This is a genomic window from Burkholderia sp. BCC0097 (assembly GCF_902832985.1).
GTDB classification, from domain to species: Bacteria; Pseudomonadota; Gammaproteobacteria; order Burkholderiales; family Burkholderiaceae; genus Burkholderia; species Burkholderia orbicola.
This window is the reverse complement of record NZ_CADFDM010000005.1, coordinates 393,306-505,480: the sequence shown is the minus strand read 5'-3', so window position 1 is coordinate 505,480 and position 112,175 is coordinate 393,306. Positions and strand designations below refer to the sequence as shown.

Below are 112,175 nucleotides of genomic sequence, written 5' to 3'. Positions count from 1 at the left end.
CCCGATATCCGAGAAACAATTCCTCGAATACGAGCCGCGCGTTGAGCGGATGGTTCTCGACCGTCCGCTGCCGCGTCACGGCTTTCATGAAGCGCGCGAATGCGTTCGCGTCGACCGCTTCCGCGCAGCGCGCCAGGGCCGCCGCGTGCGTCGGGAAGTAGCGCGGCGCGCCGGCCATCCGCTGCGTGAGCAGATCGTACAGCCAGCGCTGCAGCCAGCCGAGCACCAGCGGCACCGGCAGCTTCTGCAGCGTCTCGCCGCAGGCGAACGGATCGCACGCCGCACCGGCGGCAAGTTGCCCGAGCGTGTAGTCGCGCAGCGGGCGGTTCTCGTCGCTCGCGAGCGCCAGCGCGGCGAGCGGCGCGCCGCCGGCTTCGGCAAGCAGCGCGCTGGCGTGGTCGACACCCTGCGCCGCGAGCCATGCGGCGGCGGCCTCCGGCGCCGGCACGGTCATCGGCCACTGGCGGCAGCGGCTGATGATCGTCGGCAACAGGCGGTCGATGCGCGCCGACACGAGCAGGAACACGACGCCCGGCGGCGGCTCCTCCAGCGTTTTCAGCAGCGCATTCGACGCGGCGACATTGAGCGCCTCGGCCGGATACAGCACGACGACGCGCGCGCCGCCGCGGTGCGAACCGACTCCGCAGAAGTCGAGCAGCGCGCGCACCTGCTCGATCTTGATTTCCTTGCTCGGCGCCCGCGTCTTCTTGCCGCCTTCGTCCGCGTCGGCCGGCTTCGCGTCGTCCGCCGCGCCCGGCGCCTCGCCCGCCAGCGCCTCGGGCAGCACGATCCGGTAATCGGGATGGTTGCCCTGCGAGAACCAGTTGCAGGCCGCGCAGGCGCCGCACGGCTCGCCGTTCGGCTGCGGCGATTCGCACAGGAAACCCTGCGCGAGATGCTGCGCGAACTGCAGCTTGCCGATCCCGGCCTGACCGTGCAGCAGCAGCGCATGCGGCCATTGCGCGCGCAGTTGCTGCAGGCGGTTCCAGTCGTCGGTTTGCCACGGATAGATCATGTGGTGCGTTCCTTGCGGGTTACAGCGCGGCGAGCACGCGTTCGAGCTGCTGGCGGATCTCGGGAATCGATCGCGTCGCGTCGACGATCGCGAAGCGGTGCGGCGCCTCTTCCGCGCGCCGCAGGTATTCGGCACGCGTACGCGAGAAGAACGCGTCGGACTCGCTTTCGAACTTGTCGGGCATGCGCGCGGCGCCGCGACGCTCGCTCGCGATTTGCGGCGCGACGTCGAACAGCACCGTGAGGTCGGGCTGGAACCCGCCCTGCACCCAGCGCTCGAGCGTCTCGAGCTTGTCGCGCGGCAGCCCGCGGCCGCCGCCCTGGTACGCGAACGTCGCGTCGGTGAAGCGGTCGGACACGACCCAGTCGCCGCGCGCGAGCGCCGGCTCGATCACGAGCGCGAGGTGCTCGCGCCGCGCGGCGAACATCAGCAGCGCCTCCGTCTCGAGATCCATCGGCTGGTTCAGCAGGATTTCGCGCAGTTTCTCGCCGAGCTGCGTGCCGCCCGGCTCGCGGGTGACGACCACTTGCCGGCCGGCCGCCGCCAGCCGGCCCTGGAGACGTTCGCAGAACCATTGCAGGTGGGTGGTCTTCCCCGCCCCGTCGATGCCTTCGAACGTGATGAATTTACCGCTCGCCATTATTGACCTCGTATGTATTTATCCACGGCCTTGTTGTGGTCGCCGAGCGTATCCGAGAACACGCTCGTGCCGTCGCCCTTCGCGACGAAATAGAGCGCGCTCGTCGGGGCCGGATTGATCGCCGCCTGTAGCGCGGCGACACCCGGCAACGCGATCGGCGTGGGCGGCAGCCCGCGTCGGGTGTAGGTATTGTAAGGAGTGTCGGCCTGCAGGTCGCGCTTGCGCAGCCGGCCGTCGTACGCGTCGCCGAGCCCGTAGATCACCGACGGATCGGTCTGCAGCGGCATGCCGATGCGCAGCCGGTTCGCGAACACGGCCGCGACGAACGCGCGGTCGGCCGCGTGGCCGGTTTCCTTCTCGACGATCGACGCGATCGTCAGCATTTCGTAAGGTGTCTTGTACGGCAGCCCCGGCGTGCGCGCGGCCCAGGCCTCGTCGATGCGCGTCTGCATCAGGCGGTATGCACGCCGGTAGATGTTCAGGTCGCTCGTGCCCTTGTCGAACAGGTAGGTATCGGGGAAGAACAGCCCCTCGCCGCTGCCGCGCTGCACGGCGCCGTCCGACGCGCCGATCGCGCGCAGCAGCTCGGCATCGCTCATGCCGGCCGTCGCGTGCGCCAGATCGGGGTTCGCGTCGAGCTCCGCGCGCATCCGCTTGAAGGTCCAGCCCTCGATGACCGTCGCGACGTACTCGTTCACGTCGCCGCGCGCGATCTTCTGCAGCACGTCGTACGGCGTGATGCCGGTCTTGAATTCGTAGTTGCCCGATTTGAGCCGGCTCGACAGCCCGAGCACGCGCGTCATCGCGACGAACGCGAACGGTTCGACCGGCACCCCGCCGCGCTTGAGCTGCAGCGCGACGCTCTTCACGCTGCTGCGCGGCTTGATCGTGACGTCGAGCGATGCCGAGCCCAGCAACAGCGGCCGGGTTGCCCAGTAATACCCGCCGCCCGCGCCGGCAGCGGCCACGACGACGGCCAGCGCCACGATCGTCGCGGCGCATTTCTTCAGTAGGGACATGGAAACGTGACTCAGGTAAGACCCATATAATACTTGCTCGCCTCCGTCAAAGTCAGGGTTGACTGTTCCCTCATTCCATGAGCACACCGTTCGCTTCACCGGCTGCCCAGGCCGCATCTGCCTCGCTCCCCGTTTTCCCCCGCCCGTCCGCCGCCGATTTCGATGCGCCGGCCGCCTGCATGCCGCTGCCGCAGTTCGGCGTGATCGACGTGGCCGGAGACGATGCCGCGACGTTCCTGCACAGCCAGCTCACCAACGACATCGAGCATCTCGATGCCGGCAGTGCCCGGCTGTCCGGGTACTGCTCGCCCAAAGGCCGCCTGCTCGCGTCGTTCCTTACGTGGCGCGCCGGCCACGATGTGCGCCTGCTCGTGTCGAAGGACGTGCAGCCGGCCGTGCAGAAGCGGCTGTCGATGTTCGTGCTGCGCGCGAAGGCGAAGCTGACGGACGCGAGCGATACGCTCGCGGTGGCCGGCTTCGCGGGCGACGTGCGCGACGCGCTGTCGGGCATCTTCGATGCGCTGCCCGACGGCGTGCACGTGAAGGTCGACGGCGCGGCCGGCGCGCTGATCCGCGTGCCCGATGCGGCCGGCCGCAAGCGCTATCTGTGGATCGGCCCGCGCGCCGAAGTCGACGCGCGCCTCGCCGCGCTTGCCGGCACGCTGCCCGTCGTGTCGCCCGCGGTGTGGGACTGGCTGGACGTTCGCGCGGGCGAGCCGCGCATCACGCAGCCGGCCGTCGAACAGTTCGTGCCGCAGATGGTCAACTTCGACGTGATCGGTGCCGTTAACTTCAGGAAAGGGTGCTACCCGGGCCAGGAAGTGGTGGCGCGCAGCCAGTACCGCGGCACGATCAAGCGCCGCACCGCGCTTGCGCACGTCGCCGGCGAGACCGATACCGTGCATGCCGGCGTCGAGCTGTTCCACAGCGACGACCCGGGCCAGCCGTGCGGGATGATCGTGAACGCGGCGGCCGCGCCCGCAGGCGGCGTCGACGCGCTCGTCGAGATCAAGCTCGCCGCGCTCGACAGCGGCACGGTGCACCTCGGTTCGGCCGACGGCCCGGCGCTCGCGTTCGACGCGCTGCCGTACGCGTGGCCGACCGAAGCGTGATGCACTGACAACCCGTTCGGGCGCCGACTCGCGAGTCGCAGCCGGCGCCCGACGTTTCCTGCGAGAGATTCGCCCGATGTGTCTGATTGCCTTCGACTGGCAGCCCGATGCCGCCGCCGGTCCCGTCTTTACCCTCGCCGCCAATCGCGACGAGTTCTTTCGCCGGACCAGCGCGCCGCTCTCGTGGTGGGAGGACGTGCCGGGCGTACTTGCCGGCCGCGATCTCGAAGCGGGGGGCACGTGGCTCGGCGTCTCGCGCGACGGCCGCTTCGCCGCGCTGACCAACTACCGCGCGCCGTTCGACATCCGCGCGGGCGCGCCGACCCGCGGCAAGCTGGTCTCCGACTTTCTCGGCGGCATGCCTGTCGCGCCGCTCGACTATCTCGCGCAGCTTGCCGAGCATGCGGCCGTGTACAACGGCTTCAACCTGCTCGTTGGCGACTGGCGCCGCCGCGAACTCGCGTGGTTCTGCAACCGCGCGCCCGAGGGCGAAAGCCGTGTCGCCGCGCCCGTGGCGATCGCGCCGGGCGTGCATGCGCTGTCGAATGCACGGCTCGATACGCCCTGGCCGAAAGTCGTGCGCAAGCGCGCGGAGCTCGGCACGCTGCTCACCGACAATCCGACCCCGTCGCTCGACGAACTGATCGCGCTGCTGCGCGACCCGCACGTCGCGGACGACGATGCACTGCCGCACACAGGCATTCCGATCGAGCGCGAGCGCGCGTTGTCGGCCGCGTTCATCGAGACGCCCGAATACGGCACGCGCGGCACCACCGCGCTGCGTGTCACGATGAAGGAAGGCGTGCGGCTGACGGTCGAGGTCAAGGAGCGCAGCGACGACGATGGCTCGCACCGCACCGTCCGTCCGGGCGCGTTCGAGCGCGCGTTCACGTTCGATATCGACGCGGCACGGCCGCGCTGAACGCACGCGTTGCGCGCTACGGCGCGCGCGTCATCTCGACGTGCGGCACGCCGGCTTCGACGAACGGTTCGCCGACCGCCGCGAAGCCGTGCCGTAGATAGAACGACACCGCCGAATCCTGCGCGTACAGCCGCACGACGGCTTCACCGCGGCGGCGCGCGGCGTCCAGCAGCGCATTCAGCACGGCCGACCCGACGCCCTGCCCGCGCATGTCGGCCAACACCGCGACGCGGCCGATCGTGCCGGACGGCAGCAGCCGCCCCGTCGCGACCGCGCGGCGCAGCCCGGTCGCCGCGTCGGTCCGGTAAGCGACCGCATGCAACGACAGCGGATCGTCGTCGTCGAGCTCCCATTCCGGCGGAATCTGCTGCTCGCGCACGAACACCGCGTCGCGTATCCGTGCAGCGTCGCCGCCCAGTACCGTCCAGTCGCCCGTTTCCACCCCGCCCGCGCCATTCGTCATCGCCATCCTCCCGCCGCGTGCGCGCCTTCGGGCGCTCGCCGTCAAACCTCGTCGAATGCAGCCTTCAGCGCCGCGACCGCATCGGCATGCGCGGCCCGCACTTCCGGCACGTAGCCGCCCATCTTGAAGAATTCGTGGATCATCCCCGGATAGCAGACCAGCGTGACCGCGTTGCCGGCCGCGCGCAACTTGTCCGCGTACGCGGCGCCCTCGTCGCTCAGCGGATCGTATTCGGCCGTCGCGATCCACGCCGGCGCGACACCCGCGAACGACGGCGCATCGCGCGTGCCGTCGAGCGGCGCGAAACGCCAGTCATCGCGATCCGCGCGATCGCGCACGTATTGCGTGAAAAACCACTGGATCGTGTCCTGCGTCAACAGGTAGCCGTTGGCGAGCCGCGCGTGCGATGCGGTGTCCTGGTGGACCGTCACGCCCGGATAGATCAGCAGTTGCAGCGCAAGACGAATGCCCGCGTCGCGCGCGAGCACCGCGCAGACCGTCGCGAGCGTGCCGCCCGCACTGTCGCCGCCGACCGCCAGCCGTGCGGCGTCGATACCGAACGTGGCGGCTTCGCGATGCAGCCACTGCAATGCGTCGTCCGCGTCGTTCACCGCGGTCGGAAACCTGTGTTCGGGCGCGAGCCGGTAGCCGACCGACAGCACCGCGCATTGCGCATCGCGCGCGAACATCCGGCACAGCGCATCGTGCGTGTCGACGCTGCCGACCGTGAAGCCGCCGCCGTGGTAGTAGACGAGCGCGGGCAGCGGCTCCGCCAGGCTCGGCGCGACCGGCAAGTACAGCCGCGCACCGATCGTGCGGCCGTCGCGCGTCGGCACGACGCATTCCTCCACCGAATGCATCGGCGCCGGCGCGACGTCGAGGATCGGCGCGCTCTTCTCGTACGCGGCGCGGGCCTGCTGCGGCGTCTGATGGTGATACGACGGACGTTTCGCGCGCTCGATCATGTCGAGCACCTGGGCGATCTTCGGATTCAGCGGCATCGGTGTGGACGGCGCCGGCGTGGCGCCGTGAACGGACAAAGCGGACAAGCGTGACATGATGCCACGTGGGGGCCAGACCGGCGCAGCGCACGGCGTGCCGGCATCCGGACTGCAAAACGAAACGGCCCTGCCTCATCGACGAGACAGGGCCGTGCATGGCGGGCGTGTTTACGCGTCGCTCGGGCCGGGCTGCGCGTCCGGCGCCGTGCGCGAGCGTTGCCGCTTGATGTCGCGGCCGACCGCGAGCCGCCGCATGTACTTGAACGTACCGAGCGCCTTCGCAACGAAATTGCCGTCGCTGTCGCGCACTTCGCCTTCGCAGTAGGCCATCGTCGTCGAGCGGTGCATCACGCGCCCGTAGGCGCGCAGTTCGCCGCGGCCCGGCTGCATGAAGTTCACCTTCATCTCGACCGTGACGACGCCGACGCCGTCGTCGGTCAGGCTGCGCGCCGCCATCGCGAGCGCGATATCGGCGAGCGTCATCGTCACGCCGCCGTGCGCGATGCTCCACGTGTTCATGTGACGCTCCTCGAGCGGCAGCACGATTTCGCTCGCGCCATCCTTCGCGGACACGAGCTGCACGCCGAGCAGATCGACGAACGGGCTTTCGATCGACGGGCCTTCCGTCGGGGTTGCCGCGTCGCTCATCGTGCGACGTCGACGATGTAGTCGACGCATTCGCGCGATTCAGCCACCGCGACGACGAATTTCTTCACTTCCTGGTGAACCGGATGCACCTGGTACGCGTCGAGCGCGGCCTTGTCGGTGAAATCGGAGACGAGCACGATGTCGGCGGTCGCGTCGAGGCCAGGGGTCGCCAAGCCGACGTCGATCTGCAAGGTGCCCGGCACGAGATCGCGGCAACCTTCGAGCTTTTCCTTCAGCTTCAGCGCGTTCTGCGCACGCGTCGTGCCTTCGGCCGATTCCTTCAACTTCCACATGACGATATGTCTGATCACTTCGGTTGCTCCTGTTCGTGTTGGTTCGGTCATTTGCCCAAAACCCTTACCAGTTGGGCACTTTACGCCCGCTCACCGTTCGCTTGCGTTCGCCGGAAATCGTGTCCGGCCGAGAAAAAAGGGGGTATAAAAGGGGGTATCATTTCGATCATCCAGAGACGATACCCCCTTTTTCACCGTGCCACTTACCGACATCAAGATCCGACAAGCGAAGGCAGGCAACAAGCCTACCAAACTTACTGACGGCAATGGACTGTATCTGTTGGTGAAGCCGTCCGGCTCCAAGCTTTGGCGATACAGGTACCGAATTGCGGGGAAGGAGAATCTCTTCGCGATCGGCGAATATCCAACGATTAGCCTTCAAGACGCACGCGCGGCGCGTGACGACGCCCGCGAACTCGTCAAGAAGGGACTGCACCCGTCGCATGCGCGACAGGAAGTGCTGTCGGCGCGTATCGACGAAGGCAAAGCAACTTTTCGCGCCGTCAGCGACGAGTGGCTTGAGAAGAAGAGGAAGACGTGGACCGAGCGGCACTTTGGCGAGATTCTGCGCATGCTCGAAACCGATGCGTACTCGTTCATCGGGAACCGCCCCATGCGCTCTGTTACCGCCCATGACGTGCTTGCTTTGATGCGTCGGGTCGAAGAGCGCGGCTCGCCTTCCGTGGCGATCAAACTCCGCCAGTACGTGTCCAACGTGTTCCAGTATGCGGTGATCACACTGCGAGCCGATACAGATCCCGCATCGGTGCTGCGTGGCTCGGTCCTGAAACCCCCGACAGAGAATGCTCGGGCGTTGAGCCGTGAAGAACTGAAGAGACTCTTTCGCCAGCTTCCAACCTACAAGAGCAGACGAACCGAGATTGCGATTCGATTGCTGATGATGTTGTTTCCGAGAACGATCGAGCTTTGCCGTGCGCGATGGGAAGAAATCGACCTGGGAACCGCAGAGTGGAAGGTACCCCCGGAAAAGATCAAGTCACGACGTCTGCACATCGTTCCCCTTCCCTCGCAAGCGGTGAAATTGCTGCGCGAGTTGCAGGAGATGTACGGAAATCGCGGGTATATCTTGCCGATTCTGCATAGCAATCGAAAGCGCCCACACATGAGTCGCGCAACGATCAACCGGGCGATCGATTACATGGTTCCGGATAACCCTGAACCCATAACTGGCCATGACTTTCGGGCAACTGCGTCGACCAACCTCCATGAAATGGGATGGAAGGACGAAGTCGTTGAAATGCAGTTGTCGCATAAGGACAAGGACAGGACTCGCTCGACGTACAACCATGCAAAGTACTTACCGCAGCGTCGGGAGATGATGCAAGCGTGGGCGAATTGGCTCGACGACGTCGAAGAAGAGGCACTGCAAGATGGGGGTACCGAGAGCATCCCCACCAGTAACCGATGATGCAGCAGTACCTACGCCTTCTTTGGTAAGGCCCGCGCGCAGAGCTACGTCAGACGTATACTCATGTTTCTGGGGATGCGCCCTTACCGATCCCAAGCTGAAACGCAATAATGTAGTCATACAATCACGGAGCGCGTATGGCAATTGAAATCGACGCGGAGACCGAGCTTAAGCTGCTTGAAAACTCGATGCGCGATGTAATTCAGATTGTTCTCGAGAACAAATTCGGCCCTCAGTGGCTTAGCAACTTGAAAGTGAGCACGGAGAGAGTTGAGCGGTGGAAGGAGCGGCAGGAGACCGAGAAAAAAAGGCTCTCTGGAAAGGCACTTGACGGTAGATTACTTTACTATTCCGATTTCTACGACATCAACACAATTATAAAAAAACACTGGAACGATGGATTTATCGATGTATTTGGCGATCTTAAAACGACAGAGATTTTTCTAGGGCAAATGGAGAAGCTACGCGACCCAAATGCACACAGACGCGAACTTACGAATCAACAGAAATGCTTAATTGCAGGCATTTCCGGCGAATTGCGAATCCAGATTATGCAGTACCGTGGAAAAGGGCAAAACGTGGATAATTATTTTGCTGTTATCGAAGCGATCAAGGACAGTCTGGGAAATAGCTATCCCTGCCCTCACGGCGGCAACATGGTGGTTGCAGAGCAGATACTGCGTGTCGGCGACACTATCGAGTTCTGCGTCACTTCAACCGATCCCCACGGAGGGGAACTTGAGTACTCAATTGCACGCACTGGCAAGCCAGAAGATTGGCAGAAGGAAAATCACAAGACGATCACGCTGACTGAAGAGCACATCGGGAAAATGTGTGATTTCAGCATAAGGATTCGCACTGACAAACCTTATACGGCACTCAATGGTTTCGACGACATTGTATCCTTTCGATACACCGTCTTGCCGGCTGAGAAGTAACTCACAATTAGCTGAGCATCGTCGCGGCGCGCAGCGTCGAGCCCGACCGACCGTCATTGAAGTGACGGGTGTGATGCCGCAGCAACCACTCCGCTGGCAAGCGGACTAGGTCAAAAGCTACGTCGCTCGTTGCGCCATCTCTCTCTACGAGCGCCTGCCACCCGAACCGAAGTTACCAGACCATCTCGCTATTTCTTCGCATCAGTTCTTGAATTTCGAACAAGAAACGCGTCATCACCGAACATTTCGACATCAGCCTGCATAGCAACAAACGAGTCGCTTTTGACAAAATTATGAGCATTCGCCTTTATTCCATCCTGTATCTTCTGATATTGTCGGTCAGATACTGAAGCCAATGCCTCATCGATCTTTTTCGCTCGGGAATTTAGATAACTGCCAAAGCCGGCAGGCATTACATACCGACGCGGTTCGACCGCTCCCTCACTCGCATGAATTTTTCCGCCCTGCCAGTTCACTGCATTGGACTGCGAGACAAAACCGAGAATGATGAAGCGACCTAGCTTCGAGTAGACAAATGTTGAAGAGCGGCTTTCGCAAAAATCCATATCAATCGCACGCATCAGGTAGCGATTTATGTTGGGTGCAAATCCGCCGCGCGCTGCGGCGATCTGATCGAGTGGATAGATATACTGGCGGAATTGCATAGGATGCTGGCGCGCCCCAAGAATGTATTCGCGCCAAACTGCTTCAGCTGCGAGTACGTTTGGATCTTGAGCGAGAGGCGAATCTCCATAGGCAGTTTTATCCATGAAATACAAAAGTGCGCGCCAAGAAACTGACGTACAAAAATGCAATAGCCAAGGGCCGTAGGCATATCGCCTTGACGAGTCTGCCAAATATGGATGAAACAGCTTGTTCGCAAAGGCTCGTTCCGAGCGGCCAAGCAGTCCTTCGCACGTTTGACACAACCAGTATTCCTTTTCTCCGTCTTGCGTTCGCTGATTTGGTTCTCGCGAGCTTCTGATCGGACTGCCTCCGCTGGACTCTCTAAGCCATCGAAATACAAAACTTGGCAATATGTGGCTAAGCTGCAACTGAACTTCAGCTTCGCATAAGCGACATTTTCCATACGGCATGATCTCGACGCGCTCTCGTCTTGTTGGTGTTCGGGGGTTATCTTTGTGTCAATGCTGAGAACAGTATCACCACTCAGCCACCATACGAAAGCACTCAGATCAGATGATCGCGAATGTACCGCCCACCCGCCAGAGTGTTTCCAAAGCTACTTTGACTCGGCCCGCATATCTTCTGCCGGGTATAGCTGAAGCATCGCGCGCGCCGCTTCGACGTTAGGCGTGGTCAACCACTCTTCCCAATCGTCCGGCCTAAGGATCACGACCGATCGCTTCTCGTCGTCCGGCTTGTGCATGCGCGACATCAGCGGGTGACCGTCCGCGTTGACCGTAATCATCGACATCGCGTGGCGCTTGGTGCCGTCCTCGTGCGTCAACGTGCGCCAGATGCCCGCGACGCACATCGTCGGCCGGTCAACAACGCTGATCTTCTGCCATACGCATGGCCCAAGTATCCATTCCCCCTTGTCGTCTTGCCGGGCATCCGGATATGACGGTTCGACGATGTAGTCCGCCGGAATCAGGCAACGCACCCCTTTGCGCCAAGCCGGGCCATACAACTTCGATTCGCCGAGATTGTCGTCGCGCGCATTCATCGTGCGCAGAAACTTTCGGACGGGACGCCCCGCCTTCTTGTCTTCTTCTCGCTTTGCTTTCTGGAGATCATGCGGCCAGAAACCGAATCCAGCGATCAGCGGCTTGAACTGCCCGTCAACATAGCCGACGATCGGCGCGTCGTAGTCTTGGTAGATCTCGGGCTCCCACGGCGTCCAGCGGTACAGGTCATGAAAATTGTCGATCTTCAGCTCGCTCAGGCCCGGATCTTCGCCCGCGGGTAGTAGTTGGTGCACACTGTTCACGTCCTCTACTTGTCCGAGATGCCAGTGTCCGGCTAGTCATAGCCCAGCGCTGGAGGCGATTGAATTTGGTCCAGCGGTATAACGGGACCGCTCAGCCACTCGTCCAGCGCGGTACAGATGATGTCGTAATAGACCTCATCGAACCCGGAGCCTTCGGGCTGGCCCGGCGCGTCGGGGAACAATTCTCGACCGAGCGTCACCTGATGCTCGCAGAAGCCATATTTCCCCACGACGATATTCCCGCCTAGATCGTTGTAGCACCGCGCTTCGTACCCTATGACCGGTGACTTCCATGAGGCTTAGGATATGGTATTTGGCATCTGCAATACACATGTCGACGAATGCCGATTGCACGGCTGTCATGGGTCGCAACATATCACCCTCCGGCCGGTGACCTCCCTCTTCAGATCTTACTGCGCTCCTCCTCGATCCCTATTTTTGAGACTTGACGGCACCATCTTGGCACAAGATAAACTGTATATCCATACAGTGTTATACCCGCATCATGATATTGCCCCCATTTAGCCCGCCGCGCTTCGACGAGTTGTCGAAATGGTGGAACACGTGCACCTACGCCGAGGTTCATCGCCTGATTCTGGAGGTGCTGCACCTGCGGATTACGCTGAGGGAAATGGATTCGCTCACGGACGATGCCAAGCGCATGATCGCGTACCCAGAACAAGCGGACACGTTGAAATACGCGGCTCCGCTGCGGCGCTTGTCGATCAAGATCGACAAAGAGATTACGCGGGCCGGCCGAATAGGCAACGCACGCGCGCCAGTCGCGCCGTTCTCTGACGAGTGGCGTGCGCGCGAAGAGATGAGGTGCCGACTGTACGACACGCCAGGCGAGCCAGATCCGAGTTCCGACAAGGCAACAAAGCTGCCAGAGTTTCAGCGGCTGACATGGGCCGAGCTACGCGACGCGTGGAGCGCGACCCCGTTCAAGAAAAACAAGCTGCCGACTCTCGAACAGCGTTTCGTGCTGGAAGTTGTGCACGTCCGCCGAACACTGCGGCTCATGGAGAAAATGGTCTGTGCGGCCGAGCTGGAGCTGAAGAAGAACGGCTACCCCGATTCGTTCGCGCTCGACCAGCTCCGGCGCATGATCGACGGCGCTCGCTTCGATTGACAATAGTTGACTGAGGGCGATTTAGCCAATCATCAGATGTTCTCCCGGAAATGGTAAATTCATACGAAAACCACACCTACGAGAGAACATATGGCCCGAGCCATGATTTGCGTCGGCGACACGACGACGCATGACGGCCGCGTGCTGGAGGGCAGCGCGACCGCGACCATCGAGGGAAAGCCCATTGCGGGCGTCGGACACAAGGTACTTTGCCCGCAGTGCAAGGGAATCTTTCCGATCCTTCCGACCGGACGGCAATACTCGCACACGTTCGACGGACGAGAAACCGCCGTCGAGGGTATGAAAACCGCGTGCGGCGCGACGCTGATCGCATCGCAGTCGTCAGCAACGTTCGACGACGTCGGATCGGGCACAGCGACGACTGGCGGCGCAAGTGCCGCCATCGCAACGACTGCCGCTGCGCTCGCTCCCTCGCCGACGCTCTGTCTCGAATGCCTGAAAGCTGCGGCCGAAAATGCCGCGACGATGATCGCGCGCGGGTAGTCCATGACCGAAAATTCGATCGAGGCTTTCTTCTTCAAGCGTCAACAGCAGTTGACCATGCAGGTGCATCTGTACGCCCTTGTCGACGGCCTTCTATACGCTGATGCGGCCGGCGGTTCATCGCCCCAACGATCGCAGTCGGCCATCGCCGTATTCGATGGCACGCAGGACGCGTCACTTGCAGACGCTGGGCCGTGGCTTTTTGCGTACCAGGCGACGGCTGGCAACATCCGACGAACTCTCTCCACAATGGCCTGCAGTTCCACCGGCGTGTCTTGGCTGATCAGCGCATATCCAATCGAATCACTGGCTGACGAGCTGCGCAGCCGCCTCGACGTACGCTTGCCGGATGGAAGCACCGCCCTGCTCCGCTTCTACGATGCCCGCATCATGGCCGACATGGTGTCGCTGATGGAATTCACGCAGCGCATGCAGTTCTTCGTGCCGACATTCAACTGGCTCGTCGAAGTAAATGGAAAACTCGCTGGAGTACACCCGCATGCTTGAGCTGACAAGCGAACAGGTCGCCGGCCTTGCCGAGATCGACGCACGCGGATATGTCGAACACACTCGGCAGGATCTCGTCAAAGCGGACCCGAAGCTGGCCGAAGACGGCACGCTATCGACGCGGCTATGGAACGCATACGTCGCCGCTCGACGGCTCGGCATCCAGTCCGACGGGAATGTCGCCGCGTTTCTTCGTATTGAGGCATACGCTCCGAAGTTTTACGAGAGACCTGCGACGCGCGCGTGGCTGACTCGGCCCGGACGCTCGGCCGATGAACGCTTTCACGATTACCTACGCGTTATGAAATGGCGCATCGAACATCAAGACGACAAGGGAGGGGCTGAGCATGGCGGGATTGGTGGTGTCGGGGATCGAAGCGGCGATAGTGGAGCTTGGACCAGTCTTAGCTCGCGCTGGAGCCGCCTTATTGGGCGGGGCCGCAGTGGCCGGGACGGCTAGTCTTTCGGGAGATACATCGAAAGCCACCAGTAAGGCCGAGCCTGCCGTCCGTGCCATACCGCGTACTGGAGAGAGCTGTAAGAAGTGCCCACCTGAGGCGGGGAGCATGCAGCGCCGCAACTGGAGCATGAGTGACAACTCCCGAGAGTATCAAGGGCGGATTACTGGATTCCCCTATAGCGTTGAAGAGCGGTGGAGCATGGAGTGGGTCTGGCAGCGTGACTTCGACGGCTTTCGACCGGAAAGCTGTTTGTTGATAGAAGCGAAGGCAAAATACGATCAGTTCTTGAACAAGCTCGATGTACCGTACACCAAGGCCTTTGATGACATGGAGGAGCAGGCTGCCGGTCAGGCAGCGGTTGTAGATGATCATCCTCCTGCGAGGTTGAAATGGTATTTTCAGACGGAGCGGACTTGGAACTACATGAGAGCGCCGCTTGTCCGTCTTCACATCCAATCAGAATGGGTGCCGTGACAAACATGGAAATAGTTACGCAATTTCGTAGCCCTGCCGACTTCGCCCAGCTTGGCGATTTTGCGGCTCATCTTGTCCGCCTATGGCCGGTGGTTGAGGCCATGTCGCGCGAGGACGAACGTTTAGGGCAGTGGTGGCTGAAGGCTGATACCGAGGAAGAAGCCCGTCTCTATCCCATGTTTGAAGCGCCCGGCATACCTTCGACAGCCGTTTTGGCCGTCTTGGCGCAACGGTACGAAAAAAAGATGGACCTTCCTAAAGTATTTGGCTTCTGGAATGGTCAGATGGACGCGGCCGACAGCGCGAGGCTGAAATTAGCCATCGATGCGAAAAGGCGGCCCAGCGAGATAGAAATCGGACTGCCGGCACAGAGCGCGGCCTCAGCGGACGAGTGCAGCTATGAGGGCGTGGCTAAGATAGTGTCCGCGATCGTCTCGGTTTATGACCCGATGTATGTCTCTGTTGCACCACGAGAGTATTTTCCCCGACAGGTGTTTGATGACAAGCCGGGCGTTGGCTGGATGCTGTATCTCCCGAAGGTCCTCACGACTCAGCAAGTCCCGGAAGCACGCGAATTGATTCCAGTTCCTGAAGCCGGCCGGAAGCAGACCGGGACGATCATTGTGAGCGTCCCAGATGCCGTTTTTTCAGTGGACAATTCCGAACACGTCGACGTTGCCAACCGTATCGAGATTCGGCTCGTCGACCAGGATCTTTTGCCCGCATTCGCTGATCTGTAAGCACGATGCCGGCGCGAGAGTCCGTGCCGGCATCGCCAATTAGATGTATAAGGCTGGACTAGACCAAACAGGCAGCGTCAGATCGTCTGACTCAGTTCGGCCAGTTTCTGACATTCGACATCACTGGGTAGGTGGCCGACAATCGCAATCGGACTCCTTCAATTCGCCTGTCCCTGATGGGATGAATGCCAGCAACGAGAGAGGGTGAATGCCGATGAAAGACACGGTCGCACTTATCGTAGATCCCGATTTCGGCGCTCGTATTCAAGAATTGGTCGCAAGAGTCCGACACACTTGGGTCGTTGCTACTCCCGCGAACGTTGCCGTTGCCGAGCAAATCTGGAGAGCGTCGCCGAACTCGCCGGGGCTCAACATGGAAGGCGGCGTTACCACGTTCATTCAATACGGGGTGGATCGGGAAAGCTGGTGCGACGCAATTCTGGATTCTGTCGACGATCACCACAATTCTCACTCTGGCGACCCTGATTATTCGATCCTGGAGGTCTATGGGATACCGCTTACCAACCGACTGCAGTCTGTGCTGGTCGAACTCGGATTCTCGGCATTTACGTCGATGGACTATGGTTTTTGTGCGCGCAAGCCCCAACCTGCTTGAGAGAGACGGACATGCCAACACGCAGCCCCTCGCCCGCCGCGACCGCGATATCGAGATCCGCGCGTCGCGCCGCGAGTACCACACCTGGATCAGGCCCGCGCCCGATGTAGACATCGGCGACGATCGCGTAAGTGACCGAGCGCGCTGGCACGACGAGCAACGTATCGTTGAGGGGACGGCGATCTTCTGGAGTAAGTGCACGACGTACCGTGTCGAGCAGCGCAGCACTTGCGATTCCGTCGTTGGAATACGACTTCACGACCACGCGCACGATGCCCGGCTCCGGACGATCGACACGTACGTCGGCGACATCCGCTGACGCGTCCATCGCGAGTGATCGATACGAACCGGACGGCCCGGCCGTCGACGCGCGCTCGATCCCCATCTGCGTACGCAGACGCAAGCGCTCGTCGCGCTCGTACGTGACCGGAATCGGCGGGTGCGCGTCCGGATCGCCGGGGTCGACAATCTCTTTCTTCAGGTTCCAGAGCGCCGCGAGGTGTTCTAGATCCGCCCCCGTTGCATAGGCCCGCAACACTGCACGTCCGGCATCGTTAACTCGTGCCCGAAACTGGATTTCGTCGTACGCGGCCAGCTCCAGCACCTTGACGACCGGATCGGATTCGAGCGCTGCGGTCCAATCCGGATAGATGCTTTTGAAGTGCTCCAGCTTGCGCTGATACACCTCCTCGGAGTCGAGCTTTTCGACGAGATCCGGCGGATCAAGCGCCGATAGATCGATCACTGTCATATCGTCACCTCGAATACAACGTCGTCGCCGCTGTAGCGACCGGCGATCCGAAAAGTTACTTTGCCGTCCACAACAGACAGTGCCTTCACGCTATCCAGCGCGATACGCGGCTCCCACCGTCCGATTGCACGCGCGGCTTCGGCCTGTGCCGCCGAGATCCATCCACGCGTGACGGGCAGGTCAACCATCGCAGGGAGATCCGAGCCGTAATCGGGCCGCTGGCGACGGGTTCCCTTGCGCGTGCTCAGAATGTCCGCGATGCTTTGCATCAGATGATCGAGTCCGCCGATCAGTCGGCCCGTGCGGCGACACATCCCGACCAGCGCGACCATCGCTGCACCTTCGTCGGGACGCGCTTGAAGCACTCGCGCGATTCGAGATACACGATGTGCTCGGGCTCAGTCACTTTCGTTTTGCCAGCAAGCACGGCAACATGCGAGCCGTTCGGGAACACGATCACGCGGCTACGGAACTCGGTATCGGTGAATGTGATGGGTGCTACCGCCCCGCCTTGCTCCTTATCTTTCGACATGCAACTTCCGCGGAATAAAAAAAACCGCGTTTTGCGGGGTTTAAGTATGGAATGCACTCAATCAAGTTTTTGTTCGGCTCCGTAACAACCGAACGTCGTCTGTATGTGCTTTGACACAGAAATATCCGCCCGCACGCCATATCAGCAACCGTTTCTGAGCATCCGAGGTGGACATAGAGGCACCATCTGCTTTGCCGAAAGCAATCGGATCACGGCAGAGCAGCAGGACATTTGCGAAATTGAATCGAACATAACTATCAACGAAATAGCTCTGCTCCTTGCTATATACGGACGGACCCGCCGTGTAGACCTTGAATCCGGCTCCCTGGAGTCCCGTCACAAGGTCTGGCTTCAGCACCTGATAAACATACTTCGACTCGTCAATCGCGCCGATCGATCGCAGAACGGTAGAGGTGACAGGTCCGAGTGTCAGCGCCACCATCCACACCCAATAAAAGACAAGCGCACCTATAAAAATCGTAGTCTTAAAAATATCAAATGGTTTTTTATCCGATAGCTTCTCAAGCAAATAAACCATACCTGGAAGCACTCCTATTACGCTGTAAAACACGCATCCAGCGAACACACCGAAAGCCGTCCACCCCGACAAGCCCTCACCGTCAAATATTCTCAGACAAACAACCAAGGACGGCAGAACTGATACAGCAGCAATCGTGGGTGCAAACGTAACCTTAATAAATTGAACCAGTTTACTTATCCATCCACTCTTACCGGGATCAGAAAACACCTTCCAGCTCCACCATACGATGGACAATTCAAATATCGCCATCCCGGCCATACCCAAAGAAAAGCACCAGCCAGCGGACAGATCCCAAACGAGCGACAGCACTCCGAACACAAGCAACCAAGCAAGCGGCGACCCGATAAACAAAAGTGCGAGTGGTTTCCTTACGCTACCGTTCTTTGCGGCCTTCGCGATCTTATTCTGCTCTTCGTATGCGCCGACCGCACTCACCGAAATAATCGACGGGATACCAAACTGAATCGCCAACAAGAGTGTCAGCAAACAGGACGCAACGATCATCACCACCAGCCCCGGCACCGAGACCACCGCCTCCGGAAACAACTGCGGCCAACCGATTTTCTTCAAATACGCCCATATCAACATGGCCGGCATCACCAGTCCGATCGGAGCCAGCTTCCACAGTACATCCAACGTGTCTTTCAGGACGCCGAGCGCCGACACGTAGTTTTTATAGATCTGCCTGAAATCCTCCCAGTCAGTACCGCCCTGATCATTTGCCGCATCTGCTTTATCGTTAATATCTTTCGGGTTTCCGCCATCAGCACTCATCAAGTCGACTCCTTCACAAAGTAGCTTTGTTGTGCAGAAATCGATTCTAGAAGCTTCCTGTGCGATATCATCCTCGCAAAAATCGCAGGGTTAAATCCGTCAAATCGGCAAACTGACCCTCTCACCGTCGCCCTGCTCCCCGTGGCTGTGCTTGCTAACCGACTTACCAGCCGCGACAACATCGTCGGTGAACTCTGCACCGCCCACGACCTTCATCGCGACACCGCCGCCGTCGCCAGGCTTGCCTTGCATGCCGCCGTTGAACATCAGTAGTTGTTCGGTCGTCGTGTTGCCGGTGAACGTCGAGTCCGGAACATCTGCCAGCAGCTTTGCGCTGCGCAGCGTCGCACCATCCGCCTTTAGCTCAAACTCGGTCCTTCCGATGCGGAACACGATCCGACCACCGGCCGGCACCGACAGCACGTATTCATGGCTCGCATGGTTGTACTGCTCGAATGCGCCATCCGGGAAGTCGGTCGCGGTCTCGTCAGGACTCGACCGCCCGGACCCGCCGTGCTGCTCCGTGTAGTAGCCGGGCGCGACGAACGCACCGGCGAGATCGCCGGACGGTGCCCACAGGGCGACCTCTTCGTCGACGGACGGCGGACGCCAATGCCGTACCTTGCCGGCGGCACCGGCCTGCCATTTGAGCCAGTCGCTCACCCAATCGCCGACGCGGACTTTCACGCGCGGCGGGTCGTACATGATTGCCTCCACGACCGCGGATTGCGTCAGGCACGCCATACGGCGATCCATTTCGCCAAGCTCGAAGTCGCTCACACGTCACCCCGCTCCCTGTTCCGCCGGATTCCAATAGCTGCCTTCATGCCCCGGCCCCGTCTCCGGATCGACACCCCACAACACCGCGCGCCCCTTCATCGGCGGCTCGTACGCATCGCCCAGGTCGAATTCGTGCGCCCACTCGACGAGCCAAACGAAATACGTGCCCAGCTCGGGCCGGAACGGATCTTCACCGGCCGACCCGACCTGTTTGCCCGGCGCCATGGACAATCCCCACGTCGCCCCGTGCACCGTTTGCAGCACGCGCGCGGATACCCTTCGCTCGCCCAACAGCAAGCGCACAAAAAAGCCGATCGCCGAGATCTACGTGCCCCAACCGAAGGCAGATCAGTTGATTTGCGCGGCTATGTACAACTTCAGGGACAGCTTCGCATCGATGCCCCTGAAGTTCGGCGCAGGAACCGCGACCTACCCGACGCGAATGCAAGCGGTACAGGAAGGTGCTCGATGGTTTAAAAAAGCTCTCGGCTACGAGAACATCAAGCGCCAGAAAGACCTTCCGTTCGTCCTGCAATGGCTCGATGACATTCTGCAGTTTCCCGATCTCGACTGGACGCCGGATATGGCGCAGGAGGCAGCGAAATGACCTCGCGCCCGGCCCTTTCCACCCCACGTCCGTGCCGCGAAAGCGGGAACACGCGGAGAAGCGCCCGGCTATCGCACTGGCGAGTGTCAACGGTACTTCGACGCAGGCTGACGCCCGTAAAAGCGATCCAGAAGGACGAAGCGCCGCCCGCGCGGCGCAAATCTATCCAGACAAACGAAGCCTTTGCGGATACCCGCCCAGGCAGGCTCGCGCGACTCGACGCCCTTCGCATCGAGATCCGCGCGTTGATCACCGACATCTCGCACGCGGCCGACGTCGAGCTACTGGACCTGATGGTCGACGAGATCGGGGCGTTCGCTCGCCACAAAGCCGCGCAGGACGCGCGCACCTGGGCCACGACCGCCGCAATCACGCTTGAAACCGGGCTCATGCAACTCGCCCGTGCAACTCGTTGCCCAATGCCCGCATCATGTGCGAGCCGTGCTCCAAGCAACAGCGTGATGACTTGCGTGGTCGAATCTATCTTATCGTCCTTCCGTTCGCGTAACGCGGTGTCCCCGCCATCTCAATGGCGGGCGACCTAGCGGGCGCTGCGCCACTGTTGCAGATAACTCAGTCTTATGCGTGTCAGCTATGGTCGATAGATTGCGGAACAGTAGCCAGTCTTATTCACCACGGGCCGATATCTCAAATTGACCGGCCGCTTCCCGGAGGCAAACATCCCTGCACGTCCGAACGATAGAGCGGCCGAGCGCTGTCAGGGCAGGTAGCTGTCACTAGCCATCAACAACCGGTCGGATGGCAACGATTTCCATCAAAGGGCTCAACGACCACGTCACGCAGTGGCAAGTCCTTGCAGTGCGCAAAAAAGGGGGTATCAAACTCCGGTATTACGATGAAACCTATAAAGATCATTACTTTACTATCTCGAATATCACTGCAACTTCCACATGACGATATGTCTGATCACTTCGGTTGCTCCTGTTCGTGTTGGTTCGGCGATTGGCCTGAACCCTTGCCAGTCGGGCACCTTGCGCCCGCCTGCCGTTCGCTCTCGTTCGCTCGGAATCGCACCCGGTCGAAAAAAGCGGGCATCGTTTGAAATCTTCCGGGACGATACCCGCTTTTTCAGTCAGGTTCGGTCACCGCTGCGATGCGTCTGACGGAACGCACGATGCAGCGCCCCCCTCACTCCGCCGGCTGCAACGCGGCAACCTTGTTCCGCCCGGTCGCCTTCGCGTAGTACAGCGCCTCATCAGCCGCCTTGATCACGGCATCCGGCTGCCCCTCCTGATCGGGCGTCCAGCTCGCCAGGCCAATGCTCGCGGTAACACGCCCGTATTCGCTGCCGGCGTGCTCGAGGGCCAACTCGTCGATGGCCGCACGAATCCGCTCGGCGATCTGCGCCGCGCCGGTTTGCGACGTGTCGGGGAGCAACACGACGAACTCCTCCCCGCCATAACGAGCCGCCGTATCGGCCGGCCGGCGAATGTTCTCGCCGATGCACCGCGCGACCGCCGCCAACGCATCGTCCCCGGCCTGATGACCGTACGTGTCGTTGTAAGCCTTGAACCGGTCCACATCCACGAACAGCAGCGAGAAAACGGAACGCGCACGCCGGGCGCGGCGCCACTCGTTGTCCAGCACCTCGCCAAAGCTGCGGCGATTGCTCAGGCCGGTAAGACCGTCCGTCCGGGCGAGCAGCACGAGTTCCGACTCGGCCCGCATACGGCGCCGCAACTGCGAACCGAACAGCAGGGACAGCGCGATGAACGCCACCCCGAACGTCGCGACCAATCCGCCGATCGTGATCGCACGTTGCCGCCATGCGGCGTAAATGTCCTGCTCGGCCTCCGCGACCATGATGATCAGCGGCAGTTTCGGCAAATGCTTGAAGTAGTACAGGCGGCGCACGCCGTCGATCGACGAGGTTTCAGAGAAGGAGCCCTCACGCGCGGTCTGGAACCGCCGGAACGTTGCGGCCTTGCTGAGGTCGCGGCCGATAGTATGCGCATCGTAAGGCTGACGCATCACCATCTTGCCGTCTTCGCCGATCAGCGAAATCGAGCCATGTTTGCCAAGCGAAAGCCCGGCGAAGAGCTGGTGGAAATATTCGAGATTGACCGCGATAACGGCAATGCCGCCAAACGATCCATCGGGGTTCGAAATCCGCCGCGTGAGCGCGATACTGAGCTTTCCCCCACGCAAACGGGATACGAATGGGTCACTGATATAGAGTCCGACGTTCGGATTGTCGCGGTGGATCGTGAAGTATCGGCGATCGGCGAAATTGCCCTTGCGCGGCTCGTCATAGCCCGAATCCAGGACGATATTGCCGCCTGCATCCATCACGAGCATCGAACCGAGAAATTCCGCGGTCATCGCGTGATCGAACAGCACCGCCCGGCGCAGACCGGGCGAAGCGTCCATCACATCGCGGCGCTGCAACCCGTGGATGACCGCCTGCAAAGACAGGTCGTACAACTCGATATTGCGTTCGATGTCGCGCTCGGCGACAAGCCCGAGGTTGCGTGACGTTTCCCTTGCACGCTCCATCGCGTCGTTGCGGCTCTGCAGGAGTTGCAGTACGCATAGCGCCATGAGCGCGCATGCGATCATGGAAGCAATCGCCACGATGACGTAAGGGGCAGTCTTACGGGGGTGCATGGGTCTCCTCACTGGGAATGAGCGCCCCTCCCGCCGAGCGCAGATTGCTCATACTAAATCAGTTGGGCCGGTATTCGCGCCCACCGCGAATGGAACGGCTCAGCCGTGCGCGATTATAAATACCGAGTGCGAGAAATTGCCCGCTCGTAGCGGGCTTACGGCGACGGATCGGCCACGAACGAGCCGCTCGAGCTTCGCGTTCTCTTCCTCAAGCCGCTTCCGCCGGCGCGGCCCCGCAGGCAACGGCCCGCCGTACTTCATCCGCCAGCGGCCCGTTCGAGATCAGGCGACCATGCCTCGTGGTGCGGGCATGCGCAGGAACGCGGCTTGCTGGGCTTCGCCCGCGCCGTGTCTTGCATGCCGGCCTGTCACGACACAGACCGACACAACGCGGTGACTCGTTTCCTGTCCGGTATCAATTCCCGGCCCGATAGAGCATTGCCGATCGTCTTGTCACGGCTATCCGGAGCGCGTTAATTCCGATTCGTTAAATCGCAAGTTTTACCGGAGAGACGGGTAATAATTGCGCCCAATTTTTCAATTCAATATTTGAAAACCAAAACATTATTGACTTCAACTTTCCCATAAATTTAGAATCGCCTACGACGGCTTACGTATCGTTTTCCGCGCCGCTCCGGATTCGCTACTCACCTGCGCGAAGATCCTTTGCATCGGCCTTCCCGTAGGGCATCGACGCTCGCCCCTCGTTTTCAGTTTTCTGCATTTATCAGCCATTCGGTTATTGCCAACCCATTTTCATTTCGAAGAAACGCAACACCTCGATTAATTCCAGCCATTCACCAGAATAGCCGCGACACGAGACCAGACGGACCCAAGATCCGCCACTGAAAACACCCAGATAAAAAATCGCCAGTCATCAGGAGGGACATCAACATGCATCGCCTTGCGAAGTCGCTGTGTCTCGGGCTCGTCTGCGCCGGCCTGCTGTCGGCCTGCAACGACGACGACGTCAAGTCCACCACCCCGCCATCGAACACCGCCGCGTTGTCGTTCCGCATGGATACGGGCGGCCAGATCAACGCGTTCTACCGGCAGGACAAGGTCGCCGCGCACCTGCTGGTACGCTCGTCGACGAAGCCGCGCCTGCTGGTGGTCTTCCCCGCCGGCAACAGCGGCACCGGGCTGTGGTTCGACGACACCGCACAGCCGGTGAACTGGAGCCTCGACACGCTGCCGTCGGCACTGTCGGCGCCGGACACGCACGGCCGCCCGCTGTACGGCATCGGCGCCGACGTGTCGGTCGACACCGCGTCGCTGACGGTCCGCCAGGCTGTGCTCAGCAACGTGCGCTTCCTGCGCGACTTCAACGGCGGCGCGACGATCCCGCAGCAGATCCTCACCGCGCCGACGGTCCAGGGCAGCACCGCGCAATGGCAACGCGACCGCATCGACGGCGCGCCCGGCTATGCGCTGCGCATCACGCTTCGCGACGGCGGCAGCATCGCGACGGCAGCCGGCGGCAAGCTGGTGCTGACCGCACCGGCGGGCTCGCATACGCTGAAGCTGCACGTCGATGCGCTGTCGGGCGAGACGCCGCTGTCGCCGATCACGCACGCCGACTTGTTCGCGCCGTCCGTGAACCCCGACCCGGTCAGTCAGAACGTGCTCGAATTCCTGAGCTTCAACGACAAGCTGCTGGCCGGCTCGTGGCAGTACGACACGTACTTCGGCCGCGACACGCTGATCTCGGTCCGCATGCTGATGCCCGTGCTCGAACCCGCGGCGATCGAGGCCGGCCTGTCGTCGGTGCTCAGCCGCCTGTCGGCCGACGGCAAGGTCGCGCACGAGGAAGGCATCGGCGAATTCGCGCTGGTCGACAACCAGAAGAACGGGCGGCCGAACGATGCGACACCGACCTACGACTACAAGATGATCGACAGCGACTACCTGCTCGCACCGATCGCGGCCGCGTGGCTGATCGACGATGCGCGCGGCCAGGCGCGTGCGGCCGCGTATCTGGCGCAGCGCGGCAGCGACGGGCAGACCAACGGCAGCCGCCTCGTCGTCAATCTGCTGCACGTCGCGACGACCGCGCAGCCGTTCGCGCAGCAGCCGTCGGTCGCGAACCTGATCCACCTGCGGCCCGGCGAAATCGTCGGCAACTGGCGCGACAGCACCGACGGTCTCGGCGGCGGCGTGTACCCGTACGACGTGAACGCGGTGCTCGTGCCGGCCGCGCTGCGCGCGGCGAACGCGTTCCTCGCCCGCGGCCTGCTCGATCCGTACCTCGATGCCCAGCAACGCGCGACGCTCGCCAACACGGCGAACCAGGCGGCCACGTGGGAAACGCAGGCGCCGCCGCTGTTCCAGGTCAGCGTGCCGGCCGCGCAGGCGGCCACCGACGTGTCGGCCTATGCGCCGTCCGCTGGCGTGCCGGCCGGCGCCGCGCCCAACGCACCGCTGGGCTTCTACGCGCTGTCGCTCGACCAGCAGGGCAACCCGATTCCGGTAATGAATTCGGACGGCGGCTTCGCGCTGCTGTTCGGCACCCCGCCGGACGATCAGCTCCAGCGGATCGTCAGCGACGTCACGCGGCCGTTCCCGACCGGGCTCGTGACGGATGTCGGGATGCTGATCGCGAACCCCGCGTATGCGAGCTCGTCGCTGTGGCCGAAGTTCACGAGCTCCGCGTATCACGGCACGGTGATCTGGTCGTGGCAGCAGGCGATGTGGGTGGCCGGGCTCGATCGCCAGCTGGCGCGCCAGGACCTGTCGGCCGCGACGCGCACGCTGCTCACGCAGGCGCGGCAGACGATCTGGCAGGTGATCTCGAACGGACGCGACATGCGCACGTCGGAAATGTGGACGTGGTCCTACGTGAACGGCAAGTACCAGACCGACGCATTCGGCACGCGCAGCGCCGATGCGACCGAAGCCAACGCGGCGCAGCTCTGGAGTACGACGTATCTCGCGATCCGCGATCCGCAGCAGCGCGCGGGCAAGTACTGGTGGCAGGCGTCGCAGTCGATGCAGGACGAACAGTCGAAGCAGGCGACGGCGGTGGCGTCGCGCTAGCGCGTCGCCGCGCGTGAGCAGGCCGATACCGACACCGACACCGGCCCGCAAAAACCCCGGCGGTACTCCCGCCGCCGGGCTTTCGGTGCAAATCCGGTTAGCGCGACACCACGCGGTTGCGCCCTTCCCGCTTCGCCTGATACAGCCGCTCGTCGACCACCCGCAGCAGCGCATCGACCGTGCTGCCGTCGACGCCGTATTGCGCGACGCCGACGCTGACCGTCACCTGCACGCGCTTGAAGTCGAGCCCAAACGGCGAACTCGAGATCGACGAACGCACGCGCTCGGCGGTCATCCGCGCGCCTTCGAGCGGCATCTCCGGCAAGAGCGCCATGAACTCCTCGCCGCCGACCCGCGCGAGCGCGCCCGCCGGCCGGATTGCCTCGAGGCACTGGCGCACGACGCCGCGCAGCACCTCGTCGCCGATCTGGTGCCCGTATGCATCGTTGATGTTCTTGAAATTGTCGAGATCGAGCGCGAGCAGGCAGAACGGCGTGCCGTCGCGCTCGGCCCGCACGATCTCGCGCTCGACCTGCGCGATGAACTGCCGGCGGTTCGACGCGCCCGTCATCGGGTCGGTCGCGGCCATGTATTCGAGCTTCTGGTTCGTGCGCCGCAGTTCCTGCAGCGCGCTCTCGGTACGCGCCATCGATTCCGACAGCCGGCTCATCAGGTCTTCCTGGCTGTAGATCGCCGAGAACGAGCGTGTCGTCTGCAGCGCCTGCACGACGCCGTAGCTCAGCAGGAAGAACCCACCCGCGAAGATCGCATGGGCGAGCCACCACATGTGATTCCACGGCTTGCCGAGGATGAACGCGAGCGACGACAGCGCGAACGCCATGATCGACACGCCGTAGATCACCATCAGCGGCGAGCGGATTCGCCTCGCGAGCAGCAGGCACACGTTCAGCAGCGAGAACACCAGCGCGCCGCCCTCCATCGACAGCCGCGTGCCCAGCGCGCCCGCGACCGGCGAATAGGCGATGTACGCAACCGCCACGTTGACGATCAGGAAGAACACGATCCACGGCAGCCACGTCCGCACGCTCGTGCGCTTGTCGAGCCGGTCGGGCGGACGCGAATACGACAGCAGGCCCGTGAGCAGCAGCGCCGACATCACGAACCGCGACGCGGGTCCGTACAGCAGGAACAGCCAGATATTGTGGTGCGCCATCCCGGTGAACGCCCCGTGCAGCGCATAGATCATCGCGAAGCCGAGAAACCCGAGCGTCAGCCAGCGCAGCAGCGGCTCGCCGGACGACCGGTAGCACACCCACGTCACGTAGGTGACGAACGCACCTTCGAGCGTCGCCGCCGCGATCGCGATTTCATGGAAAGCGTGGTTCTCGAACACGACGCCCCGGTCGCTGAAGAACCACAGATAGGCAATCAGATAGGCGGGCAGCAACGCGAATCCGACCAGCAGGCATTTCGCGTAGAGCCTCGCGGCCGCGCTGACGACACGCGGCGGTTCCCCGGCTGCATAGGTCGTACTCATTCGGTCCCCGGTCGGTCTGCTGCGTTGGTTCGAATCGTCTCGGCACGAATCACGCGACGCGCGATCTGGCCCATCGTGCCGAAAGGCAAATGTCAGAGCAAGTATAGGTGGGGCAATTCGTTTGACAAGTCCGGGGAAACGGCATTGCCGGGTGCATGCCTTTTGCTTCCCGGTCGTTGCGAATGGCGCGTGCGCCGCGCCGATTCGCTGCAGCGGCGGGCGGTAACGCCGAGGCGCAACCGCCGCCGGTCAAAGATCAGAGGATTTCGAACAGGCCGGCCGCGCCCTGCCCGCCGCCGATGCACATCGTGACGACCGCGTACTTCACGCCGCGCCGCTTGCCCTCGATCAGCGCATGGCCCGTCAGGCGCGCGCCCGACACGCCATACGGATGGCCGACCGCGATCGCGCCGCCGTTGACGTTCAGGCGGTCCTCAGGGATCCCGAGCGTGTCGCGGCAGTACAGCACCTGCACCGCGAACGCCTCGTTCAACTCCCACAGGCCGATGTCGTCGACTGTCAGCCCGGCCTGCTTCAGCAGCTTGGGTACCGCGAACACCGGGCCGATGCCCATTTCGTCCGGTTCGCAGCCGGCCACCGCGAAGCCGCGGAACGCGCCCAGCGGCTGCAGCCCTTCGCGCTGCGCGGCCTCGGCGCTCATCACGACGCATGCCGACGCGCCGTCCGAGAACTGGCTCGCATTGCCTGCGGTGATCACGCCGCCCGGCACGGCCGAGCGGATCTTCGACACGCCTTCGAGCGTCGTGTCGGGCCGGATGCCTTCGTCGGCCGAGACCGTCACTTCCTGCGTGAACAGGCGACCCGTCGCCTTGTCGGCGATGCCCGCGAGCACGGTGATCGGCACGATCTCGTCGCGGAAAAGCCCGGCTTCCTGCGCAGCCGCGGCGCGCAGTTGCGACTGCACGCCGTACGCGTCCTGCCGCTCCTTCGAGATGCCGTAGCGCTTCGCGACGTTCTCGGCGGTCTGCAGCATGTTCCAGTAGATCTCCGGCTTGTGCTCGACGAGCCAGCCCTCCTGGACCATGTGCCGGTTCATCTCGTTCTGCACGCACGAGATCGATTCGACGCCGCCGGCCACGTAGACCTCGCCTTCGCCCGCAATGATCCGCTGCGCGGCCAGCGCGATGGTCTGCAGCCCCGACGAACAGAACCGGTTCACCGTCATCCCCGGCACGCTCACCGGCAACCCGGCGCGCAACGCGATCTGCCGCGCGATGTTCGCGCCCGTCGCGCCTTCGGGGTTCGCGCAGCCCATGATCACGTCCTCGACGCGGGCCGGGTCGAGCTTCGCGCGTTCGAGCGCGGCCGCGACCACGTGGCCGCCGAGCGTCGCGCCGTGCGTCATGTTGAAGGCACCGCGCCAGGATTTCGCGAGCGGCGTGCGTGCGGTCGATACGATTACGGCTTCGGTCATGCGAGTCTCCTTCGGTCCTGCTGATTCGGATGGGAAATGCGCTACGCCGCCGGGCGCGCGCCCGCGGACGTCGCATGCACGACGCCCGCTGCCTGCATCTGCTGCCATGCGTGCGCGAGCGACCCGTTCAGGTCGATCGCCCGGCACGCATCGTTGATCACCGCGGCTTCGAAACCGGCCGCGCGCGCGTCAAGTGCCGACCACGCGACGCAATAGTCGGTCGCGAGCCCGCAGCACCACACGCGCTTCGCACCGAGTTCGCGCAGATAGCCCGCGAGCCCCGTGCGTGTCGTGCGGTCGGCTTCGACGAACGCGGAATAGCTGTCGACCTGCGCGTCGCCGCCCTTGCGGATCACGAGGCGCGCGTGCGGGATGTCGAGGTCGCGATGCAGCGCCGCGCCGTCGGTGTCCTGCACGCAGTGCACGGGCCACAGCACCTGCTCGCCGTACGGCAGCGCGAGCGTCGAGAACGGCTCGCGGCCCGGATGGTTCGCCGCGAACGACACGTGCTCGCGCGGGTGCCAGTCCTGCGTGAGCACGACCTGGTCGAAGCGTTGCGCGAGCGCGTTGATCACCGGCACGACCGCATCGCCGTCGGGCACCGCGAGCGCGCCGCCCGGCATGAAGTCGTATTGCACGTCGATCACGAGCAGGACGTCGTCGGTGCGTTTCATTGCGTGTCTCCAGACAGGATCGGTCGCGCCGCGAGGCGGCGGCGTCAGCCGTTGAACCCGCGGCCGGCCTTGGCCAGTTCCGCGATCGACGGCGCGAGCTGCCACGCGTCGCCGTTCGGTGCAGCCGCATAGCGGCGAATCGCGCGCTCGACGTTGTAGAGGCCGACCGTATCCGCGTACAGCATCGGGCCGCCGCGCCACAGCGGGAAGCCATAGCCGGTCAGGTAGACCATGTCGATGTCGGACGCCTTCGACGCGATCTTCTCCTCGAGGATCTTCGCGCCTTCGTTGACGAGCGCGAACACCAGCCGCTCGACGATCTCGTCGTCGCCGATCTTGCGCCGCTCGACGCCGCGCTCCTTCGAATACGCGACGACCATCTCGTCGACGAGCGACGACGGCTTCGCCTTGCGCTCGCCCGGCACGTAGTCGTACCAGCCGGCGCCCGTCTTCTGGCCGAAGCGGCCCTGTTCGCACAGGCGGTCGGCGATCTTCGAATACTGCAGATCGGGCTGCTCGACGTAGCGCCGCTTGCGGATCGCCCAGCCGATGTCGTTGCCGGCTAGGTCGCTCATCCGGAACGGTCCCATCGCGAAGCCGAACTTCTCGATCGCGCGATCGACCTGCGCGGGCAGCGCGCCTTCCTCGAGCATGAACAGCGCCTGGCGGATGTACTGCTCGATCATCCGGTTGCCGATGAAGCCGTCGCACACGCCCGACACCACCGCCGTCTTGCGGATTTTCTTCGCCACCGCCATCACGGTCGCGAGCACGTCCTTCGCGGTCTGCGCGCCGCGCACGACCTCGAGCAGCTTCATCACGTTCGCGGGGCTGAAGAAGTGCATGCCGACCACGTCCTGCGGACGCTTCGTGAACGCGGCGATCTTGTCGACGTCGAGCGTGGACGTGTTCGACGCGAGGATCGCGCCCGGCTTCGCGACTTCGTCGAGCTTCTTGAACACCTGCTCCTTCACGCCGAGTTCCTCGAACACGGCCTCGACGATCAGGTCGGCGTCCTTCAGGTCGTCGTAGGACAGCGTCGGCGTGATCAGCGCCAGGAGCGCATCGAGCTTCTCCTGCGTGAGCTTGCCCTTCTTCACCTGCGCGTCGTAGTTCTTGCGGATCGTCGCGAGGCCGCGCTCGAGCGCGTCCTGCTTCGTCTCGAGCAGCGTGACGGGCAGCCCCGCGTTGATGAAGTTCATCGCGATCCCGCCGCCCATCGTGCCCGCGCCGATCACGCCGACCCGGCGGATCTCGCGCAGCGGCGTGTCGGCCGGCACGTCGGGAATCTTGCTCGCCGCCCGCTCGCCGAAGAACGCATGGCGCAGCGCGCGGCTTTCCGGCGTCATCATCAGCGCGACGAAACCTTCGCGCTCGGCGACGCTGCCCTTGTCGAAGCCGTTCAGCACGCCGGCCTCGATCGCGTCGATGCACTTGTGCGGGGCGGGGAAATTCGGCGCGGCGGCCCGCGCGGAATTGCGCGCGAACTGAATGAAGCCCGCCGCGTTCTCGTGGACGATCTTGCGATCGCGCACGCGCGGATGCGGCCCCTTCTGCGCGCCGACCTTGCGCGCGAACGCGACGGCCGCATCGAGCAGGTCGCCGTCGGCCATTTCGTCGAACAGCCCGCTCTTCGCGAGCTGCTCCGACGGCACCGGTGCGCCCGACACGATCATGTTCAGCGCGGTTTCGAGCCCGACCGCGCGCGGCAGGCGCTGCGTGCCGCCCGCGCCCGGCAGCAGCCCGAGCTTCACTTCGGGCAGCGCGACCTGCGCGCCGGGCGCGGCGACCCGGTAATGCGCGCCGAGCGCAAGCTCGAGGCCGCCGCCCATCACGACGCTGTGCAGCGCCGCGACGACCGGCTTCGCGCTCGCCTCCACCGCGCGGATCACGGTGTGCAGCGTCGGCTCCTGCAAGGCCTTCGGCGTATTGAATTCGGTGATGTCGGCCCCGCCCGAGAACGCGCGGCCCGCGCCGGTCAGCACGATGGCCGTGACCGACGGGTCCCGCGAGGCGCGATCGAGCGCGTCCATGACGCCCTGGCGGGTCGACAGGCCGAGCCCGTTGACGGGCGGATTGTTGAGCGTGATGACGGCCACGCCGTCGCGAGTCGAGTAATCCACTGCCATCTGCCTGCCTCCATGCATCGCGCGCCGGATTGGCTGCGCTTCATTGTGCGCGGTCGAACGGCCGCATGTCCGGATGAACGGAGGCAGCATACAACGAAAAAGCACGGTCGTTCAATTTGAATTTTACTCCCGATCCGGGGACGGATCGGGCGACCGATGCGCGGGGTGGCGGCGACCCGGGCCTGGGCCTTACGGCGCGCACACCGCCGTGGGCAACACGTAATCGCGGAACGTCTCGCGCAGCTTCAGCTTCTGCAGCTTGCCGGTCGCGGTGTGCGGCAGCGATTCGACGAACACGACGTCGTCGGGAATCCACCATTTCGCGACCTTGCCCTCGTAGAACGCGAGCAGCGCGTCGCGGCTCAGGTTCGCGCCTTCGCGCGGCACCACGACGAGCAGCGGCCGCTCGGTCCATTTCGGGTGCGCACACGCGATGCACGCGGCTTCGGCCACCCCGGGATGCGCGATCGCGACGTTCTCGATGTCGATCGAGCTGATCCACTCGCCGCCCGACTTGATCACGTCCTTGCTGCGGTCGGTGATCTGCAGGAAGCCGTCGGGGTCGATCGTCGCGACGTCGCCGGTCGGAAACCAGCCGTCCGACAGCGGCGACGCATCGCTCCCGAAGTAGTGATCGATCACCCACGGCCCGCGCACCTGCAACTCGCCGAACGCGACGCCGTCCCACGGCAGCTCGTGACCGTCCTCGCCGACGATGCGCATGTCGACGCCGCAGATCACGCGCCCCTGCTTCTCGAGCAGCCGGCGCTGCGCGTCGAGCGGCCGCTGCGACTGCGCCCAGTTGAGCTTCGCGAGCGTACCGAGCGGCGACAGTTCGGTCATCCCCCACGCATGGATCACGCGCACGCCGTATTCGTCCTCGAACGTGCGCAGCATCGCGGGCGGACATGCGGAGCCGCCGATCACCGTGCGGTTCAGCGTCGAGAAACGCACGCCGGCCTCGCGCATGTAGTTCAGCAGGCCGAGCCACACGGTCGGCACGCCCGCGGAGAACGTCACGCGCTCGGCCTCCATCAGCTCGTACAGCGATTTCCCGTCGAGATCCTTGCCGGGCAGCACGAGCTTGCCTCCCGTCAGCGGCACCGCGTACGGCAGCCCCCACGCGTTGACGTGGAACATCGGCACGACGGGCAGCACGGCGTCCATCGCGGACAGGTTCATCGCGTCGGGCAGCGCGGCGCCGTACGCGTGCAGCACGGTCGAGCGATGCGAATACAGCACGCCCTTCGGGTTGCCGGTCGTGCCCGACGTGTAGCAGAGCCCCGACGCCTGCTGCTCGTCGAGGCGCGGCCAGTCGTAGCGGCCGTCCTCGGCTTCGACGAGCGTTTCGTAGCAGAGGAACGGCGTCGCGCCGGACGGCACGTGCGCGGCATCCGTCATCGCGATCCAGCCCTTCACGTGCGGGCATTGCGGCGCGATCGCATCGACGAGCGGCGCGAAATTGATGTCGAAGAAGACGTAGCGGTCTTCCGCGTGATTGACGATGTACGCGATCTGTTCGGGGAACAGCCGCGGGTTGATCGTGTGGCATACGGCGCCCATCCCGCCGATCCCGTAGTACGCCTCCAGATGCCGGTAGCCGTTCCATGCCAGCGTGCCGACGCGCTCGCCGGTCTCGACGCCGAGCCGCGCGAGCGCCTGCGCCAGCTGCTTCGCGCGGCGTTCGCAATCGCGGTACGTGTAGCGATGCAGGTCGCCTTCCACGCGCTTCGACACGATCTCCGTGTCGCCGGCGTGCCGCGCGGCATGCGAAATCAGCGACGACACCAGCAGCGGCACATCCATCATCTGGCCCAGCAACGGCTTACCCATCGTCTTGTTCTCCCTGAGGATGCGAATCGGTGACCAGCCAGGGGACGGTTTCCGTACCGAAGCCGTCCCGGTGTGCGCCCGTCAGCGGCCCCGGACGGGCGTGGCGCACGGTGCGCGGGCCGCCATGCGGGCGGCGCGGCGCCGCCTTACAATATCGGCTTACCCAGAGGCGCTCAACATGTCGTTTTCCCGAAGCGCAGCCGATGCGGCTGACATCCTGCCCGACCTCGCCGCGACGCTCGGCGCGCCCGCCGAACGCGCGTTCGTCACGCTCGGCGACGCGTTTCATACGCGTCTGCCGGCCGCGCCGCTTGCCGCGCCGTACGTCGTCGGCTTCTCCGACGACGTCGCGCAACTGCTCGACCTGCCGCCCGCGGTCGCCGCGCAGCCCGGTTTCGCCGAGCTGTTCGCCGGCAACCCGACGCGCGACTGGCCCGCGCACGCGATGCCGTACGCGTCGGTCTACTCCGGCCATCAGTTCGGCGTGTGGGCCGGCCAGCTCGGCGACGGCCGCGCGCTGACGATCGGCGAATTGCCCGGCACCGACGGCCGGCGCTACGAACTGCAGCTCAAGGGCGGCGGCCGCACGCCGTATTCGCGCATGGGCGACGGCCGCGCGGTGCTGCGCTCGTCGATCCGCGAATTCCTGTGCTCGGAAGCGATGCATCACCTCGGCATCCCGACCACGCGCGCGCTGACGGTGATCGGCTCCGACCAGCCGGTGGTGCGCGAGGAGATCGAGACGGCGGCCGTCGTTACCCGCGTGTCGGAAAGCTTCGTGCGTTTCGGCCACTTCGAGCACTTCTTCTCGAACGATCGCCCCGACCTGCTGCGCCAGCTTGCCGATCACGTGATCGACCGCTTCTATCCGGCCTGCCGCGACGCGGACGATCCGTACCTCGCGCTGCTCGAAGCGGCGACGCTGCGCACGGCCGACCTCGTCGCGCAATGGCAGGCCGTCGGCTTCTGCCACGGCGTGATGAACACGGACAACATGTCGATCCTCGGCGTGACGATCGACTACGGCCCGTTCGGCTTCGTCGATGCGTTCGATGCGAACCACATCTGCAACCACTCGGACACCAGCGGCCGCTATGCGTACCGGATGCAGCCGCGCATCGCGCACTGGAACTGCTACTGCCTTGCGCAGGCGCTGCTGCCGCTGATCGGGCTGCAGCACGGCATCGCCGGCGACGATGCGCGCGCCGAGCGCGCGGTGGACGACGCGCAGGCCGTGCTCGCGAAGTTTCCGGAGCGCTTCGGCCCCGCGCTCGAACGCGCGATGCGCGCGAAGCTCGGCCTCGCGCTCGAACGCGACGGCGACGCCGAACTCGCGAACAAGCTGCTCGAGACGATGCATGCGAGTCACGCGGATTTCACGCTGACGTTCCGCCGGCTCGCGCAGATCTCGAAGCACGACGCGAGCCGCGACGCGCCCGTGCGCGACCTCTTCATCGACCGTGAGGCATTCGACGCCTGGGCGAACCTCTACCGCGCGCGGCTGTCCGAGGAAACGCGCGACGACGCGGCTCGCGCGGTTGCAATGAACCGCGCGAACCCCAAATACGTGCTTCGCAACCATCTGGCCGAAGTCGCGATCCGGCGCGCGAAGGAAAAGGATTTTTCGGAACTCGAGCGGCTCGCGCAGATCCTGCGCCGTCCGTTCGACGAACAACCCGAGCATGAAGCATACGCGGCGTTGCCGCCCGACTGGGCCGGCTCGCTCGAAGTGAGCTGCTCGTCCTGAGCCCGCAACCCGCGCATCTCGACCGACCGATCAGGAGAACCCCCATGTCCCACGATTCCGACGACAAGACCTTCCCGTACCAGAAGGACGACGCCGAACTGCGCCGCCGGCTCACGCCGATGCAGTACGAGGTCACGCAGCACGCGGCGACCGAGCGCGCGTTCACCGGCGAATACACCGACACCGAGGATGCCGGCATCTACAAGTGCGTGGTGTGCAGCACGCCGCTGTTCGAATCCGGCGCCAAGTTCCACTCGGGCTGCGGCTGGCCCAGCTACTTCAAGCCGCTCAACGGCGAGGTGATCGACGAGAAGGTCGACTACTCGCACGGGATGGTGCGCGTCGAAGTGCGCTGCAACAATTGCGGCGCGCATCTGGGCCACGTGTTCGAGGACGGCCCGCGCGACAAGACCGGTTTGCGGTACTGCATCAATTCGGCTGCGTTAAACTTCGAGTCCCGACCCGAAAACGAATGAGCGGCGCCGGGCGGATCGCCGAGGCAGCCAGCCCGGGGCGGCCCGCCCCCGATCCGCGACTGCGATGCCTGGCGGGTCCCTACAACGGTGACGGGCCGCGCCAGCGGCCCGTCACGCAGCTGCGAGCGCCATGAAATTCCTGTTCGATCTGTTTCCGATCATCCTGTTTTTTGTCGCCTTCAAGGTCTGGGGCATCTTTACCGCCACCGCCGTCGCGATCGTCGCGACGCTGGCCCAGGTCGCCTGGGTCGCCTTCCGGCACCGGAAGGTCGACACGATGCTGTGGGTCAGCCTCGGCGTGATCGTCGTGTTCGGTGGCGCCACCCTCGTCCTGCATGACGAGAAATTCATTCAATGGAAACCGACTGTGCTGTACTGGCTGTTTGCGATCGGGCTGCTCGCCGCACGCTATGCGTTCGGCAAGAACCTGATCGAGAAGATGATGGGCAAGCAGCTCACGCTGCCCGTGCCCGTGTGGGACAAGCTGAACGTCGCCTGGGCGCTGTTCTTCGCGGTGCTCGGCGTCGCGAACCTGTACGTGGTGCACAACTTCACCGAATCGCAATGGGTGAACTTCAAGCTGTTCGGAACGACGGGCGCGATGGTCGTGTTCATCATCCTGCAGAGCCTGTGGCTCACGAAATACCTGAAGGACGAATGACATGAGCGACGCCTTTCTCCGCGCCTCCGCCGACGAGCGCATCGCGCTGATCGAAGCGCGCCTCACCGCGTCGCTCGCGCCGCTGTCGCTCACCGTGCGCGACGACAGCGCGCAGCACGCGGGCCATGCGGGCGCTGCTTCCGGCGGCCATTTCACGGTCACGATCGTATCGTCCGCGTTCGCGGGCAAGCCGCGCGTCGCGCGGCACCGGCTGGTGTATGATGCGCTCGCTGATGCGATGCAGCGCGGCATTCACGCGCTCGCGATCGTGGCTTACACGCCCGAAGAATTCAACGAATCTTCAATCTAGTCTCATTAGGAATTCCCGATGATCCTGAAATCCCCCCGCCTGTGGGTCGCGGCGGCTGCGTTTGCAGCGGCACCGGCATTTGCCCAGAACATCGCCGTCGTCAACGGCACGCCGATTCCGAAGTCGCGCGCCGACGCGATGGTCGCGCAGCTCGTCCAGCAAGGCCAGACCGACGGCCCGCAACTGCAGCAGGCCGTGCGCCAGGAACTGGTGAACCGCGAAATCCTGATGCAGGAAGCGATTCGCGAAGGCATCCCGAACCGTCCGGACGTGAAGGCGCAAGTGGCCGTCGCGCAGCAGACGGTCGTGCTGCGCTCGATGATCGAGAGCTTCCTGAAGAAGAACCAGCCGACCGACGCCGAAGTGAAGGCGCGCTACGACGAACTCGTCAAGGGCGTGGGCGGCAACCGCGAGTATCACCTGCACCATATCCTCGTCGAGAGCGAGCAGCAGGCGAAGGACCTGATCGCGAAGATCAAGGGCGGCGCGAAGTTCGAGGATCTCGCGAAGCAATACTCGAAGGACCCGGGTTCGGGCAAGAACGGCGGCGATCTCGACTGGTCCGATCCGAAGGCGTACGTGCCGGAATTCGCGGCAGCCGCGCAGAAGCTGCAGAAAGGCCAGATGACCGACGCGCCGGTGAAGACGCAGTTCGGCTGGCACATCATCCGCGTCGACGACATCCGCGACATCGCGCCGCCGCCGTTCGACCAGGTGAAGGCACAGATCGCGCAGCAGCTCGTGCAGCAGAAGCTGCAGGCGTTCGAGGAAGGTCTGCGTCAGCAGGCGAAGATCCAGTAACGCCGGCGCGCGTCATACGCGCATCGAAAAGCCGCTCTTCGGAGCGGCTTTTTCTTTGGGCGAGCTCGAACATGCGTGTCGCGATGCGACGGTGCCTGGACGGCGCACAATAAAAAACCGCTCCGAAGAGCGGCTTTTCCCGTGCCAGCTGCTACCCGCCCGCGGCGTTCGCTACGCGGCGGGATAGAACACGTCGTGATAACGCACGTCGCCCGCCGGCAGCGGCGCGGAATCATCGAGCGACAGCGCGAGGAAGTACTCGGGCGGCACGCCCGGAAACACGATGCCACCGTGCGGTTCGAACCCGAAGCGAGCGTAATACGCGGGCTCGCCGAGCACCACGCAGCCACGCGCGCCGAGCCGGCGCAACGCGTCGAGCCCCGTGCGTACGAGCCCCGCGCCGATGCTTTGCCGCTGGCAATCGGGCCGCACCGCGAGCGGTGCAAGCCCGTACCACTGCCGGCTGCCGGCCGGCTCGCCGCCGATCGCGACCGGCGAGAACGCGACGTGCCCGACGATACGCCCGTCGCGCTCCGCGACGAGCGATACGCTCAGCGCCCCGTCCGTGCGCAGCGTGTCGACGATGCGCTGTTCGAACTCGCCGCCCTGGGGCTCGCCCGCGAACGCCGCCCGGATCACGCGGCCGATCGCGTCGGCCTCGCTCGCCCGTTCGTCACGCAGCGTGACGATCTCGACCGGCGCGTTCGGGTCGACCATCATCCCGATCAGCCGATCCAACGGCGCGCGTTGCGGAACACGCGCAGCCACGGGCTCGCTTCGCCCCAGCCTTCCGGGTGCCAGCTCATCGTGACCGTACGATGCACGCGCTCCATGTGCGGCATCAGCACCGAGAAGCGGCCGTCGGCCGTCGTGACCGACGTGATGCCGGCGGGCGACCCGTTCGGGTTGAACGGATAGCGCTCGGTCGCTTCGCCGCGATGATCGACGTATCGCATCGCGACCGCGACGCGGTCGATGTCGCCCTGCTGCGAGAAGTCCGCGTAGCCTTCGCCGTGGGCGACCGCGACCGGAATCCGCGAGCCTTCCATCCCCGCGAAGAAGATCGACGGCGACTTCTCCACTTCGACGAACGAGAAGCGCGCCTCGAACTGCTCGGACTTGTTGCGCGTGAACTTCGGCCACGCTTCCGCGCCCGGGATCATCGACGCGATGCTCGACAGCATCTGGCAGCCGTTGCAGATACCCAGTGCGAACGTATCGGGACGCGCGAAGAACGCCGAGAACATGTCGGCGAGGTTCGCGTTGAAACGGATCGTCTTCGCCCAGCCTTCGCCCGCGCCCAGCACGTCGCCGTACGAGAAGCCGCCGCACGCCACCGCCCCCGCGAAATCGGCCAGCGTCGCGCGGCCGGCAAGCAGGTCGCTCATGTGCACGTCGTGCGCGTCGAAGCCTGCGCGATCGAACGCGTACGCGGTTTCCAGATGCGAGTTCACGCCCTGCTCGCGCAGGATCGCGACGCGCGGCCGTGCGCCCGTCGCGATGAACGGCGCGGCGACGTCGTCGGCCGGGTCGAACGTGAGCACCGGCGAAATGCCGGGGTCGGCTGCGTCGAGCAGCGCGTCGTATTCGGCATCCGCGCAGGCCGGGTTGTCGCGCAGGCGCGCGATGCGCCAGCTCACTTCGCTCCATGCGCGATGGAGTTCGGTACGCGGCGCGTCGAAGATCTTCTTCGCGTCGCGGTACACCTCGATCACGTCGCGATCGTTGACCGAGCCGATCACGTGCGAACACGTCGACAGACCGAATTCGCGCAGCGCGCCCAGCACCGCATCGCGGTCGGATACGCGCACCTGCACGACGGCGCCGAGCTCTTCGGAGAACAGCGCGCGCAGCGTGCGGTCGTCGCGAAGGCCGCTCGTCTGCTTCGCCCAGTCCTTCGCGTCGCCATAATCGGATTCGTGGTTCGGGTCGAGCGTCAGCATGTCGACGTTCAGCGACACGCCCGCATGGCCCGCGAACGCCATTTCGCACACGGTTGCCCACAGGCCGCCGTCCGAGCGGTCGTGGTACGCGAGCAGCTTGTCCTGCGCATTGAGCGACTGGATCGCGTTGAAGAAGCGCTTCAGGTCCTCCGCGTCGTCGACGTCCGGCGCCGCATTACCCACCTGCTGCGTGACCTGCGCGAAGATGCTGCCGCCCATCCGGTTCTTGCCGCGGCCGAGATCGATCGCGATCAGCACGCTGTCGCCCGCGTCGACGACGCGGCGCAGTTGCGGCGTGAGATGGCGGCGCACGTCCTCGACCGGCGCGAACGCGGAGATGATCAGCGACACCGGCGACACCACTTCCTTTGCGACGCCCTGCTCGTCCCACTTCGTCTTCATCGACAGGGAGTCCTTGCCGACCGGGATGCCGATCCCGAGCGCCGGGCACAGCTCCATGCCGATCGCCTTGACCGTGTCGAACAACGCGGCGTCCTCGCCGGCCGTGCCGCATGCGGCCATCCAGTTCGCCGACAGCTTCAGCTTGTCGAGCGACGCGATCGGCGCGCTCGCGATGTTCGTGATCGCTTCGCCGACGGCCATGCGGCCCGACGCAGGCGCGTCGATCACGGCGAGCGGCGTGCGCTCGGCCATCGTCATCGCCTCGCCCTTGAAGCCCGCGTAGTCGAGCGCGGTGATCGCGCAGTCGGCCACCGGCACCTGCCACGGGCCGACCATCTGGTCGCGCACCGACGTACCGCCGACCGAACGGTCGCCGATCGTGATCAGGAACGACTTGCTGCCGACCGTCGGATGCTTCAGCACGTCGCGTGCAACTTCCGACAGTGCGATGCCCGTCACGTCGACCGGTGCGCGCTCGACCGCGACGCGCGTGACGTCGCGGTGCATGCGCGGCGGCTTGCCGAGCAGCACTTCCATCGGCATGTCGACCGGGTATTCGTCGGCGCCCGTCGCTTCGTCGTCGACGAGCTTCAGCTGGCGCTCGTCGGTCGCGACACCGACCACCGCGAACGGGCAACGCTCGCGCGCGCAGATCGCCTCGAAGCGCGGCAGGTCGGCCGGCGCGATCGCCAGCACGTAGCGCTCCTGCGCCTCGTTCGACCAGATTTCGCGCGGCGACAGGCCCGATTCCTCGAGCGCGACCTTGCGCAGTTCGAAGCGCGCGCCCTTGCCCGCGCCGTCGACGATTTCGGGGAATGCGTTCGACAGGCCGCCCGCGCCGACGTCGTGGATGCTCAGGATCGGGTTGTCCGCGCCGAGCTGCCAGCAGCCGTTGATCACTTCCTGCGCGCGACGCTCGATTTCGGGGTTGCCGCGCTGCACCGAGTCGAAGTCGAGTTCGGCCGTGTTCGCGCCGGTCGCCATCGAGCTCGCGGCGCCGCCGCCCATCCCGATCCGCATGCCGGGGCCACCGATCTGGATCAGCAGGGAGCCGGCCGGCACGTCGTGCTTGTGCGTGTGCTGATCCGCGATGTTGCCGAGGCCGCCCGCGATCATGATCGGCTTGTGATAGCCGTGCACCGTGCCGCCGACGTTCTGCTCGTACACGCGGAAGTAGCCGCCGAGGTTCGGGCGGCCGAATTCATTGTTGAACGCGGCGCCGCCGAGCGGGCCGTCGATCATGATCTGCAGCGGCGACGCGATGCGGTCCGGACGGCCGTACGGGCCGTGCTGTTCATTCGGGTTGCGCTCAGCCACCGGCTGCGCCGCGTCGCGCGCGTTTTCCCACGGCTGGCGGGCGTCGGGCAGGTCGAGGTTCGACACGGTGAAGCCGGTGAGGCCGGCCTTCGGACGCGCGCCGCGGCCCGTCGCGCCTTCGTCGCGGATCTCGCCGCCCGCGCCGGTCGCCGCCCCCGGGAACGGCGAGATCGCCGTCGGGTGGTTGTGCGTCTCGACCTTCATCAGCGTGTGCGTGAGCTCGGTGTGGCGGCCGTAGCGCTCGCCCGGCTCGCCGGCCGCGCCCGTCTTGCGCGGGAACCAGCGCTCGGCTTCGGCGCCGACCATGATCGACGAGTTGTCCGAATACGCGACGATCGTACCCTGCGGGCTCAGCTTCTCGGTGTTGCGGATCATCGCGAACAGCGACATGTCCTGCGCTTCGCCGTCGATCGTCCACTGCGCGTTGAAGATCTTGTGGCGGCAGTGTTCGCTGTTCGCCTGCGCGAACATCATCAGTTCGACGTCGGTCGGGTTGCGTTCGAGCTTGCGGAACGCGTCGACCAGGTAGTCGATCTCGTCGTCGGCGAGCGCGAGGCCCAGCTCGACGTTCGCGCGCTCCAGCGCGCCGCGGCCGACGCCGAGCACGTCGACGCTCGCGAGCGGCTTGGCCGGCAGTTCGTCGAACAGGTGCTTCGCGTCGTCGCGCGCCGCGACCACGCTTTCGGTCATCCGGTCATGCAGCGCGGCCGCGACGGCCGCGCGCGCGTCGTCCGACAGCGCCTTCTTGCCGCCGAGCAGGCCCGACTTCAGCGTGACCGTGAATTCGACGCCGCGCTCGATGCGGCGCACCTGCGTGAGGCCGCAGTGCTGCGCGATGTCGGTCGCCTTGCTCGCCCACGGCGAGACCGTGCCGAAGCGCGGCAGCACGACGAAGGTCTCGGTCGCGCCCTTCTCGCCCGCCGGCTGGAACGGCTCGCCGTAGTGCATCAGCGCATCGATGCGCGCGCTGTCGTCGGCCGACAGCGGTTCGGCCGCATTGACGAAGTGCAGGAACTGGCCGCGCACCGCGACGATGTTGGCGTCGATTTGCCTGAGCGTGTCGAGCAGACGGGTTTGACGGAAATCGGAGAGGGCCGAAGCGCCGGGAAAACACGAGAAGTGAGCCATGGGCTGGACTGACGTCGATGAGTCGCGCGAGGTGGCGACGTGGGGCGAAAGGAAGGCCGTAATTATACCCGGAAGTCGGCCGCCCAAGACCGGCCGATCGGTAGTCTGCGTGCACCGCACCGGTGCCCGGGCGCGGGGCGCGCATGGTCGGCCACCGGACCGGCCTGCGCGGGCCGCACGCCGGCCGCCGTCGCGCAACCGCACGACCCATGCTCGGCCGGCGCCGGTTCGCGCACTTTTGGCGCTATCATTCCAGGTTCACCGGGCCCGGGCCCTCAGCGAATTCTCACCGGGCGGCGTGCGCGCCGCCCGTCATCGAAGCAATCCATGGATGTCATCGTCATCGGCGGCGGAATCAGCGGCGTCGCCACCGCCTACCAGCTGCGCGCGGCCGGCCATCGCGTGTGCGTGGTCGAACGCCACGCGACCGTCGCGCAAGGCGCGACCTACGGCGACGGCGGCGCGCTGCTGCCGAGCCCGCTCGACGTCTGGTTCGGCCCGACGTTCATGCGCCAGCGCCAGCCGCGCGACAGCGGCATCGTCTACAAGCCGGGTTTCAACGGCGGCGTGCGCCGCTTCGTCAAGCAGCTCGGCGCGCTGCGCGAGCCCGACGCGTTCGCCGCGCAGTACGCGCGGCTGCGCCCGCTGATCGACGTGTCGCGCGACACGCTCGCCGATATCGAGGCGCGCCTCGAACTCGAATACGAGCAGAAACCCGGCATCCTGCACGTCGTGCGCGATCCGCGCGACTGGGACGCGCTGCAGCCCGCGCTCGACCTGCTGCGCACGCTCGACCAGCCGTACCGCACGCTCACCGCCGACGAATGCGCGGCGCTCGAACCGTCGGTGCCGGTGGAGCCCGGCTTTGCCGGCGGCGTGCTGCTCGAAACCGAGCGCACCGGCAACTGCCCGTTGTTCGCGAAACTGGTCAAGCAGACACTCGACGAGCACGGCGTGCAGTTCCGCTTCGGCGCGGACGTCGCCGCGATCCGCATCGACAACGGCCGCGCCGCGGTCGAGCTCGTGCCGCCGGGCAACGGGAGCACGGCGAAGGCGCGCGAGGTCGACGTGATGTCCGCCGACGCGATCGTGGTCGCCGCCGGCGCGGGCAGCCTCCCGCTGCTCGAACGGCTCGGCTGGCGCTTGCCGCTGCATCCGGTCCGCACCCATACGCTCACCGCCCCGGTCGCGTACGAAGAACACGCGCCGCACCTGAGCGTCGTCGATTCGATCAAGCGGATCTCGATCACGCGTACCCACCAGCGGTTGCGTATCGGCGGCGGCGCCGTGCTGCAGAGCCTCGCCGATACCGCGAAGCCGCTCGCCGAGCCGCTGTCCGAGGCCGCGCTCGCGCTGCTCGGCCAGGCCGTCCATGACTGGGTGCCGGGCGCCGCGAAAATTTCGGCCGCGCTGTCGTGGCAAGGCATGCAACTGCTGTCGCCGGACGGCCTGCCCGTCGTGGGTCCGACCCCGCATCCGCGCGTGTTCGTCAATTTCGGCCATGGCCCGGCCGGCTGGGGCCTCGCGTGCGGGTCTGCTAAAGTGGTGACCGACTATCTGGCCGGCGACGTCCAGCACTGGCCCGCCGACACGCTCGCCGCGCTGAACGCCGGCCGCTTCACGACCTGACCGCCGCGGGCCGACCCGTGGCGGCATCCTTGCCCGCCGCCACGATCCCGCGATGACCGCTACCCGAACGCTTCCCGATTCCGATTCCGCTCCGATCGCGCTGCTGCGCGTCGCCGACCTGCGCGCCGCCGAAGCCGACGCCACCGCCGCGCTGCCGCCGCACACGCTGATGGGCCGCGCCGGCGCGGCCGCCGCGCACTGGCTGTCCGAGCGCGTCGCTGGCGACGACCGCCCCGTCTGGTTCGCGGTCGGCCCCGGCAACAACGGCGGCGACGCGCTGGTGGCCGCCGCGCAGCTCCAGCAGCTCGGCGTCGCGACGCATGCGTGGATGCCGGTGCCGGTCAAGCCGGACGACGCGCAATGGGCGCTCGGTCTCGCGCGCTCGGCCGGTGTGCCGCTGTCGGCTACCGCGCCCGCGTCGCTGGATGGTTACGCGTGGGTCGTCGACGGGCTGTTCGGCATCGGTCTCGGCCGCGCGCTCGACGGCGCGTTCGCCGAGCAGGCCGCACGCATCGCCGCCCATGCGCGCGGCGGCGGCCGCGTGCTTGCGCTCGACGTGCCGAGCGGGCTAGACAGCGACACGGGCCGGATCATCGGCGCGGGCATCGCCGTCGCGGCCACCCATACGCTCACCTTCATCGGCGCGAAGCCCGGCCTCTACACGGGCGATGGCCGCGATCTCGTCGGCGAGATCCACGTCGCATCGCTCGACGTCACGCCGCCCGCCGCGCCGGCCATCGTGCTGAACGCGCCGGCGCGGTTCGCCGCGGCGCTGCCCGTGCGCGCCTTCGCGTCCCACAAGGGCACGTACGGCAGCCTCGCGGTGCTCGGCGGCGACACGGGCATGTGCGGCGCACCGATCCTCGCCGCCCGCGCCGCGCTGCTCGCGGGCGCCGGCAAGGTGCACATCGGCTTCCTTGGCGCGGGCGCGCCGCCGTACGATCCGCCCTTCCCGGAACTGATGCTGCACCCGGCCGACACCCTCGATCTCGGCACGATGACCGCGATCGCGGCCGGTTGCGGGCTCGGCACACGCGAAGCCGCGGCGACGCTGGTGCGCGACGTGCTCGCGCACGACACGGCGACGCTGCTCGATGCCGACGCGCTGAACCTCGTCGCGACGCACACGGACCTCGCGGCCGCCGTCGCCACGCGCGGCGCGCACGGCAATCCGTGCGTGCTGACGCCGCATCCGCTCGAAGCCGCGCGCCTGCTCGGCGGCGACACGGCCTCGGTGCAGCGCGATCGCGTCGCGGCCGCACAGGCGCTCGCCGCACGTTACGCGGCCATCGTCGTGCTGAAAGGCTCGGGTACGGTGATTGCAGCGCCCGACGACCGCGTGACGATCAACCCGACCGGCAACGCGGCGCTCGCCACCGGCGGCACCGGCGACGTACTCGGCGGCCTGATCGGCGCGCTGCTCGCGCAGCGGGTCGCGCCGTACGAAGCCGCGCTGGCCGGCGTCTACCTGCACGGTCTCGCGGCCGACACGCTGACCGCGAACGGCACCGGCCCGGCCGGGCTCACCGCGGGCGAGCTCGCGCCGATGGTGCGCACGCTGATCAATCGCCTTTTTTACCCGTCGCCGCGCGCCGACACGTAACGCCGCTATACTGACTGCCCCGCCGCACGGCGGGCCTTCTCGTCCGCCGGCTTTCCGATCCCGATGAGCCGGCGCGGCATTCCTCCCGATTCACGCTTCACTCGAACCGCCATGACGCTGAAATCGCTCCCCGCCTGGACTGCCCTTCAATCCCACTTCGAACAGATCCGCCACGCGCGGCTGCGCGACTGGTTCGCGCCGGAAAACGATCGCGCGCCGACCCGCGCCGAACGATTCACGATTCCGGGCGGCGGTCTCGCGGCCGATTTCTCGAAGAATCGCATCGACGACGAAACGCTGCGCCTGCTCGTGCAGCTCGCGCGCGACGCCGGCGTCGAAGCGCGCCGCGACGCGATGTTCGCGGGCGAGATCGTCAACCCGACCGAAGGCCGCGCGGCACTGCACACCGCGCTGCGCGCGACCGCCAGCGAAGCGCCGTTCCATGCGCAGGTGAGCGCCGAACGCGCGAAGATGGCGACGTTCGCGCGCGCCGTACGCAGCGGCACGTGGACGGGCTATACGGGCAAGCGCATCCGCCACGTGATCAACATCGGCATCGGCGGCTCCGATCTCGGCCCGAAGATGGTCGTGCATGCGCTGCACCACGTCGCGACGCCCGAGATCTCGACGCACTTCGTGTCGAACGTCGACGGCGCCGATCTCGCGCGCGTGCTCGAACAGGTCGATCCCGAGGAAACGCTCGCGATCATCGTGTCGAAGACCTTCACGACGCTCGAGACGATGACGAACGCACGCTCGCTGCGCGACTGGTTCGTCGCGCGCGGCTGCCCCGAGGATGCGCTCGCGAAACACTTCGTCGGCGTGTCGGCGAACCCGGCCGAAGTCGTGAAGTTCGGCATCGCCGCGGACAACGTGTTCGAAATGTGGGACTGGGTCGGCGGCCGGTATTCGCTGTGGTCGGCGGTAGGCCTGTCGATCATGATCGCGATCGGCCCCGAACAGTTCGACGAACTGCTGGCCGGCGCGAACGACATGGACCGCCACTTCCGCGAAGCGCCGCTCGAGCGCAATCTGCCGGTGCTGCTCGGCCTGATCGGCATCTGGTACCGGAATTTCTTCGGCTCGCAGAGCTATCTCGTCGCGCCGTATTCGGAAGCGCTGCACTACCTGCCGTCGTACCTGCAGCAGCTCGAAATGGAGAGCAACGGCAAATCCGCGCGCCTGGACGGCACCTTCGTCGACTACCCGACGTCGGCCGTCACGTGGGGCGAGCCGGGCACCAACGGCCAGCATGCGTTCTTCCAGATGCTGCATCAGGGGCCGACGATCGTGCCGATCGACTTCATCGCGGTGCTGACGCCCGAGCATCCGCTCGCGAGCCATCATCCGAAGCTGCTCGCGAACTGCTTCGCGCAGAGCGAAGCGCTGATGCTCGGCCGCACGCTCGAGGAAGCGCGCAAGATCGCCGGGCCCGGCAAGGAAGCGCTCGCGCCGCACCTGACGTTCCCCGGCAACCGCCCGACCACGACGCTGCTCGTCGATGCGCTGACGCCGCGCACGCTCGGCGCGCTGATCGCGCTTTACGAGCACAAGGTGCTCGTGCAGGCGACGGTGTGGGACATCAATCCGTTCGACCAGTGGGGCGTCGAGCTCGGCAAGATTCTCGGCAAGGTGGTCGAAGCCGACCTGTCGGCCGAATCGGTCGATCCGGCGAAGCACGACTCGTCGACCACGGCGCTGATCGAGCGCGCCCGCGCGGCACTCAAGCGTTGAAGCGCTGACGCGACGGCGTCATGCCCGTGCCGGCCGCGCGATCCACGCCGCGCGGCCGGCCACCCACTTCATGCGTTGCGCGAAGCCGCGTGCGGCGCGACGATGCGCCCGGCATCGATGGTGACCGTCGTTGCGCAGCGGCGCGCGAGTTCCGCGTCGTGCGTGACGAGCACGAGCGTCGCGCCGTGCGTGCGGTTCAGTTCGAACATCAGGTCGATGACCGCGTGGCCGGTGGCCGCGTCGAGGCTGCCGGTCGGCTCGTCGGCGAACAGGATCGCCGGGCGCGTGACGAACGCGCGTGCCAGTGCGACGCGCTGCTGTTCGCCGCCCGACAGCAGCTTCGGATAATGCGCGGTGCGTTCGCCGAGACCGACCTGCACGAGCAGCGCCCGCGCGCGGTCGGCCGCCTCGCGTGCGCTGATGCCGCCCTGCAGTTCGAGCGGCAGCATCACGTTCTCGAGCGCCGTCAGATGCGGCATCAGCTGGAACGACTGGAACACGAAGCCGACCGCGCCGTTGCGCAGCGCCGCGCGTTCGTCCTCGTCGAGCTGGTCGAGCGCGCGGCCGAGCAGGCGAACCGTGCCGCTCGTCGCGCGGTCCAACCCTGCAAGCAGGCCAAGCAGCGTGGATTTGCCCGACCCCGACGCGCCGACGATCGCGAGGCTGCTGCCCGGCTGCACGGCGAACGTGATGCCGTCGAGGATCGTCAGCTCGCCCGTTGCATCGGCAACCCGCTTGCACACGTCATGGACTTCGATGATCGGATCGGTAATCTTGAACATGGACACGACATTTCGCTGGAAAAGACGCGCGGCGGCCGCCGCGCTGCTGGGCACCCTGCTGGCCGTCACCGTGCCCGCACGTGCCGCGACGGCGCCGGCATCGGGCCCGCCCGTGATCGTCGTGCTCGGCGACAGCCTGTCGGCCGAATACGGCTTGCCGCGCGACACCGGCTGGGTAGCACTGCTGCGGCAACGGCTCACGACCGAGCGAATCGATTATAGCGTCGCGAACGCCAGCGTCAGCGGCGACACCACGAGCGGGGGCCGTGCGCGGTTACCCGCGGTGCTGCAGCGGCTCAAGCCATCGATCGTCGTCGTCGAACTCGGCTCGAACGACGCGCTGCGCGGCGTGCCGCTCACGACGACCGAGCAGAACCTGCGCGACATCATCGCGAGCGCCCAGCGCGCGCGGGCGAAGGTCGTGCTGGTCGGCATGTACGTGCCACCCAATTACGGCCCCGACTACACGCAGAAGTTCCACGCGGTCTATACGCGGCTGTCGAAGGACCTCGGCGTGCCGCTCGTGCCGTTCCTGCTGGCCGGCATCGAGAACAAGCCCGAGATGTTCCAGGCCGACCAGATGCATCCCGCGCAGCAGGCGCAGGGCGTCCTGCTCGACAATGTGTGGCCGGCACTGAAGCCGTTGCTCGGCAAACCGCGCGGCTGACCGCAGCCGAGCGTCGGAAAACAAAAAGCCCCGCTTCGAGCGGGGCTTTTTGATGGTTGCGGGCGAAACGAGGCTCAGTTGTCGCCGTCCTGCTGCTGGCTGGCCGTCGTGCTGCCGTACAGCTTTACCTTCGAACGATCGCGCAGCGCGGCGAGATACGCCTCGCCTTCGCTCTGCGCGTCGACCTGCGCCATCTGCTGCTGCGCGGCCGCCAGTTGCTGCGGATCGACCGCCGAACCCGGGATCACCGCGTTCACACGATAGATCGCATAACCGTCCGCGCCGAGGTCAACCCCGACGTAAGCCGGCAGCGTCTTCGCATCGACTTTGTAGACCGCGCTCAGCGCAGCCGGCGTCAGGCCCTGCGATTGCGTGCGCGACACCTTCTGAGCAGCCGCGAACCCGTCGGTCGACTTCGATTTCTGCAGTTCGGCCAGCTTCGCTGCCCCATCCTTCTTCGCGAGTTCCGCGGCCTGCTCGGCGATGACCTTCTGGCGCACGACATCCTTGATCGCGTCGAGCGCGGGCACCGCAGCCGGCTTGTGCTCGGTCACGCGCGCCGAGATCAGCGTGTTGTTGCCGACGTCGATCGCCTGCGTGTTGTTCTGGTTCTTCACCGCATCGTTCGCGAACACGGCGGCCAGGAACTTCGGATTGTTCAACGGGCTCGTCGGCGGCAGTTGCGGATTCGGCGTCGGCGTGACGGTGGCCGTCTGAATCGTCAGCTTGTACTTGTCCGCGGCCGGCTGCAGCGTCTTCGCCTTTTCGTAGACGGTCGACGTGAAGCCCTCCGCGTTGTCCGAGAACGCCTTCGATGCGTACTGCTGCTTCAGGTCGACCGCAATCTGGTCCTTCACTTCCGCGAACGGCTTGACGACCGCCGGCTTCACTTCGGTCGCCTTCAGGATGTGAAAACCGAGATCCGACTGCACGACACCGCTCACGTCGCCCTGCTTGAGCGAGAACGCAGCATCGTCGAATGCCTTGCCGCCCGCGGTCGAGCCGCGCGTGATGAAGCCGAGGTCGCCGCCCTTCGCCGCCGACGGCGCGTCCTGCGAGCTCTTCTGCGCGATCTGCGCGAACTGGTCCGGATGCGCCTTCACGTCGGCCAGCAGTTGCTCGGCCTTCGCCTTTGCTGCTGCCTTGTCGGCCGCACTGGCGCTGCCCGGCGCAGCGATGAAGATGTGGCTCACGCGCACCTGCGCTTCGGTACGGAAGTGCGTCGGGTTGTCGTCGTAAAACTTCTTGATGTCCGCTTCGGTCGGCTGCGCGCTCGCGGCCGCGGCGGCCGGCGAATAGACGAGGTACTGGATCGTCGCGGTTTCCGGCGTCGCGAAGCTCTGCTTGTGCGCGTCGTAGTACGCGGTGAGCTGCGCGTCGGTCGGCTGGACCTTCGCTGCGAAGTCGCTCGTCTTCAGCACGAGCGCCTGCACTTCACGCTGCTGCGCGGCGAGTTCGGACAGGCGTTGCGCGAGGCTCTTCGGCGTGAACGCGCTCGACACGATGCTGGCCGGAATCTGCTGCAGCGACAGGCTGTAGCGCACGCGCTCCTGATACTGCTCGGGCGTCATCCCCTGGAACGACAGCAGTTGCGCATAGCGTTCGACGTCGATCGTGCCGTCGGGCTTCTTCAGCGACGCGATCATCGGGTCGCTCATCAGCGCATCGCGCACCGCGTTGTCGGAGGCCGTCAGGTGCAGACGCTGCGTCTCGTCGGCCAGCACGCGTTGCTGGATCAGGCCGTCGAGCACCTGCTTGCGATGTTCGGGCGTGTCGAACATCTTGATGTCGAACTGCCCGCCGAGCGCCTGGCGCGCCTGGTCGATCTGCTGACGGAACGCGCCGTCGAATTCGACCCGCGTGATCTTGTGCCCGTTGACTGCCGCGACGTTCGCACTGTCGTCGAAGAAACCGCGGAAACCTTGGATCCCGACGAAACCCAGCCCCGGCAACACGATCAGGAGCAGGAGCGCCATCATCAGGCGCTGGTGATTACGGAAGAAATCGAGCATGCGTGACGGGAAAATTGGACAAAACGTCCGATATTACAACATACGGGGTGGGACGGGATAAAACGCAGGCGATGCTAGGCGCGAGCGCGGAGTGGAATCACGCGACGATACAAATGAAAAAGCCCGCACAAGGCGGACTTTTTCATTTTCTGGCGGAGCGGACGGGACTCGCCTACCTCCCGCAGGCCGCGGCTGCGCTTGCAAGCGCAGCCCTTCTCGTCCCGCCGGAAGCCGCGCAGGCGGCTTCCTCCGCTCCGCGGTTACGCGCCCGGCAGCGGGCGCAAACCGGAACGCACAAACAACAATGCCCGCACAAGGCGGGCATTGTTGTTTGTTTGGCGGAGCGGACGGGACTCGAACCCGCGACCCCCGGCGTGACAGGCCGGTATTCTAACCGACTGAACTACCGCTCCTTGGTCTGGCTGAATCGGGAAACTGGTGGGTGCTGAGGGGTTCGAACCCCCGACCTACGCCTTGTAAGGGCGCCGCTCTACCAGCTGAGCTAAGCACCCGTTTCCGATTCGTTCTGACTGCGATCTGCGTTTGCGCATCAACAATCAGCGAGCCCGGAAGTTTAATTCATCCCCGATCATTTTGCCAAGCCTGCGCGTGAATTTTTTTAACGTACGCGCTCGCACGATTGCATTGCACATAAAAAAACCCGCGGACACCGCCGCGGGTTTCGTGAACAACCGTCAGCAACGACGGTGCTCAGGGTCTCAGTGCTTGACGACTTCCGTCGAGCCGGCATCCTTCGCCGCCTCGCCAACGGGCGCCGCAGCCTTCGCTTCTTCTTCCGGCGGCAGCGGAGTCGGCGAACGCTCGAGCGCGAGCTCCAGCACCTTGTCGATCCAGCGGACCGGCACGATCTCGATCGCGTTCTTCACGTTGTCCGGAATGTCCGCGAGATCCTTCACGTTCTCTTCCGGAATCAGCACGAGCTTGATGCCGCCGCGATGCGCCGCCAGCAGCTTTTCCTTCAGCCCGCCGATCGGCAGCACTTCGCCACGCAACGTGATTTCGCCCGTCATCGCGACGTCGGCCCGCACGGGAATACCCGTCAGCACCGACACCAGCGCGGTCGTCATCGCACCGCCGGCGGACGGACCGTCCTTCGGCGTCGCGCCTTCCGGCACGTGGATGTGGATGTCCTGCTTCTCGAACGCTTCGTCCTTGATGCCGAGACGACGCGAACGCGAACGCACGACCGAACGTGCGGCCTCGACCGACTCCTTCATCACGTCGCCGAGCGAACCCGTACGGATCACGTTGCCCTTGCCCGGCATCACCGCGGCTTCGATCGTCAGCAGGTCGCCGCCGACTTCCGTCCACGCGAGGCCCGTCACCTGACCGACCTGGTTTTCCTTCGCCGCGAGGCCGAAGTCGTACTTGCGCACGCCGAGGAACGTGTCGAGGTTTTCGCCATCGACCTTGATCGCGCCCGATGCCTTCTTCAGCAGCAGCATCTTCACGACCTTGCGGCAAATCTTCGACACTTCCCGCTCGAGCGAACGCACACCGGCTTCGCGCGTGTAGTAGCGGATGATGTCGCGGATCGCCTGCTCGGTGACCTCGATCTCGCCGTCCTTCAGCCCGTTGTTCTTCTTCTGCTTCGGCAGCAGGTAACGCTGGGCAATGCTGACCTTCTCGTCTTCCGTGTAGCCCGACAGACGGATCACTTCCATCCGGTCGAGCAGCGGCGGCGGGATGTTCAGCGAGTTCGACGTCGCGACGAACATCACGTCCGACAGGTCGAAGTCGACTTCGATGTAGTGGTCGGCGAACGTGTGGTTCTGTTCCGGATCGAGCACTTCGAGCAGCGCCGACGACGGATCGCCGCGGAAATCCATGCCCATCTTGTCGACTTCGTCGAGCAGGAAGAGCGGATTGCGCACGCCGACCTTCGCGAGGCTTTGCAGGATCTTCCCCGGCATCGAACCGATGTACGTACGACGGTGGCCGCGAATCTCGGCTTCGTCACGAACGCCGCCAAGCGCCATGCGGACGAACTTGCGGTTCGTCGCACGGGCGATCGACTGGCCGAGCGAGGTCTTGCCGACGCCCGGAGGCCCGACGAGGCACAGGATCGGCGCCTTGACCTTGTCCACGCGCTGTTGCACCGCGAGATACTCGAGGATCCGTTCCTTGACCTTCTCGAGGCCGAAGTGATCCTCGTCGAGCACCTGCTCGGCGTTCGACAGGTCGTTGTTGACCTTGCTCTTCTTGCGCCACGGCAGGCCGATCAGCGTGTCGATGTAGTTGCGCACGACGGTCGCTTCCGCCGACATCGGCGACATCAGCTTCAGCTTCTTCAGCTCGGCGTCGGCCTTCTTCTTGGCTTCCTTCGGCATGCGCGCGGCGTTGATGCGCTTCTCGAGCTCCTCGAGATCCGCACCTTCCTCGCCTTCGCCCAGTTCCTTCTGGATCGCCTTGACCTGTTCGTTCAGGTAGTACTCGCGCTGGCTCTTTTCCATCTGGCGCTTCACGCGCCCGCGGATGCGCTTTTCGACCTGCAGGATGTCGATCTCGGCTTCGAGCTGCGCGAGCAGGTGCTCGAGGCGCTCGATGACCGGGAACATCTCGAGGATGTGCTGCTTCTGGTCGAGCTTCAGCGGCAGACGCTCGGCGATCATGTCGGCGAGGCGGCCTGCTTCATCGATGCCCGACAGCGACGTGAGAATCTCCGGCGGGATCTTCTTGTTCAGCTTCACGTACTGGTCGAACTGCGACACGATCGCGCGACGCAGCGCTTCCGTCTCAGCGCTGTCCGCATGATCGGGCTCGAGCGGCATCACGTCGCAGGAGAACTGCGTCTCCTGCTCTTCGATCGACAACGCCTTCGCGCGCTGCAGGCCCTCGACGAGCACCTTCACGGTGCCGTCCGGCAGCTTCAGCATCTGCAGGATGTTGGCGATACAACCGACCTCGTACATGTCCTTTTCGGTCGGTTCGTCCTTGGCCGCGGTTTTCTGGGCGACGAGCATGATGTGCTTGCCGCCTTCCATCGCTGCTTCGAGGGCCTTGATCGATTTCGGCCGGCCCACGAAGAGCGGAATGACCATGTGCGGGAAAACGACGACGTCCCGCAGCGGCAGCAGCGGGAGCGTGATGCGTTCCGGCGGGAGAAGTTGGGTGCCTGACATTTCATTTCCCCATGAGTGGAATCAATTGTTCGGTAATTGAGGCCGCCACAACGAATTGCAAGCCTTCAAGTGCGGGAAATATTCGGTAAGAAAGTAACCACCGCGTGTCGAGTCAGAGTTACCCACAAGATAAACGAAAAAAAGCCGCCCACGGACTCATGAACGGCCTTTTTCGCTGAACATCGTCGGCAAGCCGGTCAGTTCGAACCCGCCACCTTCGGCGTGTCCTCGTAGATCAGCAAGGGCTTGCCGTCCCCATCGATGACGTTCTCGTCGATGATGACCTTGCTGACCCCTTTCATCGTCGGCAGCTCGTACATCACGTCGAGCAATGCCTGTTCGATGATCGAACGCAAACCGCGCGCGCCGGTCTTGCGGCGAATCGCCTTGCGGGCGACTGCCTGCAACGCGCCCGGCCGGATCTCCAGCTCGACGCGCTCCATCGCGAACAGCTTGTGATACTGCTTGACGAGCGCATTCTTCGGCTCGACCAGGATCTTCATCAGCGCGGCTTCGTCGAGCTTGCCGAGCGTCGCGACCACCGGCAGACGGCCGATCAATTCGGGGATCAGACCGAATTTGATCAGGTCTTCCGGTTCCGTCTCGCGCAGCACCTCGCCCGCGTCGCGTTCCTGTTTGCTCTTGACCGTCGCGCCGAAGCCGATGCCGGTCTTCTCGGTACGATCGGTGATCACCTTTTCGAGACCGTCGAACGCGCCGCCGCAGATGAACAGGATGTTGGTCGTGTCGACCTGGATGAAATCCTGGTTCGGGTGCTTGCGGCCACCCTGCGGCGGCACCGACGCCATCGTGCCCTCGACGAGCTTCAGCAGCGCCTGCTGGACACCCTCGCCGGACACGTCGCGCGTGATCGACGGGTTGTCCGACTTGCGGCTGATCTTGTCGATTTCGTCGATATAGACGATCCCGCGCTGGGCCTTGTCGACCTCGTAGTTGCAGTTCTGCAACAGCTTCTGGATGATGTTCTCGACGTCCTCGCCGACGTAGCCGGCTTCGGTCAGCGTCGTCGCATCGGCGATCACGAACGGCACGTTGAGCAACCGCGCGAGCGTCTGCGCGAGCAGCGTCTTGCCGGAGCCCGTCGGGCCGATCAGCAGGATGTTGCTCTTCGACAGCTCGACGTCGTCCTTCTTGTCGAGATGCTTCAGGCGCTTGTAGTGGTTGTACACGGCCACCGCGAGGATTTTCTTCGCGCGCTCCTGGCCGATCACGTACTGATCGAGGATGTCGCGAATTTCCTGCGGGCTCGGCAGATCCGACCGGGACAGGCTGGCCTCGACGCCGGCGGCAGCCGCCTCGTCGCGAATGATTTCGTTGCAGAGGTCGATACATTCATCGCAGATGAACACCGACGGGCCCGCGATGAGTTTTTTCACCTCATGCTGGCTTTTCCCGCAAAACGAGCAATACAACAGCTTCTCGCTGTTCGAACCTTTTTTGTCCGCCATGAATGTAGAGCCTCCGGACAGGTAAATGACATGATACGCCGATTGCTCCGGACGCCGCGCCTAGGGCGCGACCGGAGCCGGCTGGATGCGCTTGCCGCAGATGCTCAGGGCACTCGGGACGTTGCGGGGCGCCGCGCGAATCGGGGCGGCACCCCGTTTAAACTCACGGGCGCTTCAACAACACCTGATCGATCAGCCCGTACGCCTTCGCGTCCTCGCTCGACATGAAGTTATCACGGTCGGTGTCGCGCGCGATGCGTTCGACGTCCTGGCCCGTGTGTTGCGCGAGCAGGTTGTTCAACCGTTCCTTCAGGTAGAGGATCTCGCGTGCCTGGATCTCGATGTCGGATGCCTGGCCGCGCGCGCCGCCGAGCGGCTGGTGAATCATCACGCGCGAATTCGGCAGCGCGAAGCGCTTGCCCTTCGCACCCGACGCGAGCAGGAACGCGCCCATGCTGGCCGCGAGGCCCATGCACAGGGTCGACACGTCCGGCTTGATGAACTGCATCGTGTCGTAGATCGCCATCCCGGCCGACACCGAGCCGCCCGGGCTGTTGATGTAGAGGCTGATGTCCTTGTCGGGATTCTCGCTCTCGAGGAACAGCAATTGCGCGACCACGAGGTTGGCGGTCTGGTCGTTCACTTCGCCAACCATGAACACCAGGCGCTCCTTCAGGAGACGCGAATAGATATCGTACGAACGCTCGCCGCGGCCGCTCGTTTCGACGACGATCGGCACCAGCCCCAGCGCTTGCGCCTCGAAACCCTGCGGCGCGTTCGAAGCAAGCATGTCCAGCAATTCAGCGCGAGTGATCATTCAATGAACCTTGTTCGAATGGAAAATTGAACGGAAGGAAGCCGCCCGCTCAATCGCCATATTAATGGCAACCGTGCGCTTGACGTAAAAACGGCGTGCGGGCCGTCGCTCCGACAGCCGGCACGCCGCTAGAGCGACACTTACGCTTGCGCCGATGCGCTCGCGAGTGCCTCGAAGCTCACTTCCTTGTCCGTCACCTTGGCCTTGCCCAGCACGAAATCGACGACGTTGCTTTCAACGACGAACGCTTCCATCTCGGCGAGGCGCTGCTGGTTGGAATAATACCAGCGGACCACTTCCTTCGGGTCTTCGTAGCTCTTCGCGAACTCGTCGACTTCCGCGCGGATCTGTTCCGGCTTCGCTTCGAGGCCGTTCGCCTTCACGAGTTCAGCCAGCACGAGGCCCAGCTTCACACGGCGCTCTGCCTGCTCGGCGAACATCTCGGCCGGGATCGGTGCGTCCTTCGCGTTCGGCACGCCGCGCTGCGCCAGATCCTGGCGAGCCATTTCGACGAGGCGTTGCTGGTCCTGCTCGATCAGCGCCTTCGGCACGTCGAGTTCGGAAATCTTCAGCAGCGCGTCCATCACCTGGTTCTTGACGATCGACTGCGTGCGACGCTTCGCTTCGCGCTCGAGGTTTTCCTTGATCTCGGCGCGCATCTTCGTGAGGTCGCCGTCTTCGATGCCGAGCGACTTCGCGAATTCCGCGTCGATTTCCGGCAGGTGCGGCCACTCGATCTTCTTCATCGTGACCGTGAACTGCGCCGTTTTGCCAGCGACGTCCTTGCCGTGGTAGTCATCCGGGAACTTGAGGTCGAACGTACGCTGTTCGCCGACCTTCAGGCCCAGCGCCGCCGTTTCGAATTCCGGCAGCATGCGGCCTTCGCCGAGCACGAACGGGAAATCTTCGGCCGTGCCGCCCTGGAACGCGACGTCGTCGATCTTGCCGACGAAGTCGACCGTCACGCGGTCGCCGTTCTTCGCCGCGGTGTCCTCGCCGCCGTCGCCGTGCTCGCCGGCTTCGCCGCGGGCGTGGTAGTGCACGCGCTGCTTGCGCAGGATGTCCAGCGTGCGGTCGATTTCGGCGTCGCCGATCGACGTGGTCGAGCGCTCGACTTCAGCCGTCGCCAGATCGCCGATCTTCACTTCCGGGTAGACCTCGAACGTCGCGTCGAACGCGTACGCGTCCTCGGCTTGCTCCTGCTTCGGCTCGAAGCTCGGCTGACCGGCGACGCGCAGGTTTTCCGCGCGGCTGACCGTGAAGAATTCCTGACCGATCTTGTCGCTCAGCACTTCGGCTTCGACCTGACCCGCGTATTGCTGGGCGACCATCTTCAGCGGCACCTTGCCCGGGCGGAAACCCGGCATGCGCACGGTCTTCGCGAGTTTCTGGATGCGGGCATCGATTTCCTTCTGCACGGTGTCTTTCGGCAAAGAAATCGTCACACGGCGTTCAAGCTTGCCGAGGTTCTCAACAACGTTAGCCATGGCTTCAATCGTCCTAAAATTATTCGAGCGAATCGGGTTTTCCTTGCCGTGCCTGCCTGCAGCGTGAGGTGCGCACACTCACACGCCGCGCCGGAGCGCCACGCCATCCCTGCACGCGCCGGATGGCTAGCGCAAGCGGCTCGGAGCACGGCTTTGGCCGGAAGAATCGACTATTCTAGCAAACAATTTTCCTCGTACCGCCAGATCGGCGCGACACGCATGCGTCCCCGCCCTGTCGACAGCCCGATACACGGCCATGTACGCGGATCGCGGCTATGCCGAACGGCGTATCCACCCCGGGCCCGCCATCCTGTAAGCTCCAAGAGCGTGTGAGCCATTCTCGTGGCTCGACCATCCATTCTTCACACCAATCACGCCTTCCGGAGACACCATGCCGCACCACCCGTCCGCGCCTGTCGTCGTCATCGCGCCCGATTCGTTCAAAGGCTCGCTTTCCGCCGAGCAGGTCGCGGACGCGATCGCCACCGGCATTCGCCGCGCCCGGCCCGACGCGGTCGTGCGCTGCTGCCCGATGGCGGACGGCGGCGAAGGCACGCTCGACGCGATGCTGGCGGGCGGCGGCACGCGGCGCACGTTGCGGGTGGCCGGCGCGTCGCTGGCGGCACGCGAAGCGGCGGTCGGCGTGATCGATGCGCGCACCGCGATCGTCGAGACGGCCGAGATCGTCGGGATTACCGACCCGGTCGGCATGAGCGTACCGGTCGACGCGCGCAGCACGCGCGGGATGGGCGAGGCGATCCGCGCGCTGCTCGACGACGGCGTGCGCCGCTTTTTCGTCGCGCTCGGCGGCAGCAGCACCAACGACGCCGGTGCCGGGCTGCTCGCGGGCCTCGGCCTGCAGTGCTTCGACGCCGACGGCCAGTCGGTCGAGCCGGTGCCGTCACGGCTCGCCGACATCGCGCGCATCGACGCGTCGGGGCTCGACCCGCGCCTGAAGGAAACGGAATTCGTCGGCATGTCCGACGTCGACAACCCGCTGACGGGCGCGCATGGCGCCACCGCCGTGTTCGGCCCGCAAAAGGGCGTGACGGCCGCACAGGTCGCGACCCTCGATGCGGCGCTCGCCCGCTTCGCCGACCTGCTCGAAGCCGCACTCGACCGCCGCGGCCGCGATCTGCCGGGCGCGGGCGCCGCGGGCGGTCTCGGTTTCGCGCTGCACATGCTGGGCGCGCAGTTCGAGGCCGGCGCCGAAGTGGTCGCGCGCCAGGTCGGGCTCGACGCCGCACTGGCCGGCGCCCACTGGCTGATCACCGGCGAAGGTCGCTCCGATGTGCAGACGCTGCACGGCAAGGCGCCGTTCATCGCGTGCCGGCACGCGCGGGCCGCCGGCGTGAACGCGTCGCTGCTGTCCGGCGCGATCGACCCGGCCGCGCTGCCGCGCCTGTCCGAGCATTTCTCGGGCTGCTTTTCGCCGGCTCCCGGGCCGATCACGCTCGACGTCGCGATCCGTGACGCGGCCAACCTGCTCGCGAACGAAGCAGAACAGTTGACACGCCTGAAGTACGGTGCACACTGACCGTTGACCCGAGCGCGCGATACAGGAACAATCGGGCCCGCCCTTTTTCTTCAGGATTAGACATGAAAGGCCGTCAAGCCGGGCTCGATCAGTTTCTGACCTATCGCCTCCATGCGCTCACGAAGCGCTCCGACCGCGGGATCGGCGAGGTGTACCGGCACAAGCTCGACATCTCGCTGCCCGAGGCGCGCGTGATCGCCGCCGTCGGCGCATTCGGCCCGTTCTCGATCATGGATCTCGCGCGCCACACCAATCTCGACAAGAGCCAGGCGAGCCGTGCGGCCGAGGCGCTGCTGCGCCAAGGGCTGCTCGAGCGCAGCGCGAGCGACGAAGACGGCCGGATCGTGCTGATCGCGCTCACCGCCGACGGCCGCGCGCTCCATCGCAAGATCATGCCGATCGTGCGCAAGTGGAACGACGGCCTGCTCGCGTGCCTGTCCGACAGCGAACGCCAGACGTTCGAGCGATTGCTCGACAAGGTCGTCGCGCACGCAACCGAACGCGACGACTGAGCCGCGTGGCGGGCCCGGCATCGACGGATGGCCGAGTGTCGCGGGCAGCATTGATCCGATGAATCAGACGGGTCGCCCGAATCGCGTCACGCGCGATCCGGGCGACCCGTTTTGCATCATGCGGCGGCATCGCGTGAAGCACGCATCGCCGCGTTGCCGGCTGCTGCGTATGCGGCAGCCTCGTACGCGCTACAACCCGCTGTTCGCCGCGCGCTGACGCAACAGTCCGAGCACCGCGTCGCAATACGGGGTCGGCACGCCAAGCTTGCGGCCGAGTTCCGGAAACACGCCGAGGATCGGCCCGATCTCGAGCGAGCGCCCCGCTTCGAAATCCTGCAGCATCGACGTCTTGAATGCGCCGAGCTTGCGCGTGAGCGCGATCCGCTCGGGGCCGCTCATCCCCGTGGATAGCCCGAGCTTCGCGCCGATCGCAGCCGCCTCCTCCATCATTCGCAGTGCGAGTTCCTGTGTGAACGGATCGTCGAGCAACTGTTCGGCCGTCGAGCCGGTCAGCGCGCTCAGCGGGTTCATGTTCATGTTGCCCCACAGCTTCGTCCAGATCTCGGTCCGGATCGCGGGCGTCGACTCGACGTCGAAACCGCCGGCCGCGAGCGCCGCGGCGAACCGCGCGGTGGCCACCTCGAGCCGCGGATCGGGCGTGCCGACGATCAGCCGGTTGCCGCGCCCGCGACGCACGACGCCCGGCGCGTCGGTACTCGACGACAGGTGCACGACGCAGCCGATCGCCTGCGCGGGCGGCAATGCGGCCGACACCGCGCCGGCCGGATCGACCGCATCGAGCGGCACGCCGTCGATCGCCCCTTCCAGCCCGTGCGTGAACCACCACGGCAGCCCGTTCATCGCCGCGACGATCACCGTATCGGGCCCGACCAGCGGCGCAATACGGGCGGCCAGCGCCGGCAGCGCCTGTGCCTTCAGCGCAATCACCACGTAGTCCTGCACGCCGAGTGCGGCTGCATCGTCGCTTGCCCGCACCGGCACCGACGAGGTTGCACCCGCCTCGTCGATCACGCGCACGCCGTGCGTATTCAGCGCGTCGAGCGTCGTGCCGCGTGCGTACGCGCTCACGGTCATGCCGGCTCGCGACAGCGCGGCCGCGAGCAATCCGCCGATCGCGCCGACGCCGACCACCGCCGCGCGCACCGCCCCTGAATTCGTGTCGTTCATGATGGCATTCCGTCTCCTGGAAGCTGACGAGCATAACGCTCAATGGTTGTGGGAACAACCAATCTGGCAACGCAATGCGCATCGCGTCATATCCGTTCGTGCGTTCGTGGGCCTCAGCGCGGCATCCCGCCGGCTTCCATCGCCTCGTCGTCGGTCGCGCCGCCCGTCGCGCCCAGCACGCCGGCGATCTGGCTCTTGTCATGCATGCCGAGCTTGCGGTACGCGCAGCGCAGATAGTGACGCACGGTTGTCGGCGAGATCGCCATTTGCTGCGCGACCTCCTTGTGCGAACGCCCGGCGCCGTAATAGCGGATCGCCGCGAGTTCGCGCGGGCTCAGCCGGTCGAGCAGCGAGCGCGGGCGCGCCTCGATCTGGAACAGCCCCGCGACCGGCACGCACTGGATGCGCAGCGCGTCGCCGACGAACGGCTGCCCCGACTGGCGCCGCAGGTGCGCGACGAGCGGCTCCGGCACGCGCGCGCCGGCCCACGAAGGCCATTCGGTGCGCAGCACGTCGTCGAAACCGCGATCGGCATGGTGCAGCACCCCGAAGTTGTCGCACAGCGCACGCGCCGCCGGTGCAACCGTGTCGGCGCGTTCGCGCGTGAGCTGCGCGGCGCGATTGATCGTCAGCGCGGCGGCCAGATGCGGGATCACGTCCTCGAAACACCGTGCGTCGTCATCGCTGAACGGCCGGTTCAGGCCCTGGCGGTAGATCGACATGAAGGTCGTCAGGCCGAAGCGGCGATCGAGCGTACACACGCACATCAGCTGCGCGAGCCCGTACTTCACGCACCAGTCGCGAAACCGTGCATCGAGCCCCGGCTCGACGACCGTCAGCCGCACCGCGCGGCCGTGCGCGCCGTGCAACGTGCGGTGCGCGAGCGGATCGCAATCGCGCACGCGCTTCCAGTCGGTGAAGAACGCATGGGGCAACCGGTACAGAAAGCTGTTGTGCATCACCGGGCCGGTCGGCACATGGGTTGCGACGCCGGTCCACGCGGCATCGAACGGAATGAGCGCCTGCAGCAGCGAAAAGAAACGGCATTCGAATTCGCCGATGGCGGACTGCGCGGCCACCGCGTACAGGTCGAGCAGCATCAGCCCGAGTTCGCGCCGCGCCGCGTCGCCGCGCGCGACGCCGTCAAAATCGGCACGGCGGGACGGCCGCGGCGGCCACGCGAATTCGTCGAGCACGATCGCGGCCGGCACGTCGCGCAGCGCGTCGAGATCCTGCCCGATATCCGTCGTGATCCTCACTTTCCGCTCCCCTGCCCGGTCGGGCTGCTGATGTGCGCAACGGCACCGGCCGATTATAGCGAGCGGCTTTTTTGGCGGGCCACGGCGCCAGAACGCTCGCCAGCCCCATCCATTTGAACGGTGCGCCGCACGTTGCTGCCGCGCAGCACGGTGCACGGCGCCATTGCGCGGCGTTCATGCCGGGCACCGCGGGTTTTCCGCACCGTTCATCTGGACGACTGTTCGACGGTTTTCCCGCTGCGGACACTGCGTCGCGACAACACCAACGACAAACCGATGCAGCACGGTATGGAGACCCCCTCGTGACGACACCCCGCTTCATCCGCACGGCCGCGGCCGCCGCGACGCTTGCCGCGTACGGCGCCGCCGCGCACGCGCAGTCCGCGCTCACGCTGTACGGCGCGCTCGACGCCGGCGTGCAATACCTGACGCACGCCGACGGGCATCGTTCGGCCGTGCAGTTGCAGAACTACGGCATCCTGCCCTCGCAGTTCGGGATCAAGGGCCACGAGGATCTCGGCGGCGGATGGCAAGCGCTGTTCAAGCTCGAACAGGGCCTCAATCTCAACGACGGCACCGCGACCGTGCCCGGCTACGCGTTCTTCCGCGGCGCATACGTGGGCATCGCGGGGCCGGTCGGCACCGTCACGCTCGGCCGCCAGTTCAGCGTGCTGTTCGACAAGACGCTGTTCTACGACCCGCTCTGGTACGGCTCGTACAGCGGTCAGGGCGTGCTCGTTCCAATGAGCACGAACTTCATCGACCACTCGGTCAAATACCAGTCGCCGACGTTCGCCGGCTTCGACGTCGAGGCGCTCGCCGCGACCTCCGGCGTCGCCGGCAATACGCGCGCCGGGCGCGTGCTCGAACTCGGCGGCCAGTACACGAGCAACGGCCTGTCGGTCGGCGCGGTGCTGCACCAGGCGCACGGCGACGTATCGGCGGCCGACGACGCGTCCGCGCGGCGTCGCGAACTCGGCACGCTCGCCGCGCGCTATGCGTTCGCCACGCTGCCGCTCACCGTCTATGCAGGCGTCGAGCGCCTCACCGGCGACCTCGACGCGGCCCGCACGATCGTCTGGGGCGGCGCGCGCTACCTGACGTCGAACGGAATCGGCCTGAACGCAGGCGTCTACCACACCGATTCGCACACGCCGACGATCGGCCATCCGACGCTGTTCATCGCGAGCACCACGTATGCCCTGTCGAAACGCACCGTCGCCTACGTGAACCTCGGCTATGCGCGCAACAGCGGCCAGAGTTCGCAGACCGTCTACGAATACGACCCCACGCCGCTCGCCGGCGCGTCGCAGTTCGGCGCGATGGTCGGCATGTACCACCTGTTCTGATTCCTTCAACGAGATCCCGCCATGAAGACCCTGTCCCCGGATGCCTCACTCTCGCCCGACGGCCGCGCGTCGACGTTCGCGCGCTCGACGCTGGTCGTGCTCGTCGTGTTCGCGGCCATCACGCCGCTGTTGCTGCTCGTGGCGCCCGCCGTCGCCGGTCAGCTCGCGACGCAGCTCGGCTTGTCCGCGTCGCAGATCGGCACCTACTTCTTCGTCGAACTCGGCGCGTTCAGCCTCGCGACCGTGCCGTCGTACCTGTGGCTCGGCCGCATCGACGCGCGCCGCGTCGCCGCGTTCGCCGTCGCGCTGTTCGGCGCGGGCAACCTGCTGACCGCGCTGTGGATGCCGGGCTTCGCCGCGCTGCTCGCGCTGCGCGCCGTCACCGCGCTCGGCGGCGGCTCGTTGATGGTGCTCTGCATGACGAGCGCGGCGACGAGCCAGAACAGCGACCGCGTATACGGCCTGTGGGTCGTCGGCCAGTTGATCGCGGGCGCGATCGGCCTGTTCGTGTTGCCGCACGTGTTCGCCGCGTTCGGACTGCGCGCGCTGTACGTCGCGCTCGCCGGGCTCGCGCTGCTCGCGGCGCCGCTGTCGCGCGGCTTTCCGTCGTCGCTCGGCACGCGGACGGCAGCCTCGCGCACCGCGCGCGGCGACGCGCCGCACACGCCGCGACGCTTCGTCGTGCTCGCCGTGGGCGCGGTGCTGACGTTCTATCTCGCGATCGGCAGCGTGTGGACCTTCGCGAGCCGCGCGGCGGCCGAGGCCGGGCTCGCCCCGCAGTCGACCGGCAACGTGCTCGCGATCGCGAGCGTGATGGGGATCGCCGGCGCGGCGTTCGCGTCGTGCGCGGGCGGCCGGCTCGCGCGCCGCGCGATGCTGGCGGCCGGCTACGCGCTGCTCGCAGCGTCGCTCGTCGCGCTCGCCGCGCTGCGGGACACCGTCGGCTACGGCGCGGCGATCTTCGCGTTCAAGTTCGCGTGGACCTTCGTGCTCCCGTTCATCCTCGCGACGGTCGCGCAGATCGACACGTCGGGCCGCCTCGTCGCGACGCTCAATTTCGTGATCGGCGCGGGGCTCGCCGCCGGCCCGCTGCTGGCCGGCCTGATGCTCGACGCCGGCGGCACGATGCGCACGCTGTTCATCGCCGCGACGGCCGTCGCGATCGTGTCGTTCGCCGCGCTGCGCCACATCGATCGCCACGCGCGCTCTTCCGCTTCCTCCCAACCGTGACAGGTCACGCATCCATGAATCGCACTGCCTTCTTCACCGACGAACGCACTTTCTGGCATACCGGCGGCACGCACGCGCTGTTCTTCCCGGTCGGAGGCTGGGTCCAGCCGCCGTCGAGCGCGGGCTACGCGGAATCGCCCGATTCGAAGCGCCGCTTCCTGTCGCTCGTGCAGGCGTCGGGCCTGGCCGCGCAGCTCGACGTGCGCGGCGCCGAGCCCGCGACGACCGCTGACCTGCTGCGCATTCATCCGGCGCACTATCTCGACGCGTTCCGCGCGCTGAGCGACGCGAACGGCGGCGACCTCGGCGATCTCGCGCCATTCGGCAAGGGCAGCTACGAGATCGCCGCGCTGTCGGCCGGTCTCGCGATCGCGGCGGTCGACGCGGTCGTCGGCGAGCGTGCGACGAATGCGTTCTCGCTGTCGCGGCCGCCCGGCCATCATTGCCTGCGCGACCGCCCGATGGGCTTCTGCCTGCTCGCGAACATTCCGATCGCGATCGAGGCCGCGCGCGCGAAGCACGGCATCGAGCGCATAGCGGTGATCGACTGGGACGTGCATCACGGCAACGGCACGCAGTCGATCTACTACGACGATCCCGATACGCTGACGATCTCGCTGCACCAGGATCGCTGCTTCCCGCCCGGCTACAGCGGCGCGGACGATCGCGGCGAAGGCGCGGGCCTCGGCGCGAACCTGAACGTGCCGCTGCTCGCGGGCAGCGGCGATGACGCGTACCGGTATGCGTTCGAGCGGATCGTGCTGCCGGCGCTCGCGCGTTTTCGCCCCGAGCTGATCGTCGTCGCGAGCGGCCTCGATGCGAGCGCGGTCGATCCGCTCGCGCGCATGCAGCTGCATACCGACAGCTACCGGTTCATGACCCGCGCGGTGAAGGAAGCCGCGCAGCGCCATTGCGGCGGGCGGCTCGTGATCGTTCACGAAGGCGGCTATTCGGAGGCGTACGTGCCGTTCTGCGGGCTCGCGATCGTCGAGGAACTGGCCGGCCTGCGCACCGCGGTCGCCGATCCGATGCTCGACCTCGCGATCGCGCAGCAGCCGGGCGCGCAGTTCGTCGCGTTCCAGCGTGAACTGCTCGATGAACTGGCCGCATCGTTCGGGTTGTAACAGGCGGGGACGGACGTGACGGGGCCGGCCCGCGCCGGCCCTTGCGCGATCCGTGCGGATGGGGTTTCCTGTGTCTTTACTCCTGTTCCGGCACGAGGCCGCACTCTTCCGATGAAATCGTCCCCGCGCGACAACGACAACACCAAAACGCGCCGCCAGCCGTCGAAGCTGGCCCTGAACATCGCCGCCGTGACGGTCGGGCTCATCACGTTCGCGATCGGTGCGGCGTGGGTGATCTATAGCTGGGTCGTCGATCGCGAAGCGCAGTATTTCGCGATTCCGCTGGTGTTCTCCGTGCCGGTGATCGTAGCCGTCGCGATCCGCAGCTTCTGGGAATAGGCACAGCGGAAATGGCGAAGCGCCGCGGTCAGACGACGCGCGACGCTTCGTATCGTGCTCGCTTCAACTAAAGCGGCGCGCTCCGCGATCCGCTTGCAAGCGAGTCACAGGCCGGGCCGCGGGCACGGATTGGGGGCTGCGCCCTGATATCCGCCAGCGACGGCACCGAGCGCGGCGCCGGCCAGAGACGTGCCGAGCGCTTTCAGCACGCCCTCGGTCGACAGCGGCTGGCCGCTGCCCGACATCACGCGCCCCGAGTACGCGGAGCACGCCGACGACGATGCCGCCGCCTTCACGGGCTGGGCGCTCCAGGCGATGTTGTCGGCAGGCGTGTTGGCAATGGCCGGCGCGGCCAGCAGCAGCGCCAGAATGGAAATCGGGATACGGAAGGTGTGTTTCATCGGTGGCCCCTCGGTGTCGTCGTGCTGCTCGTATGAATAGCGAGCACGATATTACACGCGGCCAATTGCTCGGACGAGGTCCGAATGCCTGGCGAGGAAACGGGCATCAACAAAAAAGCGCTGCGGTCACCCGACCGGCAGCGCTTTTTCGCGAACGGCCCCTGACAGGGTACGTTCAACTTCTGGTGCGTGAGGCCGGACTCGAACCGGCACACCCTTGCGGGCGTCAGGACCTAAACCTGGTGCGTCTACCAATTTCGCCACTCACGCGCATTTCCGTCGCCTGATCGCGCGGGACACAAGATGCGTGCTCCACGCGCCCGGGACTTCACGCCGGCCCGAAAACCGGCACGCCCGATCAGGCGAGCGCGAGATTCTACCCGATCCGTGCAGCCTTGTCTCGCCCCGCCGGCGCCCGTCGTGCCGCGGTGCTAGAATGCCGCGCTCGACGTTTCGGCAGCGCGCCGCCGCGCGTCCCCCGAACCCGCCCCACCCGATCTCGCCCGTGAACTTCGACGACTACTGTCAGCAAAAGGCCGCCCCCGCCGGCTCCAGCGTCTACTACGCGCTGCGCCAGGCGCCGCTCGCCACGCAGCCGCGCCTGACCGCGCTGTTCGCGCTGCGCCGCGAACTCGAGGAAACCGTCAAGGAAACCAGCGATCCGACCGTCGGACACACGAAGCTCGCGTGGTGGCACAAGGAACTCGCCGCACTGGCCGACGGGCAGCCGTCACACCCGGTCACGAAGGCGCTCGCGCAGCATCATCCGGCGATCGCCGCCGAAGCCGACGCACTGCGCACGCTCGTCAACGGTTACGGGATGGACCTCGAACAGGCGCGCTACCTCGACTTCGCGAACCTGCAGCGCTATATCGCGCAGGTCGGCGGCACGTTCGCGTCGCTGGTCGCGCGCGCCAGTTCGGCGAACCCGGCCGACCCGCAGCCGTGGGCCGCGGACGTCGGCCGCGCGCTGATGCTCGCGCAATTCGTGCAGGAGCTCGGCAACGACGCGCGCCACGGCCGCATCTATTTGCCGATCGACGAACTGCAGCGCTACAACGTGACCGCGGCCGATCTGCTGAATCGCCGCTACAGCCCGGCCTTCACCGAATTGCTGCAATTCCAGACGGCCCGCGCGCGCGACGCGCTCGCGGCCGCCGATGCGGCGATTCCCGCCGCCGAACGCCGCGCGCAGCGCACGCTGCGCGCGCAAATCGCGCTGGCCGGCGCGCTGCTCGACGAAATCGCGCGCGACGGCTACCAGGTGCTGCACCAGCGCATCGCGCTCACGCCGATCCGCAAGCTGTGGATCGCGTGGCGCGCCGCGCGTCGCCGCTGAGCGGCCCGCATCACGCCTTCAGCAGCGGCAGCGTGTCGAAACGCTGCTGCAGCACGCGCGTCGCATCGAGCCCCCACCACGGCCCAAGCACGGTCGCATAAAGCTGGCGAAAATCGACCGCGACCGGCAAATTGCCGTTGCCGTCGAGCCGCCCGAGCGCCGGCGGCGCACCGTACAGCCCGCCCGCCACGCGGCCGCCCATCACGAAATGCGGCGCGGCCGTGCCGTGATCGGTGCCGTTGCTCTGGTTCTCGCGCACGCGCCGCCCGAATTCCGCATACGTCATCACGAGCGTCTCGTTCCAGCGCCCGAGTTCGATCAACGCCGCGCGCATCGCGCTCATCCCGTCCGCGAACTGCTTGAGCAGCGCGGCCTGCTGCCCCGGCTGGTTCTGGTGCGTGTCGAAGCCGTTGAGCGTCAGGCGCAGCACCGCGACCCCATCCTGCGCGCCGGGCCCTGACGCTTCGCACGCGGCCAGCACCTGCATCGCGGTCTTGACCGACGTGCCGAACGCGCCGGCCGGAAAGGCCGTCCTGAATTCCCGCATCCCGCCGCGCGGGCGCAGCCGGTCGGCCGCCTTCACGATGTCGTTCTCGACGTCGATGATGTGCGCGAGCGCCGGGTTCTGCTCGCGCAGCGACGACGGCTCGGCGAGCCGGGCCGCGCGGATGAACTGCGCGGGATTGACGAGTGCGATCGCGCGCGCGCCGTTCGACAGCGGTCCCATCTCGGCGCTGCCGAGCACGACGCCGTCCGCGGCGAAACCGGGCGGCACGGGCGCCTGCGCGAACGTGCGCGTGAGCCAGCCTTCGTGCAGGTACTGATCCGAGCGCGACGCGGTGTCCCAGATCTCGATCGAACGGAAATGCGACAGGTTCGGCTGCGGATAGCCGACCCCCTGCACGATCGCGACCTGTCCGTCGCGCCACAGCGGCATCAGCGGCGCGAGCGACGGGTGCAGCCCCGTCTGCGCGTCGAGCTGCAGCACCTGCTCGCGCTTGATGCCGATGCCGCGCCGGAACTGGTAGTACAGCGGGTCGGCATACGGCACCACCGTGTTGAGGCCGTCGTTGCCGCCCTTCAGCTCGACGAGGATCAGCACGTTCGCATACCCGGCCGCGGCCTTGCGCCCGGCCTGCGTCGCGGCCGCCGCGATCGCGGGCGCTTGCCACATCGACACGCCGGCCGCCGCCGCGGCGCCGGTAAGCGTCAGAAAATCACGTCGGTTCATCGCACATCCTTTGGTTCGCCGCCCGGCGCCTTGGCCGCGGCGACTGTCCGCTTCGTCGTCGTTCGCATCATTTCAGTTGATAGGCCGGATCCATCAGCAGCGCCTCGAGATACGCGCTGCCGGTCGAATCCGTGTCGATCGCCGCGACCGGCGAGAGTTGCAGCACCGCGTGCTGCAACTGCAGCTCGGTCGACAATCCCGCGATCGCCTGCGGTCGCGCCCGATACTGGGCCAGCCAGCGCTCGAGGTCGAAACGCAGTCCGCCGCGCGCCGGCTTCGCGGGCGTGCCGCGCAGGCCGGCACCGGACGCCGCGTCGGCCACCGGCATCGCATGCGCACGCGCATTCGGCGGCGGCGCGATCGCGCGGGCCGGCGGTCGCATGCCGGCCGTCTCGGTCGCGCGGAACAACTGCTCGACGAACTGCTTGCGCGACAGCAGCGTGGTGCTGTTGATCCATAGCGCGCCGCCCGGCCAGCCCTTCACGTTCGGCGGATAGAACAGGTTCTGCCCGAGCGTGCGCACGGTGTTCGCGAGCATCTGCGGATCGCCGTACGCCACGTCGAACAGCCGCACCGACCCGACGACGAATTCCGCCGGCGACTTGACCAGCACGCCGCGGTTGCGCGGATCCCAGAACGCGTCGGTCGACCACAGCGCGGCGAGCGCCGCGCGAATGTCGTAGCCGCTCGCGCGAAACCGTTCGGCCACCGCGTCGAGCGTGCCGGGCTCCGGCGTATCGGACACGAACTCGCGCCACAGCTTGCCGGCGATGAAGCGCGCGGTGCCCGGCCGCTTCAGCAGGATGTCGAGAAAGCCGTCGCCGTCGAACGGCCCGGTTTCGCCGAGGATGGTCTTGTCGCCGGCATCGTGCCATTCGGGCCGCACCGCGAAGCGCAGCGTGTCGGGATCGACGGTCCAGCCCGTCATCGCGCGTGCGCCTTCGGTCACATCGTATTGCGTGTAATGCCCTTCGCCGAGCGTGAACAGCTCCATCACCTCGCGCGCGAAATTCTCGTTCGGCCGCCCCTTGCGATTGCTCGCGCCGTCGAGATACTGGAGCATCGCCGGGTCCTTCGCGACCGCATGCAGCAGCGTGCCGAAGTTGCCGAGCGCCTCGCGGCGAAACAGCGCGTTCTGCGCGGCCATCGTCTGCGGGTACGGCACCTTGTCCTGCCCCGACGTGAAATGCCCATGCCAGAACAGCGTCATGCGTTCGGTGAGCGGCGACGGCGTCGCGACCATCTCGTTGACCCAGGCCGCCCGCAGCGCATCGTAGCGGCGATTGCGCTCGCGCTGCTCGTCGCGCCGCATGTCGGGCGTCAGCGCCTGGCGCTGCGCGCGCGTGGGCGGCGGCTCGGCGAGCCAGTCGGGCCACGCCGTGACGGGTTCGTGTCGCGCGCTGCCGAGCGTGTCGGCCACGACCTGCGCGCGCGTCATGCCGACGATGCGCGCGACCTCGGCGGGAGCAGGAGAGAAACCGGTGCGACTCAGGAAAAACAGCGCGTCGTCGGCATCGAGCGGCGACTGCATGGCAGGCGACGGCGCCGGTGCGGCAGCGTTCGCTTTCATCGTCATGAACTCCCGGAACGCACCGGCGGTGCGGATGCCCGTACAACGGCATTCGGCAGCCGAAAGTTGACGGAAAAAGTGCTACGAATTCTTTCCGCGCGGAGATTTCCGCGCAAGGCGAACGACGGCACGCATCAGCGCTTGTACAACTCGCGAACGGCGTCTTCGATGTGCTGGCGTAACAGGTGCCGCTCTTCGGGCGTCATGTGCCCGTCGCGGCGGCGCTGTTCGAGATCGGGAGGCACGGCGGAACGGACCGTCATATCGGCGGCGCGATCGGGCTGCGGCGCTTTGCCGCGCGGCAGCTTGCGCGACGATGCGCCCTGCTCGGGGCGCTGCGCATACGCGAAGTTCGACGCATACGGACCGGCAAGCGCGATCGTCAGCATCAGTGCAATCCGGGCAGATCGCATGACCGTCCTCGCTTCTTTGGTCGATTTGTTCCCTTCGTCACGCGGCAACCGGTTACCTCTGGTACTTGAAAAACCCTGCGGAATTCGGGTGTACAAAGATGAAAGATGGAGTGCAGGGGAGTATCTACCGAATTTCGGCTTCGAGTAAAGGAATCTCTATAGCCTGCCTTTACTCGGCGCGACACTACGGGTAAATTTTGTAACCGACTGTAACGCACGAAAATCCCCGGCCGTGCGTCAATTCCCATTCGCGATAAGATGCCGATCATGGAAACGAAAAACCCCTCCAAGATTCTCGTCGTCGACGACGACCCTCGCCTGCGCGATCTGCTGCGCCGCTATCTCGGCGAACAGGGTTTCAACGTCTACGTCGCGGAAAACGCGACCGCGATGAACAAGCTCTGGGTCCGCGAGCGTTTCGACCTGCTCGTGCTCGACCTGATGCTGCCCGGCGAAGACGGCCTGTCGATCTGCCGCCGGCTGCGCGGCAGCAACGACCGCACGCCGATCATCATGCTCACCGCGAAGGGCGAGGACGTCGATCGCATCGTCGGCCTCGAGATGGGCGCCGACGATTACCTGCCGAAGCCGTTCAACCCGCGCGAACTCGTCGCGCGCATTCACGCGGTGCTGCGCCGCCAGGCGCCGGCCGAACTGCCGGGCGCCCCGTCGGAAACCACCGAGGTGTTCGAGTTCGGCGAATTCTCGCTGAATCTCGCCACGCGCACGCTGACGAAGTCCGGCCAGGAAATTCCGCTGACCACCGGCGAATTCTCGGTGCTGAAAGTGTTCGCGCGTCATCCGCGCCAGCCGCTGTCGCGTGAAAAGCTGATGGAGCTCGCCCGCGGCCGCGAATACGAAGTGTTCGACCGCAGCCTCGACGTGCAGATCTCGCGCCTGCGCAAGCTGATCGAACCGGATCCGGGCAGCCCGCGCTTCATCCAGACCGTCTGGGGCCTCGGCTACGTGTTCATCCCGGACGGCGCCGCCTGAGCTTTTTCCTTCCCGGCTTCGCCCCGTCCACGGCCCGTCCCATGCGTATCGACCGGCGCCTTTTGCAGCTCGCGTTCGGCGGGCTGTTCTGGCGCACCTTCCTGCTGATCGCGCTGCTGATCTCGGTCAGTCTCGCCGCGTGGTTCCAGAGCTTTCGCGTGATCGAGCGCGAGCCGCGTGCGCAGCGCGTCGCGCTCCAGCTCGTCGCGGTCGTGAAGCTCACGCGCACCGCCCTGCTCTATTCCGATCCCGACTTGCGGCGCGCGCTGCTGCAGGATCTCGAGAGCAACGAGGGCGTGCGCGTGTACCCGCGCGAGAAAACCGACAAGTTCAAGCTGCAGCCCGACGAATCGCTGAACCGCCTGATCGAACACGACATCCGCAGCCGTCTCGGCGACGATACCGTGATCGCGCAGTCGGTCAACGACATTCCCGGCGTGTGGATCAGCTTCAAGATCGACGACGACGATTACTGGGTCGCGCTCGACCGCGACCAGCTCGACAACGTCACGGGCCTGCAGTGGGCCGGCTGGGGGCTGTTCGCGCTTGCGCTGTCGCTGTTCGGCTCCGCGTTCATCACGAGCCTCGTGAACCGGCCGTTCTCGCGGCTCGCGCTCGCCGCGCGCCAGGTCGGTTCGGGCCAGGCGCCCGAGCCGCTGCCCGAGCGTGGGATGGGCGTCGCGGCCGACACCAACCGCAGCTTCAACCAGATGGTGCGCGACCTCGAACAACTCGAGGCCGATCGCGCGCTGATGCTCGCGGGCATCTCGCACGACCTGCGCACGCCGCTCGCGCGGCTGCGGCTCGAAACCGAGATGAGCCCGTCCGACCAGGCGACCAAGGACGCGATGGTCGACGACATCGAACAGATGGACCGCATCATCGCGGCCTTCATCGACTACGCGCGCCCGTCGCAGCGCAAGCCCGAGCCGGTCGACCTGTCGTCGATCGCGCACGAAGTCGCCGCGCGCGTGTCGGGCGAGGACGGCGTCGAGATCCGCACGCGGCTTGCACCGAGCGCGATCATCGAAGCCGACGAAACCGACATGCGCCGTGTGATCGGCAATCTCGTCGAGAATGCGCGCAAATACGGCCAGAGCAAGCAGGACGGCATCTCGCGCATCACGCTCGAGACGCGCGTGTCGCATGCGCGCGTCGAGCTGTCGGTGAGCGACGAAGGCCCCGGCATCCCCGAGGATCAACTGCCGCTCGTGATGCGGCCGTTCTACCGCGTCGACACCGCGCGCACCAAGGCGGACGGCACGGGCCTCGGGATGGCGATCGTGCTGCGGCTCGTCGGCCGCTATCGCGGCGCGCTGCGGCTGCGCAACCGCCACCCGGAAGCCGGCCTCGAAGTCACGCTCGAATTCCCCGGCGCCGGCAAGGCGCGTGCGACCGCGTGACGCGTTCGCGCACGCATCTTGCGCGTCACACTATCGGCGCGGTTGACAAAAGCTATGAGGATCGTTAGTCAAAATCTATTGAAGCGACTTATTAATAGTGTTATAGTTTCCCCCATGCTGTCACATCGTCGTTGCAGCACCGAGGTAGCTTGACTCAGTCTTCTTCCCAACTCACACAGGAGTATCCGCATGAAAACCGTGGGCGATAAACTCGAAGCTTTCACCGTCGTAGCCGCGAAGCCGGGCTTCAATAATCACGAGGAAAACGGCCAGTCGGCGTTCGAGACCGTCACCGAAGCGTCGTTCCCGGGCAAGTGGAAGATCATCTACTTCTATCCGAAGGATTTCACGTTCGTGTGCCCGACGGAAATCGTCGAATTCGCGAAGCTCACGAAGCAGTTCGAAGAGCGCGACGCCGTCCTGCTCGGCGGCAGCTCGGACAACGAATTCGTGAAGCTCGCATGGCGCCGTGAACACAAGGACCTCGACAAGCTGAACCACTACTCGTTCGGCGACGTCAAGGGCGAACTGATCGACCAGCTCGGCGTGCGTGACAAGGAAGCCGGCGTGGCCCTGCGTGCAACGTTCATCGTCGACCCGGACAACACGATCCAGCACGTTTCGGTGAACAACCTGAACGTCGGCCGTAGCCCGGAAGAAGTCCTGCGCATTCTGGACGGCCTGCAAACGGACGAACTCTGCCCGTGCAACCGCGCAGTCGGCGGCGCAACGCTGTAAGCGTAGCAATGCACGAAGCCCGCGGCGCACGTCCTGCCTGCGGGCTTTTTTAACGGCCAACCCATAGGAGATATCAATGGAATTCATCGACTCGATTAAGGCACGTATCCCCGACTACGCGAAGGACATTCGCCTGAACCTCGACGGCACGATCTCGCGCTCGTCGCTCGAAGGCACCGACGCGGTCGGCGTGGCGCTGGCGGCGGCCATCGCGGCGAAGAGCACGGTGCTCGTGAAGACGATCCGCGAAGCCGGCGTGCTGTCGCCCGAAGAGACGAACGCCGTGCTGACGGCGGCCGCGCTGATGGGGATGAACAACACCTGGTATCCGTATGTCGAGATGGCCGACGACGCCGACCTGAAGACGCAGCGCGCCGAATTGCGGATGGGCGCGTATGCGACGCACGGCGGCGTCGACAAGCGCAAGTTCGAGATGTACGCGCTCGCGGCGTCGATCGTCGGCAAGTGCCACTTCTGCGTGAAGTCGCACTATGCGCTGCTGAAGAACGAGCAAGGGATGACCGTCACGCAACTGCGCGACGTCGGCCGCATCGCATCGGTGATCAACGCCGCCGCGCAGGTGATCGCCGCCGAAGGCGAATAAGCGGATGCGCGGGGCGCGGCCGTAAGCCGCGCCTGCTGCAAACGAAAATGCCACGCGTTCGCGTGGCATTTTTCATTTTTGGCGGCGCAGCACCCGGCGCACGGCGCGAACCGCACGCCGCAACGGCCGGCCGCTCAGCCGCCCTGCTTCACCAGCAGCGCGGCGGCCTGCGCCTCGATCCCCTCGCCGCGGCCGAGATAGCCGAGCTTCTCGTTGGTCTTCGCCTTCACGTTCACGCGCTCGAGCGGCAGCCCGAGATCCGCCGCGATGTTCGCGCGCATCCCGTCGATATGCGGCGCGAGCTTCGGCGCCTGCGCGATCACGGTGCTGTCGACGTTCTGGATCGTGAAGCCGGCCGCCTTCACGCGCTCGGCGCACGCGCGCAGCAGCACGCGGCTGTCCGCGCCCTTGAACGCCGCGTCGGTATCGGAGAAATGGCGGCCGATGTCGCCGAGCGCCGCCGCGCCGAACAGCGCGTCGGTGATCGCATGCAGCAGCACGTCCGCGTCCGAGTGGCCGAGCAGGCCGCGCTCGTACGGAATCGTCACGCCGCCGATGATGAGGGGGCGCCCTTCGACGAGCTGATGCACGTCATAGCCTTGTCCGATTCTGAAATCCATGCGTAATCCGGTTTGAGATGGGGGTGAAAGTCAGGAAGCGTTCGCGGGGCGCGCGAGGATCGCCTCCGCGAGCGCGAAATCTTCCGGGTACGTGACCTTGAAGTTGCGCAGGCTGCCCTGCACGACGCGCGGCGTGTGGCCGGCCCATTCGATCGCGCTCGCTTCGTCGGTCAGGTCGTGCCCTTCGCGCTGGGCCTGCAGGATCGCTTCGCGCAGCATGCCGATACGGAACATCTGCGGGGTCTGCGCCTGCCACAGTGCGTCGCGCGACTCGGTGCGCGCGATCGCGTCGCCGCCGGCCGGCACCCGCTTGAGCGTATCTGCCACCGGCAGTGCGACGATCCCGCCGACCGGGTCGTCCTTCAGGGTCGCGACGAGCGTACGGATCAGCTCGGGCGTGATGCCGGGGCGCGCGGCGTCGTGCACGAGCACCCAGTCATGGTCGGTCGCGCCGAATTCGGCCAGCCCCAGCAGCCCGTTGAGCACCGACGCCTGCCGCGAGCCGCCGCCGCAGCGGCGCACCGCGAAGCGCAGGCCCGCGAAGCGGCGTGCATCGAAATGGGAGTCGTCGGGCGCGAGCACGACGAGCGTCTGCGCGAACTCGCTGCACGCGTCGAACGCGGCGAGCGTGTAGTGCAGCAGCGCGCGGCCGGCCAGCGTGCGGTATTGCTTCGGCACGGCCGAACCGGAACGGCTGCCCGTGCCGGCGCAGGGAATCAGGGCGAAAAGTCGGGGAGTCACGAAAGGAAACGCCGGAAAGGTGAAATCGAGAAGCGGATTTTATAATAGGTCTTTCGTCTCGACCGGCGCACCGCGCTGCGCCCGTGCACGCCACCCCTGTCGTCCCTATGCCAGATAACGCTTCCATCCCGTCCGCTTCACCCGTTGCCCGCGTCAAGCCCGGCCAGCGTTTCGCCTTCGACGGCGCGCACGGCTCCGCCGACGCGCTCGCCATCGCCCGTTATCTCGCCGACAACCGCCAGGACGTGCCGCTCCTCGCGGTGATCTGCGCGAACGCGGTCGACGCGCAGCGGCTGTCGCAGGAAATCCGCTACTTCTCGCCCGAGGCGCGCGTGCGCCTGCTGCCCGACTGGGAAACGCTGCCGTACGACACGTTCTCGCCGCACCAGGACCTCGTGTCCGAGCGGCTGGCCACGCTGCACGACCTCGGCGAGGGCCGCTGCGACATCCTGCTCGTGCCCGCCACCACCGCGCTGTACCGAATGCCGCCCGCATCGTTCATGGCCGCGTACACGTTCGCGTTCGCGCAGGGCGAGCGGCTCGACGAGGCGAAGCTGAAGGCGCAGCTCACGCTGGCCGGCTACGAGCACGTGAGCCAGGTCGTGCGGCCCGGCGAATACTGCGTGCGCGGCTCGCTGATCGACCTGTACCCGATGGGCTCGCCGCTGCCGTACCGGATCGACCTGTTCGACGACCAGGTCGACTCGATCCGCGCGTTCGATCCCGACACGCAGCGCAGCCTCTACCCGGTGCGTGACGTGCGCCTGCTGCCCGGCCGCGAGTTCCCGTTCGACGAAGCCGCGCGCACGGCCTTCCGCAGCCGCTGGCGCGAAACCTTCGAAGGCGACCCGAGCCGCGCGCCGATCTACAAGGACATCGGCAACGGCGTGCCGTCGGCCGGCATCGAGTATTACCTGCCGCTGTTCTTCGACGAGACGGCCACGCTGTTCCACTACCTGCCGCAGGACGCGCACCTCGTGTTCACCGGCGACCTCGAAGCGTCGATCCGCCGCTTCACGGCCGATACGAAGCAGCGTCACGCGTTCCTCGCGCACGATCGCGAGCGGCCGATCCTCGAGCCGCAGCGCCTCTTCCTGTCCGACGAGGATTTCTTCGCGTTCGCGAAGCCGTTCGCGCGCGTCGTGCTGCCCGCGCAGCCGGCCGGCGGCTGGGCGACCGGCCTGCCCGAGCTCACCGTCGACCGCCATGCGGACGATCCGCTCGCGTCGCTGCGCACGTTCGTCGAATCGTCGGGCAAGCGCGTGCTGCTGACGGTCGAATCGGCCGGCCGCCGGGAAACGATCCTGCAACTGCTCGCCGAACATCACCTGCGGCCGTCGTCGAACGACGATTTCGCGAGCTGGCTGGCGAGCGATGCGCGCTTCGCGCTCGGCGTCGCGCCGCTCTCGAACGGCTTCGCGGTGCCGGGCGAAGGCTACGCGATCGTCACCGAAACCGAGCTGTACGGCGCGCTCGGCCGCCGCGCGGGCCGCCGCCGGCAGGAACAGGCGAGCAACGTCGACGCGATGGTGCGCGACCTGTCGGAGCTGAAGGTCGGCGACCCGGTCGTCCACGCGCAGCACGGCATCGGCCGCTACATGGGCCTCGTGTCGATGGATCTGGGCGAAGGCGAGACCGAATTCCTGCATCTCGAATACTCGGGCGACAGCAAGCTCTACGTGCCCGTTGCGCAACTGCACGTGATCTCGCGCTACAGCGGCGCCGATCCCGACAGCGCGCCGCTGCACGCGCTCGGCTCCGGCCAGTGGGAGCGCGCGAAGCGCAAGGCCGCGCAGCAGATCCGCGACACGGCCGCCGAGCTGCTGAACCTGTACGCGCGCCGCGCGGCCCGCGAAGGCCATGCGTTCTCGCTCGACCCGCGCGACTACGTGAAATTCGCGGAAAGCTTCGGCTTCGAGGAAACGCCCGACCAGGCCGCGGCGATCGCGGCCGTGATCGGCGACATGACGAGCGGCAAGCCGATGGACCGCCTCGTGTGCGGCGACGTCGGCTTCGGCAAGACCGAGGTTGCGCTGCGCGCGGCGTTCATCGCGGTGCTGGGCGGCAAGCAGGTCGCGCTGCTGTCGCCGACCACGCTGCTCGCCGAGCAGCACACGCAGACCTTCGCGGACCGCTTCGCGGACTGGCCGGTGCGCATCGTCGAGCTGTCGCGCTTCAAGACCGCGAAGGAAGTGAACGCGGCGATCGCGCAGATCAACGAAGGCAGCGTCGACATCGTGATCGGCACGCACAAGCTGCTGTCGTCGGACGTGCAGTTCAAGCGCCTCGGCCTCGTGATCATCGACGAGGAACACCGCTTCGGCGTGCGCCAGAAGGAAGCGCTGAAGGCGCTGCGCGCGGAAGTCGACGTGCTGACGCTCACCGCGACGCCGATCCCGCGTACGCTCGGGATGGCGCTCGAAGGGCTGCGCGATTTCTCGGTGATCGCGACCGCGCCGCAGAAGCGGCTCGCGATCAAAACCTTCGTGCGCCGCGAGGAAGAAAGCGTGATCCGCGAGGCGATGCTGCGCGAGCTGAAGCGCGGCGGCCAGGTGTACTTCCTGCACAACGAAGTCGAGACGATCGAGAACCGCAAGGCGATGCTCGAGGCGCTCGTGCCCGAGGCGCGCATCGTGATCGCGCACGGCCAGATGCACGAGCGCGAACTCGAACGCGTGATGCGCGATTTCGTCGCGCAGCGCGCGAACGTGCTGCTGTGCACGACCATCATCGAGACCGGCATCGACGTGCCGAGCGCGAACACGATCATCATGCACCGCGCGGACAAGTTCGGCCTCGCGCAGCTTCACCAGTTGCGCGGCCGGGTCGGCCGCTCGCACCACCAGGCCTATGCGTACCTGCTGGTCCACGATCCGCAGTCGCTGACCAAGCAGGCGCAGCGCCGGCTGGAGGCGATCCAGCAGATGGAGGAACTGGGCTCGGGCTTCTATCTCGCGATGCACGACCTCGAGATCCGCGGCACCGGCGAGGTGCTCGGCGACAAGCAGTCTGGCGAAATCCACGAGATCGGCTTCCAGCTCTATACGGACATGCTGAACGACGCGGTGAAGGCGCTGAAGAACGGCAAGGAGCCCGACCTCACCGCCCCGCTCGCCGCGACGACCGAAATCAACCTGCATGCGCCCGCGATCCTGCCGGCCGACTACTGCGCGGACGTGCAGGAGCGGCTGTCGCTGTACAAGCGGCTCGCGAACTGCGAGCACGGCGACGCGATCGACGGCATCCAGGAAGAGCTGATCGACCGTTTCGGCAAGCTGCCGCCGCAGGCGCACGCGCTCATCGAGACGCACCGGCTGCGGATCGCCGCGAAGCCGCTCGGCATCGTGAAGATCGATGCGAGCGAGGTCGCGATCGGGCTGCAGTTCGAGCCGAATCCGCCGATCGATCCGATGCGGATCATCGAGATGGTGCAGAAGCATCGTCACATCAAGCTCGCGGGCCAGGACAAGCTGCGCATCGAGACGCGCTCGCCCGATCTCGCGATCCGCGTGTCGACGATCAAGGAAACGCTGCGCGCGCTCGGCCCGAAACAGGGGGCGGCCGTCGCGGCCCGCTGACGCAATCCTGACGGGCGCGACGTTGCTGCACCGCATCGCGCCCGACGAAGGCGGGCAGGCGCGTTTTTGAGTATGATTTCCCATTCATCAGACGGAGTTTTGCCATGTCCACTCTCGACGCGACGGCGCCGTCCGCCGCAACCGAAGGCGATGCATCGCTCGTCAGCCTGCCTTGGGTCAAGCAACTCGTGTCGATGGACACGACGAGCCGCGTGCCGAACCTCGGCCTGATCGAAACGGTGCGCGACGCGCTCGCCGCGAAGGGCATCGCGTCGACGATCACGCACGATCCGCGCGAAGGCTGGGCGAACCTGTTCGCCACCGTGCCCGCGCACGACGGTTCGACGAACGGCGGCATCGTACTGTCGGGCCACACCGACGTCGTGCCGGTCGACGGCCAGCATTGGGACAGCAACCCGTTCGCGCCGGAAATCCGCGACGGCCGCCTGTACGGCCGCGGCACCTGCGACATGAAGGGCTTCATCGGCGCGGCGCTCGCGCTGCTGCCCGAGATGCAGGCGACGAAGCTCGCGAAGCCGATCCATTTCGCGCTGTCCTACGACGAGGAAATCGGCTGCGCGGGCGCGCCGCTGATGATCGCCGATCTCGTGAAGCGCGGCGTGCAGCCGTCCGGCTGCATCGTCGGCGAGCCGACCAGCATGCGGCCGATCATCGCGCACAAGGGCATCAACGCGTACCGCTGCTGCGTGCGCGGCCATGCCGCGCATTCGTCGCTGACGCCGAAGGGGCTCAACGCGATCGAGTATGCGGCACGCCTGATCTGCCACATCCGCGACATTGCCGACCGTTTCCGTGCCGAAGGCCCGTTCGACGAACTGTACGACGTGCCGTTCACCACCGCGCAGACGAGCACGATCCAGGGCGGCAACGCGATCAACACGGTGCCGGCCGAGTGCCGCTTCGACTTCGAATTCCGCAACCTGCCGACGCTCGATCCCGAGCAGATCTTCACGCGCATCGAAGCGTATGCGCAGGAAACGCTGCTGCCGCAGATGCTGCGCGAACATCCGAACGCCGCGATCGAGTTCTCGAAGATCGCCGCGGCGCCCGGCCTCGACGCGACCGAGCAAGCCGCGATCACGCAGCTCGTGCGCGCGCTGACGGCCGACCAGGACAAGCGCAAGGTCGCGTACGGCACCGAGGCCGGGCTGTTCGCCCGCGCGGGCATTCCGAGCGTCGTGTGCGGGCCCGGCAACATCGAGCAGGCGCACAAGCCGAACGAATATGTCGAGCTCGCGCAGCTCGCCGGCTGCGAGCAGTTCCTGCGCAAGTTCATTCGCAGCATGTCGGTCGACGCACACTGACTGCCTCCCGCCACGCCGGCCCGCGTGTGCGGGCCGGCCCACTCCGCCACCCGCCACGTCATGTCGACTGAACAACAGGGCACTGCCCATACGACGATCGACGGCGAGCCGATTCCGACGCTCGACGAAATCGCCGCGCAGCATTTCGCGTTGTCACCCTGGGTCGCGCGCACGCCCGTGTTCGAGCGCGCCGATCTGCCCTCCCTCGAAGGCACGCACGTCAACTTCAAGTTCGAGCTGTTGCAGGCGAGCGGCAGCTTCAAGGCGCGCGGTGCGTTCACGCACCTGCTCGCGCTCGACGAAGACCGCAAGAACGCGGGCGTCACCTGCGTATCGGCCGGCAATCATGCGGCAGCCGTCGCGTATGCGGCGATGCGGCTCGGCAGCAGCGCGAAGGTCGTGATGTTCCATACCGCGAGCCCGACGCGCATCGCGCAGTGCAAGCAGTACCGCGCGGAAGTCGTGCTGGCGGGCAGCGCGTCGCAGGCGTTCGATCTCGTGCGGCGCATCGAGGCCGAGGAAGGCCGCTTCTTCATCCATCCGTTCAACGGCTATCACACGATCCTCGGCACCGCGACGCTCGGCTATGAATGGGCGACGCAGACGCCGGACCTCGACGCGGTGATCGTGCCGATCGGCGGCGGCGGGCTCGCGGCCGGCATGGCGACCGCGCTGCGGCTCGCGAATCCGCGCGTGCACGTGTACGGCGTCGAGCCGGAAGGCGCCGATGCGATGAGCCGCAGCTTCGCAGCCAATCACACGATCAAGATGAGCGCGATGCAGACGATCGCCGATTCGCTGATGGCGCCGCATACCGAGGAATACAGCTACCAGCTGTGCCGGCGCCACCTCGACCGCATCGTCACTGTCTCCGACGACGCGCTGCGCGCCGCGATGCTGTTCCTGTTCTCGCACCTGAAACTGTCGGTCGAGCCGGCCTGCGCAGCCGCGCTCGCAGCACTCCTCGGCCCGCTGCGCGAAACGCTGCAGGGCAAGCGCGTCGGCGTGCTGCTGTCGGGCACGAATGCCGACCCCGCCACGCTCGGCATGCATCTCGCGCACGCGCAACTGCAGCACTGATCGCGCAGTGCGCGTGTGCACACGATCCTAGGGTTATCCCCAGATTATGTTGACAGCCCTGTTGATAACCCGCCGGACCCGCACGCAAGTGGTTGAGCGCGCAGCGTTTTGCACGCGCGAAGGTCGATCGTCACGAAATGGGCAGATGCGGCGGCTGGCCGCATGCGCGGCGGCGCTCGCGCTGCTCGCCGGTTGCGCGGCAACGCCGTCGCCCATCTCGGGCGCGCAACCGGCATCCTGCACGCAACCGGGCGAAAGCCGCATGCTGCAGGCCGACCTGCTGTTCGGGCGCGACATCGCCGGGCGCGGGCCCGTCACCGATGCCGAACGCGCGGCATTCCTCGCCGACACGGTCACGCCGCGCTTTCCCGACGGTCTCACCTACTGGGACACGCACGGCCAGTGGCGCGACCGCTCGACCGGTGGCGTCACGCGCGAAGACAGCTTCGTGATCCGTATCATCGCCGACGATACGCCGGACACGCGCACACGGCTCGCCGCGATCCGCCAAGCGTACGTCCAGCGATTCCACCAGCAATCGGTCGGGATGACCGTCGTGCCGGCCTGCGCGTCGTTCTGATTCACCGTCTTCCGCTGCCCGCCGCGCACAAAAAAACGGGCGCCCGAAGGCGCCCGTCGCATGGCTGAAGCACAGCGTATCGCTTACTTGTTCTCGAACATGTCCATGATCTGCTGCTTCTCCTGCGGCGTGACGGGCGGCGGCGCCAGCCCGGCCGCGCCCGCCGAGCCGAGTGCGTCGTTCGCGCTGATCGCGTTCTCCGCCGGGTTGATGTCGACGTTCGCGACGAAGCCGTTGCCCGGCGTGCGATCGGCGTAGTACAGCTCGCCGTCGATCGTCGTCAGGCCGTCCGGCATCGGCATCTGCTGCTCGGGCACGCCGTTCAGCGCGGTGCGCATGTAGTTCACCCAGATCGGCAGCGCGAGCTGCGCGCCGAATTCGCGGCTGCCCAGGCTCTTCGGTTGGTCGAAGCCCATCCATGCAACCGCGACGAGCGACTGCTGATAGCCGGCGAACCAGCCGTCCTTCGCATCGTTCGTCGTACCCGTCTTGCCCTGCAGGTCGTTGCGGCCCAGCGCGTTGGTGCCCGCGCCCGTGCCGGCGGTCGCGACCGAATGCAGCAGACTGTTCATCACGTACGCGTTGCGGCCTTCGATCGTGCGCGGCGCCGTGCCGCCCGCGACCACCGGCTGCGATTTCTGCAGCGGCTGGCCGCGCGCGTCGTCGACTTCGGCGATCAGGTACGGATCGACCTTGTAGCCGCCGTTCGCGAACACCGCGTAGCCGGTCGCGAGCTGCAGCGGCGTCACGAGGCCCGCGCCGAGCGCCATCGGCAGGTACGGCGGCGTCTTCGCCGGATCGAAACCGAAGCGCTGCGTCACGTACTGCTGCGCGTACTGCGTGCCGATCGACGCGAGGATCCGGATCGACACCAGGTTCTTCGAACGCTGCAGACCGGTGCGCATCGTCATCGGGCCGTCCGGCTGGTCGTCGTCCTTTGGCTCCCACGCGGTGCCGCCCGGCACGCTCGGCGGGAAGTACAGCGGCGCGTCGTTGATCATCGTCGCCGGCCCGAGCCCCTTGTCGAGCGACGCCGAGTAGATGAACGGCTTGAACGACGAGCCCGGCTGCCGCCACGCCTGCGTCACGTGGTTGAACTTGCTCTTGTTGAAGTCGAAGCCGCCGACGAGCGAGCGGATCGCACCGTCCTGCGGCGCGATCGCGACGAGCGCGCCTTCGACCTGCGGCAGTTGCACCACCTGCCAGCCCGTCTTGCCGTCCTTCAGCACGCGCACGACCGAGCCCGGCTTGATGCGCAGCGTGTTGTTCGCACGGGCGCTCAGCGCGGCCGACACGAAGCGCAGCCCGGCCGGGCCGATCGTCGTGGTCGCGCCGCCGACGAACTGCACCTCGACCGCGTTCGGCGATGCCGACAGCACGACCGCCGATTGCAGGTCGCCGTTGTCCGGGTGATCGGCGAGCGCATCGTCGATCGCCTCGTCGCGTTCGTCGCCGGCCGCGGGCAGGTTGATCGACGCTTCGGGGCCGCGATAGCCGTGACGGCGCTCGTAGTCGAGAATGCCGCGACGCACGGCCTGATACGCGGCTTCCTGGTCGGCCGAGTTGATCGTCGTCGTGACGGTCAGCCCGCGCGTGTAGGTTTCGTCCTTGTACTGCTGGTACATCATCTGCCGCACCATCTCGGCGACGTACTCGCCGTGAACCGCGTACTGGTTGCCCGGCGTGCGCACGTGGATCTCTTCCTTGATCGCCTGGTCGTACTGCGGCTGCGTGATGTAGCCGATGTCGAGCATGCGCTTCAGGATGTATTCCTGACGCACCTTCGCACGCTTCGGATTGACGACCGGGTTGTACGCGGACGGCGCCTTCGGCAGCCCCGCGAGCATCGCTGCTTCCGCGAGCGTGATGTCCTTCAGGTCCTTGCCGAAATACACGCGCGCCGCGGCCGCGAAGCCGTACGAACGCTGGCCGAGATAGATCTGGTTCATGTACAGCTCGAGGATCTGGTCCTTCGTCAGGGCCTTCTCGATCTTGTACGCGAGCAGCATTTCGTAGATCTTGCGCGTGTAGGTCTTCTCGCTCGACAGGAAGAAGTTGCGCGCCACCTGCATCGTGATCGTGCTCGCGCCCTGGCGCGCGCCGCCGTGCATCAGGTCGGCCACGCCCGCGCGCAGGATGCCGAGGAAATCGACGCCGCCGTGCTCGTAGAAGCGGTAGTCCTCGATCGCGAGCACGGCCTTCTTCATCACGTCGGGAATGTCCTGGAAGCGCACGAGGCTGCGGCGCTCCTCGCCGAACTCGCCGATCAGCACGTGATCGGCGGTGAACACACGCAGCGGCACCTTCGGCTGATAGTTGGTCAGCGCATCGAGCGACGGCAGTTGCGGCGCCATCACGACCAGCGCGTAGCCGACGATCAGCGCGCCGACGACCGCGAGCGTCGCGAACAGGCCGACGAACCACAGCGCGACGCGCGAGCCGAACGTGCGGCGGCGCCCTCCGCCACCGCCACTCTGCTGCGCGCGGCGGCCGTCGTCGCGATCGTCGTCATCGGGGTAATAGGCTCCGGACGGCGAACGGCGCAGCGTGTAGTGGGGTTCGTTCCTGTCGGAAGAAGAAGGCGGTCGTTTGATAATTGGCATGTCGGAATGGCGGGCGTACGTGGCGCCCTCGGACGCATGCGGAAATGCAAGCGGATGAATCAGAGTGGGTGCATCGAGATGCGGCTGTCACGTCGACAGACCCCGTCGCGCGGCGATCCGTTCCCGCGACGTGACAGCGCATTTTAATGAAATCGACCAGGCGCCTTCGCGATTTTTTGTAAAAATTCGCGCAATGCCGTGATTGGCGGCACGTATTGTCGGCATCCTCGGCCTATTATGGACACGCGATACGGTGCACACAGGCGATTTTCTTTCAGTCGCGAAAGGTTTGGCGTCCTGATGCGCGCGCCGCTTGAACTCGCGCGTTTAAGCCGTATTTAAGTGAACCGGTGGTGTAATATCCGCCGGCTCACGCGGGTCGGAACCGGCTCGCGACGGGCATTGCCGCGGTCACGCGGCGCCTTTCAACCACGGAGGATTTCATGTCGCTTTTCGACTCTATTTCGCGCACGATCAAAGGCCTGCTGAACGATGCGGCCGATTCGGTACAGGATCCGTCGCGCGACGCACGGCAGATCGTGCGGGAGCTCGACGACAGCATCGGCCGTGCCGAGAATTCGCTGATCGAAATCGAGGCACAGGTCGCGACCCAGCGCAGCAAGCGCGATGCGGCCGACGACAAGGTCAGGAAGTACGAGGACGGCGCGAAGCGCGCGCTGCAGGGCGGCGACGAAGCGCTCGCCCGCGAGGCGCTCGCGGCCCAGTCGAACGCGGAAGCCGAGCGCGATGCGCTCGCGGCCGAGCTGACGACGCTCGAGCCGTCGGTCGAGAAGCTGAAGGGGCAGATCGCCGACATGCGCCAGCGCCGCAACGATCTGAACGCACGCTCGAACATCCTGCAGGCGAAGCAGGAAATCGCGCAGGCGAAGGACGTCGCAGCCAGCGCGCTGGGCGGGATCGGCGGCAAGAACCTGTCCGAGGATTTCCAGAAGCTCGAGGACAAGGTCGCGCTGCAGAACGCGCGCTCGGACGCACGCCTCAATTCGGCCGACACGTCGAGCGGCAAGGCGCTCGACGACAAGCTCGCCGCGCTGAACAAGGGCCCGTCGGTGGAAGATCGCCTCGCCGCGCTGAAGAAGCAGCTCGATACGCCCGCGCAGTAACCCGCCGCGGGCCACCGCGCCGCGCCCCGGCCCGGGCGTGCGGCGCGAACCGATCGTCAGGAGACGGGCGCGTGCGCCCGGTTCGACCATGAAGAAATCTCTCGCCGCACTCGGCCTCTCGCTGATGTTGCTGTCGTCCGCCGCGTTTGCGGTCCCGTCGCTGCAGCAGGTCGAGCAATCGATCGCGCAGCGCAACTGGCAGCAAGCCGACACGCAGCTGTCGCAAGTCATCGACGCCCATCCGAACAACGCGCACGCGCGCTACCTGTATGCGCAGGTGCTGGACCGCGAAGGCCGCGCGTCCGACGCGCTCGCGCAACTGCAACGCGCCAAATCGCTCGATCCGCAACTGAAGTTCACCGACGCGTCGCGCTTCGCGCAGACGGAGTCGCGCATTCGCGCCGACGCCGCGCGCGTGAGCGGCAACCCGCCGTCGGCCACGCAGGCCGGCACGCTGCAGCCGGGGCTCGCTCCCGCCGTCGCGCCGGCCGAGAAGCACGGCCCGTCGACCGGCATGTGGATCGGCCTCGGGCTGATCGTCGCCGTGATCGCGCTGGTGCTGCGCTGGACGCTGCGGCGCGCGCGCACGGCCGACGACGGCCGCGCCGACGACGAACGCCGCACGCAGCTCAAGCGTGCGACCGACGTGCTGAACGACATCCGGCCGCTGAAACTCGACGCGAAACTGTCGACGGCGCCGGGCGCCGCGGCGCTGACCGGCGAACTCGAGGCGATCGAGAACGACGCGCGCACGCTCGTCGAGACGCTGTCGAACGGCAAGAATCCGGTGCCGCCGTATCGCGTCGATGAGCTCGAACAGCGTCACGCGAGCGTGAAGGCGCGCGTCGAAGGCCGCCCCGACCCGGCCGCGCAGCCCGCAGCGCCGGTGAACGGCAACGGCTCCGTGTACGCGCAGGAAGCCGATCGCATGACGGGTGCGCAAGGCCAGCCGTACCAGCAACAGCCCTACCCGCCGCAACAGCCCTATCCGCAACAGCAGCCGCCCGTCGTGATCCAGCAAGGCGGCGGTTTCGGCGGCGGCATGGGCGGGCTCCTGACCGGCGTGTTGCTCGGCGAAGCGATGTCGGGTGGCCGCGAACGCGTGGTCGAACGCGACGTGATCGTCGACGGCGAGCACCGCCGGCAGGAAGCCGACCCGGGCTTCGACCTCGGCCGCGGCGACGATTCGAACTGGAGCGACGGCAGCGGCGGCGGCGGCGGAATGGATCTCGGCAGCAACGACGACGGCTGGACGGACGACAACACCTGAGCCCCCGCGCACCGGACGTCGACGTGCGCGTCGACGCCCGGCCTCCCCCGCCACGCCCGCCTGCATGACCAGCCGCGCCCGGCGCGCGGATTTGTCAATCATTTCAAGATGGACTACCGGCAATGGGGCACGTTCGCTATCATGCGGCCATCGGCGTGCCACCGACCCTCATTCGACGCAAAGCAATCCTGCGCGTCGCGGCACGCCTCCCTCGCCCCAACCAGGAGAAAGCCGCTCATGAGCATCATCAAGGAATTCAAGGAGTTCGCCGTCAAGGGCAACGTGATGGATCTCGCCGTCGGCGTGATCATCGGCGGCGCGTTCTCGAAGATCGTCGACTCGGTCGTGAAGGACCTCATCATGCCGGTCATCGGTGTGCTGACCGGCGGTCTGGATTTCTCGAACAAGTTCGTTCTGCTCGGCACCATCCCCCCGTCGTTCAAGGGTAATCCCGATTCGTTCAAGGACCTGCAGGCCGCGGGCGTCGCCGCATTCGGCTACGGCTCGTTCATCACGGTGGCGATCAATTTCGTGATCCTTGCGTTCATCATTTTCCTGATGGTGAAATTCATCAACAAGCTGCGCAAGCCGGAAGAAGCCGCACCGGCCGCGACGCCGGAAGACATCGTGCTGCTGCGCGAGATCCGCGATTCGCTCAAGCAGCGCTGATCGCCCCACGCGCCGCCCGCCAGGCCCGCCTCGTGCGGGCCTTTTTATTGCGCGCACGATGCACCGCCGCATGCGGCGTATCCCACTTTTTTGTGACGAGCGAATGCACGCGCGGGAAAAGCAGGTCTATGATGGAGACTAAACGACAGTACGGGCGCCAAGACGCTGGCTGTGTCGATCATGGCGAGCAGGTCGACGGGAGACATTGATCGTCGTACTGCACGAATGCAGCATTTTCGTGTGCTATAAAGGATCGACATGCGGCGTACATAGCCGGGAGTGGGTCGCATGAAAGTGCCGCATTTCTTGCAATTGTTTTTGAGGCGAGTGTTTATGTCCTTCCCGAAAAAACGTCGGCGTGTGCCGCAGGATGGCCAGGAGTCGTTCCTCGCGGTCTTGCGCCACTCGAAACCGTTTGCCCAGCTCGACACCAAGATTGCCCGCGCCCGCGCGCAGGACGAACCCGTCCTCTATGCGCACGTGCTGCCCGGCCTTGACGTGCTCCTGTGCAGCGTGCGCGGCGCGCAGCCGCCGTATCCAGCCATCGCCGAGCTGCGCAAGCGCTGCATCGAATCGATCGCCAACGCGCTCGAGCAGCCGCTCGACGGCCTCGAGAACGGCGGATACTGGTACGAAGCGAACGGCTTCGGCTTCCTCGTCTTCGCCAGCCGCGCGCGTGCGCGCATCCTGCCCGAGTTTGGTGCAGGCACGAAGGCGAGCCTGCGCGGCGGCCTCGGCCGCCAGAACGCGGGCGACACGACACCCCGCTCGCTCGGCTGATCCGCCAGTCATTCGATGGGCCGCCTCCGGGCGGCCCATCTGCCATTCACGTGCCCCGCTTGCCCGTCACGACACCTGCCGACGGCCGTTGTTCGGCCGCACGATGTCGATGAACGCGGCGAAATCGGCGCCGGCGAGCCCCTGCGCGGCGCCCAGCCTCAGCACCTGCTGCACCGTGGCCGACACAGGCATAACCGCGCCCGTATCGCGCGCGGCGTCGGCGATGGCATCGACATCCTTCTGAAATGTACTCAGCGCGCCGATCGGTGGATGGCCGCCCGACGTCATGCGCGGCACGAACGTCTGCAGCAGCACCGAATCGGCCCAGCCGCCGGCGAGCGCCTCGGCCAGGCGCGCGGCGTCGATGCCGCTCGCCTGCGCTAGGCCCACCGCCTCGGCAATCGCGGTGACCGTCGCGGTGACGATTGCCTGGTTGCACAGCTTCGCCGTCTGGCCCGCGCCCGCGTCGCCCATGTGCGTGATGCGCGACGCGTACGTGTCGATCAGCGGGCGCACCGCATCGAGATCGGCCGCGCGGCCGCCGGCCATCACCGCGAGCGTGCCGGCCTGCGCGCCCGGCACGCCGCCGGACACCGGCGCATCGACCCAGCCGACCCCGAGTGCGGCCGCGCGCGCCGCGTAATCGCGCGTGGCGGCGGGCGGAATGCTCGAATGATCGACGATGCGCTGCAGGCGGCGTGTGCTCGCATCACCGGAAAGCAGTCCGTGCTCACCGAACACGACGTCGCCGACCGCACGACCGTCGAGCACGCACACGAACACCGTATCGACGCGCTCGGCCAGCTCGCGCGGCGTGCCGACCACCTGCGCGCCGTCCTTCACCAGCGCCTCGGCCTTGTCGCGTGAGCGATTCCATACGCTGACGCGATGCCCGGCCGCCAGCAAATGCCGAATCATCGGCGCGCCCATCAATCCCGGTCCGCAAAATCCGACTTCCACGATGTTCCTCGTCTCCGATATGGGTTGCACTTGTTGCCCATCATACCTATCACTCAAGAAGCCGGGCACGCACGGCGCCGTAGCGGAACCGAAGCGGGACCGAAGCGGGACCGTAGCGGAATCGCTTCGGGACCGCGGCTTGCACCGGCGAGACAGACCGATATCCCAGGGAGGCATCATGAGCGACCACGTGTACAAGCTGATCGAACTGACCGGTTCGTCGCGGCAATCGAGCGACGACGCGATTCGCAACGCGATCTCGAAAGCCGGCAAGACGCTGCACAACCTGCACTGGTTCCAGGTGACCGAAACGCGCGGCCACATCGAAGGCGATCAGGTCGTGCACTGGCAGGTCACGCTGAAGGTCGGCATGCGCATCGACGACTGACGCGCCCGCCGCCTCATCCGCCGCGCCGCGATCCGGATGCGCGCCCTGCGTGTCCGCGCGACGCCGCGCGCCCCGCATTCCATCCCGTTCAGGCCCCGTGTCGCAGCCCCGCCCGCGCGTGCCTGCGGGTATCCATCTCTTGACGCTGATTTTCGTTCATATTAAAAACGATATACCCACCCCACCCCTCGATCAGCCCAGCCATATAAACCGGAGATAACATGAGTCAGCAACGCGAGGCGATCGACACGTACCTCTTGCGCGTCTTGCACACCTTGTTGATGGAGCGCAGCGTCACGCGCGCGGCCGTCAAACTGAACCAGTCGCAACCGGCGATCAGTGCCGCGCTGCGGCGCCTGCGCGACATCACCGGCGATCCGCTGCTGGTGCGCGGCAAATCCGGCATGGTGCCGACCGAATACGGACTGCGCCTGCTCGAGCCCGTGCAGAACGCGCTGCGTGAAATCGAGCGCATCAAGTTCCAGCAGCACAACTTCGACCCCGCCACGTCGATCCGCTGCTACCGGATCGGCTGCCCCGACTACCTGAACGTGCTGTTCGTGCCGACCGTCGTCGAACGCTTCCGCCTGGCCGCGCCGAACGCGACGCTCGAGTTCCATTCGCTCGGCCCCGCGTTCGACTACGAGCTCGCGCTGGAAGACGGCAAGCTCGACATCGTCGTCGGCAACTGGCCCGAGCCGCCGGAGCAACTGCACCTGTCGAACCTGTTCGTCGATGAAATCGTCTGCCTGATGAGCAACACGCACCCGTTCGCGAAACGCGGCGGGCTCACGCTCGACCAGTACCTGAACGCGCCGCATCTCGCGCCGACGCCGTACTCGGTCGGCCAGCGCGGCGCGATCGACGTGCATCTCGCACGCGAACGGCTCAAGCGCCACGTGGTCGTCACGCTGCCGTACTTCAACCTCGCACCGTACGTGCTCGTGAAGTCGGACCTGATCTTCACGACCACGCGGCTGTTCGCCGATCACTACGCGAAGTTCCTGCCGCTGTCCGTCGTGCCGGCGCCGCTCGACTTCCCGCCGATGCAGTACTACCAGCTGTGGCACGATCGCTGCCATTACTCCGATGAAGTGCGCTGGCTGCGCAGCCTCGTCGCCGAGGCCACCCGCACGCTGATCGAGGCGTAATCGCATACGGCGCACCACGCGTGCGCCGGTCGCGCCGTTACGTGTGACCACGGCGCGTTGCACGAGGGGTAGTGGCCGCAATGGCCGCGCCCCCCGCTGCGCAACGTGCTGCGCGACGGGCCCGCCGACGCGTCAGCGCGACGCTTCCACGAGCGCCTGCGCCAGCGCGTTGTGACGCTCGATCACCGGCGGCAGATCGAGCGTCGCGAGCCGCCCTTCCCGCACCACCACCTTCCCGTTCACCACCGTGTACGCCGTCTGCGACGGCGCGCAGAACACGAGCGCCGCGACCGGATCGTGCAGCGCGCCCGCGAAGAGCGGTTGACGCAGGTCGAACGCGGCGAAATCCGCGGCCATGCCGGGCTTCAGCGCGCCGATATCGTCGCGGTTCAGCACCTTCGCGCCGCCGAGCGTCGCGATCTCGAGCGCTTCGCGCGCGGTCATCGCGTCGGGCCCGAAACCGACCCGCTGCAGCAGCAGCGCCTGGCGTACCTCGGCCACCATCTGCGCGCCGTCGTTCGACGCCGAACCGTCGACACCCAGCCCGACCGGCACGCCCGCGAGCCGCATCTTCTTCACCGGCGCGATGCCGGACGCCAAACGCATGTTCGAGCACGGGCAATGCGCGACGCCCGTGCCGGTGCGTGCAAACAGGCCGATGCCAGCATCGTCGAGCTGCACGCAGTGCGCGTGCCACACGTCGTGGCCGACCCAGCCGAGATCTTCCGCGTATTCGGCGGGCGTCATCCCGAACTTCTCGCGGCTGTACGCGATGTCGTTGACGTTCTCCGCGAGGTGCGTGTGCAACGACACGCCGTATTCGCGCGCGAGCACGGCCGCGTCGCGCATCAGCTCGCGGCTCACCGAGAACGGCGAGCACGGCGCGACCACCACGCGCAGCATCGCGTAGCGGCCTTCGTCGTGATAGGTCTCGATCAGGCGCTGCGTGTCGCGCAGGATGTCGGGTTCGCGCTCGACGACCGAGTCGGGCGGCAACCCGCCGTCGCGCTGGCCGACGCTCATCGCGCCACGGCTCGCGTGAAAACGCATGCCGATCCGCTGCGCCGCGCCGATGCTGTCGTCGAGCCGGCTGCCGTTCGGGTAGATGTACAGATGGTCGCTCGACGTCGTGCAGCCCGACTGCAGCAGCTCGGCCATCGCGGTGAGCGTCGACACCTCGATCATCTCGGGGCTCAGGTGCGCCCAGATCCGGTACAGGTTCGTGAGCCAGCCGAACAGTTCGGCGTTCTGCGCGGCCGGCACCGCGCGCGTGAGGCTCTGGTACATGTGGTGGTGCGTGTTCACGAGCCCCGGGATCACGAGATGGCCGCGCAGGTCGAGCACTTCGTCGGCCGTGTCGGGCAGTTCGGCGCTCGGGCCGACCGCGACGATCCGGTTGTCTTCGATGTAGAGCCCCGCGTCGCGCAGCTCGCGGCGCGTGTCGTCCATGGTCACGAGCACGTCGGCGTGCTTGACCAGCAGGGTTTTCGGGCGGGATGAGGAAGGGTTCGGCGCGCGTGCGCCAGCGTGCTGCTCGAGATTCATGCGTTCTCCGCGTCGGTCTGCCTTCAGGGGTTGTCCTGGAAGCGGTCACACAGCCGTTCGAACGCTGAATCGCGGCACGCCCCGGTGCCTGCGTCCGTTCGAACGCCCTGGCCCGGTTACCCGGCGTGCTCGCCGTCTTCGGGGTACGCGCCGGCCACCGGCCGAAGCGCACGGCGGGAGGATCGCCCAAGCGCGCGCCGCGCACAATACGCGATCCCGAATACCGTGCTTCAGGGATTCGGTATGGTACGCCGCCCGGTGCTCCGCCACGTGCCCGACACCGGCGCGCTCAGCCCTGTCCGGCCGGCCGTCGACAGCCGCTCATGCGCGGCGCATTATCTTCGATATCGCGCCCGTATTTGCGCGGGGAACCTTTTTACAATGCCTGCACGGCGCTCGCTTCACTCTCGCCGACGGGTATGTAGCCACGTGACGTGGAGCCTCGATCCGCCGCACAGTCATGGATCGAGTCGCCGCCGAACCTCGCATTCACACAAGGAACAACGAATGGGAAAGCTCACTACCCACGTACTCGATACGGCACACGGTCGCCCCGGCGCTGCCATCAAGGTGGACCTCTACGCGCTGGACGGCGAATCGCGCCGCGCGATCAAGACCGTGCTGACCAATAGCGACGGCCGCTGCGACGAACCCCTGCTCGAAGGCGCGGCGCTCGCCGCCGGCGAATACGAACTCGTGTTCCATGCCGGCGACTACTTCGCGGCGCTTGGCGTGAAGGTGCCCGAACCCCGCTTCGTCGACCGCGTCGTGCTCCGCTTCGGCATCGCCGACACCGGCTCGCACTACCACGTGCCGCTGCTCGTGTCGCCGTGGTCGTACAGCACCTATCGCGGCAGCTGACAAGCGAAGCAGCGCCTGCATCAAGACAAACGATCTGAGTCCGGAGGAGTTTCATGGAAGGCTTCATCACCGACTGGCTGAACCTCGCGCTGCGATGGCTGCACGTCATCGTCGCCATTGCGTGGATCGGCGAGTCGTTCTATTTCGTCGCGCTCGACAACAGCCTGAAACCGCCGACCGACCCGAACCAGCGCAAGCGCGGTGTGTTCGGCGAGCTGTGGCACGTCCACGGCGGCGGTTTCTACAACATGCAGAAGTACACGGTCGCCCCGCCGGAAATGCCCGATGACCTGCACTGGTCGAAGTGGCCGTCGTACACGACGTGGCTGTCGGGCTTCACGCTGTTCTTCGTGCTGTACCTGCTCGCCCCGAACACGTACCTGATCGACAAGAGCGTGCTCGACATGGGCCCGGTCGTCGCCGTCGCGTCCGCGCTCGGCTTCCTCGCGGCCGGCTGGATCGTCTACGACTCGCTGTGCCGCATCCTCGGCACGAACGATCGCGTGCTCGGCATCTGCGTCGGCCTCTACGTCGTCGTCGCGGCATACCTCGCGTGCCACATCTTCTCGGGCCGTGCCGCCTACCTGATCGTCGGCGCGATGCTCGCGACGATCATGTCGGCGAACGTGTTCTTCGTGATCATCCCGGGCCAGCGCAAGATGGTCGACAAGATGCTCAAGGGCGAGGAACCGAACCCGATCTACGGCAAGCGCGGCAAGCAGCGCTCGGTGCACAACACGTACTTCACGCTGCCGGTCGTGTTCGCGATGCTGTCGAACCACTATGCGATGACGTACACGAACAAGTTCAACTGGGTCGTGCTCGTGCTGATCATGCTGGCCGGCGCGCTGATTCGCCAGTTCTTCGTGATGCGTCACCGCGGCAAGCAGCTGTGGTATCTGCCGATCGGCGGCGTCGCGCTGCTGTCGGGCGCGCTGGTGTGGACGATGCCGAAGCCGGTCGCGCCGGAAGCGCAAGCGGCCAACGCACCGAAGATCGTGATCAACGACATCATGCCGATCCTGCAGCAGCGCTGCGTCGAGTGCCACTCGGCCAAGCCGACGCTGATGGGCAGCGCGCCCGCGGGCGTGATGTTCGACACGCCGGACGAAGTGTCGAAGAATGCGCAGCGCATCTACGACCAGGCCGTGCGCCTGAAGGCGATGCCGATCGGCAACGTCACGCACATGACCGACGACGAGCGGACGAAGCTCGCCGCCTGGTTCGAGGGCGGCGCGGTCAAGTAAGCCGCCCGCCGAGCGCCGGAAGTCATTCGCCGGCGCCATCCTCTCCGTTCGCGGGCCCGGTGACGGGCCCGTTTTTTTGCCTGCTCCAAACGCCCTTCGCGCGTCAGCCGCGCTGCGCGTCCCGCTGCAGCGCGACGAGTACATCGCGTGCGCGCGGGCCGTCGTCGAACGGCACGAAAATGTGATCGTGGTACGCGGCGGCCATCACGTTGCAACTGATGTCGGCCGCACCGAGCGCCCGCGCGAATGCGGCCGTGAGGCCGACGGCCGCGAGGTCGGAATGCACGGTCAGCGTGATCCAGGCGGCGCGAAACAGCACCGGCCAGCCACGACGCGCGGCCGTCTCCTCGTCGACCACGACTGTCAGCCCTTCCGCTTCACGGAACGTCGCGATCGCTTCGGATACCGATACGTCGGCATCGTGCGGCAGCGAAATGAACGCGAACGCGCCTGGATGCAGTTCGGGCCGCATCGTGCGCAGCAGGACCGCGAGGTCGCTTTCAGGCTGTCTCATCGGAGGATCGCGCCCGGAACCGGACGTCGTGTGGTGGCGATGCGGGCACGATAGCACGCGCTACAACGGCGAACTGGCGCCGCTGTTCGAGCCGTGGCAACTCGAACCGATGCCGATGCATATCGCGCTCCCGCCGAACCGGCATGTCAGCGCGACGCTGCGTGTGTTCGTCGACTAGGTCGCCGGGCTGATGGCGCGGCATGCGCCGGTTGCGAATCGGCAGCGCGGCGGCCAGGGTTCGCGCGATGCGCGCAAAGCCACGTCAACCTGATTCGCAAGAAACCGACGCGCATAAAAAACCCGCGCAGGTTGCGCGGGTTTCGACAGGCGGACGGCCAGATCAGCCCGACTCAGGCCGTCACCGCATCCAGTGCATCCTCGGTAAGCCACAGCGACTCCTGCAGATCCTGCTCGTTCAGGTTCAGGCCGTCGCCGCCGCGATCGACGACGATGAAGTCGCTGACGCCGCCCAACGCGATCAGCGGGTGATGCCACACGCCCTTCGCATAGTTCACGCCCTGCCAGCCGCTCGTGACGAACGCGCGGATCTTCGCCGGATCGAGATCGCCCGCGGGCGCGACGACGACGAGATACGGCTGGTCGTTCAGCGGCACGAACGCCTGGCTGCCGAGCGGGTGCCGCTCGAGCATCTTCACTTCGAACGGCAGCGTGCGCGGCTGGCCGCGGAACAGGTTGACGAGCGTGCGGCCGCCTTCATCGGTCACGTCCACTTTCGCGAGATCGTGAAAGCGGATCGTCGTGCCGAGGTTGATCGGGATCTGCTTCGCCCCTTCCGTTTCGATCACGTCGCCGAACGGCGCGAAGGCTTCCTTGGTCAGCGGTTCGATGGCAAGCGTCTTCATTTGTCGAGCGTCCCCCACAGGCGCAGGCGCGACACGCCGCCGTCCGGAATGATGTTCAGTCGCACGTGCGTGACGGGGCCGAGCGACGCGATGTCGTGCTCGAAGTAGTGCTGCTTGTCCATCTGCAGCTTCTGTTCGCCGAGCAGCACCGGCCAGAACATCGACTGCGTGATCAGCGAGCTGTCGGTGCCGCCCGACACATAGGCGGCCTGAATCGAGCACCGATCCGGGTAATTGCCCTTGAAGAACGCGGTATCGACTTCGATCTTGCGGATCACGCCCGGCTGCGCGAGCGCGATGATCGCCCAGTCGTTGCCGGGTTCGCGGCGGCGGCGCGTTTCCCAGCCGTCGCCCATGTTCACGCCGCGGCCCGGCAGCAACAGGTTCGACGCGACGCCGAAGTGCTGGTTGTTCGCGGCCACGACGTAACCGCCGTTTTCCATCGCCGCGAGGTCGAACTGCTCGGTCGCGCTCGCGCCGGCCCAGTCGAGCTGCGGCTGGCCGTACACGCGCAGGCGCGCGATGCCGCCGTCCGGGTAGATGTTCACGCGCAGATGCGTGAACGCCCGTGCGTCGCTCGCTTCGACGTAGTGATGGCTGTTGCCCTGCAGCGTCGTCGACGGCACGATCTCGACCCACTCGGTCGCCTGCGTCGGTGCGCCGTCGGCCACGAACGCGGCCTCGATCGACGCGGCCGGCGGGAAGTTGCCGGTGAAGTGGCTCGTGTCGATGTCGAAGCCCTTGATCACGCCCGGGCGCGCGAGCTTGACGACGCACCAGTCGTAGCCGGTCGTGCGCTTGCGGCGCGTTTCCCAGCCGTCCATCCACTTGCCGTGGTCGTCGTACTTGCCGGGGATGAAGACGGCCGGCTCGGGGTTCAGCATCCGGTCCTTCGGCGCGAAGAAATCGTCGCTGGCCTCGAGCGCCTGCGCACCGAGACGCGGGTCGGCAAGATTCACGTAGCGCCGCGTGAAATCGGGTGCGTTCGGATCGAGAAGCGGAACAGCCATGATGTTTCCTTGTTTCAGTGAGACGGTCGGGCCGCCGCGACGCGGCAGGCCGTATTGCGTTGTCAGGCGGCGGTATCAGGCGTCGATCAGGTCGTCGAGACGGAAGCGCGCGATCCGGTAGATCTGGTCGAGGCTCGCGCGCAGCCCCTCGTCGCGCGAATGATTCACGCGCGACTCGAAGTTCGCGATGATGCCGTGGCGGTCATAGCCGCGCACCGCGAGGATGAACGGGAAGCCGAACTTCTCGCGATACGTGCGGTTCAGCGTCAGCAGCTTGTCGAACTCTTCCTGCGTGCACTGGTCGAGGCCCGCGCCGCTTTGCTCGCGGGTCGACTCCGCCGTCAGTTCGCCGCGCACGGCGGCCTTGCCGGCCAGCTCCGGGTGAGCGTTGATCAGTGCAAGCTGGCGCGCTTCGCCGCCGGTTTCCACCGCATTCGACATCGTCTGGTGCAGCGCATCGATGCTCGCGAACGGCCGTTGGCCCGCGGCGACCTCGGCCACCCACGGCGAATGTTCGAAGATCCCCGACAGCGCCGCGACGAATGCGCTCGGCGCCATCGTGTTCAGTTGTTCCAACGTGTAGCGCATCGCCTTCATGCTTTCCCTTCGTTTCGATGATTGGGCTGATACGGATGATGTTCACGCCAGTGACGCGCGATATCGACACGGCGCGTCACCCATACGCGATCGTGCTTCTCGATGTGATCGAGGAACCGCTGCAGCCCGCGGAACCGGCCCGGCCGGCCGAGCAGCCGGCAGTGCATGCCGATCGACAGCATCTTCGGCGCGTCGTCGCCCTCCGCGTACAGCACGTCGAATGCGTCGCGCAGGTAGTCGAAGAAGTGATCGCCGGTGTTGAAGCCCTGCGGCGTCGCGAAACGCATGTCGTTCGTGTCGAGCGTGTACGGCACGATCAGTTGCGGCGACGTGCGGCCGCCCGACACTTCGACGTCCATCCAGAACGGCAGGTCGTCGCCGTAGTTGTCGGAGTCGTACAGGAAGCCGCCGTATTCGGCGACCAGGCGGTGCGTGTTGGGGCTGTCGCGGCCGGTATACCAGCCAAGCGGGCGCTCGCCCGTCACGCGCTCGATCGCTTCCATCCCGAGGCGCATGTGCTCGGCTTCGAGTTCCGGCGCCATGCTCTGGTAGTGGATCCAGCGCCAGCCGTGGCACGCAATCTCGTGGCCGAGTTCGACGAACGCCCGCGCGAGCTCCGGATGACGCTCGATCGCCATGCCCACGCCGAACACCGTCAGCGGCAGCCCGCGCTTCTCGAATTCGCGCAGGATGCGCCACACGCCGGCCCGCGACCCGTATTCGTAGATCGACTCCATGCTCATGTGGCGGTCCGGATACGCGGCCGCGCCGACGATTTCGGACAGGAACTGCTCGGAGCCCGGATCGCCGTGCAGCACGCAGTTTTCACCGCCCTCCTCGTAATTCAGCACGAACTGCACGGCGACGCGGGCGCGCCCCGGCCAGTTCGCCTGAACGGGATGGCGGCCGTAGCCGATCAGGTCGCGAGGATAGTTGGGATCGAGTGGCATGGTTCGAAGTGCGGCGAAAGCAGGCTGAATGAGCAGGCGCGAATAATGGGTTCGCATCGACTGCGCGGTACCGGAGGCCGGCCGCACAAGCCGATGCGATGACGGCCCAGTGTAGCGAAAAGGTCGATACGCGCCCATACAGCGGCGCAGATAGTGCATGTCAGACGGTGTGTATGTGCGGTTGCGGCAAATTCGGGACCGGCTCCGCCGCCGCCCCGTCCGGCGGGCTGAAGCGGGCGAACGCGCCGTCGTAGCGCTTCGGCAGCGGCCGCGCGTAGTCGCCGCGCTTCGCGGTCGCGAGGCGCAGCGCGACCAGCGCTTCGGCCCATTTGACGGCCGCCGTGACGCCCTCGACCACCGGCGCGCCGATCTGCTGCTCGATCTCGTGCGCGAATTCGGCCATCCCCGCGCAGCCGAGCACGATCGCATCGGCGCCATCCTCGTCGAGCGCGCGCCGGCATTCGTCGACGATGATCCGGCGCGCGGCCGAGCCGGGCCGGTCGAGTTCGAGCACCGCGACGTCGGTCGCGCGCACGTTGCGGCAGAACCGCTTCATCCCGTAGCGCTCCGCGAGGTGCCACGCCATCCCGCAGGTGCGCGCGAGCGTCGTGACGACCGAGAAGCCCGGCGCGAGCACGCTCGCCGCATGCATCGCGGCCTCGGCGATGCCGATCACCGGGCCGCGCGCGAGTTCGCGCGCCGCATACAGGCCCGGATCGCCGAAACACGCGATCACGTACGCGTCGCAGCCGTCGCGCTCGCCCTGAGCGATCTCGGCGAGCAGCCCCGGCGTCGCGAGCGCCTCGTCGTAATACCCTTCGATCGACGGCGGCCCCATCGGCGGGCTCACGGCCACGATCTCGGTGCCGGCGGCCGCGACCTCCCTCGCGCAGCGGCCCATCGCGTCGGTCATCCGCTGCGTCGTATTCGGATTGATCAGTCGGATCTTCATCGCATGCTCCTTACGCCTTCGCGCTCGCGAGCAGCCGGTAGAACACGAAGCCGAGCCCCGCGCCGATGAACCACGAGAAATTCGCGAGGGCCTGCCAGCCCGGCACCATCACGCAGACCACCGCGATCACCGCGGCCGGCAGCAGCGCGGCGAGCGCGCGGCGGTTCACGCCACCCGTGTACCAGTAGGCACCGCTTTCCGACATCGTGTACAGGTCGTCGCGCACGAGGCGGCCGCGCTTGACGAGGTAAAAGTCGGCGATCAGCACGCCGTACAGCGGGCCGATGAACGCGCCGAGCACGTCGAGCGTGTAGTGGATCACGGCCGGGTTGTTGAACAGGTTCCACGGCGTGATGAAGATCGACGCGACGGCGGCCAGCATCCCGCCCGCGCGCCAGCTGATCAGGCGCGGCGCGACGTTCGAGAAATCGAACGCGGGCGACACGAAGTTCGCGACGATGTTGATGCCGATCGTCGCGATCGTGAACGTCAGCGCGCCGAGGATCACCGCGGTCGGATGGTCGATGCGGCCGACCGTCGCGACCGGGTCGGTGATCAGTTCGCCGAACACCGGCAGCGTCGCGGCAGTGGTGATCACCGTGACGAGCGAGAACGCGAGGAAGTTGACCGGCAGCCCCCAGAAATTGCCGCGCTTCACGTCGCCGAACGAGCGGCAGTAGCGCGAGAAATCGCCGAAGTTCAGCATCGGCCCGGAGAAGTACGACACGACGAGCGACACGGCGGTAATCATCACCGGGATCACTTCCGCGCCGTGATACTTGACGCCGCCGAGGTTGAGGCCGATGTTGCGCCAGCCCGCGCGCCACACCATGTAGCCGGCGAGGATGAACATCACGACATAGACGGCCGGGCCCGCGAAGTCGATGAACTTCTTGATCGTCTCCATCCCGTTCCAGAACACGAACGCCTGGAGCACCCACAGCAGCATGAAGCCGGCCCAGCCGACCGCCGACAGCCCGAGGAAGCCGTAGCGATGAACGTCCGCATACGGCAGCCATTGCGGGAAGAATTTCAGCACGACGATCACGAGCGCGCTCGACGCGAGATAAGTCTGGATGCCGTACCACGCGATCGCGATCAGCCCGCGGATCACGGCCGGCACGTTCGCGCCGAGCACGCCGAAGGTCGCGCGGCACGCGACCGGGTACGGCACGCCGATCTGCTGGCTCGGCCGCGCGATCAGGTTGCACAGCGCGTTCACGAGGCCGATGCCGACGATCAGCGCGATCAGCACTTGCCAGCTCGTCAGCCCGAGCGCGAACAGGCTGCCCGCGAACACGTAGCCGCCGACGCTGTGCACGTCCGACATCCAGAACGCGAAGATGTTGTACGCACCCCACGTCTGATTTTTAAGGGGTGCCAAATCTTCGTTGTACAGACGTTCGCTGTAACCATCCGGCAGTGCCGGACCGCCCCCCTCGCCGCCTTCTTCCGCCGGATAGGCGCTGTCGTGCGCCACACTGAACTGAGCCATGACTTCTCCTTGACGCGGCCACCAGGCCGCTCCACCGTCATCGATATCGCTCCGGATCGTCGCCCGGAGTCGGACCAGCGGCCCGCGGCAAACACCGCGGGCCTGCATTGCTCTCGTCGTGTGGCGCGCGGCCGGGTTCGCGTCGCCGCTCAGGCGCCGCCGAACACTTCGCGCAAATCGACCTGCCCTTGCGCGGGCCGGTCCAGCATCTTCAGTTCGACATGCTGCAGGTGGCGCGCCATCAGCGTCACCGCCTGCTTCGGATCGCCCGCCTCCAGCGCGGCGAGGATCTCGTCGTGGTCGTCGCACGAGCACGGGCTGCGCCCGTGCGATTCGTACAGCGCCGACATCAGTGTCGAGCGTGCGACGAGCCCTTCGAGGCACTCGCTGAGCGTCGCATTGCCCATCAGCGTCGCGAGCGCCGTATGGAATTCGCCCGACAGCCGGATCCACGCCGCGAAGTCGTGCCGCTCGAACGCCTTGCGTTCCTTGTCGATCAGCGCGGCGACGCCTTTCAGCCGCCTGGCGCCCGGGCCGGTCGCGAGCCGCTCGACCACGGCCAGCTCGATGATCCGGCGCATCTCGAATACTTCGTGCACCTCCTGCAGCGTCGGACTCGCGACGAACGCGCCGCGGTTCGGCTCGAGGTCGACCAGCTTGTCGGTCGCGAGCTGCGCGAGCGCCTGGCGGATCGTCCCGCGCTTCACGCCGAATACATCGCAGAGCTGCGCCTCCGTCAGTTTCGCGCCCGGCGCGAGCCGATGCTCGAGGATCGCGGTGCGAATCCGCTCGGCGATCGCTTCGGGGCCGGCTGCACCGGACGGAGTGGAATCGGGCTCGTTCATGATCTGCATCGTGTGATGGTCCTCATCCTAGGGCGGACATAAAGATTGTCAACAATTCTTTTGCAGCATTTCGCACAATCGACGTGCACCAGCGTGTTCTCATTCGGTGCAATGCGCACGAAATCCATGCACGGCAAGCCAGAAGGGCAAGACGGAGGCACTTCTAGACGTATTCCTTCTCAGTAATTTTGTTGACAAAAATGGTGCATATTCGGGCGAAAATTGTGTCGATGTCGACGAAAAATATGGACCGTTAGTTGCACATTCACATAAAGAAAAAGGCGGGGAGCCCCGCCTTTCGATCGATCGCGCCGGCGCCGGCGGCATCAGCCGAGATGCGGGTAGTCCGACAGCGTGAGCCGGAACCCGTGCGCATTCGCGACCAGTTGCGCCTGTGCCCCGAACGGCAATGTCAGCAGGTCGGGCACGTGGCCGAACTGGAGCCCGGTGACGACCGGGATCCCGATCACCGCGCGCACCTGGTCGATCATCGCCTGCATGTCGTAGCCGTTGTCGTACTCGAACGGCCGCGCGCCGGTGAACTGGCCGAGCACGAGCGCCTGCTGGCGCGCGAGCAGCCCCGACAGGTGCAGTTGATAGATCATCCGCTCGATCCGGAACGGCTGCTCGTTGACGTCTTCGATGAACAGGATGCCGCCCTCGATGTCGGGCATGTACGGCGTGCCGACCAGCGACGCGAGGATCGCCAGGTTGCCGCCCCACAGCGTGCCCGTCACGTTCACCGTCTGTACCTGCGGTGCGTCGGCGACGATCGTCGTGCTCGGCTGCGTCAGCGTCTGCCAGAAATGCTGCATCGTGAAGTCGCTCGGCGTTTCCGCGCCGAAATCCGCCGACAGCATCGGGCCGCCGAACGTCTTGATGCGCGCCTTTGCGTACAGCGCCAGCTGGATCGCCGTGAAGTCGCTGTGGCCGACGAGCGCGATCGGCTGGTCGCGCAGCCGGCGTTCGAGCCCGCGATAGTCGAGCCCGTGCAGGATGCGCGCGGCGCCGTAGCCGCCGCGCACCGCGAGCGCGATGTCCGGCAGCGGCCGCTCGGGATCGGCGAGGCGGTTCAGGTCGCCTGCCCGCTCGCCGTCGGTGCCGCCGAAACGCTGGAAGCGCCGCTGCGTCGCCTCGATGTTCTCGATGCGCTGCTGCGCGGTGCTGAGGCGCTCGAGCGCGCGGTTGATCGCGTCGGGATCGTGCGGATAGCCGGACGGCGCCAGCAGGCGGATGGTGTAGGACGCGGCGGGCTGGAAGGACATGGCGAAAGGTATCGGGGTCGTCAAACCTGCTTAGAGGGTCCGAACCGGGTCCGGTTCACGGAAACCGTGCACGCCCGGGATGCCGGGTGCGGCGAGAGTTGGCCTATGACGCGCCGGATTCGGCATCGCGGGCGAGCCGCGCTTCGCGCAGCGCGCGCCGGCGCTCGGCGAAGAACGACTTCAGCGCGGCGCCGCACTCGTCGGCGAGCACGCCGCCGGTCACTTCGGTGTGGTGGTTCAGCTGCGGATTCGCGAATGCGTCGATCACGCTGCCGCACGCGCCCGTCTTCGGGTCGGCCGCGCCATAGACGACCCGCGCGACGCGGGCGTGCATGATCGCGCCAGCGCACATCAGGCACGGCTCGAGCGTCACGTACAGTTCGCAACCGGGCATCCGGTAATTCTGCAGATGTTGCGCGGCCATGCGCAACGCGGCCATTTCGGCATGCGCGGACGGGTCGTGCCCGCCGATCGGATGATTGAAGCCGCGTGCGATCACTTCGTCGCCGCGCACGAGCACCGCGCCGACCGGCACTTCACCGGCCGCGCGCGCCTCTTCGGCGGCGGCTTGCGCAAGGCGCATGAAATGCAGGTCGCGCGCCGAGACGGGCGCGGTTTCTTGAACGGAAGAATCGGCGGCGGGATCAGTGGCCGCGGCGGCTGCCGAGCGAGCTGCGTCGTGCAGCGCGTCGGACGTCACATCGGCCCCGCTTCGGCGGGCGCTTCGTCGAGCCCGCGCTCGCACAGGCGTTCCGCGATGCGCCGGCAGTAGTCGCGCGGCATCACCATCGGGCCGCCGCGCAGCGATTCGAGCGCCATGTCGAGCGCGAGGATTTTCGCCTGCAGCCGGCAGCGCGCGGCACGGTCGCTGACCGCCTGCACTTCGTCGTGCAGGTTGCGCAGCGCGCGCAGTTGCTCGACGGCCGGCGGCACGAAGCCCGCGTTCTTCAGGATACGGTTGGCCACCCGCACCTCCTCGGGCACGAGCAGGTCGTCGTCCAGCGCCTGCGGCGCGCCGGTACCCGGCAAATCGTCGAACTCGCCCCGCGCGGCGGCGGCGGCAATACGTTGTTCGACCAGGGCGTCAAGCAATCTCATCAGTCAATCGGAACAATGCGGCAGGCCGAATTCTAGCAGGGTGACGCCGGTATGACAGGCCCTTCGAATACATGCTCGATATTGTATTTTTAGGGGCCGAATCGCGGCGCATGCGCGCCGATCGCCGTCAGTTGCCGCTCTGCTGCGCCGCAGCAGGCTGAGCGCCGTTCGGACGCCTCCAGACGGAGGTGAGGTGCGGGCCATTTATTTATCCACGACGATCCAGCAGGCGCCTGCCGACCCGGCGAAAACGCCAGCCGCCCTGCTCCCGCTGCCCGCTTACGCCGCCACCGTTTCCGGCCGCGCCTTCGCGAACGGGCGGAACATCGTCGCGATCAGGAACGCGCCGAGCCCGATCGCGAACGAGCCGAGGTACAGCCAGCCGTAGCTGCCGAATGCATCGACGATCAGCCCACCGGCGACCGGGCCCGCAGCCATCCCGAGGCTGCCGGCCATCGCACAGCCGCCGATCACGGTGCCCATCATCCGCAGCGGAAAGTTCTCGCGCGCGAGCACCGAGTACAGCGGCATCACACCCGCATAGATGAAGCCGAACAGCGTCGCGACCGCGTAGAAGCCGTCGAGCGTGTGCACGAAGTAGTAGCCGAGCGCGCCGAGCGCCTGCGCGAGCAGCCCCGCCACCAGCATGCGCTTCGCGCCGAGGCGATCGCCGAGGACCCCGAACGCGATCCGGCCGCCCATGCCCGCCAGCCCTTCGACGCTGTAGATCGATACCGCGACGATCAGCGGAATCCCGCAGGTCACCGCGTAGCTGACCGTATGGAAGATCGGGCCCGAATGGGTCGCACAGCAGAAGAAATTCGTCAGCACCAACACCATGAACTGCGGCGAACGCAGTGCATCCGCGATCGACATCGCGGCGGGCGCGCCGGCCGACGCGGGCGCAGGCGCCGCGTGGGCGGATGCGGGATCGAGCGCGGGCGCCCGGCGCACCAGCAGCGACACCGGGATCATCACGACAGCCGCCAGCGCGGCGATCAGCAACATCGACGTGCGCCAGTCGCGCACCGACACGAGCCAGGCGGCCAGCGGCGCCATCGTCATCGGCGCCATCCCCATGCCGGCCGACACGAGCGATACCGCGAGGCTGCGGTGCGTGTCGAACCAGCCGGTCACGCACGCCATCATCGGCGCGAAAATCGCGGCCGTCGCGCCGCCGACCGCCAGGCCGAACGTCAACTGGAACACGAAGAGCGATGGCGCGCGGCTCGCGAGCGCCAGGCTCGCCGACAGCAGCACGGCGCCCGTGACGACGACCGGGCGGGTGCCGACGCGGTCCGACAGGCTGCCCCACGCCATGCTCGCAAACGCCATCGCGATGAAGCCGAGCGTCATCGCGGCGGAAATGCCGGTCATCGACCAGCCCGTATCGCGCGCGATGGAGCGAAGGAACACCGGCAACGAGAACATCGCGCCGATCGCGACGCAGCCCATCAGGCCGCCCGCGGCGACGATCACCCAGCGGTATCGGGAATCCGGCATGTGGCGTTTCATGTGGCCTCTCCTCGTTGGTTGCGCCATTCGCGAAAACCGGGTGACGACCGCATGGCGCGGCGCACTACCCGGTCGATATCGATACGACGGGAGACGCAGCGGGAAATCGACATGCGCGGGTCATCCGGCCACATTTTTTATTGTCGGCCATGCGGCGCGGGTCGCAAGGGTCGGATCGCCTGCCGCCGCCCCCGCTTTTCCGCGACGGGAAATTCGAAATCACAAATAGTTGGTTGGGGCGCGCAATGACGCTGGCTACACTCGCCCCATCTTGTCATAACAAGTTGACCCATGACCCCACCCAACGTCGTGCCGCTGTCCGCGGCCCCGCTCTACGTGCAGATCAAGGACACGCTGCGCGCGCGCATTCTCGACGGCACCTACGCGCCGCACAGCCGGATGCCGTCCGAGCACGAGCTCTGCGCGATGTTCGACGTCAGCCGCATCACGGTGCGCCAGGCGCTCGGCGACCTGCAGAAGGAAGGCCTGCTGTTCAAGCTGCACGGCAAGGGCACGTTCGTGTCGAAGCCGAAGGCGTTCCAGAACGTGACCTCGCTGCAGGGTTTTGCCGAGGCGATGTCGTCGATGGGCTACGAGATCGTCAACCAGTTGCGCAGCCTGCGCACCGTGAAGGCCGATCGCCATCTCGCGACGAAGCTGAACGTGCCGGAAGGCGCGCCGCTCGTCGAGATCCATCGCGTGCGGCTGCTGAACCGCGAACCCGTGTCGCTCGAACAGACCTGGGTGCCCGAAGCGCTCGGCAAGCGCCTCGCCGGCGCTGATCTCGCAACCCGCGACATCTTCCTGATCCTGGAGAACGACTGCGGCATCCCGCTCGGCCATGCCGACGTGTCGATCGACGCGATCCTCGCGGACGACGAAATCGTCGACGCGCTGCACGTCGAGGAAAGCAGCCCCGTGCTGCGCATCGAGCGTCTCACGCACGACGCGTCGGGCGCGCCGATCGACTACGAATACCTCTACTTCCGCGGCGACGCCTTCCAGTACCGATTGCGCGTCGACCGGCAGAAGGCGCGCAAACCTGCAAGGAACCCGCGATGAATACCCATGTGCACGAATACGACATCGTCGTGGTCGGTGGCGGCACGGCCGGCCCGATGGCGGCCATCAAGGCGAAGGAGCGCGATCCGTCGCTGCGCGTGCTGCTGCTCGAGAAGGCCAACGTGAAACGCAGCGGCGCGATCTCGATGGGGATGGACGGCCTGAACAACGCGGTGATCCCGGGTCATGCGACGCCCGAGCAATACACGCGCGAGATCACGATCGCCAACGACGGGATCGTCGACCAGGAAGCCGTGTACGCGTATGCGACGCACAGCTTCACGACGATCGAGCAGCTCGACCGCTGGGGCGTGAAGTTCGAGAAGGACGGCACCGGCGACTACGCGGTGAAGAAGGTCCACCACATGGGCTCGTACGTGCTGCCGATGCCGGAGGGCCACGACATCAAGAAGGTGCTGTACCGGCAACTGAAGCGCGCGCGCATCGCGATCACGAACCGGATCGTCGCGACGCGCGTGCTGACCGACGCGCAGGGCCGCGCGAGCGGCGTGCTCGGCTTCGACTGCCGCACCGCCGAATTCCACGTGATCCGCGCGAAGGCCGTGATTCTCTGCTGCGGCGCGGCCGGCCGTCTCGGGCTGCCGGCGTCAGGCTACCTGATGGGCACGTACGAGAACCCGACCAACGCGGGCGACGGCTACGCAATGGCCTATCACGCGGGCGCCGCGCTCGCGAACCTCGAATGCTTCCAGATCAATCCGCTGATCAAGGATTACAACGGCCCGGCGTGCGCATACGTGACCGGGCCGCTCGGCGGCTTCACCGCGAACGGCAAGGGCGAACGCTTCATCGAATGCGACTACTGGAGCGGCCAGATGATGTGGGAGTTCTACCAGGAGCTGCAGAGCGGCAACGGCCCCGTGTTCCTGAAGCTCGACCATCTCGCGGAAGAGACGATCCGGACCATCGAGCAGATCCTGCATACGAACGAACGGCCCAGCCGCGGCCGCTTCCATGCGGGGCGCGGCACCGACTACCGCAGCCAGATGGTCGAGATGCACATCTCCGAGATCGGCTTGTGCAGCGGCCACAGCGCATCGGGCGTGTACGTGAATGCACGCGCGGAGACGACCGTGCCGGGGCTGTACGCAGCCGGCGACATGGCGGCCGTCCCGCACAACTACATGCTCGGCGCATTCACGTACGGCTGGTTCGCCGGGCAAAACGCAGCCGACTACGTGGCCGGCCGCGACCACGCGCCGGTGGACGACCAACAGGTCGACGCCGAGCGCACCCGCGTGCTCGCGCCGCTGCTGCGCGAGCGCGGCCTGGCACCCGCGCAGGTCGAGTACAAGCTGCGCCGGATGGTGAACGACTACCTGCAACCGCCGAAGGTGACGCGCAAGATGGAAATCGGGCTGCAACGCTTCGACGGAATTACTGAGGATATCGAAGAAATGAAGGCGAACAACCCGCACGAACTGATGCGTGCGGCCGAAGTGCGCGCGATCCGCGACTGCGCGGAAATGGCCGCGCGCGCGTCGCTGTTTCGCACCGAGAGCCGCTGGGGGCTATACCACCATCGCGTCGATTTTCCGCACCGCAACGACGCCGAATGGTTCTGCCACACGTGGCTGCGCAAGGACGCCGCTGGCGCGATGCGCAGCGAGAAGCGTCCGGTCGAACCCTACGTCGTGCCACTTGCCGACGACGAACGCGGCGCCTACGCGCAGTTGCGCATCCGTGAAACGGCCGCGCTCGCGGCCACCCTGTGAGGAACCTTGCCATGCCCCATACCCCGCACGACATCTTCCAGCGCAGCAGCGCGCCCGTGACGATCGACGAGTCGCTGTGCATCGCCGACAAGGGCTGCACCGTGTGCGTCGACGTGTGCCCGCTCGACCTGCTCGCGATCGACGTCACCAAGGGCAAGGCCACCATGCAGTTCGACGAATGCTGGTACTGCATGCCGTGCGAACGCGACTGCCCGACCGGCGCGGTCAAGGTCGATATTCCGTACCTGCTGCGCTGACACGGCGCGCGGCCCGCGCGCCGACGACAGCACGCCGTAGCCCGCGTTCGTCGACATCAGGCGCCGCCGCCTCGCGCCGTTGCGCGACGCCGCCTGAGCGTGCGTACTGGCCCATTCACCGCACCGACTTTTCTCCATGACCGCTTCTTCCTCCGCTTTCCCGCTGCCCGACATGTCGGACGCCGATCACGACGATCATGCCGCGCTCGTCGCGCGCCTCGCCGCGGCCGATGCATCGGTGCGCCGCATCGCGCTGCTCGAACTCGCCGATCTCGAAGCACCCGAACTCGTGCCGTCGTTCATCGCGGCGCTGCGCAACGACCCGTCGGCCGACGTGCGCAGCGAGGCCGCGCGCGTGCTCGACGCATGGGAGCAACCCGATGTCGTCGACGCGCTGTGCCACGCGCTGCTCGATCCGGACGACGGCGTGCGCGCAACCGCCGCGCAAAGCCTGTCCGAACTGAAGGACGCGGCATCGGGCGCCGTGCTGTGCCGCTGGGCCGACCGACCCGAGCCGTTCGTACGCGGCGCCGTGCTGCGCGGCTTGCGCGAGTTGCGCGACCCCGACGCGTTCGCGCCCGCGCTGCGCGCGCTCGACGCGAGCGCCGCTGCCGTCCGCGCCGAGGCGGTCGTCGTGCTCGGCTGGCTCAAAGATAGCCGCGCGCTGCCGCCCCTCGCCCGCATCGCGACCGCAGACGCTGACGCGGACGTGCGGCGCGCCGCGGTCGGCGCGATCGGGTTTGCAGCGGCGGGTGACACCGCCGTCGTCACCGCGTTGCTCGCGGCGCTGCGTGACGCCGAGTGGCAGGTGCGCGAGGAAGCCGCCAGCACGCTCGGCAAGCTGCGCATCACCGTTGCGCGCGACCCGCTCGTCGCCGCGCTCGACGACGATTACTGGCAAGTGCGCCTGCGTGCCGTCCGCGCGCTGGGCCAATTGCGCGATGCGGCCGCGGCGTCGGCCATCGTTGCGCTGCTCCCGCATACGATCAACAATCTGCGCAAGGAAGCCGCGCTCGCGCTCGGCGAATTGCGCGATCCGGCGACGCTGCCCGCGCTGCACCATGCACTCGACGATCGCGACCCCGAAGTCCGCAAGGCCGTGCGGATCGCGATCGGACAGATCGACGAGGCGTCGCGATGATCGCGCCGACCGAAATCGCGCTCGATCACCCGGCACGTGCACTGACGCTGCGCTGGCCCGATGGCGCCACGCAACGTATCGGCTATGCGCGGTTGCGCAGCGATTGCCCGTGTGCGGAATGCCGGAGAATCCGCTTCGATGGCGGCCGTATCGACGCCCGCGCCGGTCTGACGCTCGACGGCGTGGAAGCGCTCGGCTACGGCGTCCGCTTTTTGTTCGGCGACGGCCATGCACGCGGCATTTATCCGTGGCCGTACCTGGCGGACCTCGCGTAGCGATGACGACGCGGCTTCCGCGCTCGCGCGGGCCGGATGGCAGCCGTGCGAAAACGCTGCGATACTGACGCCCACGATCGTCGCCACCTACCGTGGGAGCAGCACCATGCAAACCGCAGTCGGATTCATCGGCCTTGGCGTGATGGGCACGCCGATGGCGCTCAATCTCGCGCGGGCGGGCACGCCGCTCGTCGCGTGGAGCCGTTCGCACGGCAGCGACGACGCGCTGCGCGCCGCCGGCGCACGTGTGGCCGAAAACGTCGACGACGTGTTCGCGTCGTGCCGCACCGTGATCCTGATGCTCGCGAACGACGCGGCAATCGATGCCGCCCTTGCGCGCGGCACGCCCGGTTTTGCCGCCCGGGTCGGCGGACACACGATCGTCAACATGGGCACGAATGCGCCCGAATACTCTCGCGCACTCGCCGACGAAATCGCCGCCGCGTCGGGCCGCTACGTCGAGGCGCCGGTATCGGGCTCACGCAAGCCGGCCGAAGCCGGTCAGCTCGTCGTCATGCTGGCCGGCGCGCCGGAAGACGTCGACGCCGTGCGCGCGCTGGTGAAGCCGCTGTGCCGCGACAGCTTCGTGTGCGGCGACGTGCCGGCGGCGCTGACGATGAAGCTCGCCGTCAACCTGTTCCTGATCACGATGGTCACCGGTCTCACCGAAGCCACGCATTTCGCGCAACGCCACGGTATCGACCTCGCACGCTTCGCCGACGTGCTGAACGCCGGCCCGATGGCCAGCGACGTGTCGCGCGTGAAACTCGGCAAGCTCGTCGCGGAAGATTTCTCGGTGCAGGCCGCGATCACCGACGTGCTGAAGAATGCGCGCCTCGTCGCCGAATCGGCACGCAGCATCGGCATCGCGTCGCCGCTGCTCGACATCTGCCATGCGCTGTACGGCGAAACCGAACAGGCCGGACATGGCGCGGCCGATATGGTCGCCGTGATCCGTGCGATCGAACAGCGTACCGGGGACGCGCGATGAGCCACGTGCACGCCCACGTATTCGTTCGCAGCGGCAGGTAGGCACAACGATGTCCGCAACCGGCAACGCCGCACCGTTGCGCCCCGTTCCCGCCGTGATCGGCGTCGTGCTGCGCGAACGCGACGTGCTGCTCGTGCGCCGCGCGAATCCACCCGATGCACGCTGCTGGGGCTTCCCCGGCGGCAAGATCGAGCCGGGCGAGCCGCTCGCGGATGCGGTCGTGCGCGAGATCGCAGAAGAAACGACGGTCGACGTCGAGGCGCTCGGTGCCTTTACCGCGCTGGACGCATTCGATTACGATGCGCACGGCGCCGTACGCCAGCATTTCGTCATGGTCGCCGTGCTGTGCAGATGGTTGCGCGGCACGCCGGCCGCCGGCGACGATGCGCTCGACGCGCGCTGGTTCGACATCGACGAACTCGACCGCGACGATTTGCCGATGAGCGCCGGCGTGCGCGACGTCGCGCGACGGGCGATCGAGCGGGCGGCGATGCCAGGCAACGCGCGACCGCCATCCGGCTGACACACCGCTGTCGCTTGCGCATTACCGTGCGCGCGACGCGTTCGATTCATCACGGCGCCGGCTACCTGCCGAGCGCCGGATCATCACACATCAAACCATGATCATAATTCGCCGATCCAC

Annotated in this window: 106 protein-coding genes, 3 tRNA genes and 2 pseudogenes (2 of these 111 cut by a window edge); 55 read left to right on the top strand and 56 right to left on the bottom strand. The window is 66.2% G+C overall.

Features of this window, described 5'->3' with window-relative positions:
• The 3 genes in view from HWX07_RS19945 to mltG are tightly spaced (at most 19 nt apart) and all read right to left on the bottom strand, a layout consistent with a single transcriptional unit that may run on beyond the window.
• Positions 1-1,015, bottom strand: the 5' portion of a protein-coding gene (locus HWX07_RS19945; RefSeq protein WP_175877425.1) for a DNA polymerase III subunit delta'. The gene continues 14 nt to the left of window position 1, outside the view; the window shows 1,015 of its 1,029 coding nt (coding positions 1-1,015); it begins with the start codon at positions 1,013-1,015; its stop codon lies beyond the left edge, outside the window.
• 19 nt (positions 1,016-1,034) lie between these two features.
• Positions 1,035-1,655: a dTMP kinase gene (gene tmk, locus HWX07_RS19940; RefSeq protein ID WP_027810787.1), complete on the bottom strand. Its 621-nt coding sequence runs from the start codon at positions 1,653-1,655 to the stop codon at positions 1,035-1,037.
• Positions 1,655-2,674 carry an endolytic transglycosylase MltG gene (mltG, locus tag HWX07_RS19935; protein WP_011549633.1) on the bottom strand — a complete coding sequence of 340 codons (1,020 nt, stop codon included), beginning with the start codon at positions 2,672-2,674 and terminating at the stop codon, positions 1,655-1,657. The genes tmk and mltG overlap by 1 nt, the downstream gene beginning before the upstream one ends.
• A gap of 77 nt (positions 2,675-2,751) precedes the next feature.
• Between mltG and HWX07_RS19930 the strand changes: the two genes are divergently transcribed.
• Entirely contained in the window at positions 2,752-3,786 is a 1,035-nt protein-coding gene (locus HWX07_RS19930; protein WP_175877424.1) for a folate-binding protein YgfZ, read from the top strand.
• 76 nt (positions 3,787-3,862) lie between these two features.
• On the top strand, positions 3,863-4,708 hold the full coding sequence (locus HWX07_RS19925; RefSeq protein WP_175877423.1) for an NRDE family protein: 846 nt from the start codon (positions 3,863-3,865) through the stop codon (positions 4,706-4,708).
• 16 nt (positions 4,709-4,724) lie between these two features.
• On the opposite strand, the gene HWX07_RS19920 is transcribed toward HWX07_RS19925, so the two are convergent.
• From HWX07_RS19920 to HWX07_RS19905, 4 genes are all read right to left on the bottom strand, one after another.
• Positions 4,725-5,171, bottom strand: coding sequence for a GNAT family N-acetyltransferase (locus HWX07_RS19920; RefSeq protein ID WP_011549631.1), 447 nt, complete (start codon positions 5,169-5,171; stop codon positions 4,725-4,727).
• Positions 5,172-5,212: 41 nt separating this feature from the next.
• Positions 5,213-6,172: an alpha/beta hydrolase gene (locus tag HWX07_RS19915; protein WP_175877471.1), complete on the bottom strand. Its 960-nt coding sequence runs from the start codon at positions 6,170-6,172 to the stop codon at positions 5,213-5,215.
• A gap of 168 nt (positions 6,173-6,340) precedes the next feature.
• The gene (locus HWX07_RS19910) at positions 6,341-6,820 is read right to left on the bottom strand and encodes a PaaI family thioesterase (protein WP_006483907.1); all 480 of its coding nucleotides are present in this window, start codon (positions 6,818-6,820) and stop codon (positions 6,341-6,343) included.
• Entirely contained in the window at positions 6,817-7,131 is a 315-nt protein-coding gene (locus HWX07_RS19905) for a Dabb family protein (protein ID WP_175877422.1), read from the bottom strand. Before HWX07_RS19905 ends, HWX07_RS19910 begins: the two co-directional genes overlap by 4 nt.
• A 178-nt stretch (positions 7,132-7,309) precedes the next feature.
• Between HWX07_RS19905 and HWX07_RS19900 the strand changes: the two genes are divergently transcribed.
• Entirely contained in the window at positions 7,310-8,542 is a 1,233-nt protein-coding gene (locus HWX07_RS19900; protein ID WP_175877421.1) for an integrase arm-type DNA-binding domain-containing protein, read from the top strand.
• Positions 8,543-8,679: 137 nt separating this feature from the next.
• Positions 8,680-9,480, top strand: a complete 801-nt coding sequence (locus tag HWX07_RS19895; protein ID WP_175877420.1) for a Swt1 family HEPN domain-containing protein — start codon at positions 8,680-8,682, stop codon at positions 9,478-9,480.
• A gap of 188 nt (positions 9,481-9,668) precedes the next feature.
• Here HWX07_RS19895 and HWX07_RS19890 read toward each other — a convergent pair whose 3' ends face one another.
• The 3 genes and pseudogenes from HWX07_RS19890 to HWX07_RS19880 form a co-directional block, all read right to left on the bottom strand.
• Positions 9,669-10,250: a hypothetical protein gene (locus HWX07_RS19890; RefSeq protein WP_175877419.1), complete on the bottom strand. Its 582-nt coding sequence runs from the start codon at positions 10,248-10,250 to the stop codon at positions 9,669-9,671.
• A 473-nt stretch (positions 10,251-10,723) separates the two neighbouring features.
• A pseudogene (locus HWX07_RS19885) lies at positions 10,724-11,427 on the bottom strand (SOS response-associated peptidase family protein).
• Positions 11,428-11,466: 39 nt separating this feature from the next.
• A complete protein-coding gene (locus HWX07_RS19880) occupies positions 11,467-11,664 on the bottom strand; it encodes a hypothetical protein (protein WP_175877418.1) in 198 nt (65 codons plus the stop codon).
• Positions 11,665-11,939: 275 nt separating this feature from the next.
• Between HWX07_RS19880 and HWX07_RS19875 the strand changes: the two genes are divergently transcribed.
• The 7 genes from HWX07_RS19875 to HWX07_RS19845 all read left to right on the top strand — a co-directional run bounded on the left by HWX07_RS19875 (position 11,940) and on the right by HWX07_RS19845 (position 15,868).
• Positions 11,940-12,566, top strand: a complete 627-nt coding sequence (locus tag HWX07_RS19875; RefSeq protein WP_175877417.1) for a hypothetical protein — start codon at positions 11,940-11,942, stop codon at positions 12,564-12,566.
• Between the two features lie 90 nt (positions 12,567-12,656).
• Positions 12,657-13,070, top strand: coding sequence for a PAAR domain-containing protein (locus HWX07_RS19870; protein ID WP_175877416.1), 414 nt, complete (start codon positions 12,657-12,659; stop codon positions 13,068-13,070).
• A gap of 3 nt (positions 13,071-13,073) precedes the next feature.
• Positions 13,074-13,577: a DUF4123 domain-containing protein gene (locus HWX07_RS19865; protein ID WP_175877415.1), complete on the top strand. Its 504-nt coding sequence runs from the start codon at positions 13,074-13,076 to the stop codon at positions 13,575-13,577.
• Complete coding sequence (locus HWX07_RS19860; protein ID WP_175877414.1) at positions 13,570-14,037, top strand: hypothetical protein; 468 nt, start codon at positions 13,570-13,572, stop codon at positions 14,035-14,037. Before HWX07_RS19865 ends, HWX07_RS19860 begins: the two co-directional genes overlap by 8 nt.
• The gene (locus HWX07_RS19855) at positions 13,925-14,512 is read left to right on the top strand and encodes a restriction endonuclease fold toxin 5 domain-containing protein (RefSeq protein ID WP_175877413.1); all 588 of its coding nucleotides are present in this window, start codon (positions 13,925-13,927) and stop codon (positions 14,510-14,512) included. The genes HWX07_RS19860 and HWX07_RS19855 overlap by 113 nt, the downstream gene beginning before the upstream one ends.
• Before the next feature lie 5 nt (positions 14,513-14,517).
• Positions 14,518-15,252, top strand: a complete 735-nt coding sequence (locus HWX07_RS19850; protein ID WP_175877412.1) for an immunity 52 family protein — start codon at positions 14,518-14,520, stop codon at positions 15,250-15,252.
• A 208-nt stretch (positions 15,253-15,460) separates the two neighbouring features.
• A complete protein-coding gene (locus HWX07_RS19845) occupies positions 15,461-15,868 on the top strand; it encodes a hypothetical protein (RefSeq protein WP_175877411.1) in 408 nt (135 codons plus the stop codon).
• Here HWX07_RS19845 and HWX07_RS19840 read toward each other — a convergent pair.
• The 6 genes from HWX07_RS19840 to HWX07_RS19815 form a co-directional block, all read right to left on the bottom strand.
• Positions 15,819-16,619 carry a baseplate J/gp47 family protein gene (locus tag HWX07_RS19840; RefSeq protein WP_244130014.1) on the bottom strand — a complete coding sequence of 267 codons (801 nt, stop codon included), beginning with the start codon at positions 16,617-16,619 and terminating at the stop codon, positions 15,819-15,821. The genes HWX07_RS19845 and HWX07_RS19840 overlap by 50 nt on opposite strands.
• The gene (locus HWX07_RS19835) at positions 16,616-16,951 is read right to left on the bottom strand and encodes a GPW/gp25 family protein (RefSeq protein WP_175877410.1); all 336 of its coding nucleotides are present in this window, start codon (positions 16,949-16,951) and stop codon (positions 16,616-16,618) included. Before HWX07_RS19835 ends, HWX07_RS19840 begins: the two co-directional genes overlap by 4 nt.
• A complete protein-coding gene (locus tag HWX07_RS19830; protein ID WP_175877409.1) occupies positions 16,909-17,151 on the bottom strand; it encodes a hypothetical protein in 243 nt (80 codons plus the stop codon). The genes HWX07_RS19835 and HWX07_RS19830 overlap by 43 nt, the downstream gene beginning before the upstream one ends.
• Positions 17,152-17,212: 61 nt before the next feature.
• On the bottom strand, positions 17,213-18,466 hold the full coding sequence (locus HWX07_RS19825; protein WP_175877408.1) for a hypothetical protein: 1,254 nt from the start codon (positions 18,464-18,466) through the stop codon (positions 17,213-17,215).
• 99 nt (positions 18,467-18,565) lie between these two features.
• Positions 18,566-19,246: a phage baseplate assembly protein V gene (locus HWX07_RS19820; protein ID WP_175877407.1), complete on the bottom strand. Its 681-nt coding sequence runs from the start codon at positions 19,244-19,246 to the stop codon at positions 18,566-18,568.
• A 3-nt stretch (positions 19,247-19,249) separates the two neighbouring features.
• On the bottom strand, positions 19,250-19,471 hold the full coding sequence (locus HWX07_RS19815) for a hypothetical protein (protein WP_244130013.1): 222 nt from the start codon (positions 19,469-19,471) through the stop codon (positions 19,250-19,252).
• On the opposite strand from HWX07_RS19815, the gene HWX07_RS19810 reads away from it, so the two are divergent.
• Together HWX07_RS19810 and HWX07_RS36985 are read left to right on the top strand one after the other, a co-directional pair.
• Positions 19,470-19,853: a hypothetical protein gene (locus HWX07_RS19810; RefSeq protein WP_175877125.1), complete on the top strand. Its 384-nt coding sequence runs from the start codon at positions 19,470-19,472 to the stop codon at positions 19,851-19,853. The two genes, HWX07_RS19815 and HWX07_RS19810, sit on opposite strands and share 2 nt — an antisense overlap.
• 83 nt (positions 19,854-19,936) lie before the next feature.
• Positions 19,937-20,398 (top strand): hypothetical protein, encoded by a 462-nt coding sequence (locus HWX07_RS36985; protein ID WP_244130012.1) that lies wholly within the window; start codon positions 19,937-19,939, stop codon positions 20,396-20,398.
• Positions 20,399-21,002: 604 nt separating this feature from the next.
• Here HWX07_RS36985 and HWX07_RS19800 read toward each other — a convergent pair.
• Positions 21,003-22,481: a sensor domain-containing diguanylate cyclase gene (locus tag HWX07_RS19800; RefSeq protein ID WP_175877406.1), complete on the bottom strand. Its 1,479-nt coding sequence runs from the start codon at positions 22,479-22,481 to the stop codon at positions 21,003-21,005.
• Between the two features lie 894 nt (positions 22,482-23,375).
• On the opposite strand from HWX07_RS19800, the gene HWX07_RS19795 reads away from it, so the two are divergent.
• Positions 23,376-25,517 (top strand): hypothetical protein, encoded by a 2,142-nt coding sequence (locus HWX07_RS19795; protein ID WP_175877405.1) that lies wholly within the window; start codon positions 23,376-23,378, stop codon positions 25,515-25,517.
• Positions 25,518-25,614: 97 nt separating this feature from the next.
• On the opposite strand, the gene HWX07_RS19790 is transcribed toward HWX07_RS19795, so the two are convergent.
• The 5 genes from HWX07_RS19790 to HWX07_RS19770 form a co-directional block, all read right to left on the bottom strand.
• A complete protein-coding gene (locus HWX07_RS19790; RefSeq protein WP_006478595.1) occupies positions 25,615-27,015 on the bottom strand; it encodes a sensor domain-containing diguanylate cyclase in 1,401 nt (466 codons plus the stop codon).
• 256 nt (positions 27,016-27,271) lie between these two features.
• The gene (locus HWX07_RS19785) at positions 27,272-28,450 is read right to left on the bottom strand and encodes an acetyl-CoA C-acyltransferase (RefSeq protein WP_175806212.1); all 1,179 of its coding nucleotides are present in this window, start codon (positions 28,448-28,450) and stop codon (positions 27,272-27,274) included.
• 41 nt (positions 28,451-28,491) lie between these two features.
• Positions 28,492-29,124: a bifunctional nicotinamidase/pyrazinamidase gene (gene pncA / locus HWX07_RS19780; RefSeq protein WP_023475610.1), complete on the bottom strand. Its 633-nt coding sequence runs from the start codon at positions 29,122-29,124 to the stop codon at positions 28,492-28,494.
• A gap of 44 nt (positions 29,125-29,168) precedes the next feature.
• The gene (locus HWX07_RS19775) at positions 29,169-31,253 is read right to left on the bottom strand and encodes a 3-hydroxyacyl-CoA dehydrogenase NAD-binding domain-containing protein (protein WP_175877404.1); all 2,085 of its coding nucleotides are present in this window, start codon (positions 31,251-31,253) and stop codon (positions 29,169-29,171) included.
• Between the two features lie 189 nt (positions 31,254-31,442).
• Positions 31,443-33,086 carry a 3-(methylthio)propionyl-CoA ligase gene (locus tag HWX07_RS19770; protein ID WP_175806210.1) on the bottom strand — a complete coding sequence of 548 codons (1,644 nt, stop codon included), beginning with the start codon at positions 33,084-33,086 and terminating at the stop codon, positions 31,443-31,445.
• Positions 33,087-33,264: 178 nt separating this feature from the next.
• Here HWX07_RS19770 and HWX07_RS19765 point away from each other — a divergent pair, with 178 nt between their 5' ends.
• The 5 genes from HWX07_RS19765 (at position 33,265) to HWX07_RS19745 (ending at position 37,081) form a co-directional block, all read left to right on the top strand.
• Positions 33,265-34,833, top strand: a complete 1,569-nt coding sequence (locus tag HWX07_RS19765; RefSeq protein WP_175877403.1) for a protein adenylyltransferase SelO — start codon at positions 33,265-33,267, stop codon at positions 34,831-34,833.
• 44 nt (positions 34,834-34,877) lie between these two features.
• Complete coding sequence (gene msrB, locus HWX07_RS19760; protein ID WP_011549620.1) at positions 34,878-35,309, top strand: peptide-methionine (R)-S-oxide reductase MsrB; 432 nt, start codon at positions 34,878-34,880, stop codon at positions 35,307-35,309.
• 130 nt (positions 35,310-35,439) lie between these two features.
• On the top strand, positions 35,440-35,970 hold the full coding sequence (locus tag HWX07_RS19755) for a septation protein A (RefSeq protein WP_006478589.1): 531 nt from the start codon (positions 35,440-35,442) through the stop codon (positions 35,968-35,970).
• A gap of 1 nt (position 35,971) precedes the next feature.
• Entirely contained in the window at positions 35,972-36,280 is a 309-nt protein-coding gene (locus tag HWX07_RS19750; protein WP_175877402.1) for a BolA family protein, read from the top strand.
• A gap of 18 nt (positions 36,281-36,298) precedes the next feature.
• Positions 36,299-37,081, top strand: coding sequence for a peptidylprolyl isomerase (locus HWX07_RS19745; RefSeq protein ID WP_050013274.1), 783 nt, complete (start codon positions 36,299-36,301; stop codon positions 37,079-37,081).
• A gap of 171 nt (positions 37,082-37,252) precedes the next feature.
• On the opposite strand, the gene HWX07_RS19740 is transcribed toward HWX07_RS19745, so the two are convergent.
• Together HWX07_RS19740 and purL are read right to left on the bottom strand one after the other, a co-directional pair.
• Complete coding sequence (locus HWX07_RS19740) at positions 37,253-37,801, bottom strand: N-acetyltransferase (RefSeq protein WP_175877469.1); 549 nt, start codon at positions 37,799-37,801, stop codon at positions 37,253-37,255.
• A 5-nt stretch (positions 37,802-37,806) separates the two neighbouring features.
• Complete coding sequence (gene purL, locus HWX07_RS19735; protein WP_175877401.1) at positions 37,807-41,871, bottom strand: phosphoribosylformylglycinamidine synthase; 4,065 nt, start codon at positions 41,869-41,871, stop codon at positions 37,807-37,809.
• A gap of 327 nt (positions 41,872-42,198) precedes the next feature.
• Between purL and HWX07_RS19730 the strand changes: the two genes are divergently transcribed.
• From HWX07_RS19730 to pgi, 3 genes are all read left to right on the top strand, one after another.
• Entirely contained in the window at positions 42,199-43,500 is a 1,302-nt protein-coding gene (locus tag HWX07_RS19730; protein ID WP_175877400.1) for an FAD-dependent oxidoreductase, read from the top strand.
• A gap of 52 nt (positions 43,501-43,552) precedes the next feature.
• A complete protein-coding gene (locus tag HWX07_RS19725; protein ID WP_175877399.1) occupies positions 43,553-45,103 on the top strand; it encodes an NAD(P)H-hydrate dehydratase in 1,551 nt (516 codons plus the stop codon).
• A 111-nt stretch (positions 45,104-45,214) separates the two neighbouring features.
• Positions 45,215-46,837 carry a glucose-6-phosphate isomerase gene (gene pgi, locus HWX07_RS19720; RefSeq protein WP_175806203.1) on the top strand — a complete coding sequence of 541 codons (1,623 nt, stop codon included), beginning with the start codon at positions 45,215-45,217 and terminating at the stop codon, positions 46,835-46,837.
• A gap of 68 nt (positions 46,838-46,905) precedes the next feature.
• On the opposite strand, the gene HWX07_RS19715 is transcribed toward pgi, so the two are convergent.
• The gene (locus tag HWX07_RS19715; protein WP_175877398.1) at positions 46,906-47,619 is read right to left on the bottom strand and encodes an ABC transporter ATP-binding protein; all 714 of its coding nucleotides are present in this window, start codon (positions 47,617-47,619) and stop codon (positions 46,906-46,908) included.
• Between HWX07_RS19715 and HWX07_RS19710 the strand changes: the two genes are divergently transcribed.
• Positions 47,618-48,286, top strand: coding sequence for an arylesterase (locus tag HWX07_RS19710; RefSeq protein WP_175806201.1), 669 nt, complete (start codon positions 47,618-47,620; stop codon positions 48,284-48,286). The genes HWX07_RS19715 and HWX07_RS19710 overlap by 2 nt on opposite strands.
• Before the next feature lie 74 nt (positions 48,287-48,360).
• Here the strand turns inward: HWX07_RS19710 and HWX07_RS19705 are convergent, their stop codons facing one another.
• The 7 genes from HWX07_RS19705 to tig form a co-directional block, all read right to left on the bottom strand.
• A complete protein-coding gene (locus tag HWX07_RS19705) occupies positions 48,361-50,298 on the bottom strand; it encodes a SurA N-terminal domain-containing protein (protein WP_175877397.1) in 1,938 nt (645 codons plus the stop codon).
• Positions 50,299-50,634: 336 nt separating this feature from the next.
• Positions 50,635-50,711, bottom strand: a tRNA-Asp gene (locus HWX07_RS19700).
• Between the two features lie 23 nt (positions 50,712-50,734).
• Positions 50,735-50,810 (bottom strand) — tRNA-Val (locus tag HWX07_RS19695).
• Between the two features lie 207 nt (positions 50,811-51,017).
• Complete coding sequence (gene lon / locus HWX07_RS19690) at positions 51,018-53,441, bottom strand: endopeptidase La (protein WP_012328699.1); 2,424 nt, start codon at positions 53,439-53,441, stop codon at positions 51,018-51,020.
• Between the two features lie 197 nt (positions 53,442-53,638).
• On the bottom strand, positions 53,639-54,910 hold the full coding sequence (clpX, locus tag HWX07_RS19685) for an ATP-dependent Clp protease ATP-binding subunit ClpX (RefSeq protein WP_006489345.1): 1,272 nt from the start codon (positions 54,908-54,910) through the stop codon (positions 53,639-53,641).
• Positions 54,911-55,073: 163 nt separating this feature from the next.
• Positions 55,074-55,727 (bottom strand): ATP-dependent Clp endopeptidase proteolytic subunit ClpP, encoded by a 654-nt coding sequence (clpP, locus tag HWX07_RS19680; RefSeq protein WP_006496351.1) that lies wholly within the window; start codon positions 55,725-55,727, stop codon positions 55,074-55,076.
• Between the two features lie 140 nt (positions 55,728-55,867).
• Complete coding sequence (gene tig, locus HWX07_RS19675; RefSeq protein WP_027809630.1) at positions 55,868-57,214, bottom strand: trigger factor; 1,347 nt, start codon at positions 57,212-57,214, stop codon at positions 55,868-55,870.
• 391 nt (positions 57,215-57,605) lie between these two features.
• Between tig and HWX07_RS19670 the strand changes: the two genes are divergently transcribed.
• Positions 57,606-58,751 carry a glycerate kinase gene (locus HWX07_RS19670; protein WP_175877396.1) on the top strand — a complete coding sequence of 382 codons (1,146 nt, stop codon included), beginning with the start codon at positions 57,606-57,608 and terminating at the stop codon, positions 58,749-58,751.
• A gap of 62 nt (positions 58,752-58,813) precedes the next feature.
• Positions 58,814-59,263 (top strand): MarR family transcriptional regulator, encoded by a 450-nt coding sequence (locus HWX07_RS19665; RefSeq protein ID WP_129512350.1) that lies wholly within the window; start codon positions 58,814-58,816, stop codon positions 59,261-59,263.
• A gap of 189 nt (positions 59,264-59,452) precedes the next feature.
• Here HWX07_RS19665 and HWX07_RS19660 read toward each other — a convergent pair whose 3' ends face one another.
• Both HWX07_RS19660 and HWX07_RS19655 read right to left on the bottom strand, forming a co-directional pair.
• Positions 59,453-60,451 carry a 2-dehydropantoate 2-reductase gene (locus HWX07_RS19660; protein WP_175877395.1) on the bottom strand — a complete coding sequence of 333 codons (999 nt, stop codon included), beginning with the start codon at positions 60,449-60,451 and terminating at the stop codon, positions 59,453-59,455.
• Between the two features lie 113 nt (positions 60,452-60,564).
• Entirely contained in the window at positions 60,565-61,710 is a 1,146-nt protein-coding gene (locus HWX07_RS19655) for a helix-turn-helix transcriptional regulator (protein ID WP_175877394.1), read from the bottom strand.
• Between the two features lie 302 nt (positions 61,711-62,012).
• Here HWX07_RS19655 and HWX07_RS19650 point away from each other — a divergent pair, with 302 nt between their 5' ends.
• The 4 genes from HWX07_RS19650 to HWX07_RS19635 all read left to right on the top strand — a co-directional run bounded on the left by HWX07_RS19650 (position 62,013) and on the right by HWX07_RS19635 (position 65,752).
• On the top strand, positions 62,013-63,059 hold the full coding sequence (locus HWX07_RS19650) for a porin (protein WP_175877393.1): 1,047 nt from the start codon (positions 62,013-62,015) through the stop codon (positions 63,057-63,059).
• 21 nt (positions 63,060-63,080) lie between these two features.
• A complete protein-coding gene (locus HWX07_RS19645; protein WP_175877392.1) occupies positions 63,081-64,289 on the top strand; it encodes an MFS transporter in 1,209 nt (402 codons plus the stop codon).
• A gap of 14 nt (positions 64,290-64,303) precedes the next feature.
• Positions 64,304-65,413 (top strand): class II histone deacetylase, encoded by a 1,110-nt coding sequence (locus tag HWX07_RS19640; protein ID WP_175877391.1) that lies wholly within the window; start codon positions 64,304-64,306, stop codon positions 65,411-65,413.
• Between the two features lie 111 nt (positions 65,414-65,524).
• Positions 65,525-65,752 carry a hypothetical protein gene (locus tag HWX07_RS19635; protein WP_006478569.1) on the top strand — a complete coding sequence of 76 codons (228 nt, stop codon included), beginning with the start codon at positions 65,525-65,527 and terminating at the stop codon, positions 65,750-65,752.
• 104 nt (positions 65,753-65,856) lie between these two features.
• Here HWX07_RS19635 and HWX07_RS19630 read toward each other — a convergent pair whose 3' ends face one another.
• Both HWX07_RS19630 and HWX07_RS19625 read right to left on the bottom strand, forming a co-directional pair.
• The gene (locus tag HWX07_RS19630) at positions 65,857-66,153 is read right to left on the bottom strand and encodes a hypothetical protein (RefSeq protein ID WP_175806192.1); all 297 of its coding nucleotides are present in this window, start codon (positions 66,151-66,153) and stop codon (positions 65,857-65,859) included.
• Positions 66,154-66,336: 183 nt separating this feature from the next.
• A tRNA-Leu gene (locus HWX07_RS19625) sits at positions 66,337-66,423 on the bottom strand.
• Positions 66,424-66,658: 235 nt separating this feature from the next.
• On the opposite strand from HWX07_RS19625, the gene hpnD reads away from it, so the two are divergent.
• The gene (hpnD, locus tag HWX07_RS19620) at positions 66,659-67,492 is read left to right on the top strand and encodes a presqualene diphosphate synthase HpnD (protein WP_175806191.1); all 834 of its coding nucleotides are present in this window, start codon (positions 66,659-66,661) and stop codon (positions 67,490-67,492) included.
• A gap of 10 nt (positions 67,493-67,502) precedes the next feature.
• On the opposite strand, the gene HWX07_RS19615 is transcribed toward hpnD, so the two are convergent.
• From HWX07_RS19615 to HWX07_RS19605, 3 genes are all read right to left on the bottom strand, one after another.
• On the bottom strand, positions 67,503-68,723 hold the full coding sequence (locus HWX07_RS19615; RefSeq protein ID WP_175806190.1) for a DUF1501 domain-containing protein: 1,221 nt from the start codon (positions 68,721-68,723) through the stop codon (positions 67,503-67,505).
• 67 nt (positions 68,724-68,790) lie between these two features.
• Positions 68,791-70,293: a DUF1800 domain-containing protein gene (locus HWX07_RS19610; RefSeq protein WP_175877390.1), complete on the bottom strand. Its 1,503-nt coding sequence runs from the start codon at positions 70,291-70,293 to the stop codon at positions 68,791-68,793.
• A gap of 134 nt (positions 70,294-70,427) precedes the next feature.
• Entirely contained in the window at positions 70,428-70,706 is a 279-nt protein-coding gene (locus tag HWX07_RS19605) for a hypothetical protein (RefSeq protein WP_006478566.1), read from the bottom strand.
• Positions 70,707-70,973: 267 nt separating this feature from the next.
• Between HWX07_RS19605 and ompR the strand changes: the two genes are divergently transcribed.
• From ompR to HWX07_RS19585, 4 genes are all read left to right on the top strand, one after another.
• On the top strand, positions 70,974-71,699 hold the full coding sequence (gene ompR / locus HWX07_RS19600; protein ID WP_004199523.1) for a two-component system response regulator OmpR: 726 nt from the start codon (positions 70,974-70,976) through the stop codon (positions 71,697-71,699).
• A gap of 41 nt (positions 71,700-71,740) precedes the next feature.
• Entirely contained in the window at positions 71,741-73,102 is a 1,362-nt protein-coding gene (locus tag HWX07_RS19595) for an ATP-binding protein (RefSeq protein WP_012328713.1), read from the top strand.
• A 189-nt stretch (positions 73,103-73,291) separates the two neighbouring features.
• Complete coding sequence (locus HWX07_RS19590; RefSeq protein ID WP_006478563.1) at positions 73,292-73,840, top strand: peroxiredoxin; 549 nt, start codon at positions 73,292-73,294, stop codon at positions 73,838-73,840.
• Positions 73,841-73,916: 76 nt separating this feature from the next.
• The gene (locus HWX07_RS19585; protein ID WP_006478562.1) at positions 73,917-74,444 is read left to right on the top strand and encodes a carboxymuconolactone decarboxylase family protein; all 528 of its coding nucleotides are present in this window, start codon (positions 73,917-73,919) and stop codon (positions 74,442-74,444) included.
• A gap of 134 nt (positions 74,445-74,578) precedes the next feature.
• Here the strand turns inward: HWX07_RS19585 and ispF are convergent, their stop codons facing one another.
• Both ispF and ispD read right to left on the bottom strand, forming a co-directional pair.
• A complete protein-coding gene (ispF, locus tag HWX07_RS19580; RefSeq protein WP_006488015.1) occupies positions 74,579-75,064 on the bottom strand; it encodes a 2-C-methyl-D-erythritol 2,4-cyclodiphosphate synthase in 486 nt (161 codons plus the stop codon).
• Positions 75,065-75,094: 30 nt separating this feature from the next.
• Positions 75,095-75,805: a 2-C-methyl-D-erythritol 4-phosphate cytidylyltransferase gene (ispD, locus tag HWX07_RS19575; protein ID WP_175877389.1), complete on the bottom strand. Its 711-nt coding sequence runs from the start codon at positions 75,803-75,805 to the stop codon at positions 75,095-75,097.
• A gap of 107 nt (positions 75,806-75,912) precedes the next feature.
• Between ispD and mfd the strand changes: the two genes are divergently transcribed.
• The 4 genes from mfd (at position 75,913) to HWX07_RS19555 (ending at position 82,368) form a co-directional block, all read left to right on the top strand.
• Positions 75,913-79,383 (top strand): transcription-repair coupling factor, encoded by a 3,471-nt coding sequence (gene mfd / locus HWX07_RS19570; RefSeq protein ID WP_175877388.1) that lies wholly within the window; start codon positions 75,913-75,915, stop codon positions 79,381-79,383.
• Between the two features lie 104 nt (positions 79,384-79,487).
• Positions 79,488-80,708, top strand: coding sequence for an acetylornithine deacetylase (gene argE, locus HWX07_RS19565; RefSeq protein ID WP_175877387.1), 1,221 nt, complete (start codon positions 79,488-79,490; stop codon positions 80,706-80,708).
• Positions 80,709-80,768: 60 nt separating this feature from the next.
• On the top strand, positions 80,769-81,788 hold the full coding sequence (locus HWX07_RS19560; RefSeq protein WP_175877386.1) for a threonine/serine dehydratase: 1,020 nt from the start codon (positions 80,769-80,771) through the stop codon (positions 81,786-81,788).
• 145 nt (positions 81,789-81,933) lie between these two features.
• Positions 81,934-82,368, top strand: coding sequence for a DUF3574 domain-containing protein (locus HWX07_RS19555; RefSeq protein ID WP_012328717.1), 435 nt, complete (start codon positions 81,934-81,936; stop codon positions 82,366-82,368).
• Between the two features lie 83 nt (positions 82,369-82,451).
• Here HWX07_RS19555 and HWX07_RS19550 read toward each other — a convergent pair whose 3' ends face one another.
• Entirely contained in the window at positions 82,452-84,971 is a 2,520-nt protein-coding gene (locus HWX07_RS19550; protein WP_175877385.1) for a penicillin-binding protein 1A, read from the bottom strand.
• A 443-nt stretch (positions 84,972-85,414) separates the two neighbouring features.
• On the opposite strand from HWX07_RS19550, the gene HWX07_RS19545 reads away from it, so the two are divergent.
• The 4 genes from HWX07_RS19545 (at position 85,415) to HWX07_RS19530 (ending at position 88,814) form a co-directional block, all read left to right on the top strand.
• Positions 85,415-86,095, top strand: coding sequence for a PspA/IM30 family protein (locus HWX07_RS19545; RefSeq protein WP_006478555.1), 681 nt, complete (start codon positions 85,415-85,417; stop codon positions 86,093-86,095).
• Positions 86,096-86,183: 88 nt separating this feature from the next.
• Positions 86,184-87,365, top strand: coding sequence for a tetratricopeptide repeat protein (locus HWX07_RS19540; protein WP_175877384.1), 1,182 nt, complete (start codon positions 86,184-86,186; stop codon positions 87,363-87,365).
• Between the two features lie 237 nt (positions 87,366-87,602).
• On the top strand, positions 87,603-88,034 hold the full coding sequence (gene mscL, locus HWX07_RS19535) for a large conductance mechanosensitive channel protein MscL (RefSeq protein ID WP_006752022.1): 432 nt from the start codon (positions 87,603-87,605) through the stop codon (positions 88,032-88,034).
• A 333-nt stretch (positions 88,035-88,367) separates the two neighbouring features.
• Positions 88,368-88,814 carry a hypothetical protein gene (locus HWX07_RS19530; RefSeq protein ID WP_175877468.1) on the top strand — a complete coding sequence of 149 codons (447 nt, stop codon included), beginning with the start codon at positions 88,368-88,370 and terminating at the stop codon, positions 88,812-88,814.
• 66 nt (positions 88,815-88,880) lie between these two features.
• On the opposite strand, the gene HWX07_RS19525 is transcribed toward HWX07_RS19530, so the two are convergent.
• A complete protein-coding gene (locus HWX07_RS19525; protein ID WP_175877467.1) occupies positions 88,881-89,774 on the bottom strand; it encodes an NAD(P)-dependent oxidoreductase in 894 nt (297 codons plus the stop codon).
• A gap of 178 nt (positions 89,775-89,952) precedes the next feature.
• On the opposite strand from HWX07_RS19525, the gene HWX07_RS19520 reads away from it, so the two are divergent.
• Both HWX07_RS19520 and HWX07_RS19515 read left to right on the top strand, forming a co-directional pair.
• On the top strand, positions 89,953-90,162 hold the full coding sequence (locus tag HWX07_RS19520) for a dodecin (RefSeq protein ID WP_006478551.1): 210 nt from the start codon (positions 89,953-89,955) through the stop codon (positions 90,160-90,162).
• 221 nt (positions 90,163-90,383) lie between these two features.
• Positions 90,384-91,313: a LysR substrate-binding domain-containing protein gene (locus tag HWX07_RS19515; protein ID WP_175877383.1), complete on the top strand. Its 930-nt coding sequence runs from the start codon at positions 90,384-90,386 to the stop codon at positions 91,311-91,313.
• Between the two features lie 132 nt (positions 91,314-91,445).
• Here HWX07_RS19515 and HWX07_RS19510 read toward each other — a convergent pair whose 3' ends face one another.
• Complete coding sequence (locus HWX07_RS19510; protein ID WP_012328721.1) at positions 91,446-92,858, bottom strand: 8-oxoguanine deaminase; 1,413 nt, start codon at positions 92,856-92,858, stop codon at positions 91,446-91,448.
• Between the two features lie 507 nt (positions 92,859-93,365).
• Here HWX07_RS19510 and uraH point away from each other — a divergent pair.
• Together uraH and HWX07_RS19500 are read left to right on the top strand one after the other, a co-directional pair.
• Positions 93,366-93,719 (top strand): hydroxyisourate hydrolase, encoded by a 354-nt coding sequence (uraH, locus tag HWX07_RS19505; RefSeq protein WP_011549584.1) that lies wholly within the window; start codon positions 93,366-93,368, stop codon positions 93,717-93,719.
• Positions 93,720-93,772: 53 nt separating this feature from the next.
• Positions 93,773-94,966, top strand: coding sequence for a urate hydroxylase PuuD (locus tag HWX07_RS19500; protein ID WP_175877382.1), 1,194 nt, complete (start codon positions 93,773-93,775; stop codon positions 94,964-94,966).
• Positions 94,967-95,069: 103 nt separating this feature from the next.
• Here the strand turns inward: HWX07_RS19500 and HWX07_RS19495 are convergent, their stop codons facing one another.
• On the bottom strand, positions 95,070-95,480 hold the full coding sequence (locus HWX07_RS19495; protein ID WP_175877381.1) for an ACT domain-containing protein: 411 nt from the start codon (positions 95,478-95,480) through the stop codon (positions 95,070-95,072).
• Between the two features lie 67 nt (positions 95,481-95,547).
• Between HWX07_RS19495 and HWX07_RS19490 the strand changes: the two are divergent.
• Positions 95,548-95,658, top strand: a pseudogene (locus HWX07_RS19490) (LysR family transcriptional regulator); the annotation flags it as partial.
• A 172-nt stretch (positions 95,659-95,830) separates the two neighbouring features.
• Here the strand turns inward: HWX07_RS19490 and HWX07_RS19485 are convergent.
• The 11 genes from HWX07_RS19485 to HWX07_RS19435 all read right to left on the bottom strand — a co-directional run bounded on the left by HWX07_RS19485 (position 95,831) and on the right by HWX07_RS19435 (position 106,058).
• Positions 95,831-96,343, bottom strand: a complete 513-nt coding sequence (locus HWX07_RS19485) for an ureidoglycolate lyase (RefSeq protein ID WP_006490209.1) — start codon at positions 96,341-96,343, stop codon at positions 95,831-95,833.
• Positions 96,340-97,353 (bottom strand): allantoicase, encoded by a 1,014-nt coding sequence (gene alc, locus HWX07_RS19480; RefSeq protein ID WP_175877380.1) that lies wholly within the window; start codon positions 97,351-97,353, stop codon positions 96,340-96,342. The genes HWX07_RS19485 and alc overlap by 4 nt, the downstream gene beginning before the upstream one ends.
• A 75-nt stretch (positions 97,354-97,428) precedes the next feature.
• Positions 97,429-97,950 carry a 2-oxo-4-hydroxy-4-carboxy-5-ureidoimidazoline decarboxylase gene (gene uraD / locus HWX07_RS19475; RefSeq protein ID WP_175877379.1) on the bottom strand — a complete coding sequence of 174 codons (522 nt, stop codon included), beginning with the start codon at positions 97,948-97,950 and terminating at the stop codon, positions 97,429-97,431.
• On the bottom strand, positions 97,947-98,900 hold the full coding sequence (puuE, locus tag HWX07_RS19470) for an allantoinase PuuE (protein ID WP_175877378.1): 954 nt from the start codon (positions 98,898-98,900) through the stop codon (positions 97,947-97,949). The genes uraD and puuE overlap by 4 nt, the downstream gene beginning before the upstream one ends.
• Positions 98,901-99,060: 160 nt before the next feature.
• The gene (locus HWX07_RS19465) at positions 99,061-99,852 is read right to left on the bottom strand and encodes an aspartate/glutamate racemase family protein (protein ID WP_175877377.1); all 792 of its coding nucleotides are present in this window, start codon (positions 99,850-99,852) and stop codon (positions 99,061-99,063) included.
• A 10-nt stretch (positions 99,853-99,862) separates the two neighbouring features.
• Positions 99,863-101,347 carry an NCS1 family nucleobase:cation symporter-1 gene (locus HWX07_RS19460; protein WP_175877376.1) on the bottom strand — a complete coding sequence of 495 codons (1,485 nt, stop codon included), beginning with the start codon at positions 101,345-101,347 and terminating at the stop codon, positions 99,863-99,865.
• A gap of 149 nt (positions 101,348-101,496) precedes the next feature.
• On the bottom strand, positions 101,497-102,201 hold the full coding sequence (locus HWX07_RS19455) for a GntR family transcriptional regulator (protein WP_175877375.1): 705 nt from the start codon (positions 102,199-102,201) through the stop codon (positions 101,497-101,499).
• Positions 102,202-102,518: 317 nt separating this feature from the next.
• On the bottom strand, positions 102,519-103,457 hold the full coding sequence (gene ldcA, locus HWX07_RS19450; RefSeq protein WP_175877374.1) for a muramoyltetrapeptide carboxypeptidase: 939 nt from the start codon (positions 103,455-103,457) through the stop codon (positions 102,519-102,521).
• 103 nt (positions 103,458-103,560) lie between these two features.
• The gene (gene tadA / locus HWX07_RS19445) at positions 103,561-104,157 is read right to left on the bottom strand and encodes a tRNA adenosine(34) deaminase TadA (protein WP_175877373.1); all 597 of its coding nucleotides are present in this window, start codon (positions 104,155-104,157) and stop codon (positions 103,561-103,563) included.
• Positions 104,154-104,555: a DnaJ family domain-containing protein gene (locus HWX07_RS19440; protein ID WP_012328731.1), complete on the bottom strand. Its 402-nt coding sequence runs from the start codon at positions 104,553-104,555 to the stop codon at positions 104,154-104,156. Before HWX07_RS19440 ends, tadA begins: the two co-directional genes overlap by 4 nt.
• Before the next feature lie 279 nt (positions 104,556-104,834).
• Positions 104,835-106,058: an MFS transporter gene (locus tag HWX07_RS19435; RefSeq protein ID WP_175877466.1), complete on the bottom strand. Its 1,224-nt coding sequence runs from the start codon at positions 106,056-106,058 to the stop codon at positions 104,835-104,837.
• Between the two features lie 303 nt (positions 106,059-106,361).
• Between HWX07_RS19435 and HWX07_RS19430 the strand changes: the two genes are divergently transcribed.
• The 8 genes from HWX07_RS19430 to HWX07_RS19395 form a co-directional block, all read left to right on the top strand.
• Positions 106,362-107,132: a GntR family transcriptional regulator gene (locus HWX07_RS19430; RefSeq protein ID WP_109341413.1), complete on the top strand. Its 771-nt coding sequence runs from the start codon at positions 106,362-106,364 to the stop codon at positions 107,130-107,132.
• Complete coding sequence (locus tag HWX07_RS19425; protein WP_175877372.1) at positions 107,129-108,868, top strand: fumarate reductase/succinate dehydrogenase flavoprotein subunit; 1,740 nt, start codon at positions 107,129-107,131, stop codon at positions 108,866-108,868. Before HWX07_RS19430 ends, HWX07_RS19425 begins: the two co-directional genes overlap by 4 nt.
• A gap of 11 nt (positions 108,869-108,879) precedes the next feature.
• Positions 108,880-109,125 (top strand): ferredoxin family protein, encoded by a 246-nt coding sequence (locus HWX07_RS19420; RefSeq protein ID WP_175877371.1) that lies wholly within the window; start codon positions 108,880-108,882, stop codon positions 109,123-109,125.
• Positions 109,126-109,261: 136 nt separating this feature from the next.
• Positions 109,262-110,266, top strand: coding sequence for a HEAT repeat domain-containing protein (locus HWX07_RS19415; protein ID WP_175877370.1), 1,005 nt, complete (start codon positions 109,262-109,264; stop codon positions 110,264-110,266).
• Positions 110,263-110,541, top strand: a complete 279-nt coding sequence (locus tag HWX07_RS19410) for a gamma-butyrobetaine hydroxylase-like domain-containing protein (protein ID WP_175877369.1) — start codon at positions 110,263-110,265, stop codon at positions 110,539-110,541. Before HWX07_RS19415 ends, HWX07_RS19410 begins: the two co-directional genes overlap by 4 nt.
• 106 nt (positions 110,542-110,647) lie before the next feature.
• Entirely contained in the window at positions 110,648-111,532 is an 885-nt protein-coding gene (locus HWX07_RS19405; RefSeq protein ID WP_175877368.1) for an NAD(P)-dependent oxidoreductase, read from the top strand.
• Between the two features lie 49 nt (positions 111,533-111,581).
• Positions 111,582-112,055 (top strand): NUDIX hydrolase, encoded by a 474-nt coding sequence (locus HWX07_RS19400; RefSeq protein WP_175877367.1) that lies wholly within the window; start codon positions 111,582-111,584, stop codon positions 112,053-112,055.
• A 97-nt stretch (positions 112,056-112,152) separates the two neighbouring features.
• On the top strand, positions 112,153-112,175 hold the beginning of the coding sequence (locus HWX07_RS19395) for an acetyltransferase (RefSeq protein ID WP_175877366.1). Its footprint extends 427 nt past the window's final position; the window shows 23 of its 450 coding nt (coding positions 1-23); the start codon lies at positions 112,153-112,155; its stop codon lies off the right edge, out of view.

What these genes read in the sequence shown, in the direction of transcription:
- HWX07_RS19550 (WP_175877385.1), bottom strand. Translation starts at nt 84,971, where the DNA reads ATGCCAATTATCAAACGACCGCCTTCTTCTTCCGACAGGAACGAACCC.
- ompR (WP_004199523.1), top strand. Translation starts at nt 70,974, where the DNA reads ATGGAAACGAAAAACCCCTCCAAGATTCTCGTCGTCGACGACGACCCT.
- HWX07_RS19510 (WP_012328721.1), bottom strand. Translation starts at nt 92,858, where the DNA reads ATGAATCTCGAGCAGCACGCTGGCGCACGCGCGCCGAACCCTTCCTCA.
- uraH (WP_011549584.1), top strand. Translation starts at nt 93,366, where the DNA reads ATGGGAAAGCTCACTACCCACGTACTCGATACGGCACACGGTCGCCCC.
- HWX07_RS19665 (WP_129512350.1), top strand. Translation starts at nt 58,814, where the DNA reads ATGAAAGGCCGTCAAGCCGGGCTCGATCAGTTTCTGACCTATCGCCTC.
- HWX07_RS19810 (WP_175877125.1), top strand. Translation starts at nt 19,470, where the DNA reads ATGGACAATCCCCACGTCGCCCCGTGCACCGTTTGCAGCACGCGCGCG.
- HWX07_RS19530 (WP_175877468.1), top strand. Translation starts at nt 88,368, where the DNA reads ATGTCCTTCCCGAAAAAACGTCGGCGTGTGCCGCAGGATGGCCAGGAG.
- HWX07_RS19415 (WP_175877370.1), top strand. Translation starts at nt 109,262, where the DNA reads ATGACCGCTTCTTCCTCCGCTTTCCCGCTGCCCGACATGTCGGACGCC.
- pncA (WP_023475610.1), bottom strand. Translation starts at nt 29,124, where the DNA reads ATGAAACGCACCGACGACGTCCTGCTCGTGATCGACGTGCAATACGAC.
- lon (WP_012328699.1), bottom strand. Translation starts at nt 53,441, where the DNA reads ATGTCAGGCACCCAACTTCTCCCGCCGGAACGCATCACGCTCCCGCTG.
- HWX07_RS19895 (WP_175877420.1), top strand. Translation starts at nt 8,680, where the DNA reads ATGGCAATTGAAATCGACGCGGAGACCGAGCTTAAGCTGCTTGAAAAC.
- HWX07_RS19425 (WP_175877372.1), top strand. Translation starts at nt 107,129, where the DNA reads ATGAATACCCATGTGCACGAATACGACATCGTCGTGGTCGGTGGCGGC.
- HWX07_RS19870 (WP_175877416.1), top strand. Translation starts at nt 12,657, where the DNA reads ATGGCCCGAGCCATGATTTGCGTCGGCGACACGACGACGCATGACGGC.
- HWX07_RS19715 (WP_175877398.1), bottom strand. Translation starts at nt 47,619, where the DNA reads ATGTTCAAGATTACCGATCCGATCATCGAAGTCCATGACGTGTGCAAG.
- clpX (WP_006489345.1), bottom strand. Translation starts at nt 54,910, where the DNA reads ATGGCGGACAAAAAAGGTTCGAACAGCGAGAAGCTGTTGTATTGCTCG.
- uraD (WP_175877379.1), bottom strand. Translation starts at nt 97,950, where the DNA reads ATGAAGGCGATGCGCTACACGTTGGAACAACTGAACACGATGGCGCCG.
- pgi (WP_175806203.1), top strand. Translation starts at nt 45,215, where the DNA reads ATGACGCTGAAATCGCTCCCCGCCTGGACTGCCCTTCAATCCCACTTC.
- HWX07_RS19825 (WP_175877408.1), bottom strand. Translation starts at nt 18,466, where the DNA reads ATGAGTGCTGATGGCGGAAACCCGAAAGATATTAACGATAAAGCAGAT.
- HWX07_RS19560 (WP_175877386.1), top strand. Translation starts at nt 80,769, where the DNA reads ATGTCGACTGAACAACAGGGCACTGCCCATACGACGATCGACGGCGAG.
- tig (WP_027809630.1), bottom strand. Translation starts at nt 57,214, where the DNA reads ATGGCTAACGTTGTTGAGAACCTCGGCAAGCTTGAACGCCGTGTGACG.
- mscL (WP_006752022.1), top strand. Translation starts at nt 87,603, where the DNA reads ATGAGCATCATCAAGGAATTCAAGGAGTTCGCCGTCAAGGGCAACGTG.
- HWX07_RS19725 (WP_175877399.1), top strand. Translation starts at nt 43,553, where the DNA reads ATGACCGCTACCCGAACGCTTCCCGATTCCGATTCCGCTCCGATCGCG.
- HWX07_RS19670 (WP_175877396.1), top strand. Translation starts at nt 57,606, where the DNA reads ATGCCGCACCACCCGTCCGCGCCTGTCGTCGTCATCGCGCCCGATTCG.
- HWX07_RS19455 (WP_175877375.1), bottom strand. Translation starts at nt 102,201, where the DNA reads ATGCAGATCATGAACGAGCCCGATTCCACTCCGTCCGGTGCAGCCGGC.
- HWX07_RS19860 (WP_175877414.1), top strand. Translation starts at nt 13,570, where the DNA reads ATGCTTGAGCTGACAAGCGAACAGGTCGCCGGCCTTGCCGAGATCGAC.
- HWX07_RS19585 (WP_006478562.1), top strand. Translation starts at nt 73,917, where the DNA reads ATGGAATTCATCGACTCGATTAAGGCACGTATCCCCGACTACGCGAAG.
- HWX07_RS19435 (WP_175877466.1), bottom strand. Translation starts at nt 106,058, where the DNA reads ATGCCGGATTCCCGATACCGCTGGGTGATCGTCGCCGCGGGCGGCCTG.
- HWX07_RS19645 (WP_175877392.1), top strand. Translation starts at nt 63,081, where the DNA reads ATGAAGACCCTGTCCCCGGATGCCTCACTCTCGCCCGACGGCCGCGCG.
- HWX07_RS19835 (WP_175877410.1), bottom strand. Translation starts at nt 16,951, where the DNA reads ATGGTCGCGCTGGTCGGGATGTGTCGCCGCACGGGCCGACTGATCGGC.
- HWX07_RS19705 (WP_175877397.1), bottom strand. Translation starts at nt 50,298, where the DNA reads ATGCTCGATTTCTTCCGTAATCACCAGCGCCTGATGATGGCGCTCCTG.
- ldcA (WP_175877374.1), bottom strand. Translation starts at nt 103,457, where the DNA reads ATGTCCTTCCAGCCCGCCGCGTCCTACACCATCCGCCTGCTGGCGCCG.
- HWX07_RS19925 (WP_175877423.1), top strand. Translation starts at nt 3,863, where the DNA reads ATGTGTCTGATTGCCTTCGACTGGCAGCCCGATGCCGCCGCCGGTCCC.
- puuE (WP_175877378.1), bottom strand. Translation starts at nt 98,900, where the DNA reads ATGCCACTCGATCCCAACTATCCTCGCGACCTGATCGGCTACGGCCGC.
- HWX07_RS19745 (WP_050013274.1), top strand. Translation starts at nt 36,299, where the DNA reads ATGATCCTGAAATCCCCCCGCCTGTGGGTCGCGGCGGCTGCGTTTGCA.
- HWX07_RS19750 (WP_175877402.1), top strand. Translation starts at nt 35,972, where the DNA reads ATGAGCGACGCCTTTCTCCGCGCCTCCGCCGACGAGCGCATCGCGCTG.
- HWX07_RS19465 (WP_175877377.1), bottom strand. Translation starts at nt 99,852, where the DNA reads ATGAAGATCCGACTGATCAATCCGAATACGACGCAGCGGATGACCGAC.
- HWX07_RS19775 (WP_175877404.1), bottom strand. Translation starts at nt 31,253, where the DNA reads ATGGCAGTGGATTACTCGACTCGCGACGGCGTGGCCGTCATCACGCTC.
- clpP (WP_006496351.1), bottom strand. Translation starts at nt 55,727, where the DNA reads ATGATCACTCGCGCTGAATTGCTGGACATGCTTGCTTCGAACGCGCCG.
- HWX07_RS19660 (WP_175877395.1), bottom strand. Translation starts at nt 60,451, where the DNA reads ATGAACGACACGAATTCAGGGGCGGTGCGCGCGGCGGTGGTCGGCGTC.
- HWX07_RS19520 (WP_006478551.1), top strand. Translation starts at nt 89,953, where the DNA reads ATGAGCGACCACGTGTACAAGCTGATCGAACTGACCGGTTCGTCGCGG.
- HWX07_RS19630 (WP_175806192.1), bottom strand. Translation starts at nt 66,153, where the DNA reads ATGAAACACACCTTCCGTATCCCGATTTCCATTCTGGCGCTGCTGCTG.
- HWX07_RS19790 (WP_006478595.1), bottom strand. Translation starts at nt 27,015, where the DNA reads ATGAGTACGACCTATGCAGCCGGGGAACCGCCGCGTGTCGTCAGCGCG.
- HWX07_RS19855 (WP_175877413.1), top strand. Translation starts at nt 13,925, where the DNA reads ATGGCGGGATTGGTGGTGTCGGGGATCGAAGCGGCGATAGTGGAGCTT.
- alc (WP_175877380.1), bottom strand. Translation starts at nt 97,353, where the DNA reads ATGGCTGTTCCGCTTCTCGATCCGAACGCACCCGATTTCACGCGGCGC.
- HWX07_RS19865 (WP_175877415.1), top strand. Translation starts at nt 13,074, where the DNA reads ATGACCGAAAATTCGATCGAGGCTTTCTTCTTCAAGCGTCAACAGCAG.
- HWX07_RS19875 (WP_175877417.1), top strand. Translation starts at nt 11,940, where the DNA reads ATGATATTGCCCCCATTTAGCCCGCCGCGCTTCGACGAGTTGTCGAAA.
- HWX07_RS19850 (WP_175877412.1), top strand. Translation starts at nt 14,518, where the DNA reads ATGGAAATAGTTACGCAATTTCGTAGCCCTGCCGACTTCGCCCAGCTT.
- HWX07_RS19795 (WP_175877405.1), top strand. Translation starts at nt 23,376, where the DNA reads ATGCATCGCCTTGCGAAGTCGCTGTGTCTCGGGCTCGTCTGCGCCGGC.
- ispF (WP_006488015.1), bottom strand. Translation starts at nt 75,064, where the DNA reads ATGGATTTCAGAATCGGACAAGGCTATGACGTGCATCAGCTCGTCGAA.
- HWX07_RS19740 (WP_175877469.1), bottom strand. Translation starts at nt 37,801, where the DNA reads ATGATGGTCGACCCGAACGCGCCGGTCGAGATCGTCACGCTGCGTGAC.
- HWX07_RS19515 (WP_175877383.1), top strand. Translation starts at nt 90,384, where the DNA reads ATGAGTCAGCAACGCGAGGCGATCGACACGTACCTCTTGCGCGTCTTG.
- HWX07_RS19710 (WP_175806201.1), top strand. Translation starts at nt 47,618, where the DNA reads ATGGACACGACATTTCGCTGGAAAAGACGCGCGGCGGCCGCCGCGCTG.
- HWX07_RS19590 (WP_006478563.1), top strand. Translation starts at nt 73,292, where the DNA reads ATGAAAACCGTGGGCGATAAACTCGAAGCTTTCACCGTCGTAGCCGCG.
- HWX07_RS19840 (WP_244130014.1), bottom strand. Translation starts at nt 16,619, where the DNA reads ATGACAGTGATCGATCTATCGGCGCTTGATCCGCCGGATCTCGTCGAA.
- HWX07_RS19770 (WP_175806210.1), bottom strand. Translation starts at nt 33,086, where the DNA reads ATGGGTAAGCCGTTGCTGGGCCAGATGATGGATGTGCCGCTGCTGGTG.
- msrB (WP_011549620.1), top strand. Translation starts at nt 34,878, where the DNA reads ATGTCCCACGATTCCGACGACAAGACCTTCCCGTACCAGAAGGACGAC.
- HWX07_RS19830 (WP_175877409.1), bottom strand. Translation starts at nt 17,151, where the DNA reads ATGTCGAAAGATAAGGAGCAAGGCGGGGCGGTAGCACCCATCACATTC.
- HWX07_RS19405 (WP_175877368.1), top strand. Translation starts at nt 110,648, where the DNA reads ATGCAAACCGCAGTCGGATTCATCGGCCTTGGCGTGATGGGCACGCCG.
- HWX07_RS19555 (WP_012328717.1), top strand. Translation starts at nt 81,934, where the DNA reads ATGCGGCGGCTGGCCGCATGCGCGGCGGCGCTCGCGCTGCTCGCCGGT.
- HWX07_RS19610 (WP_175877390.1), bottom strand. Translation starts at nt 70,293, where the DNA reads ATGAAAGCGAACGCTGCCGCACCGGCGCCGTCGCCTGCCATGCAGTCG.
- mfd (WP_175877388.1), top strand. Translation starts at nt 75,913, where the DNA reads ATGCCAGATAACGCTTCCATCCCGTCCGCTTCACCCGTTGCCCGCGTC.
- HWX07_RS19500 (WP_175877382.1), top strand. Translation starts at nt 93,773, where the DNA reads ATGGAAGGCTTCATCACCGACTGGCTGAACCTCGCGCTGCGATGGCTG.
- HWX07_RS19730 (WP_175877400.1), top strand. Translation starts at nt 42,199, where the DNA reads ATGGATGTCATCGTCATCGGCGGCGGAATCAGCGGCGTCGCCACCGCC.
- HWX07_RS19910 (WP_006483907.1), bottom strand. Translation starts at nt 6,820, where the DNA reads ATGAGCGACGCGGCAACCCCGACGGAAGGCCCGTCGATCGAAAGCCCG.
- HWX07_RS19915 (WP_175877471.1), bottom strand. Translation starts at nt 6,172, where the DNA reads ATGCCGCTGAATCCGAAGATCGCCCAGGTGCTCGACATGATCGAGCGC.
- HWX07_RS19495 (WP_175877381.1), bottom strand. Translation starts at nt 95,480, where the DNA reads ATGAGACAGCCTGAAAGCGACCTCGCGGTCCTGCTGCGCACGATGCGG.
- tmk (WP_027810787.1), bottom strand. Translation starts at nt 1,655, where the DNA reads ATGGCGAGCGGTAAATTCATCACGTTCGAAGGCATCGACGGGGCGGGG.
- HWX07_RS19800 (WP_175877406.1), bottom strand. Translation starts at nt 22,481, where the DNA reads ATGCACCCCCGTAAGACTGCCCCTTACGTCATCGTGGCGATTGCTTCC.
- HWX07_RS19595 (WP_012328713.1), top strand. Translation starts at nt 71,741, where the DNA reads ATGCGTATCGACCGGCGCCTTTTGCAGCTCGCGTTCGGCGGGCTGTTC.
- HWX07_RS19400 (WP_175877367.1), top strand. Translation starts at nt 111,582, where the DNA reads ATGTCCGCAACCGGCAACGCCGCACCGTTGCGCCCCGTTCCCGCCGTG.
- HWX07_RS19410 (WP_175877369.1), top strand. Translation starts at nt 110,263, where the DNA reads ATGATCGCGCCGACCGAAATCGCGCTCGATCACCCGGCACGTGCACTG.
- HWX07_RS19460 (WP_175877376.1), bottom strand. Translation starts at nt 101,347, where the DNA reads ATGGCTCAGTTCAGTGTGGCGCACGACAGCGCCTATCCGGCGGAAGAA.
- HWX07_RS19640 (WP_175877391.1), top strand. Translation starts at nt 64,304, where the DNA reads ATGAATCGCACTGCCTTCTTCACCGACGAACGCACTTTCTGGCATACC.
- HWX07_RS19815 (WP_244130013.1), bottom strand. Translation starts at nt 19,471, where the DNA reads ATGGCGCCGGGCAAACAGGTCGGGTCGGCCGGTGAAGATCCGTTCCGG.
- HWX07_RS19440 (WP_012328731.1), bottom strand. Translation starts at nt 104,555, where the DNA reads ATGAGATTGCTTGACGCCCTGGTCGAACAACGTATTGCCGCCGCCGCC.
- HWX07_RS19545 (WP_006478555.1), top strand. Translation starts at nt 85,415, where the DNA reads ATGTCGCTTTTCGACTCTATTTCGCGCACGATCAAAGGCCTGCTGAAC.
- HWX07_RS19765 (WP_175877403.1), top strand. Translation starts at nt 33,265, where the DNA reads ATGTCGTTTTCCCGAAGCGCAGCCGATGCGGCTGACATCCTGCCCGAC.
- HWX07_RS19930 (WP_175877424.1), top strand. Translation starts at nt 2,752, where the DNA reads ATGAGCACACCGTTCGCTTCACCGGCTGCCCAGGCCGCATCTGCCTCG.
- HWX07_RS19785 (WP_175806212.1), bottom strand. Translation starts at nt 28,450, where the DNA reads ATGACCGAAGCCGTAATCGTATCGACCGCACGCACGCCGCTCGCGAAA.
- HWX07_RS19635 (WP_006478569.1), top strand. Translation starts at nt 65,525, where the DNA reads ATGAAATCGTCCCCGCGCGACAACGACAACACCAAAACGCGCCGCCAG.
- HWX07_RS19485 (WP_006490209.1), bottom strand. Translation starts at nt 96,343, where the DNA reads ATGAAGACGCTTGCCATCGAACCGCTGACCAAGGAAGCCTTCGCGCCG.
- purL (WP_175877401.1), bottom strand. Translation starts at nt 41,871, where the DNA reads ATGGCTCACTTCTCGTGTTTTCCCGGCGCTTCGGCCCTCTCCGATTTC.
- mltG (WP_011549633.1), bottom strand. Translation starts at nt 2,674, where the DNA reads ATGTCCCTACTGAAGAAATGCGCCGCGACGATCGTGGCGCTGGCCGTC.
- HWX07_RS19845 (WP_175877411.1), top strand. Translation starts at nt 15,461, where the DNA reads ATGCCGATGAAAGACACGGTCGCACTTATCGTAGATCCCGATTTCGGC.
- HWX07_RS19615 (WP_175806190.1), bottom strand. Translation starts at nt 68,723, where the DNA reads ATGAACCGACGTGATTTTCTGACGCTTACCGGCGCCGCGGCGGCGGCC.
- HWX07_RS19920 (WP_011549631.1), bottom strand. Translation starts at nt 5,171, where the DNA reads ATGACGAATGGCGCGGGCGGGGTGGAAACGGGCGACTGGACGGTACTG.
- HWX07_RS19540 (WP_175877384.1), top strand. Translation starts at nt 86,184, where the DNA reads ATGAAGAAATCTCTCGCCGCACTCGGCCTCTCGCTGATGTTGCTGTCG.
- HWX07_RS19420 (WP_175877371.1), top strand. Translation starts at nt 108,880, where the DNA reads ATGCCCCATACCCCGCACGACATCTTCCAGCGCAGCAGCGCGCCCGTG.
- argE (WP_175877387.1), top strand. Translation starts at nt 79,488, where the DNA reads ATGTCCACTCTCGACGCGACGGCGCCGTCCGCCGCAACCGAAGGCGAT.
- HWX07_RS19755 (WP_006478589.1), top strand. Translation starts at nt 35,440, where the DNA reads ATGAAATTCCTGTTCGATCTGTTTCCGATCATCCTGTTTTTTGTCGCC.
- HWX07_RS19430 (WP_109341413.1), top strand. Translation starts at nt 106,362, where the DNA reads ATGACCCCACCCAACGTCGTGCCGCTGTCCGCGGCCCCGCTCTACGTG.
- HWX07_RS19890 (WP_175877419.1), bottom strand. Translation starts at nt 10,250, where the DNA reads ATGGATAAAACTGCCTATGGAGATTCGCCTCTCGCTCAAGATCCAAAC.
- HWX07_RS19605 (WP_006478566.1), bottom strand. Translation starts at nt 70,706, where the DNA reads ATGCGATCTGCCCGGATTGCACTGATGCTGACGATCGCGCTTGCCGGT.